General features: G+C 45.2%; 104 protein-coding genes, 1 tRNA gene and 1 pseudogene (2 of these 106 running past the window's edge). 65 read left to right on the top strand and 41 right to left on the bottom strand.

Translation table 11 applies throughout. The features are described from left to right. The 3 genes from KXJ80_RS15175 to KXJ80_RS15165 form a co-directional block, all read right to left on the bottom strand. Positions 1 to 1,124, bottom strand: the start of a protein-coding gene (locus KXJ80_RS15175; RefSeq protein WP_099457925.1) for an efflux RND transporter permease subunit. Its footprint begins 2,140 nt before the window's first position; 1,124 of the gene's 3,264 nt are visible here — the first part of the coding sequence; the start codon lies at positions 1,122 to 1,124; its stop codon lies off the left edge, out of view. Between the two features lie 12 nt (positions 1,125 to 1,136). Next, positions 1,137 to 2,201, bottom strand: a complete 1,065-nt coding sequence (locus KXJ80_RS15170; protein WP_037417471.1) for an efflux RND transporter periplasmic adaptor subunit — start codon at positions 2,199 to 2,201, stop codon at positions 1,137 to 1,139. A gap of 305 nt (positions 2,202 to 2,506) precedes the next feature. Beyond that, a complete protein-coding gene (locus KXJ80_RS15165; protein WP_218738393.1) occupies positions 2,507 to 3,793 on the bottom strand; it encodes a citrate synthase in 1,287 nt (428 codons plus the stop codon). A gap of 416 nt (positions 3,794 to 4,209) precedes the next feature. Here KXJ80_RS15165 and sdhC point away from each other — a divergent pair, with 416 nt between their 5' ends. The 10 genes from sdhC (at position 4,210) to KXJ80_RS15115 (ending at position 15,205) form a co-directional block, all read left to right on the top strand. Then, positions 4,210 to 4,605 carry a succinate dehydrogenase cytochrome b556 subunit gene (gene sdhC / locus KXJ80_RS15160; protein ID WP_011622410.1) on the top strand — a complete coding sequence of 132 codons (396 nt, stop codon included), beginning with the start codon at positions 4,210 to 4,212 and terminating at the stop codon, positions 4,603 to 4,605. Further along, on the top strand, positions 4,599 to 4,946 hold the full coding sequence (sdhD, locus tag KXJ80_RS15155) for a succinate dehydrogenase, hydrophobic membrane anchor protein (RefSeq protein WP_011622411.1): 348 nt from the start codon (positions 4,599 to 4,601) through the stop codon (positions 4,944 to 4,946). The genes sdhC and sdhD overlap by 7 nt, the downstream gene beginning before the upstream one ends. After that, positions 4,947 to 6,713, top strand: a complete 1,767-nt coding sequence (gene sdhA / locus KXJ80_RS15150; protein ID WP_218738394.1) for a succinate dehydrogenase flavoprotein subunit — start codon at positions 4,947 to 4,949, stop codon at positions 6,711 to 6,713. Between the two features lie 14 nt (positions 6,714 to 6,727). After that, on the top strand, positions 6,728 to 7,435 hold the full coding sequence (locus KXJ80_RS15145; protein ID WP_037417461.1) for a succinate dehydrogenase iron-sulfur subunit: 708 nt from the start codon (positions 6,728 to 6,730) through the stop codon (positions 7,433 to 7,435). Positions 7,436 to 7,650: 215 nt separating this feature from the next. Beyond that, entirely contained in the window at positions 7,651 to 10,470 is a 2,820-nt protein-coding gene (sucA, locus tag KXJ80_RS15140; protein WP_037417459.1) for a 2-oxoglutarate dehydrogenase E1 component, read from the top strand. Between the two features lie 47 nt (positions 10,471 to 10,517). Further along, positions 10,518 to 11,711, top strand: coding sequence for a 2-oxoglutarate dehydrogenase complex dihydrolipoyllysine-residue succinyltransferase (gene odhB / locus KXJ80_RS15135; protein WP_218738395.1), 1,194 nt, complete (start codon positions 10,518 to 10,520; stop codon positions 11,709 to 11,711). 118 nt (positions 11,712 to 11,829) lie between these two features. Continuing rightward, positions 11,830 to 12,996, top strand: a complete 1,167-nt coding sequence (sucC, locus tag KXJ80_RS15130) for an ADP-forming succinate--CoA ligase subunit beta (RefSeq protein ID WP_218738396.1) — start codon at positions 11,830 to 11,832, stop codon at positions 12,994 to 12,996. After that, the gene (gene sucD, locus KXJ80_RS15125; protein WP_037417452.1) at positions 12,996 to 13,868 is read left to right on the top strand and encodes a succinate--CoA ligase subunit alpha; all 873 of its coding nucleotides are present in this window, start codon (positions 12,996 to 12,998) and stop codon (positions 13,866 to 13,868) included. The genes sucC and sucD overlap by 1 nt, the downstream gene beginning before the upstream one ends. Before the next feature lie 378 nt (positions 13,869 to 14,246). Further along, on the top strand, positions 14,247 to 14,654 hold the full coding sequence (gene rnk / locus KXJ80_RS15120) for a nucleoside diphosphate kinase regulator (protein ID WP_218738397.1): 408 nt from the start codon (positions 14,247 to 14,249) through the stop codon (positions 14,652 to 14,654). Positions 14,655 to 14,707: 53 nt separating this feature from the next. Then, positions 14,708 to 15,205 (top strand): GNAT family N-acetyltransferase, encoded by a 498-nt coding sequence (locus KXJ80_RS15115; protein ID WP_218738398.1) that lies wholly within the window; start codon positions 14,708 to 14,710, stop codon positions 15,203 to 15,205. A gap of 52 nt (positions 15,206 to 15,257) precedes the next feature. Here the strand turns inward: KXJ80_RS15115 and KXJ80_RS15110 are convergent, their stop codons facing one another. Beyond that, the gene (locus KXJ80_RS15110) at positions 15,258 to 16,580 is read right to left on the bottom strand and encodes an IS4-like element ISSba6 family transposase (RefSeq protein ID WP_259474460.1); all 1,323 of its coding nucleotides are present in this window, start codon (positions 16,578 to 16,580) and stop codon (positions 15,258 to 15,260) included. A 153-nt stretch (positions 16,581 to 16,733) separates the two neighbouring features. Next, the gene (gene fur, locus KXJ80_RS15105; RefSeq protein WP_037417447.1) at positions 16,734 to 17,165 is read right to left on the bottom strand and encodes a ferric iron uptake transcriptional regulator; all 432 of its coding nucleotides are present in this window, start codon (positions 17,163 to 17,165) and stop codon (positions 16,734 to 16,736) included. A 256-nt stretch (positions 17,166 to 17,421) separates the two neighbouring features. On the opposite strand from fur, the gene cobB reads away from it, so the two are divergent. The 4 genes from cobB to corA all read left to right on the top strand — a co-directional run bounded on the left by cobB (position 17,422) and on the right by corA (position 20,217). Further along, positions 17,422 to 18,168 (top strand): Sir2 family NAD+-dependent deacetylase, encoded by a 747-nt coding sequence (gene cobB, locus KXJ80_RS15100; RefSeq protein WP_055648119.1) that lies wholly within the window; start codon positions 17,422 to 17,424, stop codon positions 18,166 to 18,168. Positions 18,169 to 18,179: 11 nt separating this feature from the next. Then, a complete protein-coding gene (locus tag KXJ80_RS15095; protein WP_037425713.1) occupies positions 18,180 to 18,629 on the top strand; it encodes an ATP-binding protein in 450 nt (149 codons plus the stop codon). 151 nt (positions 18,630 to 18,780) lie between these two features. Further along, on the top strand, positions 18,781 to 19,143 hold the full coding sequence (locus tag KXJ80_RS15090) for a hypothetical protein (protein WP_055648120.1): 363 nt from the start codon (positions 18,781 to 18,783) through the stop codon (positions 19,141 to 19,143). A gap of 126 nt (positions 19,144 to 19,269) precedes the next feature. Continuing rightward, positions 19,270 to 20,217: a magnesium/cobalt transporter CorA gene (gene corA / locus KXJ80_RS15085; RefSeq protein WP_037417441.1), complete on the top strand. Its 948-nt coding sequence runs from the start codon at positions 19,270 to 19,272 to the stop codon at positions 20,215 to 20,217. A gap of 68 nt (positions 20,218 to 20,285) precedes the next feature. Here corA and KXJ80_RS15080 read toward each other — a convergent pair whose 3' ends face one another. After that, a complete protein-coding gene (locus KXJ80_RS15080; protein ID WP_037417439.1) occupies positions 20,286 to 21,548 on the bottom strand; it encodes an HD-GYP domain-containing protein in 1,263 nt (420 codons plus the stop codon). Positions 21,549 to 21,664: 116 nt separating this feature from the next. Here KXJ80_RS15080 and KXJ80_RS15075 point away from each other — a divergent pair, with 116 nt between their 5' ends. Continuing rightward, positions 21,665 to 22,360, top strand: coding sequence for a 2OG-Fe(II) oxygenase (locus KXJ80_RS15075; RefSeq protein ID WP_218738399.1), 696 nt, complete (start codon positions 21,665 to 21,667; stop codon positions 22,358 to 22,360). 5 nt (positions 22,361 to 22,365) lie between these two features. Here KXJ80_RS15075 and KXJ80_RS15070 read toward each other — a convergent pair whose 3' ends face one another. From KXJ80_RS15070 to KXJ80_RS15055, 4 genes are all read right to left on the bottom strand, one after another. Next, positions 22,366 to 23,715 carry an ATP-binding protein gene (locus tag KXJ80_RS15070; protein ID WP_218738400.1) on the bottom strand — a complete coding sequence of 450 codons (1,350 nt, stop codon included), beginning with the start codon at positions 23,713 to 23,715 and terminating at the stop codon, positions 22,366 to 22,368. Then, on the bottom strand, positions 23,706 to 24,380 hold the full coding sequence (locus KXJ80_RS15065) for a response regulator (RefSeq protein ID WP_011072043.1): 675 nt from the start codon (positions 24,378 to 24,380) through the stop codon (positions 23,706 to 23,708). Before KXJ80_RS15065 ends, KXJ80_RS15070 begins: the two co-directional genes overlap by 10 nt. Positions 24,381 to 24,576: 196 nt before the next feature. Further along, complete coding sequence (locus KXJ80_RS15060; RefSeq protein ID WP_218738401.1) at positions 24,577 to 24,903, bottom strand: hypothetical protein; 327 nt, start codon at positions 24,901 to 24,903, stop codon at positions 24,577 to 24,579. Positions 24,904 to 25,061: 158 nt separating this feature from the next. Then, a complete protein-coding gene (locus tag KXJ80_RS15055) occupies positions 25,062 to 26,375 on the bottom strand; it encodes a dicarboxylate/amino acid:cation symporter (RefSeq protein ID WP_037417427.1) in 1,314 nt (437 codons plus the stop codon). A gap of 220 nt (positions 26,376 to 26,595) precedes the next feature. On the opposite strand from KXJ80_RS15055, the gene KXJ80_RS15050 reads away from it, so the two are divergent. After that, the gene (locus tag KXJ80_RS15050) at positions 26,596 to 29,037 is read left to right on the top strand and encodes an Ig-like domain-containing protein (protein ID WP_172587245.1); all 2,442 of its coding nucleotides are present in this window, start codon (positions 26,596 to 26,598) and stop codon (positions 29,035 to 29,037) included. Between the two features lie 104 nt (positions 29,038 to 29,141). Here the strand turns inward: KXJ80_RS15050 and KXJ80_RS15045 are convergent, their stop codons facing one another. Next, positions 29,142 to 31,370: a M3 family metallopeptidase gene (locus KXJ80_RS15045; protein ID WP_218738402.1), complete on the bottom strand. Its 2,229-nt coding sequence runs from the start codon at positions 31,368 to 31,370 to the stop codon at positions 29,142 to 29,144. Between the two features lie 273 nt (positions 31,371 to 31,643). On the opposite strand from KXJ80_RS15045, the gene KXJ80_RS15040 reads away from it, so the two are divergent. The 3 genes from KXJ80_RS15040 to KXJ80_RS15030 all read left to right on the top strand — a co-directional run bounded on the left by KXJ80_RS15040 (position 31,644) and on the right by KXJ80_RS15030 (position 36,040). Next, the gene (locus KXJ80_RS15040; protein ID WP_218738403.1) at positions 31,644 to 33,239 is read left to right on the top strand and encodes a dipeptidase; all 1,596 of its coding nucleotides are present in this window, start codon (positions 31,644 to 31,646) and stop codon (positions 33,237 to 33,239) included. 312 nt (positions 33,240 to 33,551) lie between these two features. Then, positions 33,552 to 34,010, top strand: a complete 459-nt coding sequence (locus KXJ80_RS15035) for a hypothetical protein (protein WP_218738404.1) — start codon at positions 33,552 to 33,554, stop codon at positions 34,008 to 34,010. Positions 34,011 to 34,225: 215 nt separating this feature from the next. After that, positions 34,226 to 36,040, top strand: coding sequence for a DUF4365 domain-containing protein (locus tag KXJ80_RS15030; protein WP_218738405.1), 1,815 nt, complete (start codon positions 34,226 to 34,228; stop codon positions 36,038 to 36,040). A gap of 473 nt (positions 36,041 to 36,513) precedes the next feature. Here the strand turns inward: KXJ80_RS15030 and KXJ80_RS15025 are convergent, their stop codons facing one another. Beyond that, a complete protein-coding gene (locus KXJ80_RS15025; RefSeq protein ID WP_156143182.1) occupies positions 36,514 to 36,729 on the bottom strand; it encodes a hypothetical protein in 216 nt (71 codons plus the stop codon). A 352-nt stretch (positions 36,730 to 37,081) separates the two neighbouring features. On the opposite strand from KXJ80_RS15025, the gene KXJ80_RS15020 reads away from it, so the two are divergent. Then, positions 37,082 to 39,175, top strand: a complete 2,094-nt coding sequence (locus tag KXJ80_RS15020; protein WP_218738629.1) for a TonB-dependent siderophore receptor — start codon at positions 37,082 to 37,084, stop codon at positions 39,173 to 39,175. 253 nt (positions 39,176 to 39,428) lie between these two features. Here the strand turns inward: KXJ80_RS15020 and ggt are convergent, their stop codons facing one another. Next, the gene (ggt, locus tag KXJ80_RS15015) at positions 39,429 to 41,168 is read right to left on the bottom strand and encodes a gamma-glutamyltransferase (RefSeq protein WP_218738406.1); all 1,740 of its coding nucleotides are present in this window, start codon (positions 41,166 to 41,168) and stop codon (positions 39,429 to 39,431) included. Between the two features lie 109 nt (positions 41,169 to 41,277). Here ggt and KXJ80_RS15010 point away from each other — a divergent pair, with 109 nt between their 5' ends. After that, positions 41,278 to 42,546 (top strand): GNAT family N-acetyltransferase, encoded by a 1,269-nt coding sequence (locus KXJ80_RS15010; RefSeq protein ID WP_218738407.1) that lies wholly within the window; start codon positions 41,278 to 41,280, stop codon positions 42,544 to 42,546. A gap of 108 nt (positions 42,547 to 42,654) precedes the next feature. On the opposite strand, the gene KXJ80_RS15005 is transcribed toward KXJ80_RS15010, so the two are convergent. Next, positions 42,655 to 43,278, bottom strand: a complete 624-nt coding sequence (locus tag KXJ80_RS15005) for a LysE family translocator (protein WP_218738408.1) — start codon at positions 43,276 to 43,278, stop codon at positions 42,655 to 42,657. 720 nt (positions 43,279 to 43,998) lie between these two features. Next, positions 43,999 to 44,427 (bottom strand): hypothetical protein, encoded by a 429-nt coding sequence (locus KXJ80_RS15000; RefSeq protein WP_218738409.1) that lies wholly within the window; start codon positions 44,425 to 44,427, stop codon positions 43,999 to 44,001. 371 nt (positions 44,428 to 44,798) lie between these two features. On the opposite strand from KXJ80_RS15000, the gene KXJ80_RS14995 reads away from it, so the two are divergent. From KXJ80_RS14995 to KXJ80_RS14975, 5 genes are all read left to right on the top strand, one after another. Continuing rightward, positions 44,799 to 45,326: a YbhB/YbcL family Raf kinase inhibitor-like protein gene (locus KXJ80_RS14995; protein WP_256931091.1), complete on the top strand. Its 528-nt coding sequence runs from the start codon at positions 44,799 to 44,801 to the stop codon at positions 45,324 to 45,326. A gap of 10 nt (positions 45,327 to 45,336) precedes the next feature. Then, positions 45,337 to 46,497 (top strand): L-dopachrome tautomerase-related protein, encoded by a 1,161-nt coding sequence (locus tag KXJ80_RS14990; RefSeq protein ID WP_218738411.1) that lies wholly within the window; start codon positions 45,337 to 45,339, stop codon positions 46,495 to 46,497. 24 nt (positions 46,498 to 46,521) lie between these two features. After that, positions 46,522 to 46,983, top strand: a complete 462-nt coding sequence (locus KXJ80_RS14985; protein ID WP_037417625.1) for a VOC family protein — start codon at positions 46,522 to 46,524, stop codon at positions 46,981 to 46,983. 88 nt (positions 46,984 to 47,071) lie between these two features. Then, a complete protein-coding gene (locus KXJ80_RS14980) occupies positions 47,072 to 47,983 on the top strand; it encodes a glycine betaine ABC transporter substrate-binding protein (RefSeq protein ID WP_218738412.1) in 912 nt (303 codons plus the stop codon). Next, complete coding sequence (locus tag KXJ80_RS14975; RefSeq protein ID WP_218738413.1) at positions 47,980 to 48,474, top strand: Atu1372/SO_1960 family protein; 495 nt, start codon at positions 47,980 to 47,982, stop codon at positions 48,472 to 48,474. Before KXJ80_RS14980 ends, KXJ80_RS14975 begins: the two co-directional genes overlap by 4 nt. A gap of 94 nt (positions 48,475 to 48,568) precedes the next feature. Here KXJ80_RS14975 and hppD read toward each other — a convergent pair whose 3' ends face one another. Both hppD and KXJ80_RS14965 read right to left on the bottom strand, forming a co-directional pair. Further along, positions 48,569 to 49,609: a 4-hydroxyphenylpyruvate dioxygenase gene (hppD, locus tag KXJ80_RS14970; protein ID WP_037425350.1), complete on the bottom strand. Its 1,041-nt coding sequence runs from the start codon at positions 49,607 to 49,609 to the stop codon at positions 48,569 to 48,571. Positions 49,610 to 49,724: 115 nt separating this feature from the next. After that, the gene (locus tag KXJ80_RS14965; protein WP_218738414.1) at positions 49,725 to 50,885 is read right to left on the bottom strand and encodes a homogentisate 1,2-dioxygenase; all 1,161 of its coding nucleotides are present in this window, start codon (positions 50,883 to 50,885) and stop codon (positions 49,725 to 49,727) included. A gap of 219 nt (positions 50,886 to 51,104) precedes the next feature. Between KXJ80_RS14965 and KXJ80_RS14960 the strand changes: the two genes are divergently transcribed. Together KXJ80_RS14960 and KXJ80_RS14955 are read left to right on the top strand one after the other, a co-directional pair. Continuing rightward, positions 51,105 to 52,019 carry a LysR family transcriptional regulator gene (locus KXJ80_RS14960; protein ID WP_218738415.1) on the top strand — a complete coding sequence of 305 codons (915 nt, stop codon included), beginning with the start codon at positions 51,105 to 51,107 and terminating at the stop codon, positions 52,017 to 52,019. 159 nt (positions 52,020 to 52,178) lie between these two features. Next, on the top strand, positions 52,179 to 52,973 hold the full coding sequence (locus KXJ80_RS14955) for a TIGR00266 family protein (protein WP_023265690.1): 795 nt from the start codon (positions 52,179 to 52,181) through the stop codon (positions 52,971 to 52,973). Positions 52,974 to 53,094: 121 nt separating this feature from the next. Here KXJ80_RS14955 and KXJ80_RS14950 read toward each other — a convergent pair whose 3' ends face one another. The 3 genes from KXJ80_RS14950 to KXJ80_RS14940 all read right to left on the bottom strand — a co-directional run bounded on the left by KXJ80_RS14950 (position 53,095) and on the right by KXJ80_RS14940 (position 55,666). Beyond that, entirely contained in the window at positions 53,095 to 54,354 is a 1,260-nt protein-coding gene (locus KXJ80_RS14950; protein ID WP_099457938.1) for a lipopolysaccharide biosynthesis protein, read from the bottom strand. Between the two features lie 442 nt (positions 54,355 to 54,796). Continuing rightward, the gene (locus tag KXJ80_RS14945) at positions 54,797 to 55,129 is read right to left on the bottom strand and encodes a hypothetical protein (protein ID WP_037417651.1); all 333 of its coding nucleotides are present in this window, start codon (positions 55,127 to 55,129) and stop codon (positions 54,797 to 54,799) included. Positions 55,130 to 55,204: 75 nt separating this feature from the next. Beyond that, entirely contained in the window at positions 55,205 to 55,666 is a 462-nt protein-coding gene (locus KXJ80_RS14940; protein ID WP_099457939.1) for an EVE domain-containing protein, read from the bottom strand. Between the two features lie 301 nt (positions 55,667 to 55,967). Between KXJ80_RS14940 and KXJ80_RS14935 the strand changes: the two genes are divergently transcribed. From KXJ80_RS14935 to KXJ80_RS14920, 4 genes are all read left to right on the top strand, one after another. After that, entirely contained in the window at positions 55,968 to 56,348 is a 381-nt protein-coding gene (locus KXJ80_RS14935; protein WP_055647550.1) for a DUF6508 domain-containing protein, read from the top strand. Positions 56,349 to 56,474: 126 nt separating this feature from the next. Further along, positions 56,475 to 58,199, top strand: a complete 1,725-nt coding sequence (locus KXJ80_RS14930) for an AMP-binding protein (RefSeq protein ID WP_218738416.1) — start codon at positions 56,475 to 56,477, stop codon at positions 58,197 to 58,199. A gap of 315 nt (positions 58,200 to 58,514) precedes the next feature. After that, on the top strand, positions 58,515 to 59,267 hold the full coding sequence (locus tag KXJ80_RS14925) for a substrate-binding periplasmic protein (protein WP_218738417.1): 753 nt from the start codon (positions 58,515 to 58,517) through the stop codon (positions 59,265 to 59,267). 30 nt (positions 59,268 to 59,297) lie between these two features. Continuing rightward, positions 59,298 to 59,615, top strand: a complete 318-nt coding sequence (locus KXJ80_RS14920) for an alpha/beta fold hydrolase (protein ID WP_256931092.1) — start codon at positions 59,298 to 59,300, stop codon at positions 59,613 to 59,615. 137 nt (positions 59,616 to 59,752) lie between these two features. Here KXJ80_RS14920 and KXJ80_RS14915 read toward each other — a convergent pair whose 3' ends face one another. After that, on the bottom strand, positions 59,753 to 60,160 hold the full coding sequence (locus KXJ80_RS14915) for a YccF domain-containing protein (RefSeq protein WP_218738418.1): 408 nt from the start codon (positions 60,158 to 60,160) through the stop codon (positions 59,753 to 59,755). Between the two features lie 253 nt (positions 60,161 to 60,413). Here KXJ80_RS14915 and KXJ80_RS14910 point away from each other — a divergent pair, with 253 nt between their 5' ends. The 4 genes from KXJ80_RS14910 to KXJ80_RS14895 all read left to right on the top strand — a co-directional run bounded on the left by KXJ80_RS14910 (position 60,414) and on the right by KXJ80_RS14895 (position 64,883). After that, positions 60,414 to 61,364 carry a 1-aminocyclopropane-1-carboxylate deaminase/D-cysteine desulfhydrase gene (locus KXJ80_RS14910; protein ID WP_218738419.1) on the top strand — a complete coding sequence of 317 codons (951 nt, stop codon included), beginning with the start codon at positions 60,414 to 60,416 and terminating at the stop codon, positions 61,362 to 61,364. A gap of 95 nt (positions 61,365 to 61,459) precedes the next feature. Further along, positions 61,460 to 62,173, top strand: a complete 714-nt coding sequence (locus KXJ80_RS14905; RefSeq protein WP_218738420.1) for an NrtR DNA-binding winged helix domain-containing protein — start codon at positions 61,460 to 61,462, stop codon at positions 62,171 to 62,173. A gap of 339 nt (positions 62,174 to 62,512) precedes the next feature. After that, positions 62,513 to 63,400, top strand: a complete 888-nt coding sequence (prs, locus tag KXJ80_RS14900) for a ribose-phosphate diphosphokinase (RefSeq protein WP_218738421.1) — start codon at positions 62,513 to 62,515, stop codon at positions 63,398 to 63,400. A 7-nt stretch (positions 63,401 to 63,407) separates the two neighbouring features. Beyond that, complete coding sequence (locus tag KXJ80_RS14895; RefSeq protein WP_259474459.1) at positions 63,408 to 64,883, top strand: nicotinate phosphoribosyltransferase; 1,476 nt, start codon at positions 63,408 to 63,410, stop codon at positions 64,881 to 64,883. Between the two features lie 157 nt (positions 64,884 to 65,040). On the opposite strand, the gene KXJ80_RS14890 is transcribed toward KXJ80_RS14895, so the two are convergent. From KXJ80_RS14890 to KXJ80_RS14870, 5 genes are all read right to left on the bottom strand, one after another. Further along, on the bottom strand, positions 65,041 to 65,301 hold the full coding sequence (locus tag KXJ80_RS14890; protein ID WP_037417676.1) for a hypothetical protein: 261 nt from the start codon (positions 65,299 to 65,301) through the stop codon (positions 65,041 to 65,043). Positions 65,302 to 65,571: 270 nt separating this feature from the next. Next, positions 65,572 to 65,745: a hypothetical protein gene (locus tag KXJ80_RS14885; protein ID WP_011072074.1), complete on the bottom strand. Its 174-nt coding sequence runs from the start codon at positions 65,743 to 65,745 to the stop codon at positions 65,572 to 65,574. A 522-nt stretch (positions 65,746 to 66,267) separates the two neighbouring features. Continuing rightward, positions 66,268 to 66,960, bottom strand: coding sequence for a ChrR family anti-sigma-E factor (locus tag KXJ80_RS14880; protein ID WP_218738423.1), 693 nt, complete (start codon positions 66,958 to 66,960; stop codon positions 66,268 to 66,270). Continuing rightward, positions 66,953 to 67,621: a sigma-70 family RNA polymerase sigma factor gene (locus tag KXJ80_RS14875; RefSeq protein ID WP_169547731.1), complete on the bottom strand. Its 669-nt coding sequence runs from the start codon at positions 67,619 to 67,621 to the stop codon at positions 66,953 to 66,955. The genes KXJ80_RS14880 and KXJ80_RS14875 overlap by 8 nt, the downstream gene beginning before the upstream one ends. Positions 67,622 to 67,743: 122 nt before the next feature. Then, a complete protein-coding gene (locus KXJ80_RS14870) occupies positions 67,744 to 68,295 on the bottom strand; it encodes an LON peptidase substrate-binding domain-containing protein (RefSeq protein ID WP_037417721.1) in 552 nt (183 codons plus the stop codon). Positions 68,296 to 68,391: 96 nt separating this feature from the next. On the opposite strand from KXJ80_RS14870, the gene KXJ80_RS14865 reads away from it, so the two are divergent. After that, positions 68,392 to 69,006, top strand: a complete 615-nt coding sequence (locus tag KXJ80_RS14865; RefSeq protein ID WP_218738424.1) for a class I SAM-dependent methyltransferase — start codon at positions 68,392 to 68,394, stop codon at positions 69,004 to 69,006. Positions 69,007 to 69,231: 225 nt separating this feature from the next. After that, positions 69,232 to 70,176 carry a chemotaxis protein CheV gene (locus KXJ80_RS14860; protein WP_218738425.1) on the top strand — a complete coding sequence of 315 codons (945 nt, stop codon included), beginning with the start codon at positions 69,232 to 69,234 and terminating at the stop codon, positions 70,174 to 70,176. Between the two features lie 52 nt (positions 70,177 to 70,228). On the opposite strand, the gene KXJ80_RS14855 is transcribed toward KXJ80_RS14860, so the two are convergent. Then, positions 70,229 to 70,870, bottom strand: a complete 642-nt coding sequence (locus KXJ80_RS14855) for a hypothetical protein (protein WP_218738426.1) — start codon at positions 70,868 to 70,870, stop codon at positions 70,229 to 70,231. Between the two features lie 51 nt (positions 70,871 to 70,921). Beyond that, positions 70,922 to 71,281, bottom strand: a complete 360-nt coding sequence (locus KXJ80_RS14850) for a DUF2750 domain-containing protein (RefSeq protein ID WP_037425300.1) — start codon at positions 71,279 to 71,281, stop codon at positions 70,922 to 70,924. Positions 71,282 to 71,705: 424 nt separating this feature from the next. Here KXJ80_RS14850 and KXJ80_RS14845 point away from each other — a divergent pair, with 424 nt between their 5' ends. Both KXJ80_RS14845 and KXJ80_RS14840 read left to right on the top strand, forming a co-directional pair. After that, on the top strand, positions 71,706 to 72,989 hold the full coding sequence (locus KXJ80_RS14845; protein WP_218738630.1) for a lytic murein transglycosylase: 1,284 nt from the start codon (positions 71,706 to 71,708) through the stop codon (positions 72,987 to 72,989). Between the two features lie 160 nt (positions 72,990 to 73,149). Next, positions 73,150 to 73,638, top strand: a complete 489-nt coding sequence (locus tag KXJ80_RS14840; RefSeq protein ID WP_037417724.1) for an FKBP-type peptidyl-prolyl cis-trans isomerase — start codon at positions 73,150 to 73,152, stop codon at positions 73,636 to 73,638. 244 nt (positions 73,639 to 73,882) lie between these two features. Here KXJ80_RS14840 and KXJ80_RS14835 read toward each other — a convergent pair whose 3' ends face one another. Next, positions 73,883 to 75,811: a M1 family metallopeptidase gene (locus KXJ80_RS14835; protein ID WP_218738427.1), complete on the bottom strand. Its 1,929-nt coding sequence runs from the start codon at positions 75,809 to 75,811 to the stop codon at positions 73,883 to 73,885. A gap of 337 nt (positions 75,812 to 76,148) precedes the next feature. Here KXJ80_RS14835 and KXJ80_RS14830 point away from each other — a divergent pair, with 337 nt between their 5' ends. From KXJ80_RS14830 to KXJ80_RS14815, 4 genes are all read left to right on the top strand, one after another. Beyond that, entirely contained in the window at positions 76,149 to 76,376 is a 228-nt protein-coding gene (locus KXJ80_RS14830) for a DUF3389 domain-containing protein (RefSeq protein WP_037425292.1), read from the top strand. A gap of 75 nt (positions 76,377 to 76,451) precedes the next feature. Further along, the gene (locus KXJ80_RS14825) at positions 76,452 to 77,117 is read left to right on the top strand and encodes an alpha/beta hydrolase (protein WP_156143183.1); all 666 of its coding nucleotides are present in this window, start codon (positions 76,452 to 76,454) and stop codon (positions 77,115 to 77,117) included. Between the two features lie 363 nt (positions 77,118 to 77,480). Continuing rightward, entirely contained in the window at positions 77,481 to 79,190 is a 1,710-nt protein-coding gene (gene ushA / locus KXJ80_RS14820) for a bifunctional UDP-sugar hydrolase/5'-nucleotidase UshA (protein WP_069454797.1), read from the top strand. 426 nt (positions 79,191 to 79,616) lie between these two features. After that, on the top strand, positions 79,617 to 82,274 hold the full coding sequence (locus KXJ80_RS14815; RefSeq protein WP_218738428.1) for a TonB-dependent receptor: 2,658 nt from the start codon (positions 79,617 to 79,619) through the stop codon (positions 82,272 to 82,274). Positions 82,275 to 82,348: 74 nt separating this feature from the next. On the opposite strand, the gene KXJ80_RS14810 is transcribed toward KXJ80_RS14815, so the two are convergent. Beyond that, entirely contained in the window at positions 82,349 to 82,708 is a 360-nt protein-coding gene (locus tag KXJ80_RS14810) for a TraR/DksA C4-type zinc finger protein (protein WP_037417804.1), read from the bottom strand. A 141-nt stretch (positions 82,709 to 82,849) separates the two neighbouring features. After that, positions 82,850 to 83,797 (bottom strand): tRNA-dihydrouridine synthase, encoded by a 948-nt coding sequence (locus KXJ80_RS14805; protein ID WP_037425279.1) that lies wholly within the window; start codon positions 83,795 to 83,797, stop codon positions 82,850 to 82,852. A gap of 266 nt (positions 83,798 to 84,063) precedes the next feature. On the opposite strand from KXJ80_RS14805, the gene KXJ80_RS14800 reads away from it, so the two are divergent. The 15 genes from KXJ80_RS14800 (at position 84,064) to nadE (ending at position 99,506) form a co-directional block, all read left to right on the top strand. Then, positions 84,064 to 84,492 (top strand): HvfA family oxazolone/thioamide-modified RiPP metallophore, encoded by a 429-nt coding sequence (locus KXJ80_RS14800; protein ID WP_037417772.1) that lies wholly within the window; start codon positions 84,064 to 84,066, stop codon positions 84,490 to 84,492. 92 nt (positions 84,493 to 84,584) lie between these two features. Beyond that, positions 84,585 to 85,424 carry an HvfB family MNIO-type RiPP peptide maturase gene (locus tag KXJ80_RS14795; RefSeq protein ID WP_099458549.1) on the top strand — a complete coding sequence of 280 codons (840 nt, stop codon included), beginning with the start codon at positions 84,585 to 84,587 and terminating at the stop codon, positions 85,422 to 85,424. Then, positions 85,424 to 86,164, top strand: coding sequence for an HvfC family RiPP maturation protein (locus KXJ80_RS14790; RefSeq protein ID WP_055647116.1), 741 nt, complete (start codon positions 85,424 to 85,426; stop codon positions 86,162 to 86,164). The genes KXJ80_RS14795 and KXJ80_RS14790 overlap by 1 nt, the downstream gene beginning before the upstream one ends. Positions 86,165 to 86,321: 157 nt before the next feature. Further along, positions 86,322 to 86,444 carry a hypothetical protein gene (locus tag KXJ80_RS14785; RefSeq protein WP_011072094.1) on the top strand — a complete coding sequence of 41 codons (123 nt, stop codon included), beginning with the start codon at positions 86,322 to 86,324 and terminating at the stop codon, positions 86,442 to 86,444. A 117-nt stretch (positions 86,445 to 86,561) separates the two neighbouring features. Further along, positions 86,562 to 86,930, top strand: a complete 369-nt coding sequence (locus tag KXJ80_RS14780) for a YbaN family protein (RefSeq protein WP_037417764.1) — start codon at positions 86,562 to 86,564, stop codon at positions 86,928 to 86,930. A gap of 181 nt (positions 86,931 to 87,111) precedes the next feature. Then, complete coding sequence (apt, locus tag KXJ80_RS14775) at positions 87,112 to 87,663, top strand: adenine phosphoribosyltransferase (protein WP_011623016.1); 552 nt, start codon at positions 87,112 to 87,114, stop codon at positions 87,661 to 87,663. A 129-nt stretch (positions 87,664 to 87,792) separates the two neighbouring features. Continuing rightward, a complete protein-coding gene (gene dnaX, locus KXJ80_RS14770) occupies positions 87,793 to 90,846 on the top strand; it encodes a DNA polymerase III subunit gamma/tau (RefSeq protein ID WP_259474458.1) in 3,054 nt (1,017 codons plus the stop codon). Between the two features lie 169 nt (positions 90,847 to 91,015). Then, positions 91,016 to 91,345 (top strand): YbaB/EbfC family nucleoid-associated protein, encoded by a 330-nt coding sequence (locus tag KXJ80_RS14765; protein ID WP_007648738.1) that lies wholly within the window; start codon positions 91,016 to 91,018, stop codon positions 91,343 to 91,345. A gap of 12 nt (positions 91,346 to 91,357) precedes the next feature. Beyond that, the gene (gene recR, locus KXJ80_RS14760; RefSeq protein ID WP_055647120.1) at positions 91,358 to 91,957 is read left to right on the top strand and encodes a recombination mediator RecR; all 600 of its coding nucleotides are present in this window, start codon (positions 91,358 to 91,360) and stop codon (positions 91,955 to 91,957) included. A 279-nt stretch (positions 91,958 to 92,236) separates the two neighbouring features. Further along, positions 92,237 to 94,150 (top strand): molecular chaperone HtpG, encoded by a 1,914-nt coding sequence (gene htpG / locus KXJ80_RS14755; protein WP_037425271.1) that lies wholly within the window; start codon positions 92,237 to 92,239, stop codon positions 94,148 to 94,150. A 117-nt stretch (positions 94,151 to 94,267) separates the two neighbouring features. Next, the gene (locus KXJ80_RS14750; RefSeq protein ID WP_218738430.1) at positions 94,268 to 95,131 is read left to right on the top strand and encodes a co-chaperone YbbN; all 864 of its coding nucleotides are present in this window, start codon (positions 94,268 to 94,270) and stop codon (positions 95,129 to 95,131) included. Between the two features lie 141 nt (positions 95,132 to 95,272). After that, entirely contained in the window at positions 95,273 to 95,917 is a 645-nt protein-coding gene (adk, locus tag KXJ80_RS14745) for an adenylate kinase (RefSeq protein ID WP_037417813.1), read from the top strand. A gap of 80 nt (positions 95,918 to 95,997) precedes the next feature. Then, the gene (hemH, locus tag KXJ80_RS14740) at positions 95,998 to 97,044 is read left to right on the top strand and encodes a ferrochelatase (protein WP_055647122.1); all 1,047 of its coding nucleotides are present in this window, start codon (positions 95,998 to 96,000) and stop codon (positions 97,042 to 97,044) included. Between the two features lie 190 nt (positions 97,045 to 97,234). After that, positions 97,235 to 98,539 carry an inosine/guanosine kinase gene (locus KXJ80_RS14735; RefSeq protein WP_088585710.1) on the top strand — a complete coding sequence of 435 codons (1,305 nt, stop codon included), beginning with the start codon at positions 97,235 to 97,237 and terminating at the stop codon, positions 98,537 to 98,539. A gap of 136 nt (positions 98,540 to 98,675) precedes the next feature. Beyond that, positions 98,676 to 99,506, top strand: a complete 831-nt coding sequence (nadE, locus tag KXJ80_RS14730; RefSeq protein ID WP_037425381.1) for an NAD(+) synthase — start codon at positions 98,676 to 98,678, stop codon at positions 99,504 to 99,506. Positions 99,507 to 99,595: 89 nt separating this feature from the next. Here nadE and KXJ80_RS14725 read toward each other — a convergent pair whose 3' ends face one another. Next, positions 99,596 to 100,141, bottom strand: coding sequence for a DUF6942 family protein (locus KXJ80_RS14725; RefSeq protein ID WP_218738431.1), 546 nt, complete (start codon positions 100,139 to 100,141; stop codon positions 99,596 to 99,598). Positions 100,142 to 100,313: 172 nt separating this feature from the next. Here KXJ80_RS14725 and KXJ80_RS14720 point away from each other — a divergent pair, with 172 nt between their 5' ends. After that, entirely contained in the window at positions 100,314 to 101,780 is a 1,467-nt protein-coding gene (locus KXJ80_RS14720; RefSeq protein WP_218738432.1) for an alpha/beta hydrolase, read from the top strand. Here the strand turns inward: KXJ80_RS14720 and KXJ80_RS22435 are convergent. Continuing rightward, positions 101,777 to 103,960 (bottom strand): annotated as a pseudogene (locus KXJ80_RS22435) (sensor domain-containing diguanylate cyclase). The gene KXJ80_RS14720 and the pseudogene KXJ80_RS22435 overlap by 4 nt on opposite strands. Before the next feature lie 359 nt (positions 103,961 to 104,319). Between KXJ80_RS22435 and KXJ80_RS14700 the strand changes: the two are divergent. Further along, positions 104,320 to 104,396: transfer RNA gene (locus tag KXJ80_RS14700), tRNA-Pro, on the top strand. Positions 104,397 to 104,556: 160 nt separating this feature from the next. Here KXJ80_RS14700 and KXJ80_RS14695 read toward each other — a convergent pair. The 3 genes from KXJ80_RS14695 to cspD form a co-directional block, all read right to left on the bottom strand. Beyond that, the gene (locus tag KXJ80_RS14695; protein WP_055647126.1) at positions 104,557 to 104,736 is read right to left on the bottom strand and encodes a site-specific integrase; all 180 of its coding nucleotides are present in this window, start codon (positions 104,734 to 104,736) and stop codon (positions 104,557 to 104,559) included. A 105-nt stretch (positions 104,737 to 104,841) separates the two neighbouring features. After that, positions 104,842 to 106,070, bottom strand: a protein-coding gene (locus KXJ80_RS14690; protein WP_259474457.1) for an IS3 family transposase whose coding sequence is annotated in 2 segments (ribosomal slippage) — positions 104,842 to 105,719 and positions 105,719 to 106,070 — 1,230 coding nt in all. Because the reading frame shifts where the segments join, the coding sequence is not laid out codon by codon here. A 101-nt stretch (positions 106,071 to 106,171) separates the two neighbouring features. Next, complete coding sequence (cspD, locus tag KXJ80_RS14685) at positions 106,172 to 106,378, bottom strand: cold shock domain-containing protein CspD (protein WP_011072576.1); 207 nt, start codon at positions 106,376 to 106,378, stop codon at positions 106,172 to 106,174. Positions 106,379 to 106,571: 193 nt separating this feature from the next. On the opposite strand from cspD, the gene clpS reads away from it, so the two are divergent. Continuing rightward, complete coding sequence (gene clpS, locus KXJ80_RS14680) at positions 106,572 to 106,880, top strand: ATP-dependent Clp protease adapter ClpS (protein WP_218738731.1); 309 nt, start codon at positions 106,572 to 106,574, stop codon at positions 106,878 to 106,880. Between the two features lie 42 nt (positions 106,881 to 106,922). Further along, entirely contained in the window at positions 106,923 to 109,190 is a 2,268-nt protein-coding gene (clpA, locus tag KXJ80_RS14675; protein ID WP_126513006.1) for an ATP-dependent Clp protease ATP-binding subunit ClpA, read from the top strand. A 106-nt stretch (positions 109,191 to 109,296) separates the two neighbouring features. Here the strand turns inward: clpA and infA are convergent, their stop codons facing one another. The 3 genes from infA to aat all read right to left on the bottom strand — a co-directional run bounded on the left by infA (position 109,297) and on the right by aat (position 111,014). Continuing rightward, positions 109,297 to 109,515 (bottom strand): translation initiation factor IF-1, encoded by a 219-nt coding sequence (infA, locus tag KXJ80_RS14670; protein ID WP_006081934.1) that lies wholly within the window; start codon positions 109,513 to 109,515, stop codon positions 109,297 to 109,299. Positions 109,516 to 109,597: 82 nt separating this feature from the next. Further along, positions 109,598 to 110,314 carry an arginyltransferase gene (locus KXJ80_RS14665; RefSeq protein WP_218738730.1) on the bottom strand — a complete coding sequence of 239 codons (717 nt, stop codon included), beginning with the start codon at positions 110,312 to 110,314 and terminating at the stop codon, positions 109,598 to 109,600. Next, the gene (aat, locus tag KXJ80_RS14660) at positions 110,304 to 111,014 is read right to left on the bottom strand and encodes a leucyl/phenylalanyl-tRNA--protein transferase (RefSeq protein WP_169548189.1); all 711 of its coding nucleotides are present in this window, start codon (positions 111,012 to 111,014) and stop codon (positions 110,304 to 110,306) included. The genes KXJ80_RS14665 and aat overlap by 11 nt, the downstream gene beginning before the upstream one ends. Before the next feature lie 54 nt (positions 111,015 to 111,068). Here aat and KXJ80_RS14655 point away from each other — a divergent pair, with 54 nt between their 5' ends. Beyond that, positions 111,069 to 111,539, top strand: coding sequence for an outer membrane lipoprotein (locus KXJ80_RS14655; protein ID WP_037419247.1), 471 nt, complete (start codon positions 111,069 to 111,071; stop codon positions 111,537 to 111,539). A 75-nt stretch (positions 111,540 to 111,614) separates the two neighbouring features. Then, complete coding sequence (locus KXJ80_RS14650; RefSeq protein WP_218738729.1) at positions 111,615 to 112,367, top strand: Nif3-like dinuclear metal center hexameric protein; 753 nt, start codon at positions 111,615 to 111,617, stop codon at positions 112,365 to 112,367. A 94-nt stretch (positions 112,368 to 112,461) separates the two neighbouring features. Here KXJ80_RS14650 and KXJ80_RS14645 read toward each other — a convergent pair whose 3' ends face one another. Together KXJ80_RS14645 and metG are read right to left on the bottom strand one after the other, a co-directional pair. Further along, positions 112,462 to 113,418: an AEC family transporter gene (locus KXJ80_RS14645; protein ID WP_218738728.1), complete on the bottom strand. Its 957-nt coding sequence runs from the start codon at positions 113,416 to 113,418 to the stop codon at positions 112,462 to 112,464. Positions 113,419 to 113,630: 212 nt separating this feature from the next. Beyond that, positions 113,631 to 115,343, bottom strand: the 3' portion of a protein-coding gene (metG, locus tag KXJ80_RS14640) for a methionine--tRNA ligase (protein WP_037426495.1). Its footprint extends 318 nt past the window's final position; 1,713 of the gene's 2,031 nt are visible here — the last part of the coding sequence; its start codon lies off the right edge, out of view; its stop codon occupies positions 113,631 to 113,633.

Raw genomic sequence — 115,343 nt, 5'->3', positions numbered from 1 at the left:
ATGTTAAAGGTAGCGATCACCGAGAAGGGGATTGAGATAGAGATAATCAGCGTCGGGATAATATTGCGCAGGAACAGATAAATCACCAGCATGGACAAAATACTGCCTATTAACGCTGAAGAGGTCACTTCACTGACAGCACTTTCGATAAACTCGGATTGATCGTAAATCACTTCCAGTTTGTTCTGCTGAGGATCTTTGTTGATCTTCAATAGCTCATCGCGCAATTTTTTGGCAACGGCGACCGTGTTTGCATCACCTTCCTTATAAATAGCCAGTTCTATCGATTCTTGGCTACCGATACGGGTGATATCGCTGCGCTCTTTAAAGGCATCGGTAATCGTAGCGACTTCAAATAGACGTACTAAGGTTTGTGCGTCGCGATAAACGATCACTTGCCCTAGTTCTTCCAATGAATTGAATTGGTTAAGGGTTCGTACCAGATATTCGCGGTCGCCTTGGATCACTTTGCCCGCAGATAAGTTGATGTTTTCCTCGTTGATGCGACGCTTAATGTCATCGGCATTCAAATTGAGTTGGGATAATTTTTCCTGATTGAGCTGAATATGCACTTCCTGTTCTAAACCGCCGGATAAACGCACAGCGGCAACCCCAGAAAGAGCCTCTAGGCGGCGCTTAAGCTCTTCTTCTGCGTAGGTACGCATCTGTTTGAGCTCTGTCTCAGTGGCATTTGGTACAGACAGCGCTAGGCGCATGATAGGATCAAGGTTGGGGTTAAAGCGAAGTAGTAATGGCTTTTTAACATCGAGCGGCAGGGCGATAGTGTCGAGTTTTTCACGCACATCGAGACTTGCCATATCCATAGTGGTGCCCCATTCAAACTCAAGTACCACATCGGACATGCCTGAGCGAGAAATAGAGCTGATCTTACGTAAGCCTTTCACCACACCGACGGCTTCTTCAATGGGTTTTGAGACCAGTTGCTCCACTTCAACGGGCGCAGCACCGTCGTACATGGTTCGAATGGTTAAGGTGGGGTAGCTTAAATCGGGTAGGAGTTTTACCGCTAAGCGCGAAAATCCGACCATACCAAATAACATAATGGCCAGCATGAACATCCATACCGTGACTGGCCGTTTAACTGAGGTGCTAATGATTGACATGAAAGACTCCTATCAGTTCTTCGCTGAGGCCAAATCGAGTGGGGTAATGACTTCAACTAAGGACTGGTCTTTCAAATTTTGCTGACCACGGGTAACGACGAGTTCGCCAGGCTTGATACCAGAAACAATTTCAATTAAATCACCTTCGCGGTATCCGATTTGAACTTCGCGACGGTTAGCATTGGTGCCGTCAATGACGTACAAGGCTTGCTTATTATCTTGATTGATTAAGGCGCTGTAGGGCACGGTAATCACATTTTCATGGGTGTCATATTTTAATTCGACCCGAGTGAACATCCCCGCTTTTAGGCGGGCGTCTTGATTTGGTACGGCCAAAGTGACTTTAAATGTGCCGCTTTGTGGATCCACGACAGGGCTGATACGTAGTACAGTTGCATGGATAGCATTTTTACTCTGTTGATTGCTAAATACTTGAGCCTCTTGGCCTAAGCGCAAACTGGTTAATTGCTGCTCTGGTAGATGCACAATGCCGTGCAATTCATCTTGGTTAACGATATAAAACAATTCGCCATACTCTTTAGCCATATTGCCCGCTTTTACATACCGCTTGGCAATAATGCCATCAATGGGCGAAACCACATGGCTTTCCTTCACTTGTAGTTCGGCAAGATCCCGTCTAGCAATAGCTGCTTGCAAGTTGTATTCAAGCTTGGCCATAGAGTCAGCGCTAACAAATTCTTTATTATTCATTTTCTTTAAGCGGTTTAACTCTTGCTCAATGATTTTAACTTCCGCTTCGGAACGATCTAAATCATATTGCTGACGTTTGGCATCAATAACCGCTAGTATTTGTCCTTTTTTAACGCGGTCGCCTTCTTCCACATTAATGGCTTCGATTAGGCCAGCGATTCGACTGACAACATTCGCCTCCTGTGGGGCTTCAAGGGTGGCCGTAGTACTGTAAAAAGAAGAGACATTACCCTGAATCACGGTCGTCGTTTCAACGGGAATAGCATATTTTTCTTCTTTTTTAGCTACTTCCTCTTCACCACAAGCCGCCAACATTGACACTAATAAAACGGGTAGGGCGAACTTAATCATTTTAGACTTTTCCATAAGAACTGTTACCTATTGTTTGAATATAATGATGCTGAATAGCATAAAACGTGCCACTTATTAAGTTGCTGTTTTTATTTGTTAATTATTATTTTTGACGATTTTGCGCTAAGATGAATACGCCATATGTAGCTAAAAAGTTTAAAAAGTGATGAAAAATGCTAAATAAGTTTTCATCGTGGGGCAAGAAACATGTCATCGGGTGAGGGGCTACTGTCTTAGTAGAACATGCCTAGAGTTAGAGTGAGATAAATGGCAATAAAAAAGCGCCCTTGAGGGCGCTTTGAATCGATAAACCGCAGTGCTTAGCGTTTATCTAGGTCGACGAAGTCACGCGCAGTCTCGCCAGTATAAAGCTGACGTGGACGGCTGATCTTGTGACCAGGTTGATCCAACATTTCTTTCCAGTGAGCAATCCAACCCACAGTACGCGCTAATGCGAACAGTACAGTGAACATGCTGGTAGGAATACCAATGGCTTTCATGATGATGCCTGAGTAGAAGTCGACGTTTGGATAGAGTTTCTTCGAAATGAAGTACTCATCTTCTAGCGCAATACGCTCAAGTTCCATGGCGACATCTAATAATGGATCTTGTACTTTTAGCTCTTTTAACACTTCGTGACAGGTTTCACGCATCACTTTAGCACGTGGGTCAAAGTTTTTGTAAACACGGTGACCAAAGCCCATCAGACGGAATGGGTCGTTCTTGTCTTTCGCACGGGCAATGAATTCAGGAATACGGTCTACTGAACCGATTTCCTCTAACATTTGTAGACAAGCTTCGTTCGCGCCGCCGTGTGCAGGGCCCCATAGAGAAGCAATACCCGCAGCGATACACGCGAATGGATTCGCGCCTGAAGAACCGGCTAAACGTACGGTTGACGTTGACGCGTTTTGTTCGTGATCCGCATGAAGAATGAAGATACGGTCCATAGCACGTTCAACAATTGGGTTTACCTTGTACTCTTCACAAGGAACGGCAAACATCATGCTTAAGAAGTTGCCTGCATAGCTTAAGTCATTACGTGGATAAACGAATGGCTGGCCTGAAGAGTACTTGTAGCACATAGCAGCAATCGTTGGCATTTTGGAGACTAGGCGATAAGCGGCGATTTCGCGGTGGCGAGGATCGTTGACATCGAGTGAGTCTTGATAAAATGCAGACAATGCACCAGTAACACCACACAACATCGCCATAGGATGAGCATCACGACGGAAACCTCTAAAGAAGAAGGCGAGTTGCTCATGAACCATAGTGTGGGTTTTTACTGTGTGTACAAATTCAGCATATTGCTCTTTCGTCGGCAGTTCACCGTAAAGCAGCAGGTAACACAGGTCTAAGTAATCTGAGTCAACGGCGAGTTGCTCGATTGGATAGCCGCGGTGTAACAATATACCTTGATCGCCATCGATATAGGTAATTGCAGATTCACAGGAGGCTGTCGCGAGAAAACCTGGATCAAAAGTGAAGTAACCCTTGCTGCCAAGTTTACTGATATCGATTACGTCAAAACCAGCGGATCCTTGCTTTACTGGCAATTCTATCGAGTCGTTCCCTGGTAATTCTAATTTGGCTTTTAAATCAGCCATACCCCGTTCTCCTTACTTCGTTCTTATCTGTGAGTGCGGCATGTCAAACCGCCATTACTTTACAGCCATTCTAGATCACATTTCAATTTAAATAAGCGTTTAAATTTGTTAGACCATGGTATAAAACGCTTTACTTTCCTTGCCACAACTGGCACTTAGGTGAAAATATCCTTAAAAAAACAAAATTTGCATTCTGTGATGTTTGTATTTGACATTTCCCGCGAGTATACTTGCCTCCGCCTAATAATGGCTGCAAACGATGATGTTAAAGCACCCTTTATTTACATGTTAAATAGGTGAGTGTTCAAATAGTTATCTGTTTGTTTAAACTTTGCTTTTGTGTTTACTTTTGCCTTGAATTACCCCTTGGTTTAAAGTTTGTACAAAAGCGGTTCACATAACAAAAAAAATGCTCAATGGAGCTGAGTGAGCAGAACGTGAAAAAGCAAAGACCTGTCCATTTAGATCTGCAGACCATTCGCTTTCCTGCAACAGCGATTGTGTCAATTCTTCACCGTGTATCCGGTGTCATCATGCTATTCGCTGTTGGCATTCTTATTTGGTTGCTAAATTCATCTTTAGCCTCCGCTGAAAGTTTCGCAGGCGTACAATCTCTGTTTGATAACTTCGTTGTGAAGTTCATCATGTGGGGCATTTTGACTGCACTGGCTTATCACTTATTCGGTGGCCTACGCCACTTAGTAATGGATACCGGTCGTTGGGAAGAGTTGGCTTCGGGCACCGCCTCAGCGAAAGCTGTATTTGTACTGACGGTAGCCTTTTCAATTTTAGCGGGGTTATGGGTATGGTAACCAATGCAGCAAGTTTTGGACGCAGTGGTGTTCATGACTTTATTCTACTACGCGCTAGTGCAGTAATCCTCGCCTGTTACACCATTTTCATGGTTGGCTTTATTGCATGTAGTTCCCCTCTCACCTATGACGTTTGGCACGGCCTGTTTAGTGCTCTGCCAATGAAAGTGTTTACCCTGCTTGCGCTGGTTGCACTGCTTGTTCACGCCTGGATTGGTGTATGGCAAGTATTGACGGATTACGTCAAGTGCACTTCGTTACGCGGTGTTTTACAGTTCACCTTCGTCGTCACCGTCTTTTGTTATCTGGCGGCCGGCATTGTTATTGTGTGGGGTGTCTAAGTGAGTATTCCAGTACGTGAGTTTGATGCTGTAGTGATTGGTGCCGGCGGTGCCGGTATGCGTGCAGCATTACAGATTTCTAAAGAAGGTAAGAGCTGTGCGCTTTTATCTAAAGTATTCCCAACCCGTTCTCATACCGTATCTGCGCAGGGTGGTATCACAGTTGCGTTAGGTAACGCCCATGAAGACCATTGGGAACAACATATGTACGATACCGTAAAAGGTTCCGACTTTATCGGTGACCAAGACGCTATCGAATTCATGTGTCAAACCGGTCCAGAAGCCATTATTGAACTCGAGCACATGGGTTTACCATTCTCTCGTTTCGATAACGGTAAGATTTACCAACGTCCTTTCGGTGGTCAATCTAAAAACTTCGGTGGTGAGCAAGCGGCGCGTACCGCTGCTGCGGCAGACCGTACTGGTCACGCACTGCTTCACTGCTTATACCAACAGAACGTTAAACACAAAACTCAAGTGTTTTCTGAGTGGTATGCCCTCGATTTAGTGAAAAACCATGACGGTGCCATCGTAGGTTGTACTGCGATTGAAATCGAAACGGGTGAAATCGTTTACTTCAAAGCCAAAGCCACTGTACTCGCTACTGGCGGTGCAGGCCGTATCTACGCCTCAACCACAAACGCACACATCAATACCGGTGACGGTGTTGGCATGGCGATGCGTGCTGGTGTTCAGATGCAAGATATGGAAATGTGGCAATTCCACCCAACCGGTATCGCTGGCGCGGGTGTACTTGTGACTGAAGGTTGTCGTGGTGAAGGTGGTTACCTGCTGAACAAAGACGGCGAGCGTTTCATGGAGCGTTATGCACCAAACGCGAAGGATTTGGCATCTCGTGACGTAGTTGCACGTTCTATGATGACCGAAATCCGTGAAGGCCGTGGTTTAGATGGTCCATTAGGCCCACACTGCTTACTGAAACTCGATCACTTAGGTAAAGAGACTTTAGAAGCCCGTCTACCAGGCGTGTGTGAATTATCTCGTACCTTCGCTCATATAGATCCGGCTGATGGTCCGATCCCTGTTCTGCCAACTTGTCATTATATGATGGGTGGGCTGCCAACTAAGGTGAGCGGTCAGGTTATTCGTAAGAATGCTGACGGCACTGAGCAAGACGTAGTGGGTCTGTTTGCTGTGGGTGAGATTGCCTGTGTGTCTGTACATGGCGCGAACCGCTTAGGCGGTAACTCATTGCTAGATTTAGTGGTCTTTGGCCGTGCAGCTGGTCAACACTTAGGTAAAGCGCTCGATGAGACTGCCGATCCTAAGGATGCGACTGATGCTGATATTCAAGCTTCTCTGGCACGTTTACAACGCTGGGAAAACAATAAAGATGGCGAAGATCCTGTGCAAATCCGTAAGGATTTACAACTTTGCATGCAATTAAACTTCTCTGTATTCCGTCGTGGCGATGCCATGGCCGAAGGTTTAGAGCAGTTAAAAGCCATCCGTAAGCGTTTAGAAAATGCTAAATTGTCTGATAACTCTCGTGAGTTTAACACCCAACGTATCGAGTGTTTAGAATTAGACAACTTGATGGCGACGGCGATTGCTACCGCTTATGCTGCTAACTTCCGTACAGAGAGCCGTGGTGCTCACTCACGTGAAGACTATTTAGAGCGTGACGATGAAAACTGGCTATGCCACAGTTTGTTTGACCCTGTGACTGAAACCATGGACCGTCGTGCTGTGAATATGGCGCCTAAGTTGCGTGAAGCTTTCCCGCCGAAGAAACGTACCTACTAGTAGGAGTTGCAAAGATGAAATTGGAATTTGCAGTTTATCGCTACAATCCTGATGTAGATACAAAACCTTACATGCAGGATTACAGCCTTGAAGTGGCTGCTGGCACTGACATGATGGTGCTCGATGCACTGATCAAGTTAAAAGAACAAGACCCAACCTTAGTGTTCCGTCGTTCTTGCCGCGAAGGTGTTTGTGGCAGCGATGGCCTGAACATGAACGGTAAAAACGGTCTGGCTTGTATTACCCCAATCTCTACTTTTAAAGGTAAGAAGTTGGAAATTCGTCCACTGCCAGGTATGCCAGTTGTACGTGATTTAGTGGTTGATTTAACTCAGTTCTACAAGCAATACGAGAAGATTAAACCCTTCCTTATCAACGATGATAAGCAGCCTGCTCGTGAACATTTACAGTCACCTGAACAACGTGCCCATTTAGATGGTCTTTATGAATGTATCATGTGTGCCTGTTGTTCAACGGCTTGTCCATCATTCTGGTGGAATCCTGATAAGTTTATCGGTCCTAGCGGTCTGCTGCATGCTTACCGTTTCTTGATCGACAGTCGCGATACAGCAACAGAAGAACGTCTTTCTGAGCTGGACGACGCCTACAGCGTGTTCCGTTGCCACGGCATCATGAACTGCGTTGACGTTTGTCCAAAAGGACTTAATCCGACCAAAGCAATCGGTCATATTAAGTCAATGCTGCTTAAGCGAGCGGTGTAATGCGAGAACCTGAGCTGAAATCAATAATAATATAGCTCTCAAAGAGTCACTTTCTGGGCATAGAAGGTGGCTCTTTTGTGTATGTAATGGAAGACAACGCGCCGTGAAATCTGGATATTCTAGGGGCGGCAGAAATTATGTATCAAAGGTCCTGACCTGAGATCACATAAAAAAACTATGGCTAAGCACGTGTATAAAGTTTGAAAGGAATAGAAATGCACCAAGGCATCATGAAAGCCTGGCTCGAATCATCTCACTTAAGTGGTGCAAATTCGACCTACGTAGAAGAGATGTATGAAGCCTATCAAGAAGACCCTCAGTCAGTTTCTGACGATTGGCGTGCGGTTTTTGATAATCTCCCTCCGGTGAACGGTGCCTCTAAAGACGCGCCAGAAGCGGCCCACTCAAAAGTACGTGATTATTTTCGCAGTTTAGCGATGGAAGGACGTCATAAGAGCGCAGCTCGTGTGACCGATCCTGAGTTGGATGCTAAGCAAGTTAAAGTGCTACAGCTAATCAACGCCCACCGTTTCCGTGGTCACCAAGGTGCTAACCTTGACCCGTTAGGTTTGTGGAAACGTGAACCTGTTGCCGATTTAGATCCCGCATTCCACGGTCTAACTAAAGAAGACATGGAGCGTGAGTTCAACACTGGCTCATTCGCCCATGGCGGCGAAACCATGAAGTTGGCTGATTTAGTGAAAGCGCTAAAAGCCACTTACTGTGGTTCTATCGGCGCCGAATACATGCATATTACCGACACCGATGAAAAGCGTTGGATCCAACAACGTCTCGAACCATCCTTAGGTAAAGCCAACTACGATAAAAACGTTAAGACCCGCATTCTTGAAGGCCTAAATGCTGCTGAAGGCATTGAAAAATACTTAGGTGCTAAATTCCCTGGTGCGAAACGTTTCTCGTTAGAAGGCGGTGATGCACTAGTACCTATGATGCGCGAAATTATTTATCGTGCAGGTGAAGCGGGCACTAAAGAAATCGTCGTCGGTATGGCTCACCGCGGTCGTTTGAACGTCCTTGTGAACGTATTAGGTAAGCGTCCTGCTGAACTGTTTGATGAGTTTGCGGGTAAGCATGCTGATACTCATGGTTCTGGTGACGTGAAATACCACCAAGGTTTTTCATCTGACTTTGAAACACCGGGTGGCAATGTGCATTTAGCGCTGGCCTTTAACCCGTCTCACCTTGAAATCGTTAACCCTGTGGTTATGGGGTCTGTACGTGCTCGTCAAGACCGCCGCGGTTGTAAAGATGGTTTACAGGTGATGCCAATCACAATCCACGGTGACTCTGCCATTACTGGTCAAGGTATCGTACAAGAGACATTCAACATGTCTCAGACCCGTGGCTTTAAAGTGGGTGGTAGTATCCGCATCGTTGTCAACAATCAAGTGGGCTTTACCACTTCAAATCACCACGATGTGCGTTCAACTGAATACTGTACTGACATCGCTAAGATGGTACAGGCGCCGATTTTCCACGTAAATTCAGACGATCCAGAAGCGGTTGCCTTTGTTGCGCAGTTGGCCGTTGATTACCGTAACGAATTTAAACGTGATGTGGTGATTGATTTAGTGTGTTACCGCCGTCATGGCCACAACGAAGCTGATGAGCCAAGTGCAACTCAGCCACTGATGTATGCCAAGATCAAGAAACACCCAACGCCACGTAAGATTTACGCTGACAAACTGATCGCAGAAAACACCATTGCTGCCGATGATGTGACCAGCATGATCAACACTTATCGTGATGCCTTAGATCAAGGTGATTGCGTAGTGAAAGAATGGCGTCCAATGACACTGCACACCGTGGATTGGACTCCTTACATTGGTCGCGAATGGGATGAAGCCTATGACGCTTCACTGCCTATCGAACGTTTGCAGAAACTAGCCGATAAGTTGAGCTACGTGCCTGAAAGCCATTCACTGCAATCCCGTGTTGCTAAGATTTATAGTGACCGCGTCGCGATGGCAAAAGGTGAGAAGTTACTCGACTGGGGCTTTGCTGAAACCTTAGCTTACGCAACGATTCTTGAAGATAAACAACGTGTTCGTATTACTGGTCAAGACTCTGGTCGTGGAACCTTCTTCCACCGTCATGCGGTTCTGCACAACCAAAACGATGCGACTACGTATTTACCACTGCGTAATATTGCCGAAAACCAAGGCCCAATCGACATCACTGACTCAGTATTGTCTGAAGCGTCAGTACTTGCCTTCGAATACGGTTATGCAACCGCAGAACCCGGCGGTCTGGCGATTTGGGAAGCACAATTCGGTGACTTTGCCAACTGTGCGCAAGTGGTTATCGACCAGTTCTTGTCCTCTGGTGAGCAGAAGTGGGGCCGTTTATGCGGTCTGACCATGCTGTTACCACATGGCTATGAAGGCCAAGGTCCAGAACACTCAAGCGCCCGTTTAGAGCGTTTCTTGCAGCTATGTGCTAACCACAATATGCAAGTGTGTGTGCCATCAACGCCTGCTCAGGTTTACCATATGCTGCGTCGCCAAGTGGTGCGCCCAATGCGTCGTCCACTGGTCGTGATGTCACCTAAATCATTGCTACGTCACCCATTAGCGGTTTCTAGCATGGAAGAATTGGCTAATGGCAGCTTCCAAAACGTGATCGGAGAAATCGATACGTTAGAGGCGAGCAAGGTCGATCGCGTGGTGTTCTGTAGCGGTAAGGTATACTTCGAGCTGCTGGAAAAACGCCGTAAAGAAAATATCAATAACGTCGCAATAATCCGTGTCGAACAGTTATATCCGTTCCCGCATGAAGAAATGGTTGCAGCCTTAGCTGATTACCAACATGTGAAGGATTTTGTATGGTGTCAGGAAGAGCCGCAAAACCAAGGTGCTTGGTACTCTAGCCAACATCACTTCTGGGCTGCTATCCCTGCGGGTGCAAAACTGACCTATGCTGGCCGTGAAGCGTCTGCTGCACCAGCTTGTGGTTACCCAGAGCTGCATGCTCACCAACAAGAATCTTTAGTGAACAGTGCGTTAAAGCTCTAATTGATAAGACTGTAGTCATAGACATTTTATAAAAAGGATCGTTTTTCATGAGTATCGAAATCAAGGTACCCGTACTGCCAGAATCTGTTGCCGACGCAACTATCGCCACTTGGCACGTAAAAGTGGGTGAACAAGTTTCTCGTGATCAAAATCTGGTTGATATTGAAACTGACAAAGTGGTGCTGGAAGTGGTTGCACCAGAAGATGGTCATATTGGTGAATTTTTATTCCACGAAGGCGACACCGTTCTGGGCGAGCAAGTGATTGCTAAGTTTATTGCTGGCGCGGTTTCTGGACAAGAAGTGACTAAAGCGCAAGCTGAAGCTGAAGCTGCTGCACCTGCTGCGACAGAAGAGTCTAACGATGCGTTAAGCCCATCAGTACGCCGTTTACTGGCTGAACACAATGTTGATGCTAGCAAAGTGAAGGGCACTGGTGTGGGTGGACGTATCACTAAAGAAGACGTTGAAGCCTTTATCAAGTCTGCACCTAAAGCGGCTGTAGCACCTGCGGCTCCTGCGGTACAACCTTTAGCGGCGGGTCGCAGCGAGAAACGTGTACCAATGACACGTTTACGTAAGACTATCGCTAACCGTTTATTAGAAGCGAAAAACTCTACCGCAATGCTCACGACCTTCAACGAAGTGAACATGAAGCCAATCATGGATATCCGTAAGCAGTATCAAGATATCTTTGAAAAGCGCCACGGTATCCGTTTAGGTTTCATGTCTTTCTACGTTAAAGCGGTAACTGAAGCCTTGAAACGCTTCCCTGAAGTGAACGCGTCAATCGACGGTGACGACATCGTTTACCACAACTACTTCGATGTGAGCATCGCAGTATCTACACCACGTGGTCTGGTAACACCAGTGCTGCGTGACACCGATACCATGAGCTTGGCTGATATCGAAAAAGCAGTACGCGATCTGGCGATTAAAGGCCGTGATGGCAAGCTGACTGTGGCGGATATGACTGGCGGTAACTTCACTGTGACTAACGGTGGTGTATTTGGCTCGTTAATGTCTACCCCAATTTTAAACCTGCCACAAAGCGCGATTTTAGGCATGCACGCCATTAAAGATCGCCCAATGGCAGTCAATGGTCAGGTTGAAATCCTGCCCATGATGTACCTAGCTCTCTCATATGACCATCGTATTATTGATGGCCGTGAGTCAGTTGGCTTCTTAGTCGCCATTAAAGACTTCTTGGAAGACCCAACTCGTCTGCTGCTTGATCTGTAATCCAATTCTATAAACGATTCAGTTTAAAGAGTTTATTAAAGACAAAAGTAAGACATACCCTCGTGACTGGTCCAAACGGGCCAGTTGGATTTGATTAGAAGTATACGGATAGATCATCATGAATTTGCATGAGTATCAGGCAAAATCCTTATTTGCCGAATATGGTTTACCAGTGTCAGAAGGTTTTGCTTGTGATACAGCCCAAGAAGCTGTAGAAGCAGCTGGCCGTATTGGCGGAAATTTATGGGTTGTTAAGTGTCAAGTACACGCAGGCGGCCGCGGTAAAGCGGGTGGCGTTAAAGTCACTGGCGATAAAGAAGAAATCAGAGCCTTTGCCGAACACTGGTTAGGCAAAAATCTGGTGACTTATCAAACAGATGAGAAAGGTCAGCCAGTTGCTAAAATTTTAGTAGAAAGCTGCACCGACATCGCTAACGAACTGTACTTAGGTGCAGTAGTTGACCGTAGCACCCGTCGTGTGGTGTTTATGGCATCAACTGAAGGCGGTGTTGAGATTGAGAAAGTGGCCGAAGAAACGCCAGAACTCATTCACAAAGCGATCATCGATCCACTGACGGGTCCTCAACCATACCAAGCACGTGATCTTGGCTTCAAACTGGGCTTAAACCCAACTCAAATGAAGCAATTCACCAAGATTTTCATGGGTCTGGCGACTATGTTCGTTGAGCACGATTTCGCACTGCTGGAAATCAACCCACTGGTTATCACCACTGAAGGTAACCTGCACTGCTTAGACGGCAAAATTGGTATCGATGGCAACGCACTGTTCCGTCAACCAAAAATCAAAGCAATGCACGATCCATCACAGGATGACGCCCGTGAAGCTCATGCTGCAATGTTCGAACTGAACTATGTTGCGCTGGACGGAAACGTAGGTTGTATGGTGAACGGTGCTGGTCTGGCGATGGGTACGATGGACATCGTTAACCTGCACGGTGGCAAGCCAGCTAACTTCCTCGACGTAGGTGGTGGCGCGACCAAAGAACGTGTTGCTGAAGCATTCAAGATCATTCTGTCTGATAGCAATGTGAAAGCCGTTCTGGTTAACATCTTCGGTGGTATCGTACGTTGTGACATGATCGCAGAAGGTATCATTGGCGCGGTTAAAGAAGTTGGCGTTAAAGTTCCAGTTGTAGTGCGTTTAGAAGGTACTAACGCTGAATTAGGCCGTGAAGTATTAGCTAAATCAGGTCTTGATATCATTGCAGCTAACAGTCTGACTGATGCGGCTGAGCAAGTAGTTAAAGCTGCGGAGGGCAAATAATGTCTGTATTAATTAACAAAGATACCAAGGTAATTTGCCAAGGCTTTACCGGTGGTCAAGGTACTTTCCACTCTCAACAAGCTATCGATTACGGTACGCAAATGGTTGGTGGTGTATCTCCAGGTAAAGGCGGCAGCGAGCACTTAGGTCTGCCAGTGTTCAACACTGTGAAAGACGCTGTGGCTGCGACTGGCGCAACGGCTTCTGTTATCTACGTTCCAGCGCCTTTCTGTAAAGACGCTATCCTCGAAGCTATCGACGGTGGTATTGAGCTTATCGTTTGTATCACTGAAGGTATCCCAACACTGGATATGCTGGAAGTGAAAGTGAAGCTAGAAGAAACTGGCGTTCGCATGATCGGTCCAAACTGCCCAGGTGTTATCACGCCAGGTGAATGTAAGATTGGTATTATGCCAGGTCACATCCACTTAAAAGGTAAAGTGGGTATCGTTTCTCGTTCTGGTACGCTGACCTATGAAGCGGTTAAGCAAACCACTGACGAAGGTTTCGGCCAATCTACTTGCGTAGGTATTGGTGGTGACCCAATTCCAGGCACTAACTTCATCGACGTATTGGAAATGTTCCAAAACGATCCACAGACAGAAGCCATCGTAATGATCGGTGAAATCGGTGGTACTGCTGAAGAAGAAGCGGCAGCTTATATCAAAGCTAACGTGACTAAACCAGTTGTTTCTTACATCGCGGGTGTTACTGCTCCTGCGGGTAAGCGTATGGGTCACGCGGGTGCGATTATCGCTGGCGGTAAAGGTACTGCTGCTGACAAATTTGCTGCATTAGAAGCAGCGGGCGTGACCACTGTCCGCTCGTTAGCGGATATCGGCAAAGCGCTGCGTGCTAAAACCGGTTGGTAATCTAACCGTTAACACACGAAAAGGCGCCTAAGGCGCCTTTTTTATTGTGCATCTGTTAGCCAGTACTCTGGTGGAAGTGTGAGAATGGACAAAGCTAACACCATGCAGGCTAGCATTTTAGTTAGCAAAGGGTTAGATTGGGGTTCTCTACAGGGCGTCATAATCTGATTGACGTGCAAATGTATCCGTAGAGCCACAACCCTAAGCCTTACGCTTATGGCACCATGGCTGTTCAGCTATAAATCTTGTACTTAATTATCACACGATTGCGGCATTAAGCTGCGAGCGTATTTTTTATTGGCTTATCCCATTGGGGGAGGATAAGCCCAGAGCAGATGGCTAACCCTAAGGGGCATCTATTTACATGAGGGAAAGACTGTGAAAACGCCAAAGATTATTATTTCAAAAATCGATTTAGAAAGACTTGAGCGTCTGCTGGAGTCATTACCTGCGAATGCATTTCCGGGACGTGCAGCATTGGAGGCGGAACTCGACCGAGCAGACATTGTGCCCGCAGCGCAGATGCCCGCTAATGTGGTGACGATGAATTCTGAAGTGAAATTTAGTGTGTCATCCAGTAACGACACTTTTTGTTTGCGTTTAGTTTATCCTAAGGATGCGACGGGTGAGGGCACGATTTCCATCCTCGCTCCCGTAGGCAGCGCCTTATTGGGCTTATCACAAGGTGATGAAATCGAGTGGCCAGGTCCAGGGGGCTCAATGGTAAAAGTCCGTATTGAAGAAATTGTTTATCAGCCAGAGCGTAGCGGTGATTTTCATCGTTAGTCGCTAAGCTGGACATGAGTGAGTATATAGAGGGCAATATGAAGGAAGCCAATATGATTATACAGACAGAGCGTTTAATTCTTAGACCCTTTACCGAGCAGGATATCGATGCCCTCTATTTGATGAACAGTAACTCTGCGATGTTGAAATACATTCCAACCGAGCCTTTTACTGAGCGTGAGCAAGCTCGTGAACTATTCCACAATGTGATCCTTCAGGATTACCAACAACGGGGATTTGGCCGCTGGGCTGTTGAGCATAAGGCTGATAGTAAGGTGATTGGTTTTTGTGGGCCAAAATTTATTCCTGAGTTTAACGAAGTCGAAATTGGCTATCGTTATTTTCCTGAATATTGGGGCAAAGGCATCGGTACCGAAGCTGCTCAAGCAGCAATCAGCGTGTTCCCGCAGTTTGGCATTACGCAAATCATCGCTTTGATCTTAGAGGGGAATTTAGGTTCTGAAGCAGTGGCTAAACGCATAGGAATGCATTGGCGTGAACCTAGCGAGTTTATGGGGTATAAAGTCAACGTCTACGCCAAAGCTTTATAACTAACCATTTGTATTTTAATAAAAAACCAGCCGATGGCTTAATGCCGTTCACTTAAGAGTGAACGGCATTTTTCTTTGGTCTAACCGGAAACTTGTTTTTGCTCATTTTAAGGACTCGTGGATATGCCCTTTCCCGTTTACCATCCAGCTTAAATTGCCGTGCATTTCGTTCTATATCCAATACGTCTCTCGGGACATTCCCCGGTGTTTGTGATGACAGTTGTGTCAACTTGAAGATGATATAACTCGCCGCATCCCGAAAACTCAGTTGATTGGGATGGACCGATGGCAAGCTTTTAGCCATCAGCAACATCTTATATCTAATGAGATTGTAGGCCAGTAGCACGCCCCATAACTCTTGAGTCACCAGCTCCGGTAGTTGACTGCGGAGCGTAAAACGACTCTCCAACAGATGTTGTTTCATCTCTCTATAGCCCAGTTCGATTTCCCATCGATGGGCATATAAGTCGACGATGTCTTCGCTGGGGTAACGCATCGGGTCTATCAACGAGGTCAAAATGGCGACTGACTTACCTTTCACTGTCTTAGTCAATAAACGCGCTTCAAGAGTTTCAGGGAGCTGCGGCCATTTCTTTCTGGCTTGAGGTGTCGTGGTGAGTTTCACCCACTGGTCATGTTTCCCCAGCGTTCGCACTACTTCATATTGAGTGCCTTTCTTCAGTGGCAACAACCAGTGGCTATCAGGTTGCGCTTGCTGCCAAACGTGCAGCAGGCCGAGCGAGTAAAATCCTCGGTCAAATAGGGTTAGGCTGTGATTGGGAATGCTAGGAATGAGCTGGGACGCTAAGTTCATTTCATTTTCGGCAACCGAATCAAAGGCGCTGTTGACCAACAAATGGCTGCTTAACTCCATCAAGCAAACCATGCGAATTTGCGGATAAGCCGCTTCGCCTGAAGCGTTTGCGGTACGCGCAAAGGCGGCTTGATTTTGGACACTATCGGGTGTCCGCCACACTACACCGTCAACACCATACAAGTTAAGGCCGCACCAATGAGGATGTTCAGCTCTCGCGTGCCAGGTATTGGCGCTGCGGCTAAATACTTCTCTAATAACCTCACTGCCCAATCGTTTACGCGCCTGAGTCACGGCGCTGCGTGCAACATAATCAATCTCTTGCGGCAAAACAATGTCGAGTTTGTTGATGAGTGACCGAACAGACTCCCCTCGGAACAAAGCCATTCCGATAACGGCCCAAATCATCGCGTCCATCGGAAATTTACGCCGTCTTAACGTCGCAACGCCCTGAGAGTCTAGGCAAGATTGAATTAACTCAGGTTCTAACACATCAGCTAAGCAGGTGAATTCGGTTAGGCGGGTAATATGAGTACGGGCGAGTGCTTCTGAGAGTTGCATAAAAAATCCGATGACATGAGGTCATCGGATTTTGATCTTTTCAGCGAGATCGTCAAGCGATCTGTCTTAACTGATCGGCATTAAGCCTATGGCTGGTTTTTTTATGATATAGCTTACAGCTAAGACACTATTGAAATATGCCTTCGAGCGAACTTATTCGTCGTTATGATCACAGGTATCGTTTGTGCAATGGCCGTACAAATATAAACTGTGGTTTGTCAGCTTAATATTATGCTTACTGGCCAATTCTTCTTGACGACGTTCGATCACTTCATCTGAAAATTCAATTACTTTACCGCAAGACAGGCAAACTAAGTGATCGTGGTGATGCTGAGTCGATAACTCGAACACGGCTTTACCACTTTCAAAGTGGTGACGACTGACTATGCCGGCATCATCAAACTGGTTTAATACACGGTAGACTGTCGCTAGACCAATTTCTTCGCCTAAATCGAGCAGTTTCTTATATAAGTCTTCTGCACTGATATGTTGGTTTTCAGGTCCTTGCATCAGTTCTAGGATCTTGACTCGTGGCAGGGTGATTTTCAAACCGGCTTTTTTTAGCGCTTGATTTCCATCTGTCATTGCTAATCTCTTGATTGCAGAACCAATAGGTTCATCCGTGGATAGTGATTGCCATTATAGAGGCTCAAATTAAAAACTTAAACCTTTGTTCTAGCTTTATGGGGCTATATGCAGATAAATTGTGTTACTGAGCGTGAAATCGCAATAAATTGCGGCAATTCAAGCATAGTTTTTGTAAGGTTATACCAAGGAATAATGTTCAGGATGCGAAAAATTCGGGACAATAAATAGAATAATTACAATAAAAGGAAACAGTATGTACAAACATATTGTGGTATTAACTGGCGCGGGTATTTCTGCCGAGTCGGGATTACGAACTTTTCGCGATCAAGATGGATTGTGGGAGGAGCATCATATTGAAGATGTAGCCACCCCCGAAGGTTATGCCCGAGATGCCGAGCTTGTTGAACGTTTCTATAACAGCCGTTGGGAGCAGTTACACAGTGGTACTGTGATGCCTAATGCGGCTCATGAAGCGTTAGCCAAGTTAGAGGCTGAGTTTTCTGGACAGTTATTGGTTGTTACCCAAAATATTGATAATTTACATGAGCGGGCTGGATCGCGTCGCTTACTGCATATGCATGGGGAATTATCTAAAGGCCGCTGTCCTCGCTCCCGTCAGACCTTTTTATTGAGAGAACCCTTTGGGGTAAGCAACTGTTGTACGTGTTGTATTCCTGCACAAAGGTTACGTCCCCATGTGGTGTGGTTTGGTGAAATGCCGTTAGGCATGGATAGAATTCACGATGCGCTCGATAATTGTGATTTATTTATCGCCATTGGTACCTCGGGCACGGTATATCCCGCAGCGGGTTTTGTTGACACGGCCAATCATCATGGGGCGCAAACTGTCGAGGTTAATTTACAATCGCCCGATAGACACAGCCAGTTTCAATATCATTTAACCGGTAAGGCAGGGGAGTTGGTGCCTAAATTAGTCGATACTATACTCGCAGGCAAAGTGATTGGCTCCGATTTAGCCGAGTCTGATTTAAAAGAATGAGCAACGAGCCCATGGCGCAAAAACTGGCGATTATCATGCGTGGCTTGCCGGGCTGCGGTAAATCCTATTGGGTTGAACAGTTTGTCGCTAATCTGCCGTTAGAATATGCGCTGCGCGTCCGTCAAGGTGGTATTTTCTCGACCGACAGTTTTTTCTACGAGGGAGAGGTGTATCGATTCGATGCGAAAAAACTTTCCGAATACCATCAACGTAATTTAACTGCATTTATTCAAGCACTCAGCAATGCCCAGCCTGTGGTGATTTGTGATAATACTAATCTCTGCCGCTGGGAGTACATGGCTTACGAGGCCGCAGCCAAAGCCCTTGGCTATCAAGTGCGAATTATACTTGTTGGTAATCCATCAGATCCTGTTCATCAAAAACTGTGTGCTGAACGTAATCGTCACGGTGTGCTGTTAACTCAAATTCGCAGGATGGCAAAACAATTTGAGGATTGTTAACTTTCCTTTGTTTGTCATCTTTTGGTGTTATCTTCGATTCAAAATTAATGTCCAAGCCCCTGAGTAAGAGTTTCATAAGCTTGATCTTAATGACAGTTTCCCTTTTATTTGTCGATTATACTACTGCGAGTTAGTTCCTCTGGAGTGTACCTTGTTAACAAAACTGCTGCTCACCCTCGCCGTCATCATTATGGCGATTTTGCTGCTCGCTAAACGTAAGCCTGGTGTGGTTCAAGCGTCATTACAAAATACGCCTGTGTTGCCGAGTCTATTGCGGCGCTACGCTATGAGTGGGGTATTTTTACTGCTTGGGCTTTGTGTTTTAAGCTACAGTGTGTGGTATTGGCACGATCAGCATAAAGTGGTGACCGTGACAATTGTATCCCCATCGGGTGACAGTTTCGGTGTTTATCATGCCCGTAAAGGCGATATCTCAGAAGCAAAGATGGTCACGGTTGAGGGGGTACATATTCGTTTTTCAAATGCTGAGCGACTAGAGATCCTCGAAGACTAAGGCATATTTATTTTACGAATTTATCTCTCCCGCCTTTTCATTGCGAAGTTATGCGTTAAACTAGCGACAATTTTTTAGCCTGCACTTAAGTGGACTTTTTAGCTTAAGTTTTTTTCAGGAGGACACATGATTACTGCCTACGTCTATAAAAACCGTCAGTTGACGGTGACAGAGATTAACACTCAGGACAGTATTCCGGCGTCGACCATATGGTTGGATCTTTATAAACCTGATGATGCAGAGCGAGAGTGGTTAAGTCATTTTTCAGTTGAAGAAGTGCCAGACGAAGAAGATATCAACGAGATTGAGGCGTCGGCACGTTTTTATCAAAACAGCGACGGGCTGCATATCAATTCCTTATTCCCACAACGGGTGGGGCAAGATGTGCGTGGGGTGAACGTTTCCTTTAACCTGCGTACTAATTTTCTACTGACTATCCGTGAAGAGGATGTCGGACTTATCCGCCTATTACGAAACTATCTGCGGTTAGGTCGGCTAGAAGTATCAACCCCTCAGGAATTGTTTCTCGAACTATTTAATTTAAAAGTGGATTATCTCTCTGATTTGATCGAAGACGTGTATACCGTGCTTGAAAATGTCGGTGAGCAGGTTTTTGACAGTGAAGAGCTTGATGATGTGTTTAAGCTGATCACATTGCAAGAAGACTCTAACGGTAAGATTCGCTTAAGTTTGCTCGATACCCAGCGCTCACTACGTTATATGCAGCGATATTACCGCGGGCAATTATCCGATGAACACTTAAAAGACTTACGTGAAATGCTCTCGGACATTGAGTCTTTAATGCCTCACAGCCAGTTTATCTTCGACAAGTTAAACTTCTTGCTGGATGCCGCGATGGGTTTTAGTGGATTACAGCAGAATAAGATCATCAAAATTTTCTCGGTCGCTGCCGTTGTCTTTCTGCCTCCGACACTTATCGCGAGTAGCTACGGAATGAACTTTAATGGTATGCCAGAGCTAGAATGGCAATATGGTTATCCGATGGCGATTCTAATGATGCTTGCGAGCGCTGCGGGAACTTACTTTTTCTTTAAGCGTAAGCATTGGCTGTAATTGGCCAATTTGATTTAATCGCAAAGTATTCGCAAAAAGCCGGAGTTTCTCCGGCTTTTTTATGGGGATTATTTGCGGCTATCGCCACCAAAGTAATAACTGACGCGTTCTCGAGGGTTGAGATATTCGTGAACTTTTTCAGGTAGTGCCGCGGGAGGAAGGCAGCGGACGATACTGATCCCTTCGATTTCAAGATCAACGATAGGCGCTTGATCTTTTGGCACTAATGCATCGTAAACGAGGATTTTAGGGCAAAGTAGCTTTTGCAGATTGACCGACATCACCATCGCATATTGGCCGCTTGACAATTCCACCACACTTCCCGGGGGATAAATGCCAAGCATCTTGATCATTTTGCCAATATATTCCTGATTTAATTTCGTTTTATATTGTTTATACAAGTGTCCCAACGCGGCGTATGGCATACGAGCTTTACCCTGATTACCTGGATAACACAGGGAGTCATATTCATTCACCACTGCTAATAGCTGGGACATCTTATCAAGATCCGTTTCTTGCAATCCCTTGGGGTAACCTGTGCCATCAAGAAACTCATGGTGATTGGTGATAGCAGGGAAGGCAGCCTCAGGGAAATTCTCAGCCAGTTTGAGTAAATCAATCCCAAGAAGGGGATGTTGCTTAATAAAATTAAGCTCAGGCGCAGACCAAGGTGTGGTCTTTTTCAAAATCTGCGGTGGCACTTTGAGTTTACCCACATCATGAAATAGCGCACTTAAACCGATTAATTCAATTTCACTTCGATCCCATTCCATCTCTTTGGCAATCAGCATGGCCAGTATGGCAACGTTTAACGAATGGTAGTAAATACTCTCATCCTGTTTGGCGTCACTCATTAAGTGCAGTACTAGATTATCGGAAGTTAACAGCTGTTCCACCATACTGTGGACTAACACCTTAGCATCATCAACGGCATTCAACGGCCGATTGCGTAGTTTAGAAATCATACTGCGCATCATGGCCACTGAACGGGTGAAGTTTTGTTCCGTTTTATGAATATCTCGGCGTAGTTTTTTCTGGACTTCGATTTGCTCAGCCTTATAGACATCCATATCATTTTTAAGATCGTGCAGTTCAGGACTCGGTGGCAGCTTGATAGGATTAATGGCCTCAGGATTTAACGGTGCGGTTTCACTGCGCTCTAAATCGACAATTACGTGTTCAATACCGAGATTTTTAATTAATTCAATTTGCGCAGCCTGTTTTATGTGAAAGCTACTGAATAAAAAAGGATGATCTTTCCAAGCAACGGGTAACCGCACAAAATTACCCACTTGTAATTGATGAATTGATACTTTACAGCTTTTTTTCATATTTTTGTTATCGTGAAGCCAATGGCGTTATTTTATATCAATGGTGCAGCTTTACAATTACTTAACTAACATGTCAGCATAGTAAGATTGGAAAATAACCGAAGCATTGAGCCTATATGGATTTTATCGAAGTATACCCTAATGCGATACCTGAAGACTTATGTGATCGTCTCATTCTTGCGTTCGAAAACCACTCAGGTGTGGTTGATGGGCAAACCGGTAATGGGGTAGATCTTGAAAAAAAGATCAGTCGAGATCTTACATTAGATAATTTCGCTGATTTACAGCCACTTAAAAATGAGTTGTTATCTTATACACTTAAGGGAACGACAGATTATTTTAGTCAATATGCGATGGCGTTAATGGGAGCGGTGGCGGTTTCTGTCAGTGATGAACAAGGCCAGGCTGTGACTCTAACGCCAACGAATTTTGAGCGTCTTGGTAAGCCGAGAGCCGAAGCATTGGTCAAATATTTATACCGCAGTGGTAGTATTAATATTCAGAAATATCAAAAGAATAAAGGTGGATATCCCCACTGGCATTCCGAGCAATTTCCTCAGCTTAACCACAACGAGGCCTTACACCGTGTGGTGCTTTACATGTTTTATTTAAATGATGTAGAAGAGGGCGGCGAGACCGAGTTTTATTATCAGCAGCGTAAAATCGCACCTAAAAAAGGCACAATGGTGATTGCGCCAGCAGGTTTTACTCATTCCCATCGTGGCAATATGCCTATCAGTAATGATAAGTACATTGCCACCTCTTGGGTGATGTTTAATCGCGCCGAGCAGCTTTATGCTGTTTATGCATAGGATAGTTAGGTTGGGATGGTAATTCTGAATCGCGCGCCTTCAAGATGGCTTTCTTCAATACTTAGACTTCCGCCATAACTACTGACAATTTCATCACATACGGCTAAGCCAATCCCTTGCCCTGGCGATTGGCTGTCGGCTCTTACGCCGCGCTGAATAATTTTTTGCCTAAGTTGTTCTTCTACGCCTGGGCCATCATCTTCGACGATCAATTCAAAATCACCCTGCTGATTAAAATGTGCTGTTACCTGTACTTGGCTAATACATAGCCTGAAGGCGTTTTCCATTAAGTTACCGCAGAGTTCCATTAAATCGCCTTTATTACCGGGAAACAATAAATTAGTCGGGATGTTGGCCTTAAATTTCACCTGTTTGTCACGGTAAATTTTAAATAGCATTTGCGCGAGTTGCTCAACAAGTGGGGCAATCGCGGTGTGTTCCTGCTTTAATCCCTGGCGACCTAACATGGCGCGTTTTAGTTGATATTTAACCAGCTGATCCATCTGGCTGATCTGCTCCATGATTTTTTCATTGGCAGATTGCTTTGTCAGACTTGTATCATCGGTAATGGCGTGAACGGCTGCAAGACGAGTTTTTAAGCTGTGCGCCAGATCGTTCATCGCGTTTTGATAGCGTTGTTGTTGGGCGCTCGATTGCTGTAATAGTTGGTTAAGCGCTTGAGTTACGCCTTCAAGCTCAACGGGGTAACCTTCTGAAAGTGACTTAGTCTTACCTTGGTTTATCGACTGCAACTCGTTTTGCATCCTTACGAGTGGACGCATCCCCCAATATGCCGCACTGACCAGCAGAATCAGTGCGAGAGCGAGCACCATGGCCAGACGGATATAGGTTCGTTTACTGAATTTGCTGTATTCCTGCTCGAGCTTGGCTGCATCTTTCATTACAAGCAGGTTGTAATGTACGCCAGCGATTTCTACCGCGAGCAAATACACAAAGTAACCTCTGTCATCGGCCAAGGTGAGGTAATAGGGCGGAGAGTCGTTACGGATTTCGTTGAAACGTTCGCAGGTATCGAAGAGGCCACGGTCAACAGCGAGGGATGAGGTCCATACTTGTTTAAACTTCTCATCACAACTTGCGATTACATACCGCTCTTGCTTGTTGTTTTCCTCTAACCAAGCACTGGTATCAGGAATAAGATCATGTTCTCTAAGCTCGGCGGCAACTTGTGGAATTTCGGCGATAAGCTGGGCGGTTTCTTCGTTATAGCTATTTTGCGCATGCAAAATGTTGACCATCCAAGCGAGGCCAAACCCTACTAAGGTGATGATAGATAACGAGGTGAGAAACATCCGGGTAAGCAGACGTTTCTTGAATTTGAGCCTTAGTTGCATGGCAGATTAAATTTATATCCTTGGCCACGGATTGTGGCTATCGGATTATCAATGCCATCGCGGGTGAGTTTTTTACGTAAGCGACTCACCATCACTTCGATAGTATTAGGATCGCCTTCTTTGTCGCCATAAATGACATCTAATAGCCGCTGTTTTGCGACGACTTCATGACAATGGCGCATTAAATATTCGAGGATAAGGTACTCGAAGGCGGTGACTTCCATAATGTCATTGCCGAGCGTTACTTGTTTAGCGGCAAGATCAAGTTTTAACTCACCACTGGTAATGACTGGTTTGACAAAGCCGGCGCTACGTCTGACTAAGGCGTCAAGTCTTGCGACAAGTTCTTCTTTTTGGAAGGGTTTAACTAAATAATCGTCAGCGCCCGCATTGAGGCCTTCAACTTTATCTTGCCAATTCACCCTCGCTGTGAGGATAAGAATGGGGGCTTTAACGCCTTCTTCACGTAATTGTTGGATAAGACTAATACCATCTTGATCGGGCAAACCTAAATCGACAATGGCAACATCTATGGGGTAATTGGTGGCTTGGAAAAAACCTTCTTTGGCAGTGAGGGCCACTTGAACTTGGTTGCCCAAATCGCTTAACTGTACTTTTAGATGATGGGATAAAATAAGATCATCTTCAACAACCAAAATTCTCATAATACTCATGCCTTAACGTCGACTGGACTCAGTGTACGCAAATTATACGCGGGAGCCAAATATTGTCTTATCTTACCCACAAGGACCCACAAGGAACTTAACCTCGGCTGACCAAGGTTCGTTAGTGGCGAAAATAAGTACTAATCCATTGTCTTTAAAGTCATTATCTTTAATGCATTTTTAATGGCTATTGCCTTTATTTCGCTTTACTCCAGATGCCGTTGCCGCTCCACACTGCACCTAAACTAAATAGCATTACGCTGCCCATGATGATCGCCAGTCTTAACCAAGGCTCTCCATGGGCGAGCCGTATCTGTACAGCATCGATTGCAGTGGTTCCCCAAACGGTGATGACACTGATAAACAAAGCGGCTTGAACTATTCGAATTACAAGTGGTTGTTTAATAAGCAGGAAAAAAGGTGTTATAGCAAAAAGGCTTGTCAATACAAGCTGGTCATACCGTAAAAAATGCGCGCTTAACAGCCAAAAGGCGACAATGATCCAACTCACTCTCCACCACATAATCTTCTCCAACGCCAATATTGATGCAGGCTAATATAGCGATGTTTAAAGGACTATTCTATTTGCTTGTTCACAGAATGGTGATATTGCAGAATAAACAAGCCCAACAATGTTGGGCTTGGGATGATCAACATAAACGATAAATTATAGGGATATTTTTAATCTATTTTATGGACTTGCTCATCAAAGCTTGGGGCAACTTTGCCAGCTTGAGTATTATTAAAGACGGTTTCATTAAATTCGCCTTCTGATTTAGCGATCACGACTGTGGCCACACAATCACCAGTGACGTTTACTGCGGTACGTACCATATCCAGTAGTCGGTCGACACCAATAATTAACGCAATACCTTCAACTGGGAGGCCAACTTGGTTAAGCACCATCGCGAGCATTATGAGGCCAACACCAGGAACGCCTGCAGTACCAATCGAGGCCAGAGTCGCGGTTACAACCACCGCCGCATAATCGGTAAGGGTTAACTCAATGCCAAATACTTGAGCGATAAATACCGTTGCGACACCTTGCATAATAGCCGTGCCATCCATGTTAATGGTGGCACCTAATGGCAGGGTAAAAGAGGCGATTTTATTATCTACACCAAGTCGGTGTTCTGAAGCTTCTATGGTAATAGGTAAGGTAGCGTTAGAACTGGCGGTGGAAAAGGCAAATAACTGTACATCGCGCATTTTGCGAATAAAGATCAACGGACTTAAACCTGAAAACACCTTGAGTAAAATGGGATATACAATAAAAGCGTGAATAAGCAATACGACGAGTACGACAAAGAAATACTGAACCACGCTGCTGAAAGTTTCTACGCCGAGAGTTAAGGCAAGTTTACCCATTAGAGCAAAAACACCGTAAGGCGCAAGCTGCATAATCAGGGTAACTACGCGCATAATCACTTCGTTTAAATCTTCAAACAATACAGCAATACGTTTACCACGCTCGCCAATATGAGCGATAGCAAACCCAAAAATCACTGCAAAAATGATGATTTGCAGCATATTGCCTTCGCTCATGGCTTGCATTGGATTGGTCGGCACTATGCTGATTAACACATCAGCGAGACTCGGCGCTTCTTTTGCAACGTAATGCATTTTCTCTGACGCGAGTGAAGCATTACCCGGGTGGACTATCACTGCACTGATAATAGCTAGTACTAAGGCTATAGCGGTTGTGAATAAATAAAAGGCTAATGTTTTGCCGCCTAATCGCCCTAATTTTGAGGGTTCACTTAAGGAACATGTCCCACAGACTAAGGAAATAAATACCAGTGGAACGACTAACATTTTTAAACTTGAGATGAAAATCGTACCGATAACATGTAAAAAGCCGTTGGTAATATAGTCCTTAATAAATGCACTATCCGGAAAGTAATTACGTAGAAATAGTCCAATTGCAATACCCGTAACCATGCCGATTAAAATTTTACTGGTAAGGCCGAGTTTATGTTGTGATGAGGTTGCCATGGGGGTTCCTGTGTGTTTTTTATACGTTCTAATATTGGCGACGACAAGACTAGCAAGAAAATGCAGAAGTTTAAATGAGTTCTAATGTTAAACTAAGTTCAAAATATGCAAAATAAAATAAGAGAGTAATGGAAAAGTTACGTGAAAATTGTGTAATGTTAGCCTATAAGTTATAAGCGTCAATCTTAGTATTATCATTAGAATAACAGGGAGCCTGACAATGAAGTCAGCGTATAAGGTTTTTCTCGCAGGACTATGTTCACTTTTTTTGGTTGCATGTGGAGGCGGAGGCAGTATCTCCGATGATGGCTCCGGCACCCCCCCAACCCCAGGTGTTATCACTGTCACTATGGGTATTTCCAATACCGATATTTCCGCTTTAGCTCCCGCAACAGTAACTGCGAAAGTTGTTGACTCCAAAGCCGGTGCGTTAGTTGGTGAATTGGTGACATTTAGTTTAAGTAACGCCAATATCGGATCATTTGACCCTTCTACAGCGACAGCATTAACTAATGGCGAAGGTATTGCGACCATTATATTAAATACTGCAACTATTGCAGGTGCAGGTACAGTGACTGCAAAAATTGATACAGGCGAATCTGGCAAAATTGGCTTTGTTATGAAAGGCGATGGTGGTGAGGCTGGCGGTGGTGCGCAAGTTAATCTTGCTCTCACTGACACGAACGGAAACGCAATTCAAACTATTACCTCATTAAATCCTGGAAAACTCACCGCAACAGTGACAGGTATTAATAAACCTACGATTGTGACTTTTGATAATGATATTGGTGATTTACCTATAAAAACTGCAGTAACCAATGCTCAAGGAAAAGCGAGTGTTGATATTTATGCTGGTAATACCTTAGGTGCCGGAACCATTACTGCTTCGCTTGCCAGTGGTGAAAAAGGTACGGCTGTGGTCGTGGTGGGTGCAACTAATGTTGTAATGGGCAGTGGCAATCCATTTGTTGCTGGTAAAGCAAGTGTCAGCGTGACTGACTTAACCGCAGGTGGCACAGCCACAATTTCTGTAGTGATTCAGGATGACCAAGGTAAGCCTTTTACTCAAGCTGTCGATGTAAAATTCTCTTCTTCATGTTCCACTAAATCTTCTCCAGAAGCAGAGATTAGTTCTCCTGTTCCTTCTGTGAATGGAGTTGCTACTACCACTTATTTAGCTAAGGGGTGTTTGGGTCCCGATCCCATTAATGTTACGGCCAATGCTGGTGGTTTAAACCTTTCTGCTACTGCTTCAATCAATGTGTTACCAGCCAATGTTGGCAGTATCGTATTTCTTTCCGCAACACCACAAAACATTGCCATTTTAGGTACGGGTGGTGCAGAGTCTTCTGAAGTTAAGTTCAAGGTGTTGGATACTAACAGTAATCCTGTGAGCAATCAGCTGGTCAACTTTAGTCTTAACACTACAACTGGTGGTATCGAGCTAGATCCCGTAAGTGCAACGACTAACAACCAAGGGATTGTCCAAACTGTCGTTAAAACCGGTACAGTGGCTACTTCTGTTCGTGTTACAGGTGTTGTCGCAGGTTCGTCCCCAGTTATCTCTAGTCAATCTAGTCAATTAATAGTATCTACAGGCATTCCTGACCAAGATAGTTTTTCACTATCTGCATCGACTTTGAATGCTGAAGGTTGGGATGTTGATGGTACTAAAGTAACAGTGACTGCTCGCTTAGCGGATGCATTTAACAACCCTGTACCAGATGGAACTACAGTTTCATTCACTACTGAAGGTGGTGCGATTGAGGATGCTTGTCAAACGGTAAAAGGGACTTGTAGTGTGGTATGGACCAGTCAACTTGCCAGACCTGAAGGCCAAACGTTGATAGACGCTACTGGCGCATTAGTTCGTCCACCTGTTGCTACACTTGCAGCTAATTTAGGCAACGTTTACGGCCAAAAATACGGCGGTAGAGCAACCATAACGGCTACCGCGATTGGCGAGGAATCTTTCCCTGACCTAAATGGTAATGGCCGCTTTGATGCATCCGAATTTAGCGCCTTTTTAACTCAAAAAGATGTGAGTGGTAAACCTTTCGATTTAGATGATGCTTTTAACGACTATAATGAGGACGGTTTTTTCAACCCTCAACAGTCTGGAGGCCAAGCGGGGGGAGAGCTAGAAGAGTTAATCGATTTTAACTCTAACGGTGTTTTTGATCTCAAAGACAGTAAATACAATGGTGTGCTTTGTTCTGTGCCTGCTCATGCTGGTTGTGCAGATGGAATATCTGAACCCAAATCACTCTATGTTCGAGGCAGTTTAGTGATAGTGATGTCAGGAAGTACAGCTTATGCAACACCTAGAGCAGATGTACTTATTGACGATAGCTATAGCCTAAGTAAAGACCAGAGTATTGATATTATTGGTAAGGATGCCGCAACGGTTTACTTCACCATCTCTGATTTACACAACCAACAAATGCCTGCTGGCACCATCGTTCGATTTAAAGCAAGTGCAGGTTCAATAGCTAGTGGTGCAGAATATACATGGCCAAGTAGCAATTATAATGCTGGGCGTGAGTTTAGTGTGTCGATCAAGGGTGAGGAAAAACCTAACGCGGGTACCTTCATTGTCGAAGTTGAAACCCCAAGTGGTGTGGCAACTCAAGTTCTGTCTTTGCCAATAAGAATTAATTAGTCATTAAAATTTGTAATTAAAACGGGGAGCTATATGCTCCCCGTTTGTTTTTGATTAGATACTTGGTAAAACGCCAGCATGGCATTTACCGTGCTGGCGGTTGATTACTCAGCAAGTAAACCGCGGCTACGCAACAACGGTTCGATTCCTGCCTCTTTTCCACGAAATTTTTTATACATCAACATAGGGTCGTCACTGCCACCCTTAGACAAGATGTTGTTACGGAAGGCATCTGCGGTTGCTTTATCGAAAATGCCATTTTCTTTAAAGGCTTCGAAGGCATCGGCACCTAAAATATCCGACCAGAGGTAGCTGTAGTAACCGGCTGAATAACCGCCCGCGAAGATATGCGAGAAGTAAGTGCTGCGGTAACGTGGGCTGATCTCATTAATCAATCCCATGGCGGCTAAGGAGTCGGCCTCAAACTTGGCGGCATCCTTAGGCGTGGTATCGGTCAGGGTGTGCCAATCTAAATCGAGCTTTGTGGCGGCCATATATTCAACGGTCGCAAAGCCTTGGTTGAACTTGCTGGCGGCTTGGATTTTTTTCACCAGTTCCTGCGGGATCACTTCACCGGTTTTGTAGTGCTTCGCAAATTGCGCGAGCACTTCAGGCTGAGTCATCCAGTTTTCGTTGACCTGTGAAGGGAATTCTACATAGTCGCGCGGTACTGCCGTTCCGCCTTGTGAGCGATATTCGACATTGGATAACATGCCGTGCAGCGCATGACCAAACTCATGGAACAGGGTGCTGGCTTCATCGAAGGTGAGTAACGCTGGCTCATTACCCGCTGGACGAGGGTAGTTCAACACGTTGACAATAATGGGTTTAGAATCGACGCCGTTCATATGGTATTGCTTGCGGAACGAGTTCATCCAAGCGCCGCCGCGTTTGCTATCACGGGTAAAATAGTCGCCCATAAAGATGGCCATAAGCTTGCCGTCTTTATCGTACACTTCCCAAGTACGCACCTCGGGGTTGTATTTGGGTAAGTCGGTACGTTCTTTAAAGGTTAAGCCATAGAGGCGATTGGCCGTATAGAACACGCCTTTTAAAGTGCTGTCGAGGGAGAAATAAGGGCGAGTTTGCTGCTCGTTAAAGCTGTACTTTGCGACACGGATTTTGTCGGCGTAGTAATCCCAATCCCAGGCTTGCAGCTTAAACTTGCCACCTTGGTTGTCGATTAATGCCTGCATATCTGCAACTTCGGCCTTGGCTTGGGCAAGCGCTGCTGGCCAGACTTTGTTGAGTAAGCCATAGACATTTTCTGGTGTCTTGGCGGTGCGCTCTTCTAACACAAAATCTGCATGGGTTTTATAGCCCATGAGCTGTGCACGTTCGGCGCGCAGCGCGGCAATTTTTGCCAGAATGACTTTGTTATCATTGGCATTATTGTTGTTACCTCGCTCGATATACCCCTTATAGAGTTTTTCGCGTAATTCGCGATTATCGGCATAGGTTAAAAACGGCGTGATAGACGGGCGTGACGTGGTAAATACCCATTTACCTTCATGGCCACGCTTTTTCGCGGTTTCGGCGGCAGTAGCAATCACATCGGCGGGTAAACCAGATAAGTCCGCTTGCTTATCAATCACTAGCTCGAAGGCATTGGTTTCAGCTAACAGATTGTCACCAAAGGCTAAGTTAAGTTTGCCGATTTCTTCATTCAGGGCGCGCAGCTTGGTTTTATCCTGCTCGCTGAGGTTAGCACCTCCACGGGTGAACGACTTATAGGTGTCTTCCAGTAATTTGGCCTGAGCCGTGTTGAGCTTTAGGCTGTCTTTGCTGTTATAAACGGCTTTAACGCGTTGAAACAGCTTATCATTCAATAAGATATCGTCTTCGGCGGACGATAACATTGGCGAGACTTCCTTGGAAATCGCTTGCAGCTCAGGAGTGGTATCAGCCCCAGTTAAGTTAAAGAAGACGTTGGAAACGCGGGTGACGAGATCGCCCGAAAACTCCATCGCTTCAATGGTGTTGGCGAAGGTCGGCTTGTCTTTATTATCGACAATCGCTTGGATTTCTTCGTGTTGTTGGGCGATACCCGCCTTAAATGCAGGGAGGAAATGCTCGGGCTTAATCTTATCGAAGGCCGGTATTTCCATAAACGTATCATAGGGTTTAAAGAATGGGTTGCTGGCATTTTGGCTGATGATTTGCGCCGACATGGCATTCGGTGCGACTTTCGCCTGCGTCGCAGCATCGCTATGCTGTGCACTGCAACTGCTTAAGGCGAGGGCGAGCGTGATAGCGCTAAAGGTTAGTGTGATTGCGCGTGGTTTGAGTGTTCGCGCGTTAAGGGCCTGTGATTTTAGGCTTAGTCCCTGCATGTCAATTCCCCGTTAGGTGATTATTATTCTGTCGGATTAATGGTGTTAACAACCATTAAGCTTATTTTAAGCTGACTGTTTAGCATGTATTCGCCTAAGGGTTCCATCGATTTTGTGTTTTGTTTGTAACAAATGGTTAGCCTGCGGTTTTTAACGGAAGAACTATGGCAAACTGAGCCCCGCACTAAGGCAATATTCGGCAAAGGATAAAGCCATTACTTTGGTGCGTTTGAATGTAAGTCCCTCATCATACAAATAATAAATAGGACCTCTATGGAATTGCCTCAGTTTGACTGTACGAGCCTTTGTCGTCGTTTTTCTTATTCCCTATTAGCCACTGCGTTGTGGACATCGCAAGCAGCAGCGTCATCCACTAGCCTTAGCCAAGATGCGCTTAAGGTGGCCGATTATGCGGTGAGCACCTATGACACGCAGATGGTTAAGAGTTTGGCGCATTTAATCAGTTTTAATACCCAAGCAGTGGAGGGGCAAACACCCGATACCAACCCCGCTTTTATTGGTTTTAAGTCGAGTTTAAAAAGCTTGAGCCAAGAACTCGGGCTCGATTATGCCGACCACGGTTATGTGGTGCTGATTGGCCTCAATGCCAATGTTGTCGATGCCCAACCCTCACAGGTTGAGAAATTGGGCATCGTCACCCACGGCGATGTGCAACCCGCCAATCCCGCGCTATGGGCCAAAAGCCCCTATGTGCTGGATACCGAGTCTGAACCTGGCAAGCTGATAGGTCGCGGCACTGAAGATGATAAAGGCGCGATTGTCACCGCCATGTATGCGATGAAGGCCATCAAAGATAAACAACTCAAACGGGAAAAACGCATTGAGCTGTTGGTGTATTTAGCTGAAGAGTCCGATTGGGATCCACTAAAAGCCTTTTTAGCCCATTACACTCCAGCACAGATGAATATCACCATAGATGCCGAGTATCCTGTCGTCACCGCCGAAAAGGGTTGGAGTAAGATTGGCTTTACTGTACCGAATCTTGAGTCAACGCAGGAGCAGGGCGTTGCAAAAGTTCCTAGCATAACGGCATTTTCTGGCGGCTATTTTGCTAGCCAAGTGCCGCAACAAGCCGAGGCGCAAATTCATGCCATTACCCCAAGCTTGTTTGAACAATTACAGGCGAGCGCCGCCAAGCAGCAGGGGATGAAGTATCGATTCGAGCGTACTTGCGAGCAGGCCGTGTGCGACTTGCATATTTTTGCCGACGGTAAGGCGGCCCATTCCTCCACACCAGAAGATGGGGTGAATGCTGTGACGCATTTGGCCGCGTTACTGAAGCCATACACTTGGCCTAAAACCACGGCGGCTTTAACTGTCGCCGCCATGAATGAGTTAGTGGGGTTGGGGATTTATGCCGAGCAGTTTGGCGAGCTAGCCTATAAAGATGATTTTATGGGCGCTTTAACGCTGGCACCCACTGTCGTTGCGCAAACGAGTAAAGGGACTGAAGTCACCATTAATTTACGTCGACCAGTGGGCAAAACGCCTGAGTTACTCTCAGCCCAAGCCAAGGACGCGCTGAACAAATTGCAAACTGAGCATCAAGTGACACTCATCGACGTGGAAAGTTATTGGGGCGAGCCTATGGTGATGAAGGATGCACCCCATCAGCAGACCTTACTCGATGTATTTGCTCACTTTACTGGCATAGCATCACCCAAACCCGTGGCCATTGGCGGCTCAACCAACAGTAAATTATTCCCCAACGCCTTAAGTTTTGGCCCCGCCATGCCGGGCGTGGAATACACTGGCCACACCGAGAAAGAATTTATTACCCATAAACAGTTTATGCTGAATCTGAAAATGTACACCGCCGCTTTTATTGAGTTAACCGCTGCAAAATAGTGTGCTTTTTAATGGGCTTGATTAATTAAAGCGATGGGTAAAATACAACATAGGGTGAAAGGCGCTGATTTCACGCCAAAACTCATCGGTTTATAAGATAATGGCGGCTAATCCGAAATAGCCGCCATTGCATTTAATCGTTAAAACAAGATAACAACTGTTTATCTAGCTAAAAGCTATTGCCCCATTCCTTCTTACTGCGACAACTAGTAGCGGCACTAAACTCGCGCTTGTTGACCAAATTTTAGTAATGCTACAGAGTGACTACACTATCGGTTGCGACTCAATTTTATATGATTCAAGGTGTATCTAATGCATTTATTTTGTGAATATTCTAGTATATGTTTTGATATTTTGGATGATGAGGGATGCTCGCTCATGGCCTTTTCAAGCGGTGAGTATTTCATTCATTATGTTGGCTATGATAACGAGCGTTTCGATAGTGAGTTATGTATTAAAAAAGGATTTTTTAAAGGAACTGATCTTGAAGTTTTAGAACAGCTAAAAAGACAAGGGAAGATCCCGCCAAAAAAGCCTGAAATTTACCTTGTTCTAGAGGCAAATGTATCTTTAATGACAACATTGAAGATTCAACTAATGGGTGAGGGCTTCATAAATGCACTTTATGCTTATGCTGAAAGTATTGAGGATAAAGTGTTTTCTAAATTGATCATTAGCAAAGCTGAGTCTATTTTAAAAAAAACTAAATTTGGGTATACAGCTGTGGAATCCCCTCTAGAATTCAAACAGATCCAAAGGAAGGTGTTTTAGTGAATGACTTTCTAAAATTATAAAATTTATGGTATGGGGGGGCCGCAGAAGCAGCTTAGCTCTGCCTCTATTTCTATCACCCAAATACCCCATTACTTGTTACGGCATCGTTTGCTGGAAGATTCTGGGACATTATTGTTGACCAAATTTTAATAATGCAACAGAGTGACGGTAATAACGGTGGCGATTCACCTATAAATTTAAAAGGTTTCACTATGAACGCAGGTGAGATTGGCGAAGCAGCAGGGCGAATTTTTAATTATAAAGCGCCACTTAATTGGATTATCAGAAGTCAAGAAGACCAAAATGACCATGGTATTGATTGTGAAATTGAGCTGAAAGACTCCAACGGAAGAGCTCTTGGTCAAGAGAGCGTGTTCAAGATTCAACTGAAAGGTCAAGAAAACTGCTCATTTATTGAGGATGGACAAAAGCTGTCTTTTTCGGTTTCTCGCGTCCGTCTTCAGTATTATCTCAAGTTCAATATTCCAGTGATATTGGTAGTTGTTGAAGTGTCTAGCGAAGGGGTTTACTGGATCTCTGTTACTAATAATCAAGATATCTTGGAGAAAGTACAAGACTCATCTACTGATACTTTGACTGTCCACTTACCTGTTGGGAATAAGCTAGAAAAAAACGATTCCGCAGCATTCGATAAATTATTGGTGGCTGTTCAAGAATGTTGGGACTTTCTGTCATTACGAGATCTAAAGCTTGTGGTTAACAACTGTAAAACCCTGCCCCCAGAAGCTTTGAATAGTTGTATCGAACAAGTTGGTGACGCTTTGTTCAAGGCTTACCATATCAAGTTGGACCAACTCCTACTTACTAGATCATTTAATGATCTTTATCAGCAAGCCAGTGACATTATTCAATCGCGCATTGTGCCACCTAAAGATAGGTTCTTGGCTACACTTTACTTCGATTATGCTTTTAAGATCGCTCCTTATAAACAAGTAAAAAACGAACAAGTTGAAGAGCAATTTAAGTTATGCGGATACTTAATTTTTTTTGCCAGAGAGCAAAAAGAGTCAGCTTATCGTCTTACTGCTATAGCAAAAGCAAGAAGCTCACTGTTTAACTTTAAAGTTGAACAACTTCATGCGCACCATCATTCAAATGAAAACTTCAAATCCGATAGTTTTGAATACTTGTTTATAAACCGAGAAATACATAAGCAATATCTTGATGCTTGTGCTCAGTTGCAGAAGATAATAAACATGTGCCATAGGCTGATTAACCGCAGTCAGTTTAATATCTTGGCTGATTTAATGTGTGATGTGGCATTATCTATAGGTATGTTTAAAACCATTCATAATGCACGTGGGTCAAATGAAGCTATTGCATTCCTAGATGAGTGGCTTGAAAAGATGCTGCACACAGTATTGATGTACTCGTCAATTGTTAGTGAAATGAGAAAAATTGAGCAGCTATATCTTATGGTCAATTTACAGTCCGAACTCAAAACTATTGTTAAGTTCGACGTTAGATCTTTAATTATCGAGCATTGTCCGAGTTCTGAAGAGTTATTGGATGCACTTGATAATGTAATGGCTAGTAAGGATCAACCCAAACCACTTTTTGAAACCAGCATTGAAGAGCAAAAGCAATTCTTTGCTTACATGGCTAAAAACCTTGGTATGGACCCAGACGATCCTACTTCGAGAGAAGGTCAGTTCATAGCAATAGGTTTAGCCAACTATGACCCTACAAATATTATTGGTCATTGTGAGCATATGTTTGTTGATTATCGACCGAGAGGGATAATAGCCCAACAGCTAGGAATGCACTCTCTGAGTATGCCGATCATGACTTGCTTAAAGCATAAGCACACAGTTGGAACGGGGAACTTGTTAATCAAAGCATTCGATAATTCTGATGGACCAGAGTTTGCGTTAGGATTTAAGCAACGTAATTGTGATAAGTGCTCTGATTGTTCACCAAGAGCAGATGATTGGGTCTGGAATTTGAAATGGCAGCAAGAAGAACGAACAAAACATGTCGAGTGGCTTGATAAGATAGACTTTTAATTATTTAAACAAGCAATTTAGAAATCAAACTTGGTTTTAAGCCAACAGTTGTTATACGCCAGTTGGAAAAGAAAACACGTAGTTTTGGTTAAACCGCAGTTATAACAAACGGTTGAAGAGGGACCGCCAACGAATAGCGTTTCTAGTCCCAATGAGTTGCGGTGTTTACGGTTGTTGTGCTTGTGCTTGAGTTTTGTGTTATGCGTTGCCAGCCTATTAGGGCGGGCGTTAACCCATAGAATTTTTAATCCAAAAATGACGAGTTAGAGCAACGGGTCTATCACATTTTTGTCCCAAAGGGAGTCAGTATCTTCTTTAAGATCGACATCCGAAATGACAGTTGAAACCAACACAAATTCAACTGTCTCTTGAAGAGTCTTCTGGCGAAACAACTCATTGCGATAATATTTTCGCTCTAAATTAACTGTTGGAATAAATCCTGAACAGTTAACTGTATTAACTAGAGTTTGTGACTATTCCAGGGGGATGCTCGGGGTTGTGATATCAGCTTTTAGCACTAAGACAATCAAGAAAATAACGCCTAATAACGGGAATAATCCCAGTATCGCGCCTAGCATCCCTGTGAGCTTAGGATTTGTCGTTTTTTTGCGACCGAGTGAATAACTCAATATGCCGAAAAACATCATGCTAGCGAAGAGTAACAGCAAAATCAGCAAGAACATTGACACAATAAATTCCTTTTTAATTCATATGTTAGAGCTGGATAATATAGAGTGAGTTAATGCTAAGTCAATCTTATTCATAAGGATTGAACGCATGGCGGTAAGTAATAGGTGAGTTTATCTATTGCTGAGTGAATCCTAAAGGCCCGTAAAACAGAGAGTATCGAATAAGATCTAGATGGCGATCTAGCTAGCCATGCTACATAAACCAACATTGAGGCCCGCCTTCAGCATGTGATGTTCCCAGCATTTTACAAATTTTGAGTGTAAATGTAATGAGAATTGTTATCATTTTTGTGTATTGATAATTATTTTCAATTAAAATGCATTTCTCAAACAACAATGATGGGGAATCATGATGCAAAAAACGCTGTTAGCTACACTCATTGCGAGTTTTTTATTCCTACCAAGCACCTACGCAAGTGAAGACAAGTCCGCGACTAATATTGAGGTCATTAGTATCAAGGGAAGTCGTTTAGATAAGGCCGCAACGGCAACAGGGTTACCTTTAACTCTGCGGGAAACTCCGCAATCCGTTACCATTATCGATCAAGAGTTTATTCAAAGTTTCTCACTTAATAGTGTTGCGGACTTAATGTTTTTAACCCCTGGCATTTATGCTCAAAAAGCTGAAACCAACCGCTATTTCTTTAGCTCTCGCGGTAATCCGATTACTAATTTCCAGTTTGATGGTGTGCCCGTTAACTATTCGAGTTTCTTTAATGACGCCTCAACTGACACTATATTATTTGACCGCGTCGAAGTGGTCCGCGGAGCAACGGGACTCTTAACTGGAGCGGGTGAACCATCGGCGGCAATTAACCTTATCCGCAAACGTCCTAAAGCGACACCTGGCGGCTATGTCAGCGCAAAAGTCGGTTCATGGGATAGCTACCGCGTTGAAGGCGATGCCTCTGTTGATGTGACGGATAGTGGTGCTGTGCAGGCTCGTTTTGCTGCTGCCTATGAAAAATCAGATAGTTATATTGACCTTGCCAAAGATGAAAACCTCCAAGTTTATGGCGTGATCACGGCAAAACTCAGTGACAGTACCTTATTTACCCTAGGTGCTGATTACAGTGACCGTGATCCAAAAGGCTCAACTTGGGGTGGTCTTCCTCTATTTTATGCGGATGGCAGTTTGGCCAATGATCTATCTCGCTCGACCACAACCGCAGCCTCTTGGTCGAGTTGGCAACGTAATGGCGCGAATGTCTTTGCCACGCTTGAACATGATTTTGATAATAATTGGGACCTTAAATTTGACGTCGAACATCGTGAAGATGAGATGGACGGACACTTGCTGTATCTCTATGGCGCACCGGATAAAACAACAGGGTTAGGAATGGGGGCATCGGCGATGATCTATCAATCGACCCGTAAACAAGATGCAGCGCGACTATTTGCTTCAGGGCCATTTGAGCTCTTTGGTCGCGAGCATAAATTGACTGCTGGTTTATTGTATTCTAAGCAAGACACAACCGCAGATTCCTATTACCCATTGAATAGCATAAGTATTGGTAACTTCTTCGAATGGGATGGCTCAGTTGCCGAACCTAATTATCCGTCGACGCCAATCTATCAAGAAGGTGAGGAAATTCAAAAAGGGGCCTATCTCGCGACCCAAATTAATTTACATGATCAATGGATGTTGTTGCTGGGTGGCCGCATTAGCCAATATAAGTTTGAATCAAACGCGGCGGCTGACTACAACAATAGCGATGTTTTTACGCCCTACGCGGGCCTTATATACAACCTGAACGATAGCATCTCGATTTACACCAGTTATACCGAAATTTTCCAGCCACAGGATGCAAAAGACGCGAACAATAAGCGCTTAGATCCCATGACCGGAAATAATATAGAACTGGGTGCGAAAGGGGATTTCTTTGATGAGAAACTGACCGCCAGTATTGCCGTATTTAAAGTGCAAAAGGAAAATGTGGCAGAACGTGACCCAAATTATCCCACACCTCTACCAGATGGTAGCTATCCAATGCGTGGAGTGGACGGAACCAGTAACCAAGGTTATGAAGTTGAGTTGAACGGTAGACCAGTAGAAGATTGGGATCTGTTTTTCAGCTATACCCATAGTACATCGGAAGATCAAGACGGGGCAGCCTTTAGCACTCATCTACCGAAGGATCTGATTCGTTTATCCTCGCTTTATCACTTTGATGGTGCACTCGCGGATCTGACTGTCGGCGGTAACTTAAGCTGGCAGAGTAAAATTTACAAAGATGACGCAGGTCCCAATGGCGAGCGTTCCGAGCAAGATAGCTATTATCTAGTCAATCTGATGACAAGCTATCAACTGACAGACGATGCTAAAGTTCAACTAAATATCAATAACTTATTTGATAAAAAATATTACTCCAGCATTGATTTTTACAACCAAGGTTTCTTCGGTGAACCACGGAATATTGAGTTAAACCTAAGCTATAACTTTTAAATAATCATTCCTGTAAGTTAGAGCTGTAAATGCCGTGTCTATTACGACACGGCATTCACATCACTAGGTGGTCGTAAGGTTCAACATTCGCTGAAAATAACCACTTTGCTTTGTTGGTTTGCCCGATCCTTGCAGAGATAATCAATATCCGCGACTTGGTTTAAATGTTTTTAATCAAACCGGGCGCTTGGCCTTATCTCCAATTCATTGCTCCCATGCCTTTATTACATATCACTTGTATGCCAATCAGTGATTAGTAACCGACGGCTTCGCTACCTGAATGACGGGGATCGGTAGCGCCAAATATCCCTTGGTCTGTCACCATTATGGATTGAGTGCTACCCATGGCTGATTGCACTCTCACCTTATGGCCTTTGGCTTCGAGTAATGAAATGGTATCGCGGTTCAGGCTGGTCTCGACCCGCAGTTCATCGGGGAGCCATTGGTGATGTACCCGCGCAGCATTGCTGGCTTCGGCAATGTTTAAGCCGTGGTCAATTACGTTCATAATGATTTGCAGCGTGGTGGTAATGATGCGTGAACCGCCTGGGCTGCCCGTTACTAAGAAGGGTTTGCCGTCTTTCATCACTATGGTGGGGCTCATTGAACTTAATGGACGTTTATTACCTTCCACCGCGTTGGCATCGCCACCCACTAAGCCATAACCGTTAGGGGTACCTGGTTTTGCGGAAAAATCATCCATTTCGTTATTGAGTAAAATCCCCGTGCCTTTGGCGACTAAGCCCGAGCCGTAGCTGAAGTTTAAGGTGTAAGTGTTGGACACCGCATTGCCCCATTTATCGACCACCGAGAAGTGCGTGGTTTGGTCACTCTCATAGGGCGCTAGGTTACCGGGTTTGATTTCTTCGCTTGGCGTTGTTTTGTTCAGGGCAATTTGGCTGGCAATTTTTTGGGCGTAGTCCTTATCCGTTAGTTGCTTGACGGGCACTTTATAAAAATCGGGATCGCCTAAGTATTCGCTGCGATCGGCGTAGGCATGCTTCATGATTTCAGCCATCACATGGATAGTTTGCGCCGTATTGTGACCGAATTTATCGATAGGGAATTGCTGCAACACATTAAGCATTTCAATAATATGCACACCACCTGAAGATGGCGGAGGCATCGAAACCACCTCATATCCTCGGTATTGACCACGAACGGGTTCACGCTCAACAGCTTTGTAGTGTTTTAGATCTTCTAAGGTCATGATACCGCCAGCTTCTTGCACGGCCTTAACCAGCTTTTCTGCGGTTTCACCTTCGTAGAACCCTTTGGTGCCTTTCTCGGCGATGAGTTGCAGGGAGTGGGCGAGTTCTGGCTGCTTTAAAATATCATCCACTTGGAAGTCGCTACCGTCGGCCTTATAGAAGATGGCTGCTGTGCTTGGCCATTGACTCATGCGGCGCTTTAAGCCTGCAAGGGATACCGCCAAATCTGGGCTAACGCTAATCCCTTCCTGTGCCATTTTGATGGCGGGCGCTGTGACCTGTGCCATGGTCATCGTGCCATATTTTTCAAGGGCTAAACTCATGCCCATTACGGTGCCAGGTACACCGACAGCAAGGCCATGTTCACGGCTTAATTTAGTCACCGCATCGCCATTCTCATCGAGGAAAATGTCTTTTTTCGCCTTTGAAGGCGCCTTTTCCCGATAATCGATAGCGATAGTTTTATTTTCTTTGGCCAGATGAACGAGCATAAAGCCACCGCCGCCAATATTGCCAGCACGGGGTAAGGTAACCGCTAAACTGAATGCCACCGCCACCGCAGCATCGACGGCATTACCGCCTTGTTTCAAGATTTCAACCCCTGTGCGACTGGCCAAGGTTTCTTGGCTGGCGACCATGCCATGTTTTGCCCATACGGGTTGTGCCGTGGCCATTTGGCTGAAAATCGAAGGCTCTTCAGCATGGAGAGTGGGCGAAGACAATAAAGGCAGTGCCATGGCGATGGCGAGAATAAGAGGTCTAAAAGGTACTGCGCGGCGCATATACAATCCTGAATTTATTTTCATTATGACTATGCAATGTGCCGAGAATTAGGCTTAATTGCAACCTTGGATCTTGGCTTAGTGTGTTTAACGGATAAGAATTCAACTCATGAGACAACTCATTTTCGCTTTTGCCAGCGCGGCGCAGAGTATCGCCGCCGATAATTGGGATAGCTTGATGGGGAGGGATAATCCCTTTGTCCGACATGCCTATTTACTGAGCTTAGAGGAGAGTTTGTCGGCCTGCGCCGCCACGGGGTGGCGTCCACATCATCTGTATGTTTTCGACGCCACCGGCAGTGAATTTGCACAAGAATTAGCGCCTGATACCGTAATCATTAGTCCAAAAGATGCCGCAGATTTTATGGCTTTACCGCTGCTGGCATTGATGCCGCTTTATCAAAAATCCCACTCCTATGGCGAATATGTGTTTGATTGGGCGTGGGCGCAGGCCTATGAGCGTCATGGTCTTGAATATTATCCTAAATTATTAAATGCCATACCGTTTACCCCAGTGCAGGGGCGGCGGATGGGGCTCTCGCCTACGCTTTTGGCAGAGGAGGCGCAGCAGCTAAGTCTTGCCGTATTGTCTTGTTTAAATGGGCAATTAGCGAATGCGGATACGCCTATGTCCTCTTGGCATAGTTTATTTGTCTCGTCTTCGCAGCAAGCACTATTTACTGAGGCATCGAATCACACCGCCCTTCGGCGTCTAAGCACTCAGTTTCATTGGCATAACCGTGGCTATAAAGATTTTGCAGCCTTTTTAGCGGCGCTCACCTCCCGTAAGCGCAAAAATATCCTTAAGGAGCGCGCCCAATTACAGCCCTATGGTTTGCAATATGAGTTTGTTGCGGGAGCGGAGATTAGCAGTCAGCAATGGCAGCATTTTATTGAATGTTATCAACTAACCTACCTTAAACGATCCGGCCATCGCGGCTACTTAACCCCGACATTTTTTTACATGATCGCCGAGCGTTTGGCCGAACAGATTGTGCTGTTGGTGGTAAGTGATGCAAAAGGGCAGATGATTGCGGGCGCGCTGTATTTTACGGGCCGCAACGAGCAAGGGCAGACGTGCCTGTTTGGCCGTTACTGGGGCAGTATTGTCGAGCTTGAGGGATTGCACTTTGAGGCCTGTTATTATCAGGGCATCGAATATTGCATCGCCCATGGCATTGATCTATTTGATGCAGGCGCGCAGGGCGAACATAAAGTACTGCGCGGGTTCGAGCCTGTGGCGCTCTATTCCTACCATAATATTGCCCATCCTGAATTTAAGCGGGCGATTGCGCATTTTACCGAGGAGGAAGCTGCGCAAATGGAAGTGTATATACAGCAGATGCGTGAGGTATTGCCCTATAAGAAGGGCCAATAGCCACCATAAACCTAAAGCGTAGTGTCAACAAATCCGTTGGCGCGATGCGAATGATGCTATACAAAAAGTGATGTGCTAAGCACATATGACTCAAGACGGCATGTTTGATTAGCTCATCGCTAACCAGATCCCAACACCAATCATTAGGCTGCCGGCGATACGATTTAGCCAACGAATGTTATCGCCGCGACTTAAAAAGATCCGCAAACTTTTGCCACCACTCGCGTAGGCCAACATAGAAGTAAACTCTGTCACCATAATAATACTCAGTAGAGCAAGGAGTTGCGGCGCGACTTCCAGTTCTGCATTAATAAAGGGCGGTAGGAGTGACACCATAAACGCCCAACCCTTAGGGTTGGCAATGGCGGTAATAAAGCCCTGTGAAATTAAGGTAAAGTTACTGGCTCTTGGATTAGTGTCATCATCGCTGAGCATCGCCATCTTGCCTCGAGCACGCCACATCTGCACACCGATATAGCCTAAGTAAATGCCGCCAACCCATTTAAACACCTGAAAAACCTCAGGATAATTAAGCATGATGCTAGCTACGCCCATGACTGCCGCTGTAGCTACCAAGGCAACTCCCACAAGCTCGCCGAGCATCATCCACAGGGTGCGGCGTACACCAATGCTCATCCCGAGTGTCATGGCGAGTGTCATACACATACCCGGGGTGATAGAAACAAAAAAGAATGTCGGAATAAAAACAGCGAGTAAGGCAAAGTCTGGCATGGTCTAAGCGGTCTATATGAAATTAACTGGAACGCTAGTGTAATGAAAATGCTTAAGTTAGCCAACGTAGACAGGATGATGTTTCTTTTTCTATGGCTGAATGGGATTACTTACCGCTAACTCTCTGTTTCGAATGAGGGGGAGTGAACCATCAGGATGATTGCCAAGAGCTAGTAGTCCAATTTACAAAAAGAACGGTTATGGTTTGTTTAAATAGGATTTCCTGTAAACAAGTCTCTTGTAATCGTATCGTTTAAAGATGAGCAGGCTATGCTCGCGTTTTTACATGTGATTAACCGTGAACCCAATTAGGCTGATATTGATATAAGACTTTTAAAACAGTACTTTTTAAATAATCAATTATGTTTAAATGAGCAATTGTGTAACTTCAGGTTCGCATTCGGTATCAATTAAATATACGCATTCTTGGCTAACAATATAATAACTGTATAACTGAGTGTAAATGTGTTTGCCTAGCTCACCATAACAATCAAGCCGGGTATTTTTTACCGACTTCCATATCGGCCATGGCAACCTAAAATATTCACTGCTTTTTGCGCTGATGTTTAGGTCTTCATCTAACGGAAAGGTAATGTAATCGTATCGTTTAAAGATGAGCAGGCTATGCTCGCGTTTTTACATGTGATTAACCGTGAACCCAATTAGGCTGATATTGATATAAGACTTTTAAAACAGTACTTTTTAAATAATCAATTATGTTTAAATGAGCAATTGTGTAACTTCAGGTTCGCATTCGGTATCAATTAAATATACGCATTCTTGGCTAACAATATAATAACTGTATAACTGAGTGTAAATGTGTTTGCCTAGCTCACCATAACAATCAAGCCGGGTATTTTTTACCGACTTCCATATCGGCCATGGCAACCTAAAATATTCACTGCTTTTTGCGCTGATGTTTAGGTCTTCATCTAACGGAAAGGTAATATTACGATTACCAACATGACTCAAAAAACTCTGATAGCTTGATTCATCAACTACCTGTAATCCCGCAATGGTATCGAAATGGATTGTCATGGTCACAGACTCTTGCTGCCAACTAAGTGTTAATGAAAGATTATCTAGTTGGCAATGTACTAATGGATAGGGCTTTAGCGGAGTCTTAAGTGGAAACCAAGGCTGATACATGGATTTTTCCTCAATTTTTGAATAGAAAGCAGCTGAATAGAAAGTAGCTGAATAGAAAGCAGCCTAAGCATAAAGGTCATATTAAGTGGCATTGCAGTTTTATGGCCGCGAGATACGGTAAATTATGTTGATGTGATTTAGTGATTAATATGCAGCATAACTTATTCAATTAAAAAATACCTTAAGAGATTATCTAATAATTTTTGAAACTAATATCAATAAAGCGTGACTTATCAAACTAAGAACTCAGGTTATGCTTGTTCATAATTTTATTTCTATAGTGAGTGAATACGATGATACAAGGATTTTCTACTGCTTATTTGTTTCAATTGTCTCTTATAACCAGTGCTATGTTATTAAGTCCGGCAAGCATGAGTGCGCAAGATAAACCCATTAAAACGACTTCATTAGATAGCGCTACAACGTTTAGCTTGCAGAGTAATTTAACACCTAATGCCTCTATTCCGGCCGATTATTATTGGAATCAATTTGGTTGTTCGGGTGCCAATCTGGCTCCAAAGTTAACCTGGGAACACGTCCCAAAAGGTACTCAAAGTTTTGCGGTCACTTTTTATGATAAAGATGCCCCCACTGGTAGTGGTTTCTGGCATCGAGTGGTTTACAACATTCCATCACAAATCAATCAATTGGAAGGTGGGGTAAATGGAGGAACATTACCCGCTGAGGCGATTGAGGCCAATACGGATTTAGGTAAGCCAGGATTTTTTGGCCCTTGCCCACCTAAGGGACGTGAACACCGATATGTATGGACAGTGCATGCCTTGGATGTTGCGAAGTTACCGATTGACGCGAATGCTAGTCCCGCCTTAGTGGGTTTTTATCTATGGCAACATCGCCTAGCTGAAGCAAACTTGACTGTATTAGCGGGTTCAAAATAGGAGCAAGCTTATGAAATTTAATTCTTATCACCCCCTCATCGCTTCGCTCGTCATGTTAACAGGCCAAGCATTTATCTCACCTAGCCTGATGGCTCAGCAAGCGGCAATACCACAGGCGCAACCTGAGGTTTATGCCACGCTTGATGGTGCTGTTGGCGGCATTAGTTTTACCTCAACCGATAGGCTTATCTTTAGTTATCACCCTTTTTATCAACCTAAAGTCAAGGTGGGTGAATTGTTGGCAGATGGCAAAGTAAACCCATTTCCTAATTCAGATTGGCAACAATGTCATGATCCTCAAGGAAAACCGAAAGATCCTAATACTTGTTTAAATTGGGTTTTAGGTTTGCGAACCGACGATCGGGACCGAGTATGGTTGCTCGATTCTGGCCAAGCTGAACCCCGAATTGAGCCTAAGTTGGTGGCATGGGATACCCGTAAAAATCAATTAGACCGGATTATTCCGTTGCCATTCCCTGTGTCTATTCCTGAATCGCAGCACAATGACTTTGTTATTTCAAACCGTCATCAAGCAATTGTGATTGCTGATGAAGGTATTGCAACGGGTCCTGTTGGTGATAAGGCTGCCTTAGTTGTCGTGGATTTAACCACGGGTAAGAGTCGGCGTGTATTACAGGGGGATACTAGCGTGATGCCTGATCTGAAGCGACCACTGATTATTGATAGTACCAGTGCCAATCCAAAGCGTATTGACGTGTTTGTTGGCGCCGATGGTATTGCCTTAGACAGTGCCCAACATTGGCTTTATTTTGCGCCGATGAATAAGGACAAAGTCTATCGTGTCGCGATGGCAGATCTACTTAACCCGGATCTCAGCCCGAAGGCGCTGTCCGCCAAGGTTGAAGAATACGCGGATAAGCCAAATAACGGCGGGTTAAGCATTGATTCAGCAGATAATCTTTATCTAACCGATGTGGGTGAGCGCGCTATCGGCATTATCCCTGCCACGGGTCGCGAATATCAAACCTATGTGCATGACGAGCGCATGGTGTGGCCTGATGGTGTGAGCTTTGGCAAAGAGGGCTACCTGTATACTGGCGCTGCCCAACTGCCGCTGTCAGCTGCATTAAACAATGGCAAATCAGAAAATCGTCCACCTTATTATATCTTCCGCTTTAAGCCATTAGCTGCCGGCGTTCCGGGTAACTAACTGTTAAAACCAGGAGTAAATCACATGAATATTGTTGGATTAGACCACTTTACGATCCGTACCCCGATATTGGCTGAAACGGTTCAGTTTTATCAAGTCATCCTTGGGTTAACGCAAGGTTGGCGGCCACGGTTTGGTTTTCCTGGTCATTGGCTTTATGCGCAAGAGAAACCTATTTTGCATTTAGTGGAAGTTGGCAGTCGAGCGTTAGATGCTTATTTGGGCGAGAGCAGTGCACTGTTTGGTTCGGGTCGGGTTGATCACCTTTCTTTTCGGGGGACGAATTTGGCCCAAATGCAGCAGCATCTATGCCGACAACAATGCCCATTTAGGGAGCGAATTGTCCCAGAGATTGGAGAGCATCAATTATTTATTGAAGATCCCAATGGCATTACGGTGGAAATGATTTTTCCCTATGCAAGAGATAACGCCATCGTGGGTGTCGCGATGGAAAGACTGGCAATTTTGCCTGAGGGATCAGCCTAAATGTCGCAAGTCGATCTCGCACGATAGCACAATTGATAACCGTGGGCGTGTTGCCTCATCTAGCTTGTTTTCCCTTGGAGCGATAGCAATGAACTTAATCGATGATCTTCAACAAAAACAATTATGTAATGACCAACATGCCCATCATCACACAATGCCAATTCGTTTAGGTGTAACGGATTTAAGCTTTCATCGGGTAACGGCAGCAGTTGTTGCCCAAGTAATGCGACGGATGGGCAAACAAGTTGAGCTAAGTTATGCCCTGCATGAGGCCAATTTTAATCGGCTCAAGCTTGGGCAGATAGATTTGCTTTGCTCGGCTTGGTTACCTCACAGTCATGGCGTGTATCGGCAGGAGGTTGAGACTCAAGCCCCAACGCGTGAATTAGGGCTACATTATGAGCCTTACGCACTTTGGGGTGTACCAGATTATGTGCCTGAAGATGCGGTTTCACGCATCGAAGACTTGCTTAAACCTGAGGTAAAACAACGGATGCGGCCGATTATTCAAGGCATTGGTGATGGTGCAGGTATCACCCGTTTTTCTAAAGATATCATGGCGCAATATGGATTAGCTGCGGCAGGTTATCAGTTTAGAACGGGTACTCAGGCCGATTGTGTGGCGGCATTTGAATCGGCAGTGTCAGTACGGGACTGGGTCATTGTGCCATTGTGGCATCCGCAATTTTTACACCATCAATATGGTATTCGTGATCTTCAGGACTCAAAAGGGTTACTCGGGGGAAAAGATAAAGCAGTTTTGCTCGCCCGTGAACGCGAGTTAGCGATTAATTTCTCGCCTGCACAAATTCAAGTACTTGATAACATAGTGTTATCGAATCAAATTGTTGCAGAACTCGATTATGCGGTTAATCGACAAGGAATGACGGAAGATGAGGCCGCTGCGAACTGGCTAGAAGCCAATCCTTCGCATTTTACGACGTGGTTAGCTCCGCTGCTTAATCCTACAAATGCCTCTTCTTCGGAGATGACATTATGATGAACACTCCCGAATCGCGGTTAGTGGCTGCTGGGCTTGAATTACCTGAAGTTGCAGCGGCGCTTGGAAATTACGAACCTTATTCAATTGTTGGTAGCCAATTAATGACTTCGGGTCAGTTTCCCTATTTACAGGGAAAGCTTAAGTATCAAGGACAATTGGGCGCAGATCATACTGTTGGTGAAGGTTACGCGGCCTGTCGTCTTGCTACCCTAAATGCCATCGCGCAATTGAAACAGGCTTGTGGTGAGCTGTCGCGAATAAAACAAATTTACCGCTTAGAAGGGGTGCTAAATGTTCATCAATCTTGCTTTGAACATCCTAAAGCACTCGATGGCGCTTCGGATTTATTGCTCGAGATTTTCGGCGAAGCTGGGCGCCACAGCCGAATGATTTGGACTAACCCCGTCATGCCGTTAAACAGTTTATGTTTGGTCTATTTATTTGCCGAGTTACATGAGGATTCTCAACTCGAGCAGCAGACGGCATAAACCTAACCCATGTTTGCGGTTAAAAAGCTTAGCGATAAAAATGCCGCTCGCAGTAAAGCGAGCGGCATCATTCAATCTATCTCGCTCACTGTTGTTACAGTACGCCGCGGCGCATTTGATCGCGCTCAATCGATTGGAACAGGGCAGTAAAGTTACCTTCACCAAAACCTAAGTTGTTCTTACGTTGAATGATTTCGATAAAGATTGGGCCGAACAGGTTCTTAGTGAAGATCTGCAATAAATAGCCTGATTCGTCGCCGTCCACCAGAATTTGGTGATGCTTGATACGTTCACGGTTTTCGGTCACTTGCGGGACTTTATCGAAAATGGTGTCGTAATATTCGGGAATAATATCCAAGCATTGAATCGAGCTACCTTCCATTGCATCCAGAGATTTAACGATATCGCGGCTTCTAAAGGCTAAGTGTTGTACACCTGGACCATTGTATTCCTTCAGGTATTCATCGATTTGGTTCTTATCGTTGCCTTTACCTTCGTTAATCGGAATACAGAAACTGCCATCGGGTGAACGCAGGGCGTAGGACACCAGCGCAGTTTGTACGCCGCTGATGTCGAAGTAACGTACTTCAGTAAAACCAAAGATGTTTTTGTAGAAGTTCGCCCAATGCTCCATGGTGCCTTTATAGACGTTATTGGTTAAGTGATCGACTTCGATAAAGCCTTTCTCTTGGGTGATGACTTGCTCACTTAAGTCTTCAAAGTCAGTGGCATAGATATTGTTGTCGGCACCAAAGGTGTCGATAAAATAAATTAAGCTATCGCCAATACCATAAATCGCCGGATAGGGCAGATCTTTAGCCGAATCATCGGCCGCTTTGGCGCCGCGTTCCACCGCTACGCGGTGAGCAAAGCTGGCATCTTCCACACGCCAGCCCATAGAGCAAATAGCAGGACCGTGGGATTTGGCAAATTCTGCCGAAAACCCTTCGCGCTCCTTATTGAGCAGGAAGTTAATATCATTTTGTTTATAGTACAAAATATCTTTATTCTTGGCTTTTTTCAGCAGTGAAAAACCAAAATCAATAAACACTTTGTGCATAAAATCGCTGTCGGGGCTGGCGAATTCGGTAAATTCGATACCGAGTAGGCCCAATGGATTAAGTTCGCTTGCCATGATCTGTTCCTCTTGATTAATTCAACACGCAGTCACTCTTTTTGCCTTGTTTACGGTGGTGACTTACGGCTAGTTGCTTAGTTAATAAACCTTTCACTAGTTCTGCCGAGCAGATTTAGTTTTCTAGCCAGGAGCGGTTGTAGTCTTTACTCATGCAATTTTGCACATGTTCGGTTAATTTCAGTGGGGCGAAGGTGTCCACCATCACTGCATATTCATAGGTTTCTTTTTTGCCAATAGAGGCTTCGGTGCGGCCGGGCTGCGGGCCGTGCGCTACGCCTTTTTGGTGTAGGGTAATGTAGCCTGCTTCAATCCCAGTGCGGCTCATAAAGTCGCCATCGACGTAGTACAGTACTTCGTCACTATCGATATTGTTGTGGTAGTAAGGCGCGGGAATGGCGCGCTCATGGAAGTCATAGGGGCGCGGCACAAAGTTACATACCACAAAGTTGTGGGCGGTAAACACTAAGTGATCTGACGGCGGCAAGTGAATTTTGCCAACTTTAGGCGCGTATTCTGTGATGTTAAATGCCCAGGGGTAAACACAGCCGTCCCAACCCACAAGGTCAAAGGGATGCCACTCTAAGGTGGTCAGTTGGTACTTATCACCAAATTTACATACCAGCGGGAAGGCGCCGCGCTCAACTACGGCATCTTGCAATACGGGCGTGCGTAGATCGCGTTCACAATAGGGTGCTGACTCGAGTAATTGACCATATTCATTACGGAAATGCTTTGGCACTTCCACCATTGAAAAGGCTTCAATTACAAATAAGCGCACATTGCTGTAATCGTTAAATTTGAGCTGATGTGTGGTGCCGCGTGGGATCACTAAGTAGTCCCATTTTTTAATCTCTAGGGTGCCATATTCACTGTAGAGCGTGCCTTCACCTTCGTGCACAAACACCACTTCATCGGCGTAGGCATTGCGGTAAAACTCCGCGGTGTCTTGGGTGACTTTTGCGGTGTAAAGTGCCACATCATTGTTATAGAAGATTTTATTGCGGGCACTGAAGAAGTTGCCTTCACGATCGGCCGTGCGAGAGTCCAATTTATAGTTTTGAACTAAAGAATCTTCCCATTGGGCACCGTGACCGAGGTGGTAAGGAGCGACTTCTAGCGCCTTCGTTGGCATATTGTGATGATATTTATTGGAATAAATATTGGAAAAACCATGGGTTGAAAACAGCTCTTCACGATATAGCTCGCCGTTTTCCTTCTCAAATGCGATATGGCGCTTATGGGGGACTTGGCCTTGTTTCACATAAAATGGCATGGTGGATCCTTGAGGTTTTATGCGCCGTGAGCGGGGCTCTACAGGGCTTATTGTTATGTTGCAAGTTGCATTACTGTGATCTTCTTATCAATTTAGTTGCTTAGATGAACAAAAAAAAGAATAATAAATCTGTCGTCTCAATCTAAAAAATAGATGGTATTAACTACTTTACGCTTCGTAGCGTTTGCGTGACATTTATATTCGCGCCAAGGAGTCCCCATGCGCATCGATATTGATGCTTTTAATGTCCTGCAAGTGTTAGTGGAAGAGGGCAGTTTTGCTAAGGCTGCCGAGCGTTTGCATAAGGCGCAATCGGCGGTGAGCTATCAGGTTAAAAAGCTAGAGGAACATTTAGGTGTGCAACTTTTTAGCCGTGACCAATACCGCGCCGAGCTGACGAGTGAAGGGCGGGTGATCTTGGCCGAGGGGCAAAGACTGTTACAACACCTTGCCAATATTGAACATCTTGCCAGTCGTTTTAGTGAAGGTTGGGAACCAAAACTGGAGTTAGTGATCGATGGCGCCTTGCCGATGGAGCCGATTATGACTGCGCTTAAACGAATGGCTGAGCATCAAATCCCGACGAAAATTCAGCTCAACATGGAGTTTCTCGGCGGTGTGCAGCATAGATTCGAACGTGATAATGCGGATCTGATGTTGGTTAAAGACTACCGCACCGGCCCCTATTATCACCCACAGCCGCTGCCAGCGATTACTAGCGTGCTGGTGACGAGTGCTTCACATCCGCTGGCACTATTAAAAAAAATCAGTCTGCCTGAGTTACAGCAGCATGTTGAGCTGACCATCGAAGATTCCTCCCCCAATAAAACCTATCGAGATGAGCTGCAATTCGGTGGCGATAAAGTGTTTTATCTTTCTGGTTTTATTATGAAAAAGAATGCGTTATTAAAAGGACTCGGCTTTGGCTGGCTGCCAGACTTTTTAGTGCAAGCGGAACTTTTGAGCGGTGAGTTGGTGGAGGTCGACTTTGTCGGTGGCAGTCGTTATACCTTTATCCCCCAATTAGTGTCGACCCTTGAGCGCCCCCTGGGCCGTGCGGGTAAGCTGTTTACTGAATTGATCCTAGAGGAATTTGCTAAGGCAGAGCAGTTTAATGGGGTGGGTTTAGGTTAATCCGCTGCTACTTGTCATGTTTTGAAACAACTTTCTGCTGCAAAATTGAGATAAAAATAATCGCATTTTGACATTTTATGTCATAGAGTAAGTCCTAAATCGAACTATGTTTTACGACTTATCAAATCAATAAGGACTGACAGAGTAAAGGGGAATTGTATGTCTAGACGTTGCCATGAAGTGGACTATGAAATTATCGGCCACAGTATGCAGTTGGTTGAAGTGGAGCTCGACCCTAATGAGACTGTGATCGCTGAAGCTGGTGCTATGAATTATTTGGAGCAGGACATCAGCTTTGAGGCCAAAATGGGTGATGGCTCCGAGCCGGAGTCAGGCTTTTTTGGCAAGTTGATGGGGGCCGGTAAACGTGTGCTGACGGGTGAGAGCATCTTTATGACGCACTTTACTAACCTCGGGCATCAAAAACGCAAAGTCGCCTTTGCAGCGCCTTATCCCGGTACGATTTTGGCGATAGATCTCGCCCAATATGGTGGCGAGCTGATTTGCCAGAAAGACAGTTTTCTCGCTGCAGCCCTTGGAACTCGCGTTAGCATGAAGTTTAATCGCCGTTTAGGTACAGGCTTTTTTGGCGGTGAAGGGTTTATTCTGCAGAGTTTACAAGGCGATGGCATGGCGTTTATCCATGCGGGAGGCACTTTAGTTAAGAAAGAACTAAAAGGTGAAACCTTGCGTGTCGACACAGGTTGTTTGGTCGGTTTTACCCCGGGGATTGATTACGATATCGAGCGCGCAGGCTCGTTAAAATCGATGGTTTTTGGCGGTGAAGGGCTATTTTTAGCGACCTTAAAGGGCCATGGTACTGTGTGGTTACAGAGTCTGCCGTTCTCACGGATGGCGGATCGTATTATTGCTCATGCACCATCAGCAGGTGGTAGCGACCGCGGCGAAGGTTCAGTCCTCGGTGGGCTTGGCCGTATGCTTGATGGCCGTTAAGATATCGGTCAAATCGACATAAACTGAACACTCGAGTAATCGCGCTTTCTATTGGTCAGGCATCCCAAACTAGCTTATGGGATGCCTTTTTATTGTCGTTTTTGGTTTACTTAAGCGGGTTTTAGTTGTGTTTAAGACCTTGCTGAATGCGCTTTTCAACCTGTCTTGATATCAAATACATCATTAAATAACCTGTGCCTAAGGCCAAAATCACCGCCACAACATTTTCTGTATACAATCGATAAGCGTAGAAAGTACCAATCAGTACGACGATACCACTAAGGCGTATGAGTAGGCTTTGGGTAAAATAGCCATGGGCTTTGAGATTGGCTAACTGATAGCCATTAAGCATCATAAAGATAAAGAACATGGAGAAATGCATTAATACCGGAGCGGCTTTAAGGTATTGCTCAGGAAATAACCAAGCCACCAATGGCTTACTTGCGAATAACATCATCACGAAAAATATTCCGCTGACCCACAACGAAACCTTTGTCAGCCATGATTTGATTTGCTGAACCTCTTCAAAGCGTTTTTCTCGCACGCACACTGCGACTTCGGGTAGTACAAAACGGTAAATGGGGAAGACAAAAAGTAGGGTAAGGTATGTGATCATCGGCCGCACTACCACTTGGAAATCACCCAATTCGTCTATGCTGAAATAAGCAATAGTCAGTAGTACTGTAATGTAAATCATCAAGATACTGGCACCCGCTTCCATCGAGGCGGTCAGACTTTTCTTCATAAAACTGCGCAACCCCGGATCAAAATGCACTGCAGTTAAGGGCGGAGTGGCGATATCCTTGCGCCGTTTGAAGTACATATAGAAGGCAACGATGAGTGATGACAGTGTCATACTGTAAAAGAGTGATGCAATGGCAGTTTGTTGTAACCCATAAAAACAGAATAAAAAGCTGGTGACTTGCGCGAGAGGCTCTAACCAAGTGACTCGATTGGAGATAGCATATAGCCTGTACATGGCAATTTGATTGGTAAAATAGACCTTGAGCCCCATACTCAAAATAATGCCAACCAATTGAAAATATTCTACATTAAGCTGGAGTTTGTGTTTGATATAAGGCAACACAACGCCCCATGCGAGCAGTACCATTGCGATTAAGCTGTAGCGGAATATATTAGTGATATCCACATCTTGCTTGGTTTGAGAGTAGGTTACTACCATAGAAGAGCGAAACCCTGTCATCAGGATCAGCGATAACGAAATGATATCGATAACAGTGTGATAGAGTGCAAGATCAGCTTTGACTACCCATTGTGCTAACCAAAGTTTAAATAGAAAACCCACGACAATACTGGCCAGCGATGCCCAAAAACCTGCAACAATCGCTTGCTTAACCCGTTGAAGTGAAGTTTGTTCCATATTCAAAATCCAGCGTTAGTTTGCGATCATTATGTGGATGGAATGCATGCAATTCGGCTTATGCTTCAAGCGCATCATCCTATTAGGTTGGTGACACAATGGCTTTTTTGATGCTTGTTTTATTGAGTTGAAGCTGTGTTGTACGCGAAGGTTTTAAGATGCTTAGCATCGATACGGCTTCAGTTATTGCACGCCACGGCAGCCGTTTCATCTTATATTTATGCGCAGCTTCATAGTTGCAGAGTCTAACATCCTACCGATTTTCGACCAAACAGCAGAGCGTAAAGATATGATAAATATCAGCATGTTGCTTAGATGTAACACTTGTTATTAATGTGCCGATATCGATGTAGTCATCGGAATCAACTTAAGGTGAGATAAAAGCATTGGCTAAAATGTTGGCACTCTCAAAATAGTTGAGCGTGCCAACGAATGATCTGCACTAATCAGTAATGATATTGACGATATCGAGGATCTTGCGACTCTTTTCATCCAATTTAATAATTGCACCCTCGACTTGGATACTGATCCTTCCCTCTCTATCTAAGGGCACAACAATACGTCCGCGGTCATAAATATCGTAATCTAAGATATCACCACGGTGCAGTTTTTTCTGCCATCCTGGAGGGAGAGGCTGACCCTTATCTACTTTCTTCTGTAGGCCAGGAGGTAAGCCAGTATCTCTCTTGTCATGTTCAGGTTTCGCCAAAGTGACCGACGGGGCTAGTAAACTGAGCACGACCCCACCAATCAGTGGTGCAGTTAATTTATTCATACTCACTTCCTTGGGTATTGCATTGTTAGGGCCAATCTAGCTTAGCTTAAATGAACTTTAGCTGAATATATGCCATTAACATCTGAGCATCAGTACGGCTTGCCATTGCTCGTCGGTAACGGGTTGAATACTTAGCCGTGAGCCTTTCGATACTAGGTACATATCAGCTAACTGCGGCAAGCTTTTAATTAAGCTGAGAGGAATGATTTCTTTGAATTGTTCCACAAAGCGAATATCGACCCTTAGCCATCTTGGGTTGCTAGGATCTGACTTAGGATCAAAATACTTTGATTCTGGATCAAAGGCCGTACTATCCGGGTAGGCGTTCGTGACGACTTCGGCAATGCCGACAATACCGGGTACTTTGCAGCTTGAATGATAGAAGAAGACCTGATCGCCAACTTGCATGGCATCGCGCATAAAGTTACGTGCTTGGTAGTTACGGATCCCAAACCAAGCTTCGGTTTGATTAGGCCTTGCTTTAAGATCTTCGATACTAAATTCGTCGGGTTCCGATTTCATAAGCCAGTAATTCATTTTGTGTCCTTTTACTGAAATAACAGTCTTATCGCGTTAATTCCTTGAGTTTATCTTAGTTCTTACTGACCTCCCAGTTAACTGTATTGATGGCTGCGTGTTTTGAACCGTTAAGTCAGTGTTCAGTTAACACCGCTTACCCTGTCATCACTATCGAGTCTGGTATGACTGATGCTGCAATTGCAGCAATGCAATATCACAACTCAATACAAGCAAAGTTGACGAGTTTAGGTTAAACCCAAGCGAGTTTTTCAATCCCTGACTTATAACAAAAGTAATGTTGAAATCAGTGAGGTGTGCTATGGAAGCTTCAACAATGATGACAGACTGTGGTTTATACACTAAATATCTTAAGGACTTCACCGCAGGTGATGCGAGTTTACACCGTGATCGCATGTTGGAATTTATTAGCGATTTAACCGCTCAGGGCTGGTTACTTGCTAATTTTACTTGGGATTATTGGTATAATAACAGTTACTTGGTGGATAAGCCCGCTTATATCCGTGATGCCAGTGTGGCCCAATGCCGCCTATTATTGACCGCAATGACACGTTTAGAGGTTTTTAGCCCAGGGGTGTTAGAGAATATGCGCCGCCAAGGAGTGCTACTGGCGATTATGGAGCGTCTGCAGTGTCTAGAGGCATCAACATCCAATAACCAGGATGTATTTATGAGCCGTTAATCGGGCTTTAGGGAAAGGGGATGACCTTACTCTTTAGTCTAATACTGGATTTTTTTACTTGTGACATGTTCCGTGGATTGGTTAGTTTGGACCACGCTAACCATAATAAAAAGCACGGAGGCCTTAATGTCTGCTTCAAAGACTCAAGCAACAAATCAACCTACTAGTCCACTTAAATATAGTGAGTTTCGCGGAGCTAACGCCCCAAAACTTGTTGAAAAAACCATAGGACAATACCTTAACGATATTGCTAACACCTATCCCGAACAGTTAGCCGTTGTCGTTAACCATCAAAATATTCGCTGGAATTACCGTCAATATCTTGCACAAATCGACGCGCTTGCAACAGGTTTACTCAAATTAGGCATAGGTCCAGGGGACCGCGTCGGTATTTGGTCACCCAATAATATTGAGTGGTGTTTAACCCAATTTGCTACTGCCAAAATTGGCGCCATCATGGTGTGTATTAACCCCGCTTATCGCCCTGAAGAATTACAATATGCCTTGACTAATGTGGGTTGTCGCGCGGTGATCTGCGCTGATAAATTCAAGTCCAGCAACTACTTGCAGATGATCTACCAGCTGGCGCCTGAACTTAAGCAGTGCGCTGCGGGTCAATTGCAGGCTAAGGCATTACCAGAGTTGCAATTTGTGATCCGCATGGGAGCTGAAAAGTCTCCCGGCATGTTGAACTTCGATGATTTATTAGTCGAGGTGAGCGAAGATGATAAAGCAATGCTTGCGCGTATTGCCAATGAACTCAGCCCCTATGATGCGATTAATATCCAATTTACCTCTGGCACAACGGGTAGCCCAAAGGGGGCGACCTTATCGCACCATAACATCTTGAATAACGGTTATTTAGTGGCCGAGGCGATGAGGTTTACCTGCGATGATAAGCTCTGTATCCCCGTACCTTTGTACCATTGTTTTGGTATGGTGCTAGGTAATCTCGTTTGCTTGGCTAAGGGCGCTGCGGCCATATTTCCGGGAGATTCTTTCGATCCTCTCACGACCTTAGAAGTGATTGAGCGTGAGCGCTGCACCGCACTACATGGTGTCCCTACAATGTTTATTGCCGAGTTAGAACATCCTGAATTTAAACGTTTTGATCTCAGTTCGTTGCGTACGGGCGTGATGGCGGGGGCGACTTGTCCTGAAGAGGTTATGCGGCGGGTACAGCAGTTGATGTATATGCAGGAGGTGTTAATCGGCTATGGCCAAACCGAGTGCAGTCCGTTAAATCACATTACTGAAATCGATTCTCCAGTGGAGAAGCGTGTTCTCACCGTTGGTCGGGCGTTACCCCATACTGAAGTGAAAATTGTCAATGAGTTTGGCGAAGTGCTGCCGATTAATCAGCCCGGTGAAGTCTGTAGCCGAGGATATTGCATCATGCAATGTTATTGGAATGATCCTGAAAAAACCGCCGCCACAATTGACAGTGAAGGTTGGTTACATTCGGGCGATATTGGCCAAATGGATGAGCAAGGTTACGTGCAAATTGTGGGGCGGATTAAGGATATGATTATTCGCGGGGGCGAGAATATCTATCCCCGAGAAATTGAAGAAAAACTCTATACCCACAAAGATGTGCAGGATGCCGCAGTGTTTGGCGTCCACAGTGATAAATATGGTGAGGAAGTCTGTGCGTGGATTAAAGTCCGCTCAGGGGCGTCGATTACTGAGGAGGGTATTCGTCATTTCCTTACCGAAAAGTTCGCCTATTTTAAAGTGCCACGTTATATCAAATTTGTGGACCAATACCCGATGACCGTTACGGGTAAAATCCAAAAATTTAAAATGCGTGAGCTGATGTATCAAGAGCTGTACGAAGATATTAATGCCTAAAAGGCATAAACTCTCAAACCGACCCAAGCTTGAACGCTTGGGTTTATTTTTATATGGCCATCTGTGCTTAAGGAAAACATTGTCGCATGACCATCAGGTTTTCCTTCAGTCTTCCCCTTGTCGTAAAGATGTCGTTTTTGGCGGCGATAGTTCTGCCTACTCCGAGCATTGCTGTCTTAGCGTGGTCCTACAAGGCTAAACAGATAACAAATATTCGCTGTATCTATAGGTATGGCTGATTATACTGAATAGAGTTAAACCGATGAGCTATTTGTTTTTTTAGCGATTAATAGATGAGTCTTTGATGGAGGCATTATGATCCGCTGGTGCCCACTGATGTTTAGTTGCCTATTAACCGTGGCAAATACGACATTTGCTGACACGCTGAAGCTAACGTCATTACTTTGGCCGCCGTATTCCGGCTATCAACTCCAGCACCAAGGCGCGAGTGTTGCGGTGGCTAAGGCGGCGTTTGAGCAAATGGAACAAAAACTTATCGTGGATTTTTACCCTTGGAGCCGCGCGATTAAATTAGCCGTTATGCCGGGCTCAGACTACATTGGCTATTTTCCAGAATATTATTTTGAAACCGATAAGTTTATTTTTTCTAAACCGATTGGTATTGGCCCATTAGGTATTGTTGAGCAAAAATCCCGTCCCATTAGTTGGCATCATTTAGCCGATTTGAATCGTTATACTTTAGGTATTGTGCAGGATTATGTGAATACCGACTCGTTGGATGTAATGATTGCTTCAGGGAGTCAACCTGTCGAAGCGGCAACATCCGATGAGCAAAATATCAAAAAGGTGGCGGCTGGTCGTATTGACGGCGCTGTGATTGATATTAATGTGCTGCATTATCTACTTAAACAACCCCACCTTCAGCCGCTCGCAGATAAGTTACAGGTCAATCGACAACTGATTGCCAATAAACAACTTTATGTCGCGTTTCGTAATACAGAAGAGGGACGGCGTTGGCGGGATATTTTTGATCAAGGTTTAGCGAAGCTCGATATTGATAGCATTATGGGCGATTTGTTATTTCAGCAAGAAGCCTTAAGTCAGTAATGCTATTTTGCACCTAACCAAAGATGTGAGATGACAAGTTTTGTCATCATTTTGTCTAACACCGCGAGTAATCAGTTGTGGGCGGCATTTCATTATCACTGCTCAGCATGTTTGTGTGTGCCAGTAAGTATTTTGTCGGGTGATCGCGATGGGTTAGTCAAGATCCAAACCAGCAGGGCATTGGCACAATATTTTAAGGTCGACTTAGTTGTGTTGGCCTATGATGGTCATGACATCACCATAGATGCGTCAGCTAAACTGGCGCATTATCTCTTTGAAATCATCTGCTCACCGGAGCAGGATGCGGGTGAGCAGTTTGCTGATAGCGCTGATTTACTCAATGAATAAAGGGATTATTACGAAGCAGAATTAGTGCAATCGCTGCCGAACTATGCATCAGCACTACCCACCTATGCTGAGTAGTGCTGAGTAATATGCCTTACACCTTGACGATCATGGTTATTACGCTTTCGCTACTGTGGTTATTACGCTTTCGCTACTATGGTTTGCCCAATCGGCATTAGGCTTAACAGCGCCAGCTTAAGATGTTGGATCCCGAAAGGGATACCGATAATCGTCACAAAGCAGGCAAGAGCATGGGCCAAATGACCAATAGCCAACCAAATCCCAAACAGTAAGAACCAAATGATATTGCCCACCATGCCAAAGGCGCCTGTTCCTAAATCTTCACGGCCAGTTAAATGACGGCGATTCATTTGTTCTTGTCCAAAGGGCCAGAAGGTCAATTCACCAATCACAAAGCAGGCGCGACCAAAGGGAATACCGATAATACTGATAAAACACAAAATCCCCGCAAGCCACCAGGCTAGGCCCATCACAAATCCACCAAGGACAAACCAAGCAATATTGAAAATTAACCGTAGTAATGACATTGAAAACTCCTTATCGAATCCAAAATCTGTGCGACAGAAACAACATCCACACTCGAAATTATTAATTGATGCTTAAATGTCATAAGCGAGAATTATGCCAAAAGTTTTTTCATTAATAATCAATGGTATATTATAGTTTATACCTCTACGGATTGTGAGTTAAGCTAATATTTCGTGAATTTCCTTAATTCTTAGGAAGAATTTAGCCAAGCCCGCGTTACACTAAACACCTTATCTCCCCTTGAGTAAATAAATGCTAGCTAATAGTCCCGTCGAATCATTTTCTTTTGCAGGCAGAGAGATCTTTCTTAAAAGAGATGATTTATTACATCCTGCTTTTAGTGGTAATAAGGCGCGTAAGTTTGCCTATTTTCTAGACCATGATTTTGCTGGTGTGACTAAGGTGATTGGTCATGGCTCCGCGCAGGCTAATTCACTGTATTCGCTGTCGGCGCTCGCCAAACTCAAAGGCTGGCAGTGTGATTTTTATGTGGACCATATTGCTAGCCACGTACTGACTTTACCGACAGGGAACTATGCCGCAGCTATCGCCAATGGTACACAGGTTATTGATTTATCAAGCCTGATAGCAGCTAATCCTTTTCTTCAGCGTGAGTCTAAGTGGACTTGCCATGACTATATTGAGCATGAAGTTTTGGCTGCTGAGCCTGACGCTTTATTTATTCCGGAAGGCGGGCGCTGTCAGTATGCGGAGTATGGTGTCAGTCTGTTAGCCGTTGAAATTGAAACGTGGGCAATGCAACAGGGACTGACTGAACTGAAAGTGTTTTTACCCGCAGGAACGGGAACCACTGCATTATTTTTAAACCAATATTTTGTGCGTAAGCAAAGTCACATTCGAGTGCTTACCTGCGCAGTGGTGGGCGGCGATGAGTATTTAGCGCAGCAGTTTTATGAGTTAAATCCTAACGCTGCTGAGCATCCACAGATTTTGAATGTGGGGAAGAAATACCACTTTGGTAAACTCTATCCTGAGTTTTATGCCATGTGGCAGCGGATTTGCGCCTCAGGTATTCAATTTGAATTACTCTACGATCCCTTAGGTTTTATAGTGTTAGAAAAATATTTACCGCAGTGGGGCACAAGCCCTGTGATGTATATCCATCAAGGTGGTTTGCTTGGAAATGAAACCATGTTGCCACGTTATTTGCGTAAATTTGGTAAAAGTCGTACGACCCTATAGAGCAGATGATTTACTTAGTGACGCTAAGACATAATATGTTTGAAGCGACGTAATCTCTAAGTTAAGCTTACGACGTCAAACGATGGAAAATACTCATGACTGAAGCGGAATATCTCGCCAATTACGATCCTAAAGCTTTTAAGGCTCAGCTACTGACGGTTGATGCCGTATTATTTACCTATCATGATCAGCAACTTAAAGTACTCTTAGTACAACGCTCAAATCATCCCTTTTTAGGTTTTTGGGGATTACCCGGAGGATTTATCGATGAACATTCCGATCAATCCCTAGAGGAAGCGGCGTTACGCAAATTGCAGGAAAAAACGGCGGTAGTGCCACCTTATATTGAGCAGCTTTGCACTGTCGGTAATAGTCACCGCGATGTGAGAGGCTGGTCGGTGACCGTGTGTTATACCGCGTTGATGAGTTATCAAGCCTGCGAAACCCAGATTGATTCAGTGAGTGATGTTAAGTGGTGGCCATTAGAGGATGTGTTACAGATGTCCTTGGCGTTTGATCATCTGCAATTAATTGAGCAAGCGCGGGAACGTTTAACTCAGAAAGCCTTATATTCTTTAGTGCCAGGCTTTGCGCTGTCTGAACCTTTTACCTTGCCAGAGCTGCAACATGTGCATGAAGTCTTACTGGGTAAGCCTATCCAAGGGAAATCGTTCCGTCGACGGGTTGAGCAGGCCGATTTATTGATTGATACGGGCTTAAAACGTACTGAACGTGGCCGTCCAGCCAATTTATACCGTTTGAAGTCGGATACGGCATCGTATCGATTCTTAAGAAATCTAGAATGTTAGTCAAAGTGTTTGCCGCTTAAAGTGGTTGCCCATAGCAATAATAGTGACAGATTATACGGTACATACAGTTAGCTTGAGTTATCAGGGTTTATGTAGCCGTCGATGTAGTCGTAATACGTCCATTCTTTGCTTTTCGATATCTATTTCCCCATTATCAAAGCTAAATTGCATATAGTGTCTTAAAGACATTATATGCAATTTAGGTATATTCCTTAGCATTATCCGATAAAAAATAGTCTAAAAATCAACTTTACATAATAGTGTCTATAAGACACTATTGTCTTGCAGACAACAAGATTGCTGTATATCACAGCGATCTTGCACAGACAGGAGGTGAATATGTCTCTAGGTATTCAAATGCATCAAGGCACAGTTAACTCACCACATCAGCAAGCTGATTTTTATCAGCTTCCCGCCACTAGCGATGAGGCTAATTACCGTTTATTTCAATTTGGTGCGGGGGAGAATCATGTTCAACTGCGGGTTCCTCCAGCGAAACGCGTCACACTCTTTTTCGGTTATCGTGGCGATCAATCCATCATGCAACTCTTATTGTTAACTGATGCATTACGCCGCAGCGGTGCAGAGCAGATCGATCTGTTACTGCCTTATATGCCAGGCGCCCGCCAAGATAGAGTCTGTAATGTGGGCGAGGCCTTATCGGTAAAAGTCTATGCCAGCCTGATTAATCAGCAGCAATATGCTTCAGTCAGTATTTTTGACCCGCACAGCGATGTCACCGCGGCATTATTAGACCGAGTGCAAGTTATTGACAACCACAGCTTTGTCGCCGCGATTGCAGCTCAATTGACCGGTGATCTAGTGTTAGTTTCGCCTGATGCGGGGGCGAATAAGAAAGTATTCGGCTTAGCTAAGGCGTTACAGGGAATGCCGGTGATCAGGGCCGATAAACATCGTGATGTGGTCAATGGCCATATTATCGCTACCGAAGTGTTCTGTGATGATTTATCAGGTAAAACCTGCTTAATCGTTGATGACATTTGTGCTGGTGGCAGAACCTTTATCGAACTTGCCATCAAGTTAAAGCAAAAGGGGGCCCAAAGCGTCATTTTGATTGTGTCACATTATGAAGATAAAGCCAGCGAATCGGCTCTGCGCGAGGCGGGCATAGACAGATTATTTTGTACCGATAGTTTAGGTGTCCCTACACATATTTCGAGCGAGTTCTGTGATTGCCATGCTGTTTTGCGTTTTATGAATCATTAAGGAAAATATGATGTACTTGAATCCCGTTACCGCCATTGATGGCTACAAAGTCGACCACCGTCGTCAATATCCTGATAATACTCAAGTGATTTTTAGTAACTTGACCGCCCGTAAATCCCGTCGTGGTTATACTGAGCAGATGGTATTTTTTGGTCTGCAATATTTTATCAAGCATTACTTAATTGACAGTTGGAACCGTGATTTCTTTCAACAGCCCAAAGAGCAAGTGATCCGCCAATTCTCCCGCCGCATTAATAACTATCTTGGGCCAAATAATGTCGGTACTCAGCATATTGAGGCGTTACATGATTTAGGCTATTTACCCATTAAAATCATGGCATTGCCGGAAGGTTCAGCATATCCCTTAAAAGTGCCTTGCTTGGTTTTGTACAATACCGATGAGCGGTTCTTTTGGTTGACTAATTATCTCGAAACCATTCTTTCTGCCAATGTGTGGGGTATGTGTACTAGCGCCACTACTGCGCTGCAATACCGCAAAATATTTGAGACTTACGCGCTAGAAACCGATGGTGACATCGCATTTGTTGATTGGCAGGGCCATGATTTTAGTTTCCGCGGCATGTATGGTGCAGAGGCTGCGGTAATGAGCGGCGCCGCCCATCTACTCAGTTTTACGGGTACAGATACCATTCCCGCGATTGATTTTCTTGAACAATATTATCTTGCAGACAGTGATAAGGAACTCGTTGGCGGCAGTGTGGCCGCAACGGAGCACAGTGTGATGTGTGCAGGTGGCATGGAGAATGAGTTAGAGACGTTCCGCCGTTTGATTGAAGATATTTATCCTAGCGGCATTGTCAGTATCGTTTCTGATTCTTGGGATTTTTGGCAGGTGATGACAGAGTTCACAGTTGCCTTAAAAGACCGCATTCTTGCCCGTGAGGGCAAAGTGGTGTTTAGGCCTGATACGGGTTGTCCGGTGAAGATCATTTGTGGCGATCCACAAGCAGCTGTGGGGAGTCCTGAGTATAAAGGCGCTATCGAGTGTTTGTGGGATGTCTTTGGGGGCAGCACAACTGCCAAAGGTTACAAATTACTCGATAGCCATGTCGGACTGATTTATGGCGATTCAATCACCATTGAACGGGCTGAAGCCATTTGCGCCGGTTTGAAGGCTAAAGGTTTTGCATCAACCAATATTGTGTTTGGAATTGGCAGTTTTACCTATCAACACGTGACCCGAGATACTGACGGGTACGCGGTGAAAGCAACCTTTGCGAAAGTGGATGGCAAAGACAGAGAAATATTTAAAGATCCTAAAACCGATGATGGTACTAAAAAATCCGCTAAGGGATTAGTGGCGGTATTTAAAGATGCGCAAGGTCAATTTTATCTTAAAGATCAAGCAAGCTGGCAAGATGTTAACCATTGCGAATTTGTCCCCGTATTTGCCGATGGTGAATTATTAACTGAATATTCTTTGGCAGATATTCGCGCAAGATTGGCAGCGTCTCGTTGTTAACGATGTAAATCCCATTTCTACAATGAGATAGAAATTAGGCTGGCAATGCGGTTTTTATGTGAATACGCTTGCCAGTCAACTTAAATCATACTGGCTGTCATGACGGCTGTTATTGCTAAATGCGCTAGTCACATAATAAAACGGTGAGAACAAAAGGCTAAGAGACTAGCTGGTTTCGTTTAAGAATTTTATAGGTGCGACGGCCAATGTTTTCGAGGTTTTTTAAATCTTTTAGGCTGGGTACCGCATCGGAATATTGCCAATAGCTGATTTCTGCATCGAGCATTTCAAGCATTTTTTTCGAACAACCTAAACATTCGCCTTGGCACATTTGTGCTTCATCTAAATTCAGCGGAATTGTTTGCTGGATTTGCGCGATAAGCTGTTGCATAGCGGTTTTGGTATTCGGTTTTGACATAAAAATACTTCACAGTCAGAAAGTGTGAACATATTAGCAGAAGCGAAAATTGATAGAATTGATCTAGATTAATACACATTTGGTTCAGCGTGTATCCATGTGAGCTAGATACTGGCTGAACCAAACGAGTTCGTCATATCGACGTGAAGGGATAGCAAATCGTGATATTTGGCTATCGATAAAGGCGAGTTGATTTCGGTATGGCGAGGAAAATGGGACCGAATAAACCAACATGCCATTATGTGTACTCGATGAGTACTTAATTCAGACTTATTTATTTGACGACAAAAGCCATTTCATAAAGTTTAAGGCTTCGGTACGTTTTGAAAACGTCTGTCTGTTTTTACCTTGTCTATCGGTAAAAGCAATTGAAGTTTTGTTGACTGAAATTGAATCTACAGGGAAGTTCACTGTGATTTCATGTCCGTTAATTTTGTATGACATAGGCCACACTCCTTTTAATTAAATTCACCCTTAGGTGAGCAAGTAATAACGATAAAATATCCTTAGCATAATTGCGAAAGATGATACTAATGAGTCTTGAGGTTACCCATTCCACCATGATTAATCAAGAGATGCTGTATTGATAACTAATGCAAATCAGCGATTGTGTCAATGGAATATCCCAATTAAACCAGTTAAACATAGTCAAGTGACAGTACTATGACATTGGCCGAATTAAAGAGTTCATTTTTTTGAGTTAATGTTGAAAATTATTAACTCATTATTTTTGCAGGACTTACTTGTAGTAGGCTTTCTTTGTGAGGATCAAGTTTGATACAAGTCAAACTGATATAAAAAGGGTAACAACAAGATACTTCTCAAAACGCGGTGCAGTATAACAGTAAATTACCCGCTGGCAAGTGTAATTTTTGCTCAGCGAGTAATGTTTTTATATTGTTTCTTTTGTTGCTATTTTGTGGGTTGGTTTTTAGCTATTTTTCACTATTCGATGCATAACTGTCTTTAGTAAATCAGCTCACCAATAGGGTTTAATAATTTGCTTAATCCTTTAGTGAAATAGAGCGGTGCGTCCAACACTGTGTAACATAAACATCCCGTTTGAGTTGTGGGAGAATGCTGTGTATTACCATCTAAGAGAATAAAGTCGCCAGGAACATAATTACCTGATGAGTCCGAAAATTCGCCCGCCAATAATAACGTCAACTCAATCCCTTTATGGGTATGCTGTGGGATTTCACCTAGCGCTTCAATATGCAATAAACTGGCGCGAGTATTTTTTTCATCTAGGTCGAATCGCATCCGACTGACTTTACCAATTTGTTGCCATGGCTGTGCAATATGCTGCCGAAACACCCTAGGCAGTTCGTAGCGGATATTTTTATAGTTAACACTCACTGAAGATTCTATGTAGGGTTCATGCATAGTGCTTTCGGGAAGCGCCATAATGTTCGATAACATTTGTTGCCAGGGATCATTATCGACGGCATCAATCTCATTTGACGTGTTGTATTGAACCGCATTATCACTGGGGGAAATAAAAGCGAGTTTGGCCGCTTCTTCAGTCAATTTAGCTACTTGAGTTTGGCATTCTTGGCATAAGGCACAATGCGCAGCAACAGCGATAGACATCGACAAAGGGAGCTGACCTTGTGCATGGGCCTGAAGTAATTCTGCATGGGGGTGATGTTTAATCATGTTGTGTCTCCAAAAAGCTTTTAAGCTTTTCTAACCCCAATCTGAGTCGCGATTTAATGGTGCCAATGGGGACTTTTAAGGCATCAGCCAATTCTTGCTGGGTGAGTTCTTGCATATAAATGCCTTGTACTACTTGACGTTGAGCAAGGGGCAGGGCATCTAAATGAGCGAGTAACTTGGCGGTCAATTTATGGTCAGGGTTGTTATCTTGGCTAACCGCAACGTCATACAGTGGCCAGATATCATCGCCAAATGCATCTTCACGATTGTGCTGTACTCGTCTAAGCATATCGAAGCATTGGTTACGCATAATGGTAAATACCCACGTTGCGACAGAACCTTTATCTGCATTGTATAAATGAGATTTAGTCCAAACGATGGTCATCGTTTCTTGAACTAAATCCATGGCGAGGCCTTGTTGATTTAATCGTTGCAGGCCAAATGCCCGAATTTTGGGCATAAAGTGACTGAACAAATAGCCAAATGCCGCTTTGTCCCGTTGATTAGCAACTTTGATGATGGCGCTCACTAAGGGATCTGCATCCGTTTTATGCTCATCGGCAATCAAATTATGGTTATCGTTTTCCATAGCTATTTCAATAGGGGGCGATAACTGCCTATCATAGCGATTTTGCGCTGAATGTGATTGAAAATTTTCCATTATTGAGCTCTTCATTTAAGGTTCAATCCCGTTCGAACATGGCTTCAAATCCTGCTTCGCAGTCAATGTTCGATAAGCATGCAGACCAATACGCAGCGCCCTAGAAATTGGATCACTAAAAATTATTTTATAACGGTTCTTAATAAATCCAGTGTGAGCTGGTGGTCGAGCGCATTAATGCAGGTGTACTTTTCCGCTGAACGTATGGGTAAAATTTCAAGCCAGCGTTGGCAAACCCATGCAATATCATCAAATTGTGCCGCTTGATATTGTTGTAGGTGCTTTGGGTACTCTTTCAGAATATTTTGCAACATATCACTGAGATAACGCTCATTTTTTTGAATCTGTGCTGCTGGCCAGTTATCGATTAGACTGATTTGCGCGCGCTTTAAACCATCGGACTCCACATTGATGTCGCCGAGAGTAAATCGTTGTTTCCCTTCAATGCTGACACCTAACATGCCATCAGGTAAGGTCTCAAAGTCAATGATATGCACTAGCGTTCCAATAGGATAAAGCGTGCTATTTTCCTCTGATGTCATACACAGGCCAAAACCATCGCCTGATTTAAGTGATTCAGCCACCAAACGTTTATATCGAGGTTCAAAAATTCGTAATTGAGTATATCCCTCAGGTAATAAACAGATGGGTAATGGAAAAAGAGGTAATTTCATAGTGGCCTCGGGTGAACTTAAGTTTCTATCATTACGTACCATCATCAGAATTTGATCAGTGTTTCAAGCAACAGCCTACTCATTTAAGGGGATATGATGAAGTTAAATCCATTCGAGAAAAAGCTGGTTCAGCATCCGCTGCGTTTTTGGTTGCAAAACCATATTGAAGCACCATTATTGACCTCAATGATGCCTAAACCGCTTGTGTATATTCAACAGGCGCTCGAAATTGGTTGTGGTTTTGGCAATGGTATTCATTTGATCCGTGAGCATTTTGGTGCCGAGCATGTTACCGCGGTGGATCTCGACCCTGAGATGGTGAGTGCAGCTAAGGCCCGCTGGAGGTCTTCAGCCCATGGGCTCGAACAGCTCGACTTTAGTGTTGCCGATGCAACCGCATTACCTTTTAAGGATGCACAGTTTGACATCGTGTTTAATTTTGCGGTGTTCCACCATATTCCTGACTGGCAATCCGCGATTGTTGAGGTTGCCAGGGTATTAAAGCCGAACGGGTATTTTGTGATAGAAGATCTTTACCGTGCCGCGATTTGTAATCCACTGAGTCGCCGGTTGTTTGAGCATCCGCAGCAGAATCGATTTGACCATCAGCAATTATTGCATATGCTTCGCCAAGCGGGGTTTAAGATTGTATGTGACAGGAATCTGTTTAATTTGAGCGGTATGGTGCTGGCTCAAAAAGTTTTTGCTTAAACCTTAAGGTCTTTATATCGCTGAATATTGAATTGAGCATGGGTTGATTGTTTGTTCTGTGAACTGCTTGCCCGAGAAATGAGCAGTTTTCGCATCAGAGTGATTGTAATTTTTAGATAAAATCGACATATCACATGGTTCTCATTGCGAGTTTGCCGCTATAATTTAGCTTAATCCTTAGCAGCTGAGGGAAGTCCTTCCTCCCCAGAGTAGAGAAGTCGCATTATGGCAAATGTCTTGGCAACGGTAGATCAACGCACCAATCTCGTCGGTGAAAATCGGCTTGAACTGCTGCTGTTTCGCATTAATTCGATGCAGCTATTTGCGATTAACGTCTTTAAAGTTAAAGAAGTCGTTAAACTACCACACCTTAACGCTATGCCTGGGAGCCATCCGCATATTTCTGGTGTAGCTAATATTCGGGGAATGTCTATTCCGGTGATTGACTTGCGTTCGGCCATTGGTTTCAAACCTGTGCCGCCAGATGATAATGCCAATATGATCATCACTGAATATAACCGCAGTGTGCAGGGATTTTTAGTCGGTAAAGTCGAGCATATTATCAATATGACGTGGAGTGATATTATGCCGCCGCCGAAAACGGCGGGTCGGAATAATTATCTTACCGCAATCACCCGAATCGAGTATCAAAGCCAGTCGCAATTGGTTTCAATTATCGATGTGGAGAAGGTGCTGGCTGAAATTGTCCATTACGATATTAGCCTATCTGAAGGTGTTTTAGATGAGAGCTTGTTAGACAAAATGCCCGGCCGGAAAATTTTGATTGTAGACGATTCATCGACCGCAAGGCGGCAAGTGCGTGAAACGCTTGGCCAATTGGGTATTGAAATTATCGAAGCCTCCGATGGGTTGCAGGCGTTACATTTACTGCAAAAATGGCGCGATGAAGGTAAGAATGTCGCCAAAGAACTGCTCATGATGATCACCGATGCCGAAATGCCTGAAATGGATGGTTACAAACTGACCTATGAAGTTCGTAATGATAAGGCTATGGCGGACTTATTTATCACGCTAAATACTTCGCTGAGTGGTAGCTTTAACAATGCGATGGTGGAGAAGGTGGGCTGTGATCGTTTTATTTCTAAATTCCAACCTGATTTACTGGTTGAAGTCGTACAGGACAGGTTAAAACAAGTTCTCGGTAAATAACTTCATCTAAACGAGTGGCTGCCTTTACAAACATAAGGTTTTAGTTTGGTGGCTACTCGCTTAATTCTGCTTTGACATCGGCTAACACTTGGCGCTTCATTTCTTTCGCCGCGGCAATGTGGATACGTGCAAGCCTGAGTGCGTAGCTAAATCGATGTTTACCAACGAGCCTAAGTAATGCTGCAAAAAAGGCTGAATCTAAGCAAAATTGTTTGCTGTAGTAGTGAATGGCGGCAGGCAACGATGAATAGCTTACGCCATCGAACTCAAACTGAGTACTGTCTTGTTGACATTCGAGGTCAACCCCTTCAAGCAGAATGGGCCATCCGGGAAAGTTGATCCTGTCGCGGGCAATTTGATACATCATCCAAGCACTTTTTTTAAAGCCTTCAAACACTTTGCAGGAAAACTCAGACTCGGCGAGTTCCGCTTCTGTCCAATTAATGCCAATGGCTAAATGTTTAGCGTAAAGGGCCATTAAGGCATCTTTAACCGCCATTCGGCAGTCCCAAATTGAGGTTAAGGGATGTTGTTTCGCCAGTTTTAAGCATTCGCTGCAGCAAGGCACGGCAAGGGAAGGATGGGGCGCATGCGGCGTTGCATGATATTCAAAAAAATCTTTACAAGGTTCACCACAAAACCAGCAAAGGTGGCGCTTATCGAAGGGAATATCGATACAAGTAATAGGCAACATCAAGGCCAGAGTTCCTCTGGCCTTGATGTGTTAAGCATGATGCTGAGAAAATTAAGCTTCTTCAACATCAACTAAGTTTTTGGCAAGTACGATAGGATCGAGTTCTAAACATTCTTCATCGCTTTGCCAATCAACGCCAATGAGCACGCCATCATCATTTAAATCGAATACCCAGTACTCAAGGAATTCTTCAAGGCTAATCGCAACGGCTTGGTAGTCTTTCCATTCTTCGGTGCAGTGGGATTTTGCCTGTGCTTCGCTTGACCACAAAGGCATTACATCAGTGTCTTCGAACTCGCCTGAGTCACAAACCACCCAGCCTTCGCCTGTTTCATCCATCAAACCCCACAGTGTTTGATGCTCTTTTACGTTTTCGATAAAGCCAGCTAAAGCCGCGTTGATTTCAGTCATGATAGGTCTCTTTGAAGTTGCTATTAACTCACCCATTATACGGCAACGGCTAGATAGACCAAGGGATTCTTTGTTAAGATTTTTTCGCTGTTGTTTAACTGAGCAATAAGCGAATTTATCCGTGTATTTATGGTGATGAGCATTGTGTTGACGGGCGCTATCGGTCAGGATGTGCGCTCTAGAGGCGTAAATCGGGTTAACCGGAATTACGCGCATCTGGAGGATTTCCAGTAGGGGAGAAAATACCTTTGTGGATTTTTAGCCGTTGTTCATTCTCGTTTATCCTTGAATTAAGCCAGCAACTGCTTTGTGGCTAAAAATCGTATCTCTCTTGGCATGAGTCGATCCCAACTCGTGTCTTGCTCAGCTAAGGCATACCTTAGCACTGAATTGAGGAGTAATTGATTTGATGAAAGCAAAAGGCATGTACTATCTTGCAGCGAGCATCACGGCTTGTGTTAGCTTAAGTGCTTGTTCTAGCGCGCCGACCGCTAATGCTACGTCTGACAATAATAGTCAAATTGCTATCGAACAGGCGCAAGCCGCGCAAGACGTGCAATTGAACGAAATTATCGCCAGCCATGCGGCCGCCTTTCCGACGTGTGTTGCAAACCTTCAGGCGCGCGCGCAACGTGAAGGTCTATCTGAAGAGACTATTAACAATACAGTGGCAAGCCTACAGTTTGTACCTAAGGTGATTGAGCTTGATCAAGCTCAGCCTGAATTTAGTCAAACCTTCACGAACTATTTCACCAAACGGGCAACGGATTGGCGAGTTAATGAAGGTCGACGTCTACTTAAAAAACACCGAGTATTGCTTGATAAACTCGCGCAGCAATACGGCGTACAGCCACAATACATTCTGTCTTTTTGGGGACTAGAGACCAACTATGGTTCTTATAAAGGCAAAATGTCCGTCTTAGATTCCCTTGCAACCTTAGCCTGTGAGCCTCGTCGAAGTGATTATTTTACGACTGAGCTGATGCAAGCGCTTAAGCTTAAAGAAAAATATGGCTTCGATAAGCATACCATGGTGGGCTCTTGGGCGGGCGCCATGGGGCATACTCAATTTATGCCCTCGGCTTATGCTAAATATGCCATCGATGGCGATGGAGACGGTAAAGCGGATCTGTGGAATAGCACAGAGGATGCCCTCACATCAGCGGCTAACTTTCTACAACACTTAGGCTGGCAGCGTAACGAGCGTTGGGGCCGCGAAGTATTATTGCCAAACAATTTTAGCTACCAACATCTTGGGGCTAAAGAGGCGCAGCCTCTGTCACAATGGGCTTCGCAATCTGTGCGGCAAACGAATGGATTGTCTTTGCCCGCTATTGATATGAAGGCCGCGCTATATTTGCCTTCAGGTCACACTGGACCTGCGTTTTTAGGCTATGAAAACTTCAATGTGATTATGCGTTGGAATCGCTCGGAGTTTTACGCCATTACCGTGGGCCATTTGGCTGATAGAATTAATGGCGGCGAACCATTAAAAGTCGCGCCGCCCGAGCAGCCACGTTTGAGCCGCGAGCAAATCAAACAGTTACAAACCAAACTGAATGAATCCGGCTTTGATGTTGGTAAACCTGATGGTGTGTTAGGCCGCAATTCGACTGCGGGGATCCAAGCATTCCAGCGCAGTAATAATATGATTGCCGATGGTTTCCCAAGTCCTGAAGTCTTTACTGCCCTAGGTATTTCACTCTGATAGACGCCTCGTTATAGGTCATCGCCCGCAGACAATGCTTGAAGCAACCACTGCGCTCCATTGGCGCAGTGGTTTTGCAGGGATAAAACAGTGGAGTGCAAAGGCCAGTTTTGTTAAGCTCGGCCGACATTTGAAATCGAAGCAAGTCAAAGGATATTCGATGAACATTAAAGACGATATGGTTGTGCAGTTTAATTACACCCTGCGCGACGAAAAAGGCGAAGTGATCGAGACGAACGAAGGTCGCGAGCCTATCGCTTATTTACACGGTCATGACAACATGATGCCTGGTGTTGAGAATGCGATTAATGGTAAAGCGGTCGGTGAAAAGTTCACAGTGACGCTGCCATGCGCTGAAACCTATGGTCAACGTATTGAAGGTGAAGCGGCGCAGCAACGTGTATCGGTAAAGCACCTGTTAGGCGCTAGCGTGTGGAAGCCAGGTATGACGGCGGTCGTTCATACTGACCACGGTCAACGCCAAGTGACAATCGTGAAAGTCGGTAAATTTATGGCGACCGTGGATGTTAACCATCCATTAGCGGGCCGTGACTTAACCTTCGATATCGAAGTGGTTGGCGCCCGAGATGCGACCGATGAAGAAATCGCCCACGGTCATGCTCATGGTGTCGGTGGTCATCACCACTAATCGGTCAGAATGTGATGTTTGATAGCGCTGCTAGCGCATTTTAAGTGCTGCGATACAATCACCTGCCGATGATAAAGCAAAGCCCAAACCTAAGTTTGGGCTTTTTTGTTGGGTTATTATTTGAATTCTGCTTTAACCTCATTTCGTGACGGTAAATTCACCTCAAACCGCTCTTTACCGCGCTTACTGCGATGAATTGACTTAATTCTTAGTTTTCACACTCCAGATCAATCTTCACTTGCGGTTAATGCTCGTGTTCAATCGGGGTATCGCTAAACATCATATCTAAACTGGCTTGAGTCTGTGGATGGTAGCCGCTGCGCGCCGCAAGATAGATGGCTTTAGCCCAGTCATAGTGCTCGCTGCTCGCCAGTTTTTGGTACAAGGGCACAATCAGCCTGCGCCTGCCGATCTCAGTTAAGTGCTGTTTTAATGCGGGTAACACGCTGTAGTACCCGTTATCGAGAGCGAGGGAATACCAAGCAAAGGCAATTTCGTTGTTGCCTGTGCCAGTAAAATGAAAGGCGTTATCGAGCTCCAAAAGTTGTACTGGTGTCAGGTTTAACCGTGGCATTTCGTTAATGAATCGCAGCCATTGATGCACAGTCCAGCTTTGGGTGTTGAGTGCATTGGCCTTTGCTTTACCATCCAGCCATGCTTGGCGCTGGGCATCGATATCATCGAAGGCGTGTGAGTTGGGGGGCACTAAAAAGCTAGGTAGCCCCTGTCCCTCCACCCAAGTATCCACTTCGGACTCACTGACGATATTGGGATATTTTTGCAATAACTGCTGCGTGAGGTAATTGCGGAACTGCTCCGTGGTAATGCTTTGAAACGCAAAGTGATCAAAGTAACTTTTGACAAAGTTATCGAAGCGTTCACGGCCGAACTTTTGCTCAAGGAAACGCAGGAATAATTGTCCTTTGACATAGGGCACGCCGCTAAAGGCATCGTCGGGATCGCGCTCACCTAAGTCAATATGCAGTACGGTGTCGCCTGCGGGTAACTCGGCTAATTCTGCCAGCAGCTCTGAGTAACTAATGGTTTGCTCCATCAATGCACGGTCGCGGCCATAGAGATCTTCCATAATGCGGTTTTCCACATAGGTGGTAAAACCTTCGTTGAGCCAGAGATCGCGCCAGGTGGCGTTAGTGACTAAATTGCCCGACCAAGAATGGGCCAGCTCGTGGGCAATTAAACTCACTAAGCTTTTATCTCCCGCGATGACTGTGGGAGTAATAAAGGATAATCGCGGATTTTCCATCCCGCCGAAGGGGAAGCTGGGCGGGAGGATCAACAGATCGTATCGACCCCAGCGGTAATCGCCGTAGCGTTTGGCGGCGATGGCGATCATCTCCGGCGTATCGGCAAATTCTTTGCTGGCCTTGGCAAGCATTTCTGGCTCGGCCCAAATGCCTGAGGTGTCGTCTAAGGCGGCAAATTGCAGGTGTCCCGCAGCAATGGCAATCAAGTAAGCTGGAATCGCCTGCGGCATAGTGAATTGGGTTTGAGTTGCAGACACGCTCTCTCGGTCGGCACTCATCACGACGCTAATGCCTTGCTTGGCTGTGACTGTGGCGCTGTAGGTTTGGCGCACTGCGGGCGTATCTTGCAGCGGGATCCAGCTCCTGGCATGGATGGCTTGGCTCTGGCTAAACATAAATGGCCATTGCTTACCTTGGGTTTGCTCTGGAGTCAGCCATTGAATGCCTGATGGATTCTTGGATGTATGGTAATTAACTTTGATCTTAGCGACTCGCTCTTGAGGCAGATTGATGGTGAGCGCTGCGCCTTTGACCTTATCGGCTGCACCTAAACTAAAGGGCACGGATTGCCATTGGCCGTTTGCATTTAACATGCTGACACTGTTAATCGTCAGGTCACGGGTATCTAACACCACCATCTTGCCTGCTTTATGCCAATCTAGCTCGAGAATGGCGTTGCCCGAAAGTTGTTGCAGCTCAAAATCCACATTTAATGCGAGTTCAATGTGGCGAATACTTACTTGTTGGTAATTGGCAAAGGTCAGTTCATCGGTGGCAGTATGCAATTGGCTGGAGGAGACGCTAGCAACATTACTATTAGGTAAGCTATTGGTTGCATTGGCATATTGTACTAATGGCAGCAGTAGCAACAGGGCACTGCTAATGAGGGTACGACGGGATAAAAACATATAACCACCCAGTGTTGTGATTCTTGTATGGTGTAAAACGCGATCGCCGCGGGCGACTGTATTCGTTGGGGCGTGAGTTTACTCGAACTCAGTAGGTTTGGGGCTATTTAGCTGACACTAAAATGTAATCAAACTTAATTTGGGATGAGGTTGACGTTGAGGAAAGGTTACTCTTTTACGAAAACGCACGCCAGAGTGTGCTATTTAACTCTTGCAGGGGGATGCAAAGCGACTTGGCTCATTGAGGTTATCGGGTATGTAAAAGTACATCCCCAGCGATATAACTTTGTTATCATGACGCGTGTTCACAATGTCTTATAGCTACAACAGGACAACTATGGTACTGGATTTTTCACAGGGTAAGCTGATAGCAACAGAGTTTGAAGTACAGATCAGATTAAGCGTGGCCAATGTTGTGCTTCAAGCGAGTGCCGAAGATATTAGCCTTAGGCTTGACCCTCCAATGATCATCGCCAATGGTGGCGGCGTGCGTTGGAGCATGAAATTAGATAACGCGGAACAGCTCGATGCGTTACAAGCACTCCTCGGGATTGATTATTTGTAAGCACACTTGATTATTGCCAAATGTGCTTGACGTTTAACCTTAATTTTCAATGTGATTTAGAAAGGATATATCAGTATGACGCTCGAACGTATTGTGATTGAACCCCAAGTTGAGGCGACCGCGGTTGTGGTCTGGCTTCATGGGTTAGGCGATTCTGGTGCTGGTTTTGCCCCCGTTGTACCTGCGCTAGGGTTGCCAGCGGATCACAGTATTCGCTTTATTTTTCCCCATGCACCTGAGCAGGCGGTCACCATCAATGGTGGTTATATTATGCGTGCTTGGTATGACATTAAAAGTATGGACTTGCATGATAGAGCGGATATGCAGGGCGTGATGGCATCAGAATTAAGCGTTCAGGCGCTGATTGATGAACAGATTGCCGCAGGTATTCCAAGTGAGCGCATTGTGCTGGCGGGATTTAGCCAAGGCGGAGTGATGAGTCTGTTTACCGGATTACGCTATCCTCAAAAACTTGCCGGTATTATGGCGTTATCCTGCTATTTGCCAACGGGTGATGTTTTGCCAAGCCAGCTAAGTGTGGCCAATGCTGACACGCCGATTTTGCAGCAGCATGGCGAGCAGGATGATGTCGTTCCGTTATCAGCCGGATTGTTGGCAAAAGAGGCATTAATTGCCGGTGGATATCCGGTGCAATGGCAAACCTATCCGATGCCACATTCAGTTATTCCTGTGCAATTAAAAGCGATTAGTGCTTGGTTACAACAGCGTTTTGAAATGTAGTTAAATCTAAATGCTTATAAAATCATCATGCGGTAAACAATTTTTTGCCGCTTGATGTTTTTTATAAAGAACAATGCGGCTGTCTGCGAAACTTCTGTAAGCTACTTAAATTAAAGCGTTTAAATTTACAATTATATTTTTAATTGTCATTAAATTCGAAAAGTGAAAATAAGTCGATTAGCTTATTTTTTATTTGAAACAAAACTGTATTAAAACTCGCCAAAAATCCCACATTAAAGTCACGTTTATTAATAAAAATGACACAATTCATCTTTATTCTTTGATATTATGCGTGACGCGAGAGTTGATGGTACTCGCACAATCTATCTATGATAAAATAATTAAAATCAAGGGGTTGATGTAATGACAAATAAGCTTATTAAAGGATTAATTGCCACTGCTGTGCTTGCTGCGTTAGCAGGTTGTAATAGTGATGATGACAAAGTTCCAACAACTTGCGCCGAAGCGGGTGCTGCCTGTAAAACATTTACGGTATTACATACAAACGATAACCATGGCCGTTTTTGGGAAAACAAAGATGGTGAATATGGTTTAGCTGCTCAGAAAACTTTGGTTGATCAAATTCGTGCTGAAGTCAGCAAGAAAGGTGGTCAAACATTGTTGCTTTCTGGTGGTGATATTAACACTGGTGTGCCTGAATCCGATTTACAAGATGCGATTCCTGACTTTACCGGTATGAACAAAATTGGTTACGACGCAATGGCGGTCGGTAACCATGAGTTTGATAATCCATTATCCATTGTGGACATGCAACGTAGTCTTGCTGAATTCCCTATGTTAGCGGCTAACATTTATAAGACTGATGGTACTCGCTATTTCGATGCCTATAAAATATTTGATGTTAATGGTGTCAAAATAGCTGTTATCGGTCTAACCACTGAAGATACTGCTAAGATCGGTAACCCTGAATATATTAGTGAATTAGAGTTCAGAGATCCAAAGACTGAAGTTGCCAAAGTCATCAAAGAAATCAAAGATGCTAAGTCGGCAGACATCATTTTTGCTGTGACGCATATGGGTCACTACGCCGATGGCCAAAATGGTAGCAATGCTCCTGGTGATGTGGCGTTAGCCCGTTCACTTAAGGAAGGTGAACTTCAAGTGGTGATTGGTGGTCATTCACAAAATCCCGTCTGTATGGAGCCAGGTAATAAGGCCTATGCAGCATTCAAACCGGGCGATGCCTGCGCACCAGATCAACAAAATGGCACTTGGATCATGCAAGCCCACGAATGGGGTAAGTATGTCGGTCGTGCTGACTTTGAATACTTTAATGGTGAACTTCACTTAGCCAGCTATAAATTAGTGCCAGTGAACTTAGTTAAAGAAGTCACTGATGAAGCGGGTAACAAGAAAAAAGTACTCGTTGGTGAAAAGATTGAGCCTGATACAGAGTTAAAAGAGCTGCTTTCTTACTATCAAGAGAAAGGTCAAGCTAAGTTAGACGAAGTGATTGCGACTACCGATGCGCTGCTTGATGGTGAGCGTGCAAACGTACGTAACAAACAAACCAACTTAGGCCGTATGTTAGCCATGGCACAAAGTGCTAAAGTATCTGCTGATTTTGGCGTGATGAACTCTGGTGGTGTGCGCGCTTCTATTAAAGCGGGTAACATTACTTACCGTGATGTACTCACCGTTCAACCTTTCGGCAACATGGTAACCTTAAACGAAATGACTGGTGCGGCTGCTGCTGATTATTTAGGGGCTGTGGGTAGTTTACAAATTGGTTCTGGTGGTTATGCGCAAATTACCGGCGTGAAGATGACCATTGACTGCGTGGCTAAAAAAGCGACAGTTCATGAAATCAATGGTAAAGAGTTCAGCGCTACAGCAAACTACAAATTCACTGTACCTAGCTTTAACGCTGCAGGTGGTGACGGTTATCCAAAACTGGCGAGCCCAATCCAGACAGGTTATGTAGACGCCGATTTACTTTATTCCTTCCTGAAAGAGAAACAATCCATTGTTGCAGCTGATTATAATCCAGTAGGTGACATTGTGTATGAAAACTCTGAAAGTGTAGAAGGTTGTAAGATTACTGCTAAGTAATCTACAGCGGTTAATAAAATGCCACTCAATTTGAGTGGCATTTTTATTTTGCTCGTTTATTTTTCCATCCGTTAGATACAGCCTAAAATCACCATAAAATAAAGCGATACATTTTGCTAATTATGTATATTAAATTGAGTAGATTGATATTTAGTAACGCCAGGTGTTCAATTGATTCTATTTGTATCAGTTTATCAATAATCGCTTAAATTTGCTTAAAGACCTTTAACGCTATGTTTGGGTTGAATTTTGTACGTTTTAAACTCAAAATTTATTTGCTGTGTATGTATCAATTTGTTTTTTTGTTGTTATTTGTTGTTGTCGATATTTGTTTTGCTTAACAGTATTGATACGTCAAGGGAACTTGAAAATTAACTAAAATAACAACAAGACGGGTTTATTCATTTAAGCCTCAAGGAGAGATATATGCATCATCTAACGTTAGCAGCTAGAGCTGTGCGCGCTAGTCTAATCACTATGGGTTCTGCTAGTGTTTTATTATCTGGAGTAACGATTGCGGCAGAAGAAAATACCAAAGTTGAACGTATTGAAGTCACTGGATCACGTATTAAACAGGTGGATATGGAAACCGTTTCTCCTGTCACTGTGATTAATGCAGCTGATATTGCGATGACGGGCGAAAAAACCGTTGCCGATGTTTTGAATAACTCGGCAATCAATAGTTTTGGTTCATGGCGGGGCGTTTCTGGTTATGGTTCAGGCGCAAGCTCAACAAGCAGCGTTAATCTTCGCGGGCTAGGCTCGTCTGCAACCTTGGTGTTGCTCGATGGCCGCCGTATGCCTGGTACGAGCTCAAGCTCCGGCTCTGTTGCTGACACATCCTCAATTCCAATGGCGATAGTCGAGCGCATTGAAATCCTACGTGATGGCGCCTCTGCTGTTTATGGTTCAGATGCTGTTGCGGGTGTGATCAACATTATTACCAAAAAAGAATTTGATGGCTTGCAATTAGATTACAGTACAGAGCAGCCTAGTGTTGAAGGCGGTGATGCTAATCGTTTATCCATTGCAACAGGTTATAATACGGATAAAGGCAATATTACCTTAACCTATGAATATTATGATACCAAAGCCGTCATGGATCGTGATATTTGGAATATGGACGATCCGAGTTACGCAACCTACAGTGGTTTTAGTTCTGTGCCAAATGGTAAATATGGCACAGGTAATGGCAGTTGGTATAGCAATTCAGATATTTGTGATCAAACTGAAAATACCGTCGATACAACCGATGGAAATAATAAGGGCCGCTGTTTATATGATTCAGGTAGAGTGACTAAATTATTTGGTGATCAGACCCGTAATTCCTTTTTATCCAATTTTACCTATGAAATTACCGACGGTATTCAATTTCGCGGTCGTGCATCTGCCTCGTTAGCTGAAACTGAAACGCGTTACGCAGGGACACCTGTGTCAACAAATTATCCAGTAATGAGTGCTGATAATAAATTCAACCCCGTTGGGGAAGATATGACACTTTATATGCGCTCTGCCCAAATTGGCGAGCGTGATACCTTAACTGAGACCAATAATGTCGATATTCTCGGTGGTTTTATTGGTACGCTGGATTTAGGCAATGGCATTGATTGGGAATTAAATGCCCAACATTCCCGCTCAACCACGAATTCATTTAATTACAATTTAATTAATGATGAGATAGTTCAGCAAGGAATAGATTCTGAACAGTACGATATTTTTAATACCACGGGCATGAGTTATGAGCAGTGGAACCAGCAGATGACTGAGCTGTATCGTAAGGCGGCTCATACGGGCGTGTATCAAGGTAAGTTTGAAAGCACTCAAATTGATGGACTGGCTTCAACGCTGCTTGTTGATAATGGCGATGTCTCTGTTGCTATGGTCGGTGGGCTTGAATATGAAATGATTAAGTTTAAGCAGACCAGTGATCCAGAGTCTGCTTCGGGCATTATCTCAGGTGGCTCGGGTGGCGATGATGTGGATGCAACCCGTGATCGAAGTGCAGCTTATTTAGAATTCCAAGTTGGCTTACCCGCGAATGTTGAGTTATCGGCCGCCGTTCGGTACGAGCGCTATGAACAGGAAGGATCGCTCACTGGTGCCCAAGGGCAAGTAGTTAATTCATCAACCTTTGATGCCGTAGTGCCTAAATTTGGTATTAGTTGGCGCCCCGTGGATAGTTTGTTACTGCGTGCCAGTTACGGTGACTCCTTCCGAGCACCCAATATGGGTGAAATGTTCTCTTCACAATCTTTAAGTTTTGAAAAAGCCGTCGATTCGCTTTGGTGTAATGAGCCAGGTAATGTGGATGCGGTTTATTGTGCGACCAGTAATCAACACAAAACTTGGTATGGTGGTAATCCCGACCTTGAGGCTGAGGAGGGTAACTCATTGACGTTAGGTGGCGTGTGGAATGCTACTGATAATTGGAATATCGAATTATCCTACTTTTCGATTGCCTACGAGAATAAAATTGAGTCGATAAGTGTGAACGACATACTGCGTGATGAAATTAAAAATGGTTCATCACCTTATGTTCACCGTGGTTCCGATGGCAAGATTGAATATATTGAAGCGGGTGTGCGCAACTTAGCGACGGTTGAAACGTCAGGTATTGATTTTGTCACAGCTTATAACCTAGAAACGGGGATCGGTGATTTCAACTTCAGACTCGATTTAACCCATGTTTTGGATTTTAAAAAGCAAGATAATGCCGAATCAGAAATGATTGATTATGCCGGGCTTACTGATTCGCCTGATTGGCGTGGTAATTTTGCAACCAGCTGGAAATATGACGATTTTTCTGCGGCCTGGACCGTAGTGTATATTGGTCGTCAATCGGCTGATTACTACAATCAGTTAGAAGAAACCGATGTTTACGTCGATTATTCAAACTACTTTAAACACAACATCCAGTTTGCCTATAACCATGCTTACAATGGTTCAATCACGGTTGGGGTGAATAATGTGTTTGATGCCGATGCACCAAACTTTTATACCTATGCTGATTACCGTGATGTAAACGTTGGACTGTATGATGTGTTGGGCCGTACTTACTATTTGAGAATTAACCAGAAGTTTTAAGTTATCCTTCTCCCTGGATAACTCAAACCTCCGCTTGCGGAGGTTTTTTTGCTTGTGGAATATAGAGACGCTGCTTAATGACTCAGGCGCAGTTCATGACGATGCTCATGCTGGTAATGCTCAGCGCAGCAACTGCAACGTTGTTCGGTAGGATCTTGCATTAAACGTTCAGCTTCGATTTCAGTTTCGCAATCGGAACAAAGGCCATAAAGACCTAAGTCAAGTTGGCAGAATGCGGCATCGAGGCGGTTTAAACGACAAAATAGCGGGTGATCGGCAAGGTGGCTCTGTGCCAGTCGGTCGATGAGTTCCCCTAGGCTGAGGTTGGCACAATGCGTCCCAAGTATTTCAATAAACTGAGGGAGCGCGCCGATTTCCTTCCTTAGATTAGCTTCAAGCTCTGACAATTCTTGTCTGATATGGGTGGTGCTCACGTAAAATCGCCTGTTTTATCTGACTCTGGGCATTCAGTCTAATAGTTCCACTACCAACGACTATGATAAAGATCAAGTATCTGTACGATTTTTAGGGGTAACGTGGTGGTTAACATAAAAAACCACCACTTTTGTATGGGGTTACTGGCTAAGATGTTGTTGCGCTTGTTCTAGCACACGCACAATGTCTTCAGTAGTTTTATAGATCCTAAGTTCCCGAAATAGGGTATCTGCCTCGGGATATTGGCGATTGAGATAACTAAACCACTGCTTAATGCGCGCTGGATAATAATCACTCTTACGGCCACTAAGCTCCCTTTGGGTATAACTGAGCATTAATTGTAACGTGTCAGCCCAACTGTAGGGCGTAGCACCGGTTTTTATGGTGTCTGCAAGATTGGGGAGCGAGATCGCGCCGCGGCCAATCATGATACTGTCGCACCCCGTCACTTCCATACAACGTTTAGCGTCGTCACTATTCCAAATCTCACCGTTGGCAATTACCGGTATTGGCAAACGTTTGCGCACTTCAGTGATGTATTCCCAATAAGCGGGCGGTTTGTAACCATCAACCTTACTGCGGGCATGGATAGCAAGCTCAGTTGCGCCCGCTTCATAAACGGCCAGCGCATTTTCCATAAACAGGGATTTGTCTTCGTAGCCTAAACGGATCTTGGCTGTCACCGGATGCTCAGCGGGCACTGCTTGGCGCATGGCGCGCACAATATCGTGAATTGTATTAGGGTATTGCAGCAACACCGCGCCGCCATTACTGCGATTGACCATCTTGGCAGGACAGCCAAAGTTTGCATCTACGCCGTGGGAGCCAAGCTCAATTGCGCGCATGGCATTTTCGGCCATGCAATGAGGTTCTTGGCCTAAAAGCTGTACGCGGACTGGAGTGCCCGATGGCGTATAGCCACCGCTCAGTAGCTCTGGACAGAGTTTAAGAAAGACCTTTTCAGGTAAGAGTTGGTCAACGACGCGCACAAATTCGGTGACAAGCAAATCGTAAGGGTTAATCGACGACAAAATATCTCGCATTAAGTCATCAACCACGCCTTCCATCGGAGCCAAAATTACCCGCACTGCTACAAACCCATATAGAGGAACAAAGGGCGTGCATTCTATCCTATTGGCTTGCTGTTACAAAGTGCGCAGAGAGGCTTGGCAAAAATGACAACTATTTATGGCTATTTAATTGGCTAAATTCAGCTTCCTATCAGCATATTTTGATAATTTCTGTGATTTGGTGATATTTTTTGAAATGAAACTAAAGCGGTGCAGGTCTTTTGCAGTAAGCCAACGATAACCCCATTGTTGGTCACCATTAATCAATAAAAGGAAGCAAGAATATGAAATCAGTTAAGCAAACCGCGGTTGCAGTGGCATTAGGTACAGTGGTGGTTGGTTCAGCGTTTACTGTTAACGCGCAAACAAATTTATTTGGTTTTGAAACCATGGAATCAGGATATCAACTCGTTGGTTCTGAAGGTAAGTGTGGTGAGGGTAAATGCGGTGCAGATATGAAAAAAGCGGCTGCAGAAAAAGCTAAAGAAGGTAAATGCGGTGAAGCAAAATGTGGCGCAGATATGAAAAAAGCGGCGGCAGACAAAGCTCACGAAGGTAAGTGTGGTGAAGCAAAATGTGGCGCTGATATGAAAAAAGCAGCAGACAAAGCTCATGAAGGCAAATGTGGTGAAGGCAAATGCGGTGCTGATATGAAGAAAGCCGCTGAAAAAGTTGACGCTAAAACTGAAGCCGTAAAAAAGGAAGTCAAATAAGTTCAGTTGTACTTAGTGAGGTACTGCCCTAGCACATGGCCAGCCTATGCTGGCCTTTGTTTAGCAGCATCCAAATTAAAGGGGTTAAAGCAATGCAAGATCGTGGATTAGTTGGATTAGGGTTACGGCGTGAAATGCTCAGTGAGTTTTGCCAATCGCTGCCGAGTGCTATCGATTTTTTAGAGGTTGCCCCTGAAAACTGGATGACGCTAGGTGGAAAATACGGTAAACAATTTAGACAATTAACTGAACAACATACCTTTTTTTGCCATGGTCTGTCGCTCTCAATCGGTAGCCCTGAGCCGTTGGATCTTGAGTTTGTTCGCCGTATCAAAGCTTTTATGGACTTACATCAAATTGATGTCTATTCAGAGCATTTGAGTTACTGCTCAGGAGCTGGCCATTTATACGATCTGATGCCTATTCCTTTTACTGAGGCCGCCGTTAAGCATGTCGCTCGGCGAGTTAAGCAAGTTGAAGATATTTTAGAACGACCGCTTATTTTGGAAAATGTCTCCTTTTATGCGGCGCCCAGTGCGCAGATGACTGAGCTGGCGTTTTTGACGGCAGTGCTAGAAGAAGCCGACTGCAAACTCCTGTTAGATGTGAATAATATTTATGTTAACTCGATAAATCATCAATATGATGCGGCGGCATTTTTAAATGCGATGCCAACTGAGCGGATTGCCTACTTGCATATCGCAGGACATTTTAAAGAATCAGAAGAATTATTGATTGATACCCATGGCAGCGATATCAACGCCCCTGTATGGGCGCTCCTAGATAGTTGCTACGCCATGCATGGCGTATTACCCACCTTGCTCGAGCGTGACTTTAATCTGCCGGCAACAGCGCATTTATTGGATGAAATTAATCAAATTCATACTTACCAAGCTCAGGCCAAAAAAAATCTAGCGAAGAGGATTGCCTAATGGATTTTAAGCAAGTACAGCAATCCTTTATCGATTATATTCGTGATCCTAACAATTCCGTGCCGATCGGTGTACCCATTGAGCGGATGCAGGTTTACCGAGAGCTATTTTTTAATAACGTGATGGGTTTTGTCTCTAATGCTTTCCCCGTACTCAAAAGCTTATACACTGATGCGCAGTGGCAAACCTTAGTGCAGGCTTTTTTTAGTCGACATGATTGTAAATCACCGATTTTTATCGATATTGCTGGGGAGTTTTTACAGTTCCTGCAGTTTCAATATTCTCCAATAGACATTGATCCGCCCTTTATGTTGGAACTTGCGCACTATGAATGGCTTGAACTAAGAGTGGCAACTGCGCAGCAAGATAGCCGCCAAGTCCTGATTGGTAAAGAGGGAATTACGCATCAAAATCTATGTTTAGCCGCAACGGCAACCGTGGCGCAATACCAGTATCCTGTGCAGCAAATACGGCAAGATTATCGCCCAGAAGATCCTCTGCCGCAGCCAGTGTTTTTTTGCCTGTATCAGGATGAGGCAGGTGAGGTAGGCTTTTTGCAATTAACACCTTTAAGCGCACAAGTACTGGGTTATTTAGCCGAAAAGGGGCAGAGCACCTTTGATGAAATGATTCAATGGTTGGTGTCGACTTATCCGCAAATGCTAACAGAGACCTTAACTCAAGGTTGTTTACAGTTACTCGAGCAACTAACCGCTAAAGGTATCGTACGCGGAACATAGAAAGACATGGTGCTTAAGTACGCAAAATAATTGCAATAACCATACAGAAAAAGGGTTTTTGTTGGTGTGGCAAACCGCTACAATGACGCCCGTTTTGTGATCTTAATCACTGTATGATTCCCGCGCACTTATCTACGCACACATTTGAGGAGCTGTAATGAGCAGTCAGCCATTTAAAGACCCATTTAACGTTATGTATTTTATTGGTTTTATTTTAGTCTTACTGTTGCCGACACTACCAGCAAGCCTGACTTGGTTAAAGCAATTAGGCTTAATTTAAGCAGGTTTTAATCTCAAATTGAGTATACTACTGGCCACTCTGAGAGTGGCTTTTGTTTTTGAGGTTCGAGGCATTTACACACTATGATTATTTACAAACTATGATTATTTACACGCTATGATATTGAAACGCGGTTTGTTTTTATTGATAGGCTGCCTTGCGCTGGGCCTTGGACTGCTAGGTATTATCGTGCCACTGTTACCGACGGTGCCGTTTATTTTACTCGCCGCTTTTTGCTTCGCCCGTTCAAGCACTCGCTTACATCAGTGGTTAATGACACACCCTTGGTTTGCCGATGCGCTCACCCAGTGGCAAGAGCACCGAGCCATGCGCCCAGGCCTTAAACGCAGGGCTATGCTACTCTCTGGCCTCAGTTTTAGTGTCAGTATTCTTGTTGTGCCAATCGTATGGGTAAAATTGTTGCTGTTAACCATGGCAATCGGGCTTCTCTGGTATCTGAAAACGATTCCTGAAATCGAATCCTAAGCACATTTGATCTAAGGCACAAATTGGTAACCAATTCGTCACTTGAATACGCTGCTTATTGCAACTCAAACCAAAGCGGCATAAGCTTTGTGCGAATTATTAAAGCTCGTCCACACTCGCTGTGGACGTTTTGTTTTTACCGCCAGCAGTTACGCGTGGCGAAACGATTAAGTTAAATTAAATGGCTATGAATACAGAAACCTTATCCTTGATAAAGCAAAGCATTAAAACGATTCCTAATTATCCTAAGGAAGGGATTCTATTTCGCGATGTGACCAGTCTGCTGGAAAATGCCGCGGCCTATAAAGCGACTATCGATTTATTAGTTGAGCAATATCGCAATAAAGGCTTTACCAAGATTGTGGGCACTGAAGCCCGTGGTTTCTTATTTGGTGCGCCTTTAGCACTGGAATTAGGCATTGGTTTTGTGCCTGTTCGTAAGCCTGGTAAGTTGCCACGCGCGACCATTAGCCAAAGCTATGAGCTGGAATATGGCCACGATAGCCTTGAAATCCATACCGATGCGATTACCGCGAATGACAAAGTATTAGTGGTTGACGATTTGCTGGCCACTGGCGGCACTATCGAAGCCACAGTCAAACTTATCCGCCAACTGGGCGGTGAAGTGCAAGATGCGGCTTTTGTGATTTCATTACCCGATCTCGGTGGCGAAGCCCGCTTAACGGCCTTAGGTCTTGAGTTGGTTAAACTTTGTGAGTTTGAAGGCGAATAATTCTTCAGCCAAAGGCGCCTAGGGATAGTTTAATGGCATGTCGTTAATTGACATGTTATCTTGCAACTATCTCGGGGCGCGATCCCCTTTTTTGTACCAACATTCTTGTCATGCACATTGGGGAGTTCCATGTCATATCAGGTGTTAGCCAGAAAATGGCGCCCTGCCACATTCGAACAGATGGTCGGCCAAAGCCACGTGTTGCACGCGCTCACGAATGCGTTAACGCAACAACGTTTACACCATGCTTATCTTTTTACGGGTACTCGCGGTGTGGGCAAGACCAGTTTGGCGCGCCTCTTCGCTAAAGGCCTCAACTGTGAAAAGGGCGTAACGGCTTCCCCCTGTGGTGTGTGTGGCAGCTGTGTCGAAATTGCCCAAGGCCGCTTTGTTGACTTGATCGAAGTCGATGCCGCCTCGCGCACTAAGGTCGATGACACCCGTGAACTCTTAGATAATGTGCAATATCGTCCGACCCGTGGCCGTTTTAAGGTCTACCTGATTGACGAAGTACACATGCTCTCCCGCAGCAGTTTTAATGCACTGCTAAAAACCCTCGAAGAACCGCCAGAGCATGTGAAATTTTTGCTGGCGACGACCGATCCGCAAAAGCTGCCGGTGACTGTGTTATCCCGCTGTCTGCAATTTAATTTAAAGAGCTTAACCCAGCAGGAAATTGGCACTCAGCTACAGCATATTTTAACCCAAGAGCAATTACCCTTTGAGCACGAAGCCTTAACTCTGCTCGCCAAAGCGGCCAATGGCAGTATGCGCGATGCCTTAAGTTTGACCGATCAAGCTATTGCCTTCGGTGGTGGCACAGTAATGCTCAATCAAGTGCAATCTATGCTGGGTAGCATCGATGAGCAGCATGTGCTGCGCTTACTCAAAGCCTTAACCGATGCCGATATTGGCGTTTTGATGCAAAGCTGCGCACAGGTGCTCGCCTATGGCGCGGACGCCCAAGAAGTGCTGCGCAGTTTACTGGAATTATTGCATCAAATTACCCTGACGCAATTTGCTCCTGCCGCGGCGCAGCAATCCCTTTACAGCGCGCAAATTCAAGCCTTTGCCGAGCAGTTAGCGCCGGAACAAGTGCAGTTGTATTACCAGATTTTACTGACTGGTCGTAAAGACTTACCCCATGCGCCGGATCCTAAATCGGGCCTCGAAATGGCGCTGCTGCGAGCGGTGGCATTTGTTCCCGAAAAGCCAGTAAAACGTTGGCAAGTCGAAGACCCAGCTAAGGTAAGTTTGCCTTCTCAGCAGCCAATGTCTGCGACGCCCACATCAAATATGCCCGTGGTAGAACAGACAGTTAATCAGGTCGTGGCTGAAAAAAAAACTTCGCTAACTTCCGCCGTTGATTCCCTAGCTTTGTCACAAGTTGCAGCAACGTCTGCGCTTGCTACGGCTTCACTCGTCGAAGCATCGCAACAAGCTTTATCCGATGAGGATGCGGTTGATGAAGCGTTAGCACTCAATGCCGCATTGATTGCCGAGCAGCAAGTGATTTTAAGTCAAGCCCAAAGTCAGGGCTTTGGCGCAAATGTGGATGTTGTATCGAATACTGAGACAGAAGTAAGTGCTGTTTCTATGCCTGCATCAAATACTGATGCTGAACATCATCAAGCCGTGGTTGTTGATACCGCTAGTGTTAACCTTAAGCCTTACGCCAACCAGTTAACAGAACCTACAGTGGCATTATCTAATGAAAATGATGTCGAGGAAGAGACTCAAACGAGTGTTAACGAAAGTGTAGATAAGTTAACGCCTGATGCTTATTCAGCTGAGTCTTACGGGCAATACGATTATGCCGCCGCGCCGCTGGATGCATATCAAGATGATTATGCGCAATTTATATCTGAGGAGCAGGGCGCATTCTCTGATATAGAAGATAATTCGTTTAATCGCGACAGTGCTCAGTCTATTGATCATAGCCATGTTATGCATGAGTCTGCTGTTCATGGACATGCCGCTCAACCGTCTGTGACACCAACGCAAAAGTCGCAGTCTTTTGCCGAAAGCTCTGCTTCAACAAGCCCTCTGGCTTCAACAACTCCTCCGGCTTCAACTACAGTGTCTCTCGATGATGACGATATTTTATCGGCGGTATTAGCGGCGCGCGACTCCTTACTATCCGATCTCGATGCGCTCAGCACCAAGGATGGTGATGGAAAAAAGTCGGCAGCGGAAGTTAAGCTTAAAACCCCGAGTCAGAATGGCCATACTGCGCCAGTCTCTCACGCGCCAACACATAAAACGCCTTCAGTTGATGCATCTATCGAGCGGCAAGTTGTCAGTAACGAGTCCGATAACGACTTTGAGCTGCCCTTTGACGACGATTTCGAGGCCGAGATCCATCTTGAGTCACTATCCAATGTCACGCCGACTCCGCAGTTTGAGCCAAACGATCGCCCGCCATGGGAAGAGGCGCCTGTCGTGGCAATAGATGAGGCAAGCCCATTGGCTGCTAGCTCACACCTACAAAGTGGTGTGAGCGCGCCGCAAAAATCAGTTGGTGCGGCAGTATCTGGGCATGCTTCGGCTCAAACCTCGACAATCGATACCGAAGTGGAAGAGATTAAGACTGATCTGCAACGCACTGAAGCAAATACCGTGCTGCAACCGTCTCAGACACAGGAATTATCACAGACGCAGCAACGGACCCAACAGTCACCGCCAAGCGAGACGGTTTCATCGGCGTCATTCACCGCATTAGCGCAGGCACAATCGATTACCGGTCATCCGCTCGATTTGCATTGGTATAAGCTCATGGCGAGCCTCGATATTGGCGGCCGTGTGCGTCAGTTAGCGGTCAATTCGATTTGTCAGGTGCAGGCTAACCCCTTGCCGTTGCTGCTAAAACCCGACCAGAAACACTTGGCGGCGCAGGTGGCCATTGAGCAGCTCGAACAAGCCTTAACCGCAGCCCTTGGGAACCCAAGGCAGGTTGAGGTGGTCATAGGAACCGATCCTACACGGGAGACGCCCTTAGAGATGCGCAAACGTTTTCACCAAGAGTTACTGCAACAGGCGCAGCAGTCGTTAATAATGGATGACAATGTGCAATGGCTGATTAACCGCTTTGGGGCTGAGCTTGAGAAGGATAGCTTGCTCTATCCGCCTGAACTGTTAAATCAGCGCAGCGGGCTTATTCCTGCGTTACCTGAGCCCGAGTAATATTTCCTCTATGTATATGCTGCGTGGAATGGCAGAGTTTGTTAAAAACGCGCTATCAAGATCATAAGTTTATCGATGGGATCGCGGCATTGATTGCCAATCCCATTTATTTCAGTAAGATTAGCCAGCTTAAAAGCTTGCGACTAACCCTAATAGAAGAGAAATGACTATGTTTGGAAAAGGCGGTATGGGCAATCTGATGAAACAAGCCCAGATGATGCAAGAAAAAATGGCAAAAATGCAGGAAGAAATTGCCCGCATGGAAATGGTCGGTGAGTCAGGTGCAGGTCTAGTTAAAGTGACCATGACAGGCGCTCACACAGTGCGTAAAGTCGAAATCGACCCAAGCTTGATGGAAGACGACAAAGAAATGCTGGAAGATTTGATCGCGGCAGCCTGTAACGATGCTGCACGTCGCATCGAAGAGAATCAAAAAGCTAAAATGGCCGAAGTGACTGGCGGTATGCAATTACCACCAGGCATGAAAATGCCATTTTAATTGAGATAGACAATGAAATTTAGTCCACTGCTAGACGAGTTAATTCAGTCCCTACGTTGTTTACCAGGGGTTGGGCCTAAATCGGCGCAACGTATGGCGTTTCAATTACTTGAGCGAGACAGAAAAGCGGGGCTTAAATTAGCCTCTGCCCTGTCGAGTGCCATGAGTGATATCGGTCATTGTCAGTCTTGCCGAACCTACACTGAAGAAACGTTATGTCCGATTTGTGCTAGTCATAAGCGCGGCTCGTCTTCGACAATTTGTGTGGTCGAAACGCCAGCCGATGTGTTAGCCATTGAAGCAGGTGGACATTTTACGGGTCGCTATTTTGTTTTGCTGGGCCATTTATCCCCCCTCGATGGCGTGGGGCCTGAAGAGTTAGGCTTGGCGCTATTAGAGCGTCACTTAGCCTCTGGCGATGTTGCTGAGCTGATTTTAGCGACCAATCCTACGGTTGAAGGTGAGGCCACAGCCCACTTTATCGCCGATATGGCAAGGCGCCACAAGGTGCTGATCAGCCGCATCGCCCATGGCGTGCCTGTGGGTGGCGAACTGGAATATGTCGACAGCACCACCTTAGCGCTGTCCTTCAATGGGCGTATCCCGCTGTAGCCTGTGATGGCCTAAAGAATAAACCCGCTGGCTCTGTGCTCGCGGGTTTTTATTTTATGGCTGTATTTGTTTAGCGAACATGCCCTAGCGTGCGCAGGTCTAACATTCCTTTCTTAATTCTGACATAGGGATAGCGTAATTTCGGTTTGATACTGCCTTATTTTTCGCCATTTGATCTGTGATTTTATCTCCCCCCTTGAAAAGTGGATTTGCAGCCCCATTTTATAAAGCACTGAGCGTTTGCTTTAACCAAATTGCGTAACAAATAAGGAAAATTTCATGTCACAACAAGAAACTCATGGTTTTCAAACTGAAGTCAAACAGCTGTTGCATTTGATGATCCATTCTTTGTATTCAAACAAAGAAATTTTCTTGCGTGAACTGGTCTCTAACGCTGCGGATGCGGCCGATAAGCTGCGTTACCTTGCGTTGACCAACGACGCGTTATACGAAGGTGACGGTGAGCTACGTGTGCGTATCAGCGCAGACAAAGAAAAAGGCACTGTCACCATCGAAGACAACGGCGTGGGTATGACCCGCGATGGCGTGATTGAGCATTTAGGTACGATCGCCAAATCGGGCACCGCTGAATTCTTTAAAAACCTCTCTGGTGAAGCCTCAAAGGATTCGCAGCTAATCGGTCAATTCGGTGTGGGCTTCTATTCAGCCTTTATCGTAGCGAAAAAAGTCACCGTTCGTACCCGTGCTGCGGGCCATAAGGCCGATGAAGCCGTATTGTGGGAATCGGAAGGTGAGGGTAGCTTCACCGTTGAAACCATTACCAAGGCGAGCCGTGGTACTGAAATTACCCTGCACCTGCGTGATGAAGAGAAAGAGTTTGCCGATGAGTGGCGCCTACGTTCCATCATCACTAAATACTCAGACCATATTTCAATCCCAGTAGAAATGTGGCAGGAAGGCACCCCTGAGCGCGATGGCCCAGACGGTGAAAAAATTCCTGCAACCGAAGGCTATTGGAAGGTCATGAACAAGGCGACTGCGCTGTGGATGCGTAATAAGTCTGAGATCACTGACGAAGAATACCAAGAATTTTATAAGCATATTTCTCACGACTACACAGACGCTCTGCTGTGGAGTCATAACCGCGTTGAAGGTAAACAGGAATACACTAACCTGTTGTATATCCCGTCAAAAGCGCCATGGGATCTGTGGAACCGCGACCGTAAGCATGGCCTGAAACTCTTTGTTCAGCGCGTGTTTATTATGGATGACGCTGAGCAGTTTATGCCATCTTACCTGCGCTTTGTGCAGGGTTTGATTGACTCAAACGATCTGCCGCTGAACGTGTCCCGCGAGATTTTGCAGGACAACCACATCACCAAAGCGATGCGCACCGGTATCACTAAGCGTGTGCTGGGTATGTTGGAAAAACTGGCAAAAGACGATGCGGAAAAATACCAAAAATTCTGGGCCGAATTTGGTCAAGTGTTGAAAGAAGGTCCAGCGGAAGACTTTGCAAACCGTGAGCGTATTGCAGGCTTACTGCGCTTTGCGTCTACCCATACGGGCAGCGCGGCACCAACTGTGTCACTCGATGACTACATTAGCCGCATGAAGGAAGGCCAAACCAAGATTTACTACATCGTTGCCGACAGCCACGAAGCCGCGGCCAACAGCCCACACTTAGAACTGCTGCGTAAGAAAGGCATCGAAGTGTTGCTGATGTCAGAACGTATCGACGAGTGGTTAATCAACCACTTAACTGAGTACAAAGAAAAACAATTGCACTCAGTCACCCGTGGCGAGCTGGAATTAGGTGAGCTGGAAGATGCGGCCGAGAAGGAAGCGCAGGAGAAACTCGCTGAAGAGTCTGCACCACTGATTGAACGCATTAAAGCGGCATTAGGCGCTAGCGTGGCCGATGTGAAAGTCACTTCACGCTTAACCGATACCCCAGCCTGTGTGGTCACGGGTGAAGGTGAAATGTCGACGCAAATGATCAAACTGATGCAGGCTGCCGGCCAGCCAGTGCCAGAGGTCAAGCCGACGTTTGAGATCAACCCTGCGCACCCATTAGTGTCGCGCCTTAATGATCTTCAGGATGAAGCCGCCTTTGCCGATTGGTCGAATCTGTTATTGCAACAGGCGCAATTGTCGGAGAAGGGCAGCCTAGCGGACCCATCGGCCTTTATTAAGCTGATGAACCAAATGTTATTGGCAAGCCTGAAGTAACACATTCGGGGCACTTGGGTCGAGACACAAGTGCCCCGATTCACTTTTAGGCACCAAGAGTCGCATTACCCTAGGGCATTTCCCCGTAGAGGTGCCAGTTTGGGAGGAAGGAAAACCATGGACAATATCCTCGATCTAACGAAAGACAATATTCAGCAAGTGGTTGATGCTTCAATGCAGCAACTGGTGGTGATGGTGTTTTGGGCCCAGCCACAGCCGCAGAGTGTTGCCATGGTGCAAACACTCGAGCAACTTGCCACCCAGCATGCTGGCCGTTTTGTGCTGGCGAAAGTGAACTGTGAAACTGAGCTGGAAATCGCGAACTATTTCCGCATTCAAGCACTGCCGACCACCTTAGTGCTCGATAAGGGCCAACCAATCGATGGCTTTGCGGGCATGCAGGAGGCGGCGCAGGTGAGCGCTATGCTGGAGAAACACTTGCCACCCTTATGGCAATTGCAGCTTGAGCAAGCCAAAGCCCTGTTAGCCTTAAGCCAAGTATCGGCGGAGGATTTAACCACTGCGGCCGTGTTGCTGAAAGACGCCTATAGTGCCTCAAATCATGCTGCTGAGGTGAGTTTGGTGCTCGCCGATGTGTATTTGATGCAGGGTGAACTGGCTCAAGCGCAGACTTTACTCGAACAGATTGGCCTTGCCGATCAAGACAGTTATTACCAGAGCTTAAAGGCGAAATTAACTCTTGCCTTGGATGCGGCAGACACGCCTGAAATTCGTGATTTACAGCAGAAGTTTGAGCATAATCCGCAAAATTTAGTGTTATTACTCGAACTTTGTAAAGCCTTGCATTCGGCTCACCGCGATGAAGAAGCACTTGCGCATTTATACGGTGTGTTATCTAAAGACTTGAATGCTGAAAATGGCAAAGTAAAACAAGTCTTTATGGAGATTTTAACCGCCCTTGGTCAAGGTAATAGTCTTGCTAACCAGTACCGTCGCAAGCTGTATACCTTGCTCTACTAAGGATAAAATTTGCCACAAAACTGCGATTTATTTGCGGTTTCTGAGGCTAAAGTCGAAGCTAAAAGCCTTCTCAATGGCGGTCAGATGTGCGAAGATCGCCGCCCTAAGAAGAATATCAATGCGAAAAAGAGGACTCTTGAGATGCGCATTATCCTATTGGGCGCCCCAGGTGCCGGTAAAGGTACCCAGGCCCAGTTCATTATGGAACAGTATGGTATCCCACAAATTTCTACTGGCGATATGTTACGTGCTGCTGTTAAAGCCGGTACTCCGCTGGGTTTAGAAGCGAAGAAAGTGATGGATGCAGGCCAACTGGTTTCTGATGATCTGATCATTGGACTGGTTAAAGAGCGTATCGCACAGGACGACTGTGCTAAAGGTTTCCTGTTAGACGGTTTCCCACGCACTATCCCGCAAGCGGATGCGATGGCGGCAAACGGTATCAGCATTGATCACGTGATTGAAATCGATGTGCCAGACGAAGAAATCGTTAAGCGTATGAGCGGCCGTCGCGTTCACCCAGGTTCTGGCCGTGTTTACCACGTGGTATTCAATCCACCTAAAGTGGAAGGCAAAGACGATGTGACTGGCGAAGACTTAGCGATTCGTCCAGATGACGAAGAAGCCACAGTGCGTAAGCGTTTAGGCATTTACCACGAACAAACTAAGCCATTGGTTGAATACTATGGCAAAGTGGCTGCGGCGGGTCACACTCAATACCATAAATTTGATGGTACTCAGTCGGTTGCGGCTGTGAGTGAACAGTTAGCCAGCGTGCTGAAATAAGCATCATTCACTAAATTCGAGAACAAGTTCTCATATTAAGAAAAAGCCTGCGATTGCAGGCTTTTTTTATTGGCAACTGAATGTTAGCCTGCCGAGGTATTAGGCTGATAAAAGGTAACACATTGACTTCTCCCTCTCCTGCGTTTGGCGTGTTATTGGTCAATCTCGGCACGCCCGATGAACCCACTCCCAAAGCGGTTAAGCGATTCCTCAAACAGTTTTTAAGTGATCCTCGGGTCGTCGATTTGTCCCCTTGGCTGTGGCAGCCGATTTTGCAGGGGATAATCCTTAATACCCGACCCGCCAAGGTGGCCAAATTATATCAGAGTGTGTGGACAGAGCAGGGCTCGCCGCTGATGGTGATAAGCGAGCAGCAGGCACAAAAATTAGCCACGGATCTGAGCGCGACCTTTAATCAAACCATTCCCGTTGAACTCGGCATGAGCTATGGCAATCCTTCGATTGATAGCGGCTTTGCCAAACTCAAGGCCCAAGGCGCCGAGCGTATCGTGGTACTGCCGCTGTATCCGCAATATTCCTGCTCAACTGTCGCCAGCGTGTTCGATGCGGTGGCGCAGTATTTTGCTAAAGTGCGCGATATTCCTGAGCTGCGCTTTAGCAAACAGTATTTTGACCATGAAGCCTATATCGCGGCTTTAGCGCATTCAGTGAAACGCCATTGGAAAACCCATGGGCAGGCCGACAAGTTGATTTTATCCTTCCACGGTATTCCGCTGCGGTATGCCACTGAAGGCGATCCCTATCCTGAGCAGTGTCGCACTACCGCCAAGTTACTGGCACAGGCTCTGGGATTAACCGATGGACAATGGCAGGTGTGTTTCCAATCCCGCTTCGGCAAAGAAGAGTGGTTAACCCCTTATGCTGATGAACTGCTGGCCGATTTACCCCGCCAAGGCGTGAAAAGCGTTGATATAATTTGCCCAGCCTTTGCCACCGATTGCCTCGAAACCTTAGAGGAAATTTCGATTGGTGGTAAAGAGACTTTCCTGCATGCGGGTGGTGAGGCCTATCACTTTATTCCCTGTTTAAATGATGATGAGCTCCATATCGAGCTGCTCAGGCAATTGGTACAAGAACAAGCTCAACCTTGGATACGCGCAGAGTGACGGTAAATTTCTCCCGTTGAAACCTAAACACGGCCTAGTTTCATGCTGATTTTATGGTAGAATCTGCGCCCTTTGTGGCTCGGGAGTGGATTTTTTATCTCTCTAGCCTAGACTCATTATTTTTAGGACACAATGAGCCAACGCTCGTTGTAATGCCCATTAGCATGGATGCCAGGAAAAGAGAGCCACTATGAAGTTTCCCGGTCAGCGCAAATCGAAACATTATTTTCCGGTCAAAACCCGTGACCCATTGCTTGAGCAATTAACGCAGCAACCTCAACCTTTTGCGACTTATATCAGCGGTATCGATCAAACCTTAGTGGATATCGAAGCCAAGGTAGAGGATGAGTTGCTCGGGCGTTATGGTTTACCCAAGGGTAATTCGACGCTTATCAATGATGAGCAAGCGCACGCCCTGTATACCGAGCTGAAACAAAACGGTTTGATCAGCGATGAGTTTGCGGGCGGCACTATTGGTAACACTGTGCACAATTATTCTATTTTGGCCGATGACCGCTCTGTGTTGTTTGGGGTGATGAGTCAAAATATCGAAGTCGGCAGTTACGCCTACCGTTATCTTTGCAACACCTCCTCTAAAGTAGACCTTAACTTCCTGCAACCCGTCGATGGCCCCATAGGTCGTTGTTTTACGCTGATTTCTGATTGCGGTGAGCGTACCTTCGCGATCAGTAAAGGGGCGATGGATAAGTTAACCCCAGAATACATTGATAAAGACGTAGTACAGGGCAGCTCTGCCTTGGTATTAACCGCCTATTTAATGCGTGCCAGCGGCGGCGACAGGATCACCGATGCGGCCATGTGCGCGATTGAATATGCCAAAGCAGCCGAAGTCCCTGTGGTATTGACCTTAGGCACACGCTTTTTGATTGAAGAAGATCCGGTTTGGTGGCAAAACTTTATCCAAGAGCATGTGACCATTTTGGCGATGAACGAAGATGAAGGCGAGGCGTTAACTGGATTTCGCGATCCGCTGCTTGCCAGCGAAAGAGCCCTCGAGTGGTGCGATATGGTGTTAACCACCGCTGGCCCAATCGGGCTTTATACCGCAGGTTATACCGATGATGCCGAAAAGCGCGAGACCACTCATACGCTGCTGCCAGGTGCTATCCCTGAATTTAACCGTTATGAGTTCTCACGTCCTAAGCTCAAGAGTGACTGTGAAAATCCGATTAAAGTCTATGCCCATATTTCCCCTTACATGGGTGGACCGGAGAAAATAGGCAATACCAATGGTGCGGGTGATGGCGCGTTGTCGGCGTTATTGCACGACTTGGCGGCCAATACCTTCCATAAGACCAACGTGCCAGGCTCAAGTAAGCATAAGCGTGATGGCTTATGTTATTCATCCTTCTCACAAATTTGTAAGTACGCTAACCGCGTGGCCTATGAGGTATTAGCGCAGCATAGCCCGCGTTTGTCCCGTGGGTTACCCGAGCGTGAAGACAGCTTAGAAGAATCATACTGGGAAAGATAAACCAGCATAGGTTTCAGTTAACAAGGGCAATAGCGGCAAACCGTTATTGCCCTTGTTGTTTTTAGGCGCAAATAAATGATAACGTTAGGCGGTTTACCGCTCCCAATAACAGCGAATATTTAAGGTGGAATTTTCGGTGAAAGCGCAGATCTTAAGAGAAATGAAGGTACTCAAGGCGATTGAGCCTGAGTTTGAAGTGCAGCGCCGCGTGGCGTTTATTAAAACCAAGCTCAAAGAGGCCCGCAGTAAGGCGTTGGTATTAGGGATCAGCGGTGGCGTGGATTCATCGACGGCGGGGCGTTTATGCCAGTTGGCCGTTGATAGCCTCAATAGTGAACATCCCGAGGGCGGTTATCAGTTTATTGCAGTGCGTTTACCCTATCAAATTCAAAAAGATGAGCATGAAGCTCAGCAAGCGTGCCAATTTATTCAGCCATCAAAATTAGTTACAGTAAATGTGCATCAAGGTGTTGATGGCGTGCATCAAGCCACCTTAAGTGCGTTTGTTGAGGCGGGACTGAGTATGCCGGATGAGGCGAAAGTGGATTTTGTTAAGGGCAATGTTAAAGCGCGGATGCGCATGATTGCCCAGTATGAGTTAGCGGGATTAGTCGGCGGCTTAGTGGTGGGGACTGATCATAGCGCCGAAAACATTACCGGTTTTTATACCAAATGGGGCGATGGTGCCTGCGATCTCGCGCCTTTATTTGGCCTCAATAAACGCCAAGTGCGCCAATTAGCGGCCTATCTCGGTGCTCCTGAGTCATTAGTTTATAAAGCGCCAACGGCGGATTTAGAGGACAACAAACCGCTACTCGAAGATGAAGTCGCGCTCGGGCTGACCTATGAGCAAATTGATGATTTCCTCGAAGGAAAGGTCGTTGATAAGGCTGTGGAAGAGAAGCTTATCAATATCTATAAGGCCACCCAACATAAGCGCCAGCCCATTCCAACCATCTACGACTGATTTTTATCACTAACCTTGGCATAGGCAATGCTATCTAAGTTTTCTTTTAAAGCACTCGGCTTATCTGGGTGCTTTTTTATGAAATTTTATCAAGCAGATACGTTTCGTAGATGCGAGCGTGTAAGTGCAATCAGGGCATTAGAGTATTGGCGGTAATCTAAGTAGGGCGAGAGTAGCACTGATATCGAGTGTGAAGATTGAGTCTGCATTATTGTCGTGATGTCTTGCAGTTTACCTTGGGAGGCTTGCATCAATTGCAGCACTGTTTGTTGGTCGGCTGTTTGCTTATTGGCGCTTTGCTGAGGGCCTGTGGCGATGTTGCTATTGGCTGCAATCCCTAATGCCGTAGCCGCGGTTTGCCCACAGACAATATGAATATTGGCATATGGTGAGAGGACTCTAGCGCCTATCAGCAACATTTGCTCCGTCAGCAATAAGTTGTCGCGATAATTGCGCCAATCTTCACTGGGGGCGCAAATTTTGGCCATAATGGTGAAGATCTTACGCCAGTGGTTACCGTTTAAGGCGATGAGTTCTGCTATCGCGTTATCCTGCCCCCAATGCCAATATTCAGACATGAGTGGGGGATTCGGGAGATAAAACGCATAGGACGCTGTGGCTGGACCAATATGCATAATAAGTAAAATTTGCGAATATCGAATAAAAGTAGAGCGGATATTAACCTAAGTAGGGTAAACCGCCGAAACTAAAATGCCATCAAAACAAATCTTAAATATGAATATTGAGGTTTATTTTTATCTAACCGTATAATCTGCATGCGTATTTTATCGGAACCATGGGGCAGCAATGAAAGCCATTATCATAGGCTCAACTAAACATTTATTTTTCGCTGCCTTTTATGGCTGTTTAGGGATTGCTGTTGCCTTATTAGTGACTGGAATCTATTTTCTCAATGCTAAACCCGATCTGTCCCTCTGGCACACGACTGAGTTAAAACACGAATTCCACTACAACACTAAACTTGATAACTTTCGTGATTACATTGCCTTAGAAGATAAGCTCTTTGCCGAGGTTGATAACAAAGTACTCAAAAAAGTATCGGCGGCAGATGCATCGCCCGTCAATCGTTATGTTAAAAACAGCCTTGCCGATCCCGCGAGATGGCCACAAAACTGGAATCGCAGTTTTGAATGGCCTAAAGCCAATGCGCCTTTTGGCGTATTGTTGCTCCATGGTATGTCAGATTCACCCTATGCCATGTCTAATGTGGCAGCACATTTTAAAGGCAAAGCCCATGTACTTGGATTAAGACTCCCAGGCCATGGCACCATTCCTAGTGGTTTGACGAGCCTGTACTGGCAAGACTTAGCCGCCGCAGTGAATTTGGCAACGGCGCACATGAAACAAGAGCTTAAAGGTAAGCCGTTATTCGTTATTGGCTTTTCAACGGGCGCCGCAGTGGCACTTAACCATGAACTTGAACTGATTAATCAAGATAAAGCGCCCGATTATGCAGGGATGATTTTTATGTCGCCAGCTATTGGGCTTGCTCCAATTGCGGCCGCGGCTCGCTGGCAAAGTTGGATAGGTCGCCTGCTCGACTTAGATAAGTTGCAATGGAATAGTATTCAGATGGAATACGATCCCTTCAAGTACATGTCTTTTGCCGTCAATGCCGGGGATGTCGTCTACCAATTGGCGTTACGTAACCAGAGTTTGTTAAGCGGATTAACGCCTTTGCAGCGTGAACAAATCCCATCGATTTTAAGCTTTCAATCTGTTGCCGATGCAACGGTATCTAGCGCAGCTGTTGTGAGTTTGTTGTATCAAACGCTACCGCAAAAGGGCCATGAATTAGTGCTATTTGATATGAATCGTACCGTTATCAACAGTAAGTTAATGACTAATGATCCACTACCCGCCTTGTTACCAACAGCTTCTGACAACATTCATTACCGTGGCACGCTGATTGAAAATATCAATAGCGAAACGACTCAGGTTCAAGCTCGGGAATTTGGATTGAGGCCACAGGATGAGTCGTTATCTCAGATTAAACACCTTCCGCTTTATTGGCCGGCGGGCGTGTATTCACTCTCCCATGTTGCGTTACCATTTGCTGAAAATGATGGCCTATATGGCATGTCAAGCAATGAGAAGCTAACCCGCATACAAATAGGCGCAGCCGCTTCCCGTGGTGAGCGAGGCGTTTATAGTGTGCCTGCTTCAGAAATGTTACGTCAAAAATGGAACCCCTTTTTCCCCTATATGATGGAGCGAATTGAACAATATCGAAGTGCACATATGCATAATTAGGATGTGATTAGGGTACAAACGACGCAATTGCGCCCTTGTTCCTTGGCCTTATACAGGTTCTCATCAGCCTCTTTTAACCAGTCATCCAGTTTTGCACTATAGGCGGCATCAGCAATGATGGCGCCAATGCTAACGGTCACACTAAACGTGACTTGATCTGTTGGGTTGGTGATGACCACGCTGGAAAGTTTCTCTTTGAAAGCATTAAGGTGTTGCTCGACTTTTGAGGCATTACACATTGGTAATACAAATGCAAATTCTTCGCCACCATAACGGCAAAGCAAATCGACATCTCGCTTGAAGTGATTTGATAAAACCTCTGCCATGACACGTAAGCATTCGTCACCCGCGAGATGACCGTAGGTATCGTTCACTTTTTTAAAGAAATCGAGATCGAGTAACACTACCGCAATCGTATCCCTGCTACGTTCAGACAGATGCTGAATATGCAGGAACTGTTTTTCAGCATAACGACGGTTGTATAAGTTAGTGAGCGGATCCCGCTCCGCCATATCTTTTAATTTGCGGTTGGCGATTTCTAAAGCCATGGTGCGTTGTTTTACTTTATCTTCTAACTCGAGTTGATTGTTGAGTAGTGCTTGTTGTTTTGCTTCTAAGCTCTCGTACAGGCTATAGATTTCTTGAGGCGTACTGTTGTCTAGCAGTCCATGCTCAAACTTCTCCTCATTAAAACTGCCATCTTTTGTTTGACTAAAATGCTGAGCCAGCAAGGCGAGGGGCGTAGTGGTTAAACGACTAATTACCTTAGCAATTATCATGGCTGCGACCATGCTGATTAACAGTAGCCCTACCGTATTGAAATATTGTTTTTGCGCTAAGGTTAGAAGGGGGATAAAGGGCTCCAGAACATATAAATGCCAACCATTATTCAGTTGATGGTGAGCATAAATATATTCAGGGGTATCCGCTTCCTCATGCTGATTAATATCCATCAGCTTTAATCGAGTACGGTATTCTGTGCTGCCCGTCTTGAAGTTAAAAGGAGTTAAAAGGAGTTAAAGGGGTAAGCCTAAGTCTTTCGGAGGAATAAACGATGTTCTTTTTCTCATCCAATAAAATGATGGACTGTGTCTCATGATGTTGATTTTGGTTATCAATACTAGAGAAATAACTTAAGTCTAGATTACCTTGCACAATGCCGATGGCAGTATTTGAATCTTCTTTAAAAATAGGGGTACTGATGGCAATGACAATTTCTTCATCTGGCCCTCTAGCAACAAATACGGGGGACACAAATGTGTTGTGGTAGGTTAAAGCTTGGATAAAGAAGTCCCTATCTTGCACATTAATCTTTTGTGCTATTTTTTTAGTTTATCGAGTGGACTCCCTGCGACGATTTCCCCATGTGTATTGACAATAAACATAGCGGTAAAGCTGTGCTTAAGACTTTGCACACTCTCGAGGATAAGCTGCCATTGGTCAAATGGAGCTCCTGATATACTAAGAAATTTACCGATACTGGCAACGGTACTGGTGTTGGAACTGAGATAGGTTTCGGTGGCGTGACCGAGGAATATGCCAGTGTCATTCAGATTTTTATTAATTAAATCCTGCTGTTTATCCATAAAATACTGGTTAAACATTAAGGATGAGGTCAATAAAGTAATCGTGGTGATTAAAATAAATAGATAGCTGAGCTGAGCACTAAAGGTTCGGCGAGTGTGATTGACGATCTTATCTTTTAAATGCCAGAAGCTAGGGAGCGCCACAACGCAAAGTTCCCCAATAGTCGCGTATAAAATGCCATTAACTGCTTGTTTTACCGTAGTAAAAGGGATGTGATAAGTTGGCAGGCCCGTGATTAACCATAAGTACAAGCTTATTAATGGTACGCCCACTAACAACCAGTAGCCAATACTGGCATACAGAATGGGTACATCTTTGCGCCGCGCAAACCCCAGCCACAACGCCTCAAGCAAAAAGACGACATACACATGGGAACTGGACCAAGCCAACATCAAGCCTGTAGCTGTAAATAATGCAGTATAAAGGGCATACCAAGGCCCAAGCAGGATGGCCACTATCACTACTGCCGCATTACCTAAAATCAGCTGTACGTTAGCAAATAGTGGGATAGGAAAAATATTGATCACAAGACCGAGTAGGCCGAGTAGGGTGGCTAACTTTAAATGGCTGGCATTAAAGGATGGTAAAAGCAATGATAAGTCCCTTTCATGTAAATTATGCTTAAAAAGCAACCTGCTATCTCTGGATAGCTGATGGCATTTAGTTTAGCAGATCCGTCATTATTTGATATTTACAGAGCCATTTAAGTGTTAGTTTAAATCTCCGTCTGCGCGTTGCGAGTGCTTTAACGGGCAAAGCGCCCCACTGCATTGCAAAATTTCACCATTCAGGCCAGAAACTAAGCAGTTGATCAAACAGACTTCACTAAGCACTTGCGTTGATTGAAACCAATTGCTAAAGTCTGCGTCACTTAAGGTGAACCCCACTCGATAGCATCTTAAGTAATAAGTACTTAAGCTGACGTCATACAGTTTTATTAAGTACAATATTTCGGTATGTAGCGCAGCCCGGTAGCGCACTGTCATGGGGTGTCAGGGGTCGGAGGTTCGAATCCTCTCATACCGACCAAATTCATAAACAAAAAAGCCTGCAATCTTAATCAGTTGCGGGATTTTTTGTGTCTGGAGTTCGGTATTTTACTGCTTAGAGGTGGTGAAACAGTGGTGAAATGGGGGTGAAACGGATTTCAAAATAACAGTGGCCAAGTATACTGATTGCCTTAGTTTTATTAATGGCTAAATTTAATCTCAGCGTGTGGAACTTCGGTCCATTGCAGGTGATCCCGCACATAGATTTTGGTGGACTTGGCATCGGTGTGAGCCATCCGACCTTGAGGGTCAACACCCATATCAGAAAACAGTCTGGCAGATAGCGCGCGGATCTCGTGGAAGGTTGGGCGCTGGCTCATTTCTAAATGGTCACACAGACCTAACTCATCCCTTAATGCCGAAAAGGCTCTGCTAAGGTAATTAGGATCAAGCTGATGTCCCGTCCTAAGATAGGTTGACAGTTTTTAGGCCAGCTCCAGTCGCTGGCCTTTTCTATTGTGCACCTGATTAGGGGTTGCCATATTCAAACTCAGATGCGGTCTCATATCGTTGTATATTGCTATCGATTCTCTAACAAGTATCTTCAGCTCCGCAAATGTCCTACATCGGTGCAGTAAAAACTCCTGCTTCAGTATGCCATTCACTCTTTCTGCTAATGCATTTTGGTAGCAATCATAACCATCCGTCATTGACGGCTGGATTTGGCTCGCCTGAAGCGCATTCTGATAAACGGCTGAGCAGTATTGTAAGCCTCTGTCTGAGTGATGCACTGCGTTGCCGATATAGCGCTTATCTTTTATGGCCATTTTTAACGCTTTCACCACACTCTCGGCTTTCATGTCTTTACTCACGTGATGACCGACTATCTTACGCGAACTGGCATCGGTGACCAATGACAGGTAGTGCACACCTTGGTCTGACTCAAGATAGGTGATATCGCTGACCAGTACATGCTCTGCATCATGCAGTCCTTCCTCTTTCAGCAAATTAGGATACTTCTTCATCCAGTGTTTGCTGAACGTGGTTTTTGTGTAGCTTTTCTTCGGTTTAACCAGTAAATCTTCACTTCTCAAATAGGTAAAGAACCCATCTCGCCCAAGTTTAATATCGTGCTCAACCAGCTTGGATTTTATCAACGTGTAGAGCTTACGGGCCCCTAACCTTGGCATATATTTACGCCAGTACTGAACCCAGTCTTTGATGATCGATAGCTCAGCTCTACGACTTTCCATTCGCGCAACTGCCTGATAAATACCTTGCCTCGACATACCCGCAGCACGACATGCGGCTGCGAGGTTTATTTCTCCGTTGCCTTTTGCTTGCCAGACGTACCGGATAAGTACTTTTTTCTGAGGCCTGCTCCATATTCATTGTCCATGATATCAACCATGCCATTGAGGATTTGATTACGCAGTTTCTCTTCTGTTAACTCACGTTCAAGGCGCTTGATCGTTTCGGCAGGGGTTTCTTTTGACTTAGGCATAAGGCGATGCTGAAAAGGTTTCGACCAATCGGGTCTACCATGTTTTCTAAGCCAAACGAGTACCGTTGAACGGCCTTGAATACCAAAACGAGCTTGGGCTTGTTTGTACGTCATTTCGCCTTTTTCAACACGCTCTACAACGCCTAATTTAAAGGCTAAGGTGTAATCTCGTTGTGTGCGTTTACGGCTTGAGTTAATTGATGTTGTCATAAAGAAGTCCTCTTTATGTCAACGTATTTCAGGACGGGACAACTCAAAATAAAAAGGCAGGGATTAATCCCTGCCTTTTAGAACATTGGCCTCACCATACATTATTTTGTTGGTGAAATGGCTGAAGCGTGCATTCCTTTTGGACCTTGTTCTACTTCAAATTGAACCGGTTGGCCTGCTTTTAGAGTTCTATAGCCTTCCATTTCAATGGTAGAATAGTGTGCAAAAACGTCCTCGCCACCTTGATCAGGGCAAATAAACCCGAATCCTTTGGCGTTGTTGAACCATTTAACAGTTCCGCTTGCCATACTTCCACTTCCTTCTGTTGTCTACTTACCAGTAAGATAGTAAAACCTGTATAGACGGGAGTGTTTCACCGTCTGAGCTACAGAATGTAAGGAGTAAAAGCGGAAGTCAAGCTAAAATTAACAAAGAGGTAACAACTGATTAATTTGAAGATAGCAATTGGAAGAGGACAACACGAGAGGCTAGTATTAAAAAATGGGTAAGACAGGAAACATAGAGCACGTCGAAGAACGTGTGGAATCTGAGTTAATACCACCTTCGATGTATAAGGTGATCCTTAATAATGACGATTACACGCCAATGGATTTTGTGATTGAAGTGCTGCAAATCTTCTTTCGCAAGAATGAGCAGGAAGCCACAGATATCATGTTGACTATTCATCACCAGGGAAAGGGTATCTGCGGGATTTTCCCCTACGGCATTGCAGAAACTAAGGTGATACAAGTAAATCAATTTGCAAGACAAAACCAACATCCGTTACTGTGTTCGTTAGAGAAGGCTTAACCGCGCTTACTCTGTTGTCAGTTGTTAATTTTGGGGGTGCTTATGCTGAACAAAGATCTGGAAGTCACCTTAAATCTGGCGTTTCAGCAAGCCAGAGAGGCACGTCACGAGTATATGACGGTTGAACATCTGTTATTGGCTCTGATAGACAATCCTGCGGCTCAAGAAGCGCTAATCGCCTGTGGAGCGAATTTAGATAAACTGAGAGATGAAGTAGCAAGCTTTATCCAACAAACCACCCCAATCATTGCGGATATGGATGATGATAAAGAAACCCAACCAACGCTCGGGTTTCAGCGGGTACTGCAACGCGCCGTTTTCCATGTGCAGTCCTCTGGCCGCAATGAAGTCACTGGTGCTAATGTGCTGGTGGCCATTTTTAGTGAGCAGGAATCCCAAGCTGTTTATCTGCTGCGTCGCAGCGACATCAGCCGTTTAGATGTGGTGAATTATATTTCCCATGGTTTTTCAAAAAATGAGGACAGCGACGCTCATCAAGATCAAGAACGCATCGAAGATCAAAGCGAAGCGAACGAAGAACGCAGCATGTTGTCGCAGTTTGCGAGCAATTTAAACCAACTTGCAAAACAAGGGGTGATAGATCCGCTGATTGGTCGTGATCAAGAAATCGAACGCGCCATCCAAACTTTATGTCGTCGCCGTAAAAATAATCCATTGTTAGTGGGTGAAGCGGGCGTGGGTAAAACCGCGATTGCTGAAGGTTTGGCTTATCGAATCGTCAATAATCAAGTGCCAGAGGTGATGGCGCAGGCGACTGTGTACTCCCTCGACTTAGGCTCCTTGCTTGCTGGCACTAAGTACCGTGGCGATTTTGAAAAACGTTTCAAGAGTCTGCTTAAGGAACTCAGCGCCGATAAACACGCCATTTTATTTATCGATGAAATTCATACCATTATTGGTGCAGGCGCCGCATCGGGTGGGGTGATGGATGCCTCTAACCTGCTAAAGCCGTTATTATCGAGCGGTAATTTGCGTTGCATGGGCTCAACCACGTTCCAAGAATATCAGAGTATTTTTGAGAAAGATCGTGCACTGGCGCGCCGTTTCCAAAAGGTTGATATTAATGAACCTTCAGTGGCTGAAACCACTAAAATTCTGATGGGTTTAAAGTCTAAATACGAAGAATATCACGGCGTGCGTTACACCCAAGCGGCGATTAACAGCGCGGCAGAGCTTTCGGCAAAACACATTAATGACCGGCATTTACCCGATAAAGCCATCGATGTGATCGATGAGGCGGGTGCTCGCATGGCTATGCTGCCACAGAGCAAACGTAAGAAAACCATCGGTCAGGCCGAGATTGAAACCATTGTGGCGAAGATTGCTCGGATCCCTGAAAAATCAGTCTCCGCCAGCGACAAAGACTTACTGCGTAACCTTGAGCGCAATCTCAAGATGGTGGTCTTTGGTCAAGACAAGGCGATTGAATCCTTAAGCTCGGCGATTCGATTATCGCGCAGTGGTTTAGGTACAGATAAAAAACCTGTTGGTAGCTTTTTGTTTGCAGGCCCAACCGGGGTGGGTAAGACAGAAGTGACCAATCAGTTAGCTAGTTGCCTAGGAATGAAGCTGGTGCGTTTCGATATGTCGGAGTACATGGAAAGTCATACGGTTTCTCGTTTGATTGGGGCTCCTCCTGGATACGTAGGATACGACCAAGGTGGTTTACTCACTGATGCTGTAATTAAAAATCCCCATTGCGTGGTGTTGCTCGATGAAATCGAAAAGGCTCACCCCGATGTCTACAACCTGTTACTGCAAGTCATGGATCATGGCACCTTAACCGATAACAACGGTCGCAAGGCGGATTTTAGGCATGTCACCTTAGTGATGACAACAAACGCAGGGGTTCAGGAAACGATCCGTAAGTCTATTGGCTTTACTCAGCAGGATCATACCCAAGATGCCTTATCGGAAATCAATCGGGTATTCTCGCCAGAGTTTCGCAACCGCTTAGATTCCATCATTTGGTTCAACCATTTAGATATGACTATCATAGCCAAGGTGGTTGATAAATTCTTGGTGGAATTACAAGCACAACTTGATGCGAAACATGTGTTACTTGAAGTCAGTGATGAGGCCAGAACCCTACTCGCCGAGAAAGGCTATGATAAGAGCATGGGCGCACGGCCAATGGCCCGCGTGGTGACAGAGCTTATTAAACGTCCATTAGCGGATGCTATTCTCTTCGGTGAACTGGAACATGGCGGTGTTGCTCATGTTGATGCCAAAGACGGTGAAATCGTGATCCACACCGAACGCCACGAGAAAAGTACCACTAAGGCTTAATCTCTCGCGAAAACCCAATAAAAATGGCTGCAATTGCAGCCATTTTTCTAATCTTACGCCAACAAAAAAACCCGGCCTCGCCGGGTTTTTCAACTAAAGGGGAATATTAGCGTGCGCGGAAGACAATACGACCTTTGGTCAGATCATAAGGGGTCAACTGAACTGTTACTTTGTCACCAGTCAGGATCCGGATGTAGTTTTTGCGCATTTTGCCTGAAATGTGGGCTATCACCACATGACCATTTTCAAGCTCTACGCGAAACATTGTGTTTGGCAAGGTTTCAAGGATAGTGCCTTGCATTTCAATGTTATCTTCTTTCGCCATTAATTATTTATCCCATTAGCCTTCGAATATAAAAAACGGGCGTATCATGCCGCAAATTCACCTTGCTGTAAAGGGGATGTGCCTAGCAAACTTGGGAATACTCCCAGCCTTGGGGGGTTAAAATCTGATAAGGGCGGTATAAGCGTTTGTAGGACATTTTCCGATTTGCATCAATTTGATATCCCAGATAAAGAAAATCTTTACCCTGCATTTTAGCCAATCTGCACTGGAGTAAGATCAATAATACGCCAAGGGAGCGGCGTTCTTCATCGGGGTCAAAATAGCTGTAAATGGCTGACAAACTATTGGGCAGAGTGTCTGTCACTGCTACAGCCACAAGTCTATTGCCATCATAGACTTCAATAAACGTGGGGGGCAGCCAATGACAGAATAAAAATTGTTCATATTGGGTTTTGCTTGGTGGAAACATTGGGCCATCGAAGTGGCGCTCACGGATGTATTTTTCATACAGGGCATATTGAGCCTCGGTATGTTCTGAGGTGATGCGCCAAGTTAAATCACGGTTATGGGCTAGGGTGCGCTTTTGCCGTTTAGACGGTGTAAATTCTTTAATTGGTAACCGAATCGGCTGACAGGCACTGCAACGGGGGCAACGGGGTTTATAAATGGCGCTGCCACTGCGGCGAAAACCTATGGCGAGTAGCCGCTCAAATAGTATTGAGTCGAGGGTTTCCTCCTGAATGACTAACAGTTGCTCCTGTTGACCATCGAGGTAACTGCAGGGGAAAATTTGGCTGATCCCAATGGCGATTGGGGTGTTACTCGCGTTAGAGTTCAAGTGTGACCTCACTTGGTATCCAAGCTGCAGGATTGACCGTGTTATCCCTAAACTGGGTTAAGAGTTGTATAAAGTTCGCACGTTTAACGGGTTTTGCCCCTAAGCTCTCAAGGTGGGGATTCATTACCTGTGCATCGACAAGTTTAAAGTTCATTTTGATTAAATGTTGTTGCAACACCGCCATGGCCGCCTTTGACGCATTGGTTTCGCGGTGGAACATGGATTCACCACAAAACACTTGGCCGATGGCGAGACCATAAAGCCCACCGATTAATCGTTCGCCGTGCCAAACTTCGATTGAGTGGGCATGACCATTATGGTGTAGCTCACGGTAGGCCATTTGAATTTCATGGGTTATCCAAGTGCCTGCTTGTTTACGCCGAGGTTGAGCACAACCCGCCATCACATCGGTAAAGGCATGATTGATGGTATAGCGCCAAGGCTGTTTTTTTAAATATTTACGTAAACTGGTGCTGATATTCACTTGGCCTGGAATAAAAATGGCGCGGGGATCGGGTGACCACCATAAAATAGGATCCTCGGCGTTAAACCAAGGGAAAATGCCGTGATAATAGGCGGTCAACAAACGCTCTGGGCGTAGGTCACCACCTATCGCCAATAAGCCGTTTGGATCGGTGAGGGCGAGTTCGGGTGAAGGAAAAGCTTCAAATTCGTGATTCAGAAAAGACAGTGAGTTCACAATTGCGTATGATTCAGTAATAGACCCTTATACTAAGTTAGCGGAAATTCGGATATGTGGAAACCTACACTAGCGAGCTTTATGTTTATTTGTGCATTAGTGATTTCTCCGGTGCAAGCAGGTTACGATCGTAATCAGGCGGTGCCGGTCGAAAAAGTCCTCTATGGCGATATCAACTCAGTACGTAATATCACCGAAACCCAATTGATTGAAGACAGAAACCAAGGTTGGAAAACTTTCGGTGGCGCATTAGCGGGTGGGGTGATTGGTCATCAATTTGGTGGTGGCTCTGGCCAAGATATTGCGACAATATTAGGCGCCTTAATTGGTGCAGGAGTTGGCAATCGTTATGGCAGTGGCACAACGGTGCAATCGCTCAAGCTCGTGGAGCTGATGATCACTCAGGAAGACGGCACGCAAGTCATGGTGATCCAAGATTATGATCCTGGCATGGTGTTCAATGCGGGGGATAGGGTACGTGTGGTGTACCTGCAAGGTGGGGTTCGCGTTGATTTAGCCATGTAACTAAGCCATGAAACTAACGCTAGGAAATTAAGCTTAACTGCCAAACATTAATAAAGAACGTTAAACGGTGATGGAATGACAAGGACAGAACTAACCCAATATTTAGCCGATTTTTTGCGGATATCGGCCTTTAAAGATTACGCCCCCAATGGTTTGCAGGTTGAAGGTAAAGCAGATATCCGCACCATAGTGACAGGTGTGACTGCTTGCCAAGCGTTAATCGATGAAGCGATTCGCCTCAAAGCCGATGCTATTTTGGTTCACCATGGTTTTTTCTGGAAGAGTGAGCCTGAGGTGATCACCGGCATGAAGCAGCGCCGAATCAAAGCCTTACTCGCCCATGATATCAACCTGTTTGGTTATCACTTGCCCTTAGATGCCCATCCAATGTTAGGTAATAATGCGGTCTTAGGCCGCAAACTGGGGATCATCGATGCTGAAGCAGTAGAAGATGTGGCACAGGGATTAGTGTGGCGTGGAAAGCTCGATTTACCCGTCAGTGCCAGTGAATTTGCCGCGACTTTAGATGAAGTGCTTGGCAGAGCGCCGCTGCATATTGGCGAGAGTTCGGATGAAATCCAATATTTAGCTTGGTGTACGGGCGGTGCGCAGGATTATATAGATGTTGCCGCGAGTCTTGGTGTGGATGCGTTTATCAGTGGTGAAGTGTCAGAGCGTACTTACCATAGCGCCGTGGAGCAGGGAATTCACTATTATGCGGCGGGTCACCATGCGACCGAGCGTTTTGGCATTGAGGCGCTGGGGCGTCATCTCGCTCGCGAATTTAATTTGGTACACCATTTTGTAGATATCGCTAACCCTGTTTAACAATGTTGCTTTATCGACATCTTGTAAATGAAAGGCGAGCCATGCTTGCCTTTGTCTTATGTAAATCAACCTTAAGTTCAAATCAGTCCTAAGTTTAAATAAACCCTAGGGTCGACAGGATAAAAATGCCTAAGGTGCAGGTGAGCAGCGAGCAAACGGTGGTTAAGGCGATAATATTGGCCGCAAGCGTGGCATTTCCTCCCATGGCCCGCGCCATCACATAACTTGCGGCTGCCGTGGGCGCGGCGCTCATCAAAAACACTAAGGCAAGTTCAACTTCGCGATAGCCAAGTATCAAGGCGCCTAGGGTGATGAACAGTGGCGCAAAGATAAGTTTTAAGGCGGTCGAGAACCACGTGGCATACTTTTCATGTCTGAGCGAGCCAATATCCAATGAACCGCCTGTACACAGCAGTGCTAATGGGAGTGTCATATTGGCAAAGTATTGCCCAGCATCGAGGACCATTTTCGGTAAGGGGATCGCCAGCAGATAAAACAACATGCCGAGTATAATGGCAATGATCAGCGGATTTTTGGTGATGGTTTTAATGATCACCGCAAAAGCGCGGCGGCTTGATTCCTCACCCTTAGGACTCAAGCAAATCACGGCTTGAATATTGTAGAGTAGCGTCATGGACGCGACATAAACGGCCGCTAAGGCAACGCCCGATTCGCCATAGGCATTAGAGACATAGGCTAAGCCGATAATGGCGGTATTGGCCCTAAATCCCCCTTGAATAATAACGCCTTGATCCTTCGGCTCGGGGAAAAATCGTTTTGTCGCGTAGGTCGAGAGGATAAAAAACAGTAAGTTGGCGAGTAAGCCATAACCGATTAATGGCGCACTGGCGGCAAGATTGTGGTGCGAGCTAATTATGCTGAGAAACAACAGCGCTGGCAGGGTGACATTAAAAACCAGCTTAGAAGCGACATCAATAAAGTGTTCGTCAATCACTTGGGTGCGTTTAAGCATCACGCCTAGGGCTAACATTAAACAGATGGGACCGGTTATTGAAGCAGAAAACAACAGCTGCTCAATGATATTGCCCATAACTTCTCCTCGAAAATTTCATAGTGCGTTGTCGCTGAATCAGTGCAGCTTAGCCATAGCCGCGATAGTGTCGCACAGTCAGTCACTTGTCGAGGCCACATCAACTTACGCTCCCTGATAAAGCGTAAAGGAATGTGTGTTTAATAAATAAGGCCGCATTAAATGCGGCCTTATATCGATTTAGCAGTAGCTTGACTCGTGTTTAGCCTAGCTTACTTAACCCGCATACCAGGTTGTGCGCCTTCGTGGGGTTCTAAAATCCACAAATCACTGCCACCAGGGCCGGCTGCTAGTACCATGCCTTCTGACATGCCAAAACGCATCTTACGTGGTGCAAGGTTGGCGACCATCACAGTCAGCTTACCTTCGAGATCCTCAGGCGAATAGGCTGATTTAATGCCTGCAAATACCTGACGGGTTTCGCCGCCGATATCAAGTTGCAGTTTTAACAGTTTGTCGGCTTCGGCTACATGCTCGGCTTTAACGATACGCGCAATACGCAGATCGATTTTAGCGAAATCGTCATAGTTGATAGTGTCGCTAATGGGATCGGTCGCCAATGGCCCTTTAGGTGCTTCTGGCTCGCTCGTGGCTTGCAAGTTTTCTTTAGAGTCGGCCACCATAGCTTCAACTTTGTCTAACTCAACACGCTGCATCATGGCTTTGAATGGCGCAATTTCGTGGCCCGCCATATCTTGGCCTAAGCCATCCCACGTTAAGGTTTGTTGGAAGAAGGCTTCAACGTCTTGCGCTAAGCGTGGTAACACAGGTTTTAAGTACGTCACCAAAATGCGGAACAGGTTCAGCGCGTTTGAACACACTTGGTGCGCGGCTTCCTGTTGATCATCTTGCTTCACTAGCTGCCAAGGCGCTGCATCGGCGACAAAACCGTTGGCGATGTCCGCGAGTGCCATGATTTCACGCATCGCTTTACCGTATTCACGGGTCTCATAAAACTCAGCGATTTGTTCTTGTTTGGCTAAAAACGCCTCAGTTAGCGTGGTATCCGCAATTTTCGCGAGCTTGCCATCGAAGCGCTTAGTGATAAAACCTGCGGTGCGCGAGGCTAAGTTCACTAGCTTACCGACTAGATCTGAATTCACGCGCTGGGCGAAATCTTCCAGATTTAAATCTAAATCGTCGATACGGCTACTGAGTTTAGCCGCGTAGTAGTAGCGTAAATATTCAGGATCTAAGTGATCTAAGTAAGTGCGAGCCTTAATAAAGGTGCCCTTAGATTTAGACATCTTAGCGCCGTTCACCGTTACATAACCGTGGGCATAGACGCTGTTAGGTTGACGGTAGCCCGATCCATGGAGCATCGCAGGCCAGAACAGACTGTGGAAATAAACGATATCTTTACCGATAAAATGGTAAACCTCGGCTTTAGAATCCTTCGCCCAAAATTCGTCAAAGCTTAGCTCTGGGCGTTTGTCACACAGGTTTTTGAATGAGCCCATATAGCCGATAGGTGCATCTAACCATACGTAGAAGTATTTGCCCGGTGCATCAGGGATCTCAAAACCAAAGTAAGGTGCATCACGGGTGATATCCCACTGTTGCAGGCCTTGTTCGAACCATTCGTCAAGTTTGTTGGCCATTTCGGTTTGTAGTGCGCCGGAGCGAGTCCACTCTTTGAGCATGTCTTCGAAGGCGGGTAAGTCGAAGAAGAAGTGCTCAGTGTCCTTCATCACTGGCGTGGCACCCGATACCGCTGATTTTGGATTGATAAGCTCAGTCGGGCTGTAAGTTGCGCCGCAGGCATCACAGTTGTCGCCATATTGATCGGGCGATTTACACTTAGGGCAGGTGCCTTTTACGAAGCGATCGGGCAGGAACATCGACTTCTCAGGGTCAAATAGCTGAGAAATGCTCTTGCTTTTGATATAGCCATTAGCGCGCAGTTTTAAGTAAATATCGCTCGC

Origin of the sequence: Shewanella xiamenensis (genome assembly GCF_024971755.1) — a bacterium.
Lineage (GTDB): Bacteria > Pseudomonadota > Gammaproteobacteria > Enterobacterales > Shewanellaceae > Shewanella > Shewanella xiamenensis.
The sequence above is the reverse complement of the archived record's forward strand: the minus strand, read 5'-3'. Positions and strand labels throughout refer to the sequence as shown.

Excerpts from the sequence above, each read along its gene's own strand:
- KXJ80_RS14945 (WP_037417651.1), bottom strand. The coding sequence starts at position 55,129 with ATGAATAAATTAACTGCACCACTGATTGGTGGGGTCGTGCTCAGTTTA.
- KXJ80_RS14935 (WP_055647550.1), top strand. The coding sequence starts at position 55,968 with ATGGAAGCTTCAACAATGATGACAGACTGTGGTTTATACACTAAATAT.
- recR (WP_055647120.1), top strand. The coding sequence starts at position 91,358 with ATGAAATTTAGTCCACTGCTAGACGAGTTAATTCAGTCCCTACGTTGT.
- KXJ80_RS14655 (WP_037419247.1), top strand. The coding sequence starts at position 111,069 with ATGTGGAAACCTACACTAGCGAGCTTTATGTTTATTTGTGCATTAGTG.
- KXJ80_RS14875 (WP_169547731.1), bottom strand. The coding sequence starts at position 67,621 with ATGGAAAATTTTCAATCACATTCAGCGCAAAATCGCTATGATAGGCAG.
- sucA (WP_037417459.1), top strand. The coding sequence starts at position 7,651 with ATGCACCAAGGCATCATGAAAGCCTGGCTCGAATCATCTCACTTAAGT.
- KXJ80_RS14650 (WP_218738729.1), top strand. The coding sequence starts at position 111,615 with ATGACAAGGACAGAACTAACCCAATATTTAGCCGATTTTTTGCGGATA.
- KXJ80_RS14830 (WP_037425292.1), top strand. The coding sequence starts at position 76,149 with ATGGTACTGGATTTTTCACAGGGTAAGCTGATAGCAACAGAGTTTGAA.
- KXJ80_RS14850 (WP_037425300.1), bottom strand. The coding sequence starts at position 71,281 with ATGACTGAAATCAACGCGGCTTTAGCTGGCTTTATCGAAAACGTAAAA.
- KXJ80_RS14885 (WP_011072074.1), bottom strand. The coding sequence starts at position 65,745 with ATGTCATACAAAATTAACGGACATGAAATCACAGTGAACTTCCCTGTA.
- htpG (WP_037425271.1), top strand. The coding sequence starts at position 92,237 with ATGTCACAACAAGAAACTCATGGTTTTCAAACTGAAGTCAAACAGCTG.
- KXJ80_RS14950 (WP_099457938.1), bottom strand. The coding sequence starts at position 54,354 with ATGGAACAAACTTCACTTCAACGGGTTAAGCAAGCGATTGTTGCAGGT.
- KXJ80_RS14865 (WP_218738424.1), top strand. The coding sequence starts at position 68,392 with ATGAAGTTAAATCCATTCGAGAAAAAGCTGGTTCAGCATCCGCTGCGT.
- prs (WP_218738421.1), top strand. The coding sequence starts at position 62,513 with ATGTCTCTAGGTATTCAAATGCATCAAGGCACAGTTAACTCACCACAT.
- KXJ80_RS15055 (WP_037417427.1), bottom strand. The coding sequence starts at position 26,375 with ATGGCAACCTCATCACAACATAAACTCGGCCTTACCAGTAAAATTTTA.
- corA (WP_037417441.1), top strand. The coding sequence starts at position 19,270 with ATGATTACTGCCTACGTCTATAAAAACCGTCAGTTGACGGTGACAGAG.
- KXJ80_RS14845 (WP_218738630.1), top strand. The coding sequence starts at position 71,706 with ATGTACTATCTTGCAGCGAGCATCACGGCTTGTGTTAGCTTAAGTGCT.
- KXJ80_RS14905 (WP_218738420.1), top strand. The coding sequence starts at position 61,460 with ATGACTGAAGCGGAATATCTCGCCAATTACGATCCTAAAGCTTTTAAG.
- KXJ80_RS14980 (WP_218738412.1), top strand. The coding sequence starts at position 47,072 with ATGAACTTAATCGATGATCTTCAACAAAAACAATTATGTAATGACCAA.
- KXJ80_RS14910 (WP_218738419.1), top strand. The coding sequence starts at position 60,414 with ATGCTAGCTAATAGTCCCGTCGAATCATTTTCTTTTGCAGGCAGAGAG.
- KXJ80_RS15095 (WP_037425713.1), top strand. The coding sequence starts at position 18,180 with ATGGCGCAAAAACTGGCGATTATCATGCGTGGCTTGCCGGGCTGCGGT.
- KXJ80_RS15050 (WP_172587245.1), top strand. The coding sequence starts at position 26,596 with ATGAAGTCAGCGTATAAGGTTTTTCTCGCAGGACTATGTTCACTTTTT.
- KXJ80_RS15020 (WP_218738629.1), top strand. The coding sequence starts at position 37,082 with ATGCAAAAAACGCTGTTAGCTACACTCATTGCGAGTTTTTTATTCCTA.
- KXJ80_RS14860 (WP_218738425.1), top strand. The coding sequence starts at position 69,232 with ATGGCAAATGTCTTGGCAACGGTAGATCAACGCACCAATCTCGTCGGT.
- cobB (WP_055648119.1), top strand. The coding sequence starts at position 17,422 with ATGTACAAACATATTGTGGTATTAACTGGCGCGGGTATTTCTGCCGAG.
- KXJ80_RS14940 (WP_099457939.1), bottom strand. The coding sequence starts at position 55,666 with ATGAATTACTGGCTTATGAAATCGGAACCCGACGAATTTAGTATCGAA.
- fur (WP_037417447.1), bottom strand. The coding sequence starts at position 17,165 with ATGACAGATGGAAATCAAGCGCTAAAAAAAGCCGGTTTGAAAATCACC.
- cspD (WP_011072576.1), bottom strand. The coding sequence starts at position 106,378 with ATGGCAAGCGGAACTGTTAAATGGTTCAACAACGCCAAAGGATTCGGG.
- KXJ80_RS14720 (WP_218738432.1), top strand. The coding sequence starts at position 100,314 with ATGAAAGCCATTATCATAGGCTCAACTAAACATTTATTTTTCGCTGCC.
- KXJ80_RS15165 (WP_218738393.1), bottom strand. The coding sequence starts at position 3,793 with ATGGCTGATTTAAAAGCCAAATTAGAATTACCAGGGAACGACTCGATA.
- hemH (WP_055647122.1), top strand. The coding sequence starts at position 95,998 with ATGTTAGCCTGCCGAGGTATTAGGCTGATAAAAGGTAACACATTGACT.
- clpS (WP_218738731.1), top strand. The coding sequence starts at position 106,572 with ATGGGTAAGACAGGAAACATAGAGCACGTCGAAGAACGTGTGGAATCT.
- clpA (WP_126513006.1), top strand. The coding sequence starts at position 106,923 with ATGCTGAACAAAGATCTGGAAGTCACCTTAAATCTGGCGTTTCAGCAA.
- apt (WP_011623016.1), top strand. The coding sequence starts at position 87,112 with ATGGCTATGAATACAGAAACCTTATCCTTGATAAAGCAAAGCATTAAA.
- KXJ80_RS14985 (WP_037417625.1), top strand. The coding sequence starts at position 46,522 with ATGAATATTGTTGGATTAGACCACTTTACGATCCGTACCCCGATATTG.
- adk (WP_037417813.1), top strand. The coding sequence starts at position 95,273 with ATGCGCATTATCCTATTGGGCGCCCCAGGTGCCGGTAAAGGTACCCAG.
- KXJ80_RS14800 (WP_037417772.1), top strand. The coding sequence starts at position 84,064 with ATGAAATCAGTTAAGCAAACCGCGGTTGCAGTGGCATTAGGTACAGTG.
- KXJ80_RS15115 (WP_218738398.1), top strand. The coding sequence starts at position 14,708 with ATGATTATACAGACAGAGCGTTTAATTCTTAGACCCTTTACCGAGCAG.
- KXJ80_RS15010 (WP_218738407.1), top strand. The coding sequence starts at position 41,278 with ATGAGACAACTCATTTTCGCTTTTGCCAGCGCGGCGCAGAGTATCGCC.
- KXJ80_RS14735 (WP_088585710.1), top strand. The coding sequence starts at position 97,235 with ATGAAGTTTCCCGGTCAGCGCAAATCGAAACATTATTTTCCGGTCAAA.
- KXJ80_RS14795 (WP_099458549.1), top strand. The coding sequence starts at position 84,585 with ATGCAAGATCGTGGATTAGTTGGATTAGGGTTACGGCGTGAAATGCTC.
- KXJ80_RS14955 (WP_023265690.1), top strand. The coding sequence starts at position 52,179 with ATGTCTAGACGTTGCCATGAAGTGGACTATGAAATTATCGGCCACAGT.
- KXJ80_RS15065 (WP_011072043.1), bottom strand. The coding sequence starts at position 24,380 with ATGAGAATTTTGGTTGTTGAAGATGATCTTATTTTATCCCATCATCTA.
- KXJ80_RS14930 (WP_218738416.1), top strand. The coding sequence starts at position 56,475 with ATGTCTGCTTCAAAGACTCAAGCAACAAATCAACCTACTAGTCCACTT.
- KXJ80_RS14645 (WP_218738728.1), bottom strand. The coding sequence starts at position 113,418 with ATGGGCAATATCATTGAGCAGCTGTTGTTTTCTGCTTCAATAACCGGT.
- KXJ80_RS14960 (WP_218738415.1), top strand. The coding sequence starts at position 51,105 with ATGCGCATCGATATTGATGCTTTTAATGTCCTGCAAGTGTTAGTGGAA.
- KXJ80_RS15035 (WP_218738404.1), top strand. The coding sequence starts at position 33,552 with ATGCATTTATTTTGTGAATATTCTAGTATATGTTTTGATATTTTGGAT.
- KXJ80_RS14785 (WP_011072094.1), top strand. The coding sequence starts at position 86,322 with ATGAGCAGTCAGCCATTTAAAGACCCATTTAACGTTATGTATTTTATT.
- KXJ80_RS15080 (WP_037417439.1), bottom strand. The coding sequence starts at position 21,548 with ATGAAAAAAAGCTGTAAAGTATCAATTCATCAATTACAAGTGGGTAAT.
- sdhD (WP_011622411.1), top strand. The coding sequence starts at position 4,599 with ATGGTAACCAATGCAGCAAGTTTTGGACGCAGTGGTGTTCATGACTTT.
- KXJ80_RS15030 (WP_218738405.1), top strand. The coding sequence starts at position 34,226 with ATGAACGCAGGTGAGATTGGCGAAGCAGCAGGGCGAATTTTTAATTAT.
- KXJ80_RS15145 (WP_037417461.1), top strand. The coding sequence starts at position 6,728 with ATGAAATTGGAATTTGCAGTTTATCGCTACAATCCTGATGTAGATACA.
- KXJ80_RS15060 (WP_218738401.1), bottom strand. The coding sequence starts at position 24,903 with ATGTGGTGGAGAGTGAGTTGGATCATTGTCGCCTTTTGGCTGTTAAGC.
- KXJ80_RS15040 (WP_218738403.1), top strand. The coding sequence starts at position 31,644 with ATGGAATTGCCTCAGTTTGACTGTACGAGCCTTTGTCGTCGTTTTTCT.
- KXJ80_RS15005 (WP_218738408.1), bottom strand. The coding sequence starts at position 43,278 with ATGCCAGACTTTGCCTTACTCGCTGTTTTTATTCCGACATTCTTTTTT.
- hppD (WP_037425350.1), bottom strand. The coding sequence starts at position 49,609 with ATGGCAAGCGAACTTAATCCATTGGGCCTACTCGGTATCGAATTTACC.
- KXJ80_RS14880 (WP_218738423.1), bottom strand. The coding sequence starts at position 66,960 with ATGATTAAACATCACCCCCATGCAGAATTACTTCAGGCCCATGCACAA.
- KXJ80_RS14750 (WP_218738430.1), top strand. The coding sequence starts at position 94,268 with ATGGACAATATCCTCGATCTAACGAAAGACAATATTCAGCAAGTGGTT.
- KXJ80_RS14920 (WP_256931092.1), top strand. The coding sequence starts at position 59,298 with ATGACAAGTTTTGTCATCATTTTGTCTAACACCGCGAGTAATCAGTTG.
- KXJ80_RS14990 (WP_218738411.1), top strand. The coding sequence starts at position 45,337 with ATGAAATTTAATTCTTATCACCCCCTCATCGCTTCGCTCGTCATGTTA.
- KXJ80_RS15045 (WP_218738402.1), bottom strand. The coding sequence starts at position 31,370 with ATGCAGGGACTAAGCCTAAAATCACAGGCCCTTAACGCGCGAACACTC.
- KXJ80_RS15110 (WP_259474460.1), bottom strand. The coding sequence starts at position 16,580 with ATGCAACTCTCAGAAGCACTCGCCCGTACTCATATTACCCGCCTAACC.
- KXJ80_RS14915 (WP_218738418.1), bottom strand. The coding sequence starts at position 60,160 with ATGTCATTACTACGGTTAATTTTCAATATTGCTTGGTTTGTCCTTGGT.
- ggt (WP_218738406.1), bottom strand. The coding sequence starts at position 41,168 with ATGCGCCGCGCAGTACCTTTTAGACCTCTTATTCTCGCCATCGCCATG.
- KXJ80_RS15075 (WP_218738399.1), top strand. The coding sequence starts at position 21,665 with ATGGATTTTATCGAAGTATACCCTAATGCGATACCTGAAGACTTATGT.
- sucD (WP_037417452.1), top strand. The coding sequence starts at position 12,996 with ATGTCTGTATTAATTAACAAAGATACCAAGGTAATTTGCCAAGGCTTT.
- KXJ80_RS14925 (WP_218738417.1), top strand. The coding sequence starts at position 58,515 with ATGATCCGCTGGTGCCCACTGATGTTTAGTTGCCTATTAACCGTGGCA.
- KXJ80_RS14965 (WP_218738414.1), bottom strand. The coding sequence starts at position 50,885 with ATGCCATTTTATGTGAAACAAGGCCAAGTCCCCCATAAGCGCCATATC.
- KXJ80_RS14975 (WP_218738413.1), top strand. The coding sequence starts at position 47,980 with ATGATGAACACTCCCGAATCGCGGTTAGTGGCTGCTGGGCTTGAATTA.
- KXJ80_RS14995 (WP_256931091.1), top strand. The coding sequence starts at position 44,799 with ATGAGTGCGCAAGATAAACCCATTAAAACGACTTCATTAGATAGCGCT.
- KXJ80_RS14765 (WP_007648738.1), top strand. The coding sequence starts at position 91,016 with ATGTTTGGAAAAGGCGGTATGGGCAATCTGATGAAACAAGCCCAGATG.
- sdhC (WP_011622410.1), top strand. The coding sequence starts at position 4,210 with ATGGAGCTGAGTGAGCAGAACGTGAAAAAGCAAAGACCTGTCCATTTA.
- KXJ80_RS14840 (WP_037417724.1), top strand. The coding sequence starts at position 73,150 with ATGAACATTAAAGACGATATGGTTGTGCAGTTTAATTACACCCTGCGC.
- odhB (WP_218738395.1), top strand. The coding sequence starts at position 10,518 with ATGAGTATCGAAATCAAGGTACCCGTACTGCCAGAATCTGTTGCCGAC.
- KXJ80_RS14780 (WP_037417764.1), top strand. The coding sequence starts at position 86,562 with ATGATATTGAAACGCGGTTTGTTTTTATTGATAGGCTGCCTTGCGCTG.
- KXJ80_RS15070 (WP_218738400.1), bottom strand. The coding sequence starts at position 23,715 with ATGCAACTAAGGCTCAAATTCAAGAAACGTCTGCTTACCCGGATGTTT.
- KXJ80_RS14725 (WP_218738431.1), bottom strand. The coding sequence starts at position 100,141 with ATGCATATTGGTCCAGCCACAGCGTCCTATGCGTTTTATCTCCCGAAT.
- KXJ80_RS14825 (WP_156143183.1), top strand. The coding sequence starts at position 76,452 with ATGACGCTCGAACGTATTGTGATTGAACCCCAAGTTGAGGCGACCGCG.
- KXJ80_RS14895 (WP_259474459.1), top strand. The coding sequence starts at position 63,408 with ATGATGTACTTGAATCCCGTTACCGCCATTGATGGCTACAAAGTCGAC.
- KXJ80_RS14695 (WP_055647126.1), bottom strand. The coding sequence starts at position 104,736 with ATGAGCCAGCGCCCAACCTTCCACGAGATCCGCGCGCTATCTGCCAGA.
- dnaX (WP_259474458.1), top strand. The coding sequence starts at position 87,793 with ATGTCATATCAGGTGTTAGCCAGAAAATGGCGCCCTGCCACATTCGAA.
- KXJ80_RS14790 (WP_055647116.1), top strand. The coding sequence starts at position 85,424 with ATGGATTTTAAGCAAGTACAGCAATCCTTTATCGATTATATTCGTGAT.
- KXJ80_RS14870 (WP_037417721.1), bottom strand. The coding sequence starts at position 68,295 with ATGAAATTACCTCTTTTTCCATTACCCATCTGTTTATTACCTGAGGGA.
- KXJ80_RS14815 (WP_218738428.1), top strand. The coding sequence starts at position 79,617 with ATGCATCATCTAACGTTAGCAGCTAGAGCTGTGCGCGCTAGTCTAATC.
- sucC (WP_218738396.1), top strand. The coding sequence starts at position 11,830 with ATGAATTTGCATGAGTATCAGGCAAAATCCTTATTTGCCGAATATGGT.
- KXJ80_RS15000 (WP_218738409.1), bottom strand. The coding sequence starts at position 44,427 with ATGTATCAGCCTTGGTTTCCACTTAAGACTCCGCTAAAGCCCTATCCA.
- ushA (WP_069454797.1), top strand. The coding sequence starts at position 77,481 with ATGACAAATAAGCTTATTAAAGGATTAATTGCCACTGCTGTGCTTGCT.
- KXJ80_RS14890 (WP_037417676.1), bottom strand. The coding sequence starts at position 65,301 with ATGTCAAAACCGAATACCAAAACCGCTATGCAACAGCTTATCGCGCAA.
- KXJ80_RS15170 (WP_037417471.1), bottom strand. The coding sequence starts at position 2,201 with ATGGAAAAGTCTAAAATGATTAAGTTCGCCCTACCCGTTTTATTAGTG.
- infA (WP_006081934.1), bottom strand. The coding sequence starts at position 109,515 with ATGGCGAAAGAAGATAACATTGAAATGCAAGGCACTATCCTTGAAACC.
- KXJ80_RS14835 (WP_218738427.1), bottom strand. The coding sequence starts at position 75,811 with ATGTTTTTATCCCGTCGTACCCTCATTAGCAGTGCCCTGTTGCTACTG.
- KXJ80_RS14855 (WP_218738426.1), bottom strand. The coding sequence starts at position 70,870 with ATGTTGCCTATTACTTGTATCGATATTCCCTTCGATAAGCGCCACCTT.